102 protein-coding genes and 6 pseudogenes (1 of these 108 only partly in view) are annotated in these 112,151 nt (G+C 70.9%); 56 read left to right on the top strand and 52 right to left on the bottom strand.

Annotated features, from left to right (window positions below):
- The first annotated feature begins 229 nt into the window (after nt 1–229).
- From KVT44_RS24970 to KVT44_RS58265, 3 genes and pseudogenes are all read left to right on the top strand, one after another.
- Nucleotides 230–808 (top strand): toll/interleukin-1 receptor domain-containing protein, encoded by a 579-nt coding sequence (locus KVT44_RS24970; RefSeq protein WP_217568692.1) that lies wholly within the window; start codon nt 230–232, stop codon nt 806–808.
- A gap of 180 nt (nt 809–988) precedes the next feature.
- Nucleotides 989–1,960 (top strand): PQQ-binding-like beta-propeller repeat protein, encoded by a 972-nt coding sequence (locus KVT44_RS24965; protein ID WP_217568690.1) that lies wholly within the window; start codon nt 989–991, stop codon nt 1,958–1,960.
- A 696-nt stretch (nt 1,961–2,656) separates the two neighbouring features.
- Nucleotides 2,657–2,794, top strand: a pseudogene (locus KVT44_RS58265) (ISAs1 family transposase); the annotation flags it as partial.
- Between the two features lie 222 nt (nt 2,795–3,016).
- Here the strand turns inward: KVT44_RS58265 and KVT44_RS24960 are convergent.
- Complete coding sequence (locus KVT44_RS24960) at nt 3,017–3,226, bottom strand: hypothetical protein (RefSeq protein ID WP_254649820.1); 210 nt, start codon at nt 3,224–3,226, stop codon at nt 3,017–3,019.
- 102 nt (nt 3,227–3,328) lie between these two features.
- On the opposite strand from KVT44_RS24960, the gene KVT44_RS24955 reads away from it, so the two are divergent.
- Together KVT44_RS24955 and KVT44_RS24950 are read left to right on the top strand one after the other, a co-directional pair.
- A complete protein-coding gene (locus KVT44_RS24955) occupies nt 3,329–3,745 on the top strand; it encodes a GNAT family N-acetyltransferase (protein WP_217568688.1) in 417 nt (138 codons plus the stop codon).
- A gap of 91 nt (nt 3,746–3,836) precedes the next feature.
- Nucleotides 3,837–4,076, top strand: a pseudogene (locus KVT44_RS24950) (helix-turn-helix domain containing protein); the annotation flags it as partial.
- A gap of 31 nt (nt 4,077–4,107) precedes the next feature.
- Here KVT44_RS24950 and KVT44_RS58260 read toward each other — a convergent pair.
- A pseudogene (locus KVT44_RS58260) lies at nt 4,108–4,239 on the bottom strand (sulfite oxidase-like oxidoreductase); the annotation flags it as partial.
- Between the two features lie 277 nt (nt 4,240–4,516).
- On the opposite strand from KVT44_RS58260, the gene KVT44_RS24945 reads away from it, so the two are divergent.
- Entirely contained in the window at nt 4,517–5,482 is a 966-nt protein-coding gene (locus KVT44_RS24945) for an XdhC family protein (protein ID WP_217568686.1), read from the top strand.
- 22 nt (nt 5,483–5,504) lie between these two features.
- Here KVT44_RS24945 and KVT44_RS24940 read toward each other — a convergent pair.
- Nucleotides 5,505–6,720 (bottom strand): annotated as a pseudogene (locus tag KVT44_RS24940) (molybdopterin cofactor-binding domain-containing protein).
- The gene (locus KVT44_RS24935; protein ID WP_217568684.1) at nt 6,717–7,544 is read right to left on the bottom strand and encodes an FAD binding domain-containing protein; all 828 of its coding nucleotides are present in this window, start codon (nt 7,542–7,544) and stop codon (nt 6,717–6,719) included. The pseudogene KVT44_RS24940 and the gene KVT44_RS24935 overlap by 4 nt, the downstream one beginning before the upstream one ends.
- Nucleotides 7,545–7,706: 162 nt before the next feature.
- Here KVT44_RS24935 and KVT44_RS60590 point away from each other — a divergent pair, with 162 nt between their 5' ends.
- Together KVT44_RS60590 and KVT44_RS24930 are read left to right on the top strand one after the other, a co-directional pair.
- The gene (locus KVT44_RS60590) at nt 7,707–7,829 is read left to right on the top strand and encodes a hypothetical protein (protein ID WP_308314091.1); all 123 of its coding nucleotides are present in this window, start codon (nt 7,707–7,709) and stop codon (nt 7,827–7,829) included.
- Between the two features lie 17 nt (nt 7,830–7,846).
- Nucleotides 7,847–9,316, top strand: coding sequence for a helix-turn-helix domain-containing protein (locus KVT44_RS24930; RefSeq protein WP_308314090.1), 1,470 nt, complete (start codon nt 7,847–7,849; stop codon nt 9,314–9,316).
- Here the strand turns inward: KVT44_RS24930 and KVT44_RS24925 are convergent.
- Together KVT44_RS24925 and KVT44_RS24920 are read right to left on the bottom strand one after the other, a co-directional pair.
- The gene (locus KVT44_RS24925) at nt 9,270–9,671 is read right to left on the bottom strand and encodes a molybdopterin-binding protein (RefSeq protein ID WP_217568682.1); all 402 of its coding nucleotides are present in this window, start codon (nt 9,669–9,671) and stop codon (nt 9,270–9,272) included. The two genes, KVT44_RS24930 and KVT44_RS24925, sit on opposite strands and share 47 nt — an antisense overlap.
- Before the next feature lie 31 nt (nt 9,672–9,702).
- Nucleotides 9,703–10,050: a hypothetical protein gene (locus KVT44_RS24920; protein ID WP_217568680.1), complete on the bottom strand. Its 348-nt coding sequence runs from the start codon at nt 10,048–10,050 to the stop codon at nt 9,703–9,705.
- 304 nt (nt 10,051–10,354) lie between these two features.
- Here KVT44_RS24920 and KVT44_RS24915 point away from each other — a divergent pair, with 304 nt between their 5' ends.
- The 5 genes from KVT44_RS24915 (at nt 10,355) to KVT44_RS24895 (ending at nt 15,354) form a co-directional block, all read left to right on the top strand.
- Nucleotides 10,355–13,027, top strand: a complete 2,673-nt coding sequence (locus KVT44_RS24915; protein WP_217568677.1) for a LuxR C-terminal-related transcriptional regulator — start codon at nt 10,355–10,357, stop codon at nt 13,025–13,027.
- 179 nt (nt 13,028–13,206) lie between these two features.
- A complete protein-coding gene (locus KVT44_RS24910) occupies nt 13,207–13,725 on the top strand; it encodes a hypothetical protein (protein ID WP_217568675.1) in 519 nt (172 codons plus the stop codon).
- A gap of 17 nt (nt 13,726–13,742) precedes the next feature.
- Nucleotides 13,743–13,940, top strand: a complete 198-nt coding sequence (locus KVT44_RS24905; RefSeq protein WP_060897349.1) for a hypothetical protein — start codon at nt 13,743–13,745, stop codon at nt 13,938–13,940.
- Between the two features lie 165 nt (nt 13,941–14,105).
- Nucleotides 14,106–14,768: an HdeD family acid-resistance protein gene (locus KVT44_RS24900; protein WP_217568666.1), complete on the top strand. Its 663-nt coding sequence runs from the start codon at nt 14,106–14,108 to the stop codon at nt 14,766–14,768.
- A gap of 112 nt (nt 14,769–14,880) precedes the next feature.
- Complete coding sequence (locus KVT44_RS24895; protein ID WP_217568664.1) at nt 14,881–15,354, top strand: SHOCT domain-containing protein; 474 nt, start codon at nt 14,881–14,883, stop codon at nt 15,352–15,354.
- Between the two features lie 65 nt (nt 15,355–15,419).
- Here KVT44_RS24895 and KVT44_RS24890 read toward each other — a convergent pair whose 3' ends face one another.
- Nucleotides 15,420–17,738 (bottom strand): PAS domain S-box protein, encoded by a 2,319-nt coding sequence (locus tag KVT44_RS24890; RefSeq protein WP_308314089.1) that lies wholly within the window; start codon nt 17,736–17,738, stop codon nt 15,420–15,422.
- A 291-nt stretch (nt 17,739–18,029) separates the two neighbouring features.
- On the opposite strand from KVT44_RS24890, the gene KVT44_RS24885 reads away from it, so the two are divergent.
- The 3 genes from KVT44_RS24885 to KVT44_RS24875 all read left to right on the top strand — a co-directional run bounded on the left by KVT44_RS24885 (nt 18,030) and on the right by KVT44_RS24875 (nt 21,969).
- Nucleotides 18,030–19,769 (top strand): SulP family inorganic anion transporter, encoded by a 1,740-nt coding sequence (locus KVT44_RS24885; RefSeq protein ID WP_217568662.1) that lies wholly within the window; start codon nt 18,030–18,032, stop codon nt 19,767–19,769.
- Between the two features lie 223 nt (nt 19,770–19,992).
- Nucleotides 19,993–20,874, top strand: coding sequence for a universal stress protein (locus KVT44_RS24880; protein WP_217568660.1), 882 nt, complete (start codon nt 19,993–19,995; stop codon nt 20,872–20,874).
- Nucleotides 20,875–21,087: 213 nt separating this feature from the next.
- Nucleotides 21,088–21,969 carry a universal stress protein gene (locus KVT44_RS24875; protein WP_217568658.1) on the top strand — a complete coding sequence of 294 codons (882 nt, stop codon included), beginning with the start codon at nt 21,088–21,090 and terminating at the stop codon, nt 21,967–21,969.
- Between the two features lie 5 nt (nt 21,970–21,974).
- Here KVT44_RS24875 and ppk2 read toward each other — a convergent pair whose 3' ends face one another.
- Entirely contained in the window at nt 21,975–22,778 is an 804-nt protein-coding gene (gene ppk2 / locus KVT44_RS24870) for a polyphosphate kinase 2 (protein ID WP_217568656.1), read from the bottom strand.
- A gap of 85 nt (nt 22,779–22,863) precedes the next feature.
- Between ppk2 and KVT44_RS24865 the strand changes: the two genes are divergently transcribed.
- The 4 genes from KVT44_RS24865 to KVT44_RS24850 all read left to right on the top strand — a co-directional run bounded on the left by KVT44_RS24865 (nt 22,864) and on the right by KVT44_RS24850 (nt 30,336).
- Entirely contained in the window at nt 22,864–25,263 is a 2,400-nt protein-coding gene (locus KVT44_RS24865; protein ID WP_217568654.1) for a phosphoketolase, read from the top strand.
- Nucleotides 25,264–25,360: 97 nt separating this feature from the next.
- Complete coding sequence (locus tag KVT44_RS24860; protein ID WP_217568652.1) at nt 25,361–26,104, top strand: HAD family phosphatase; 744 nt, start codon at nt 25,361–25,363, stop codon at nt 26,102–26,104.
- Nucleotides 26,105–26,106: 2 nt separating this feature from the next.
- Nucleotides 26,107–28,485 carry a glycoside hydrolase family 65 protein gene (locus KVT44_RS24855; RefSeq protein ID WP_217568651.1) on the top strand — a complete coding sequence of 793 codons (2,379 nt, stop codon included), beginning with the start codon at nt 26,107–26,109 and terminating at the stop codon, nt 28,483–28,485.
- Between the two features lie 90 nt (nt 28,486–28,575).
- Entirely contained in the window at nt 28,576–30,336 is a 1,761-nt protein-coding gene (locus tag KVT44_RS24850; protein ID WP_217568649.1) for a GAF domain-containing protein, read from the top strand.
- A 120-nt stretch (nt 30,337–30,456) separates the two neighbouring features.
- On the opposite strand, the gene KVT44_RS24845 is transcribed toward KVT44_RS24850, so the two are convergent.
- The 3 genes from KVT44_RS24845 to KVT44_RS24835 all read right to left on the bottom strand — a co-directional run bounded on the left by KVT44_RS24845 (nt 30,457) and on the right by KVT44_RS24835 (nt 32,455).
- Entirely contained in the window at nt 30,457–31,158 is a 702-nt protein-coding gene (locus tag KVT44_RS24845) for a response regulator transcription factor (RefSeq protein ID WP_217568646.1), read from the bottom strand.
- A gap of 141 nt (nt 31,159–31,299) precedes the next feature.
- The gene (locus KVT44_RS24840; protein ID WP_217568644.1) at nt 31,300–31,962 is read right to left on the bottom strand and encodes a CBS domain-containing protein; all 663 of its coding nucleotides are present in this window, start codon (nt 31,960–31,962) and stop codon (nt 31,300–31,302) included.
- 28 nt (nt 31,963–31,990) lie between these two features.
- On the bottom strand, nt 31,991–32,455 hold the full coding sequence (locus tag KVT44_RS24835; protein ID WP_217568642.1) for a Crp/Fnr family transcriptional regulator: 465 nt from the start codon (nt 32,453–32,455) through the stop codon (nt 31,991–31,993).
- A 199-nt stretch (nt 32,456–32,654) separates the two neighbouring features.
- Between KVT44_RS24835 and KVT44_RS24830 the strand changes: the two genes are divergently transcribed.
- Nucleotides 32,655–33,563 (top strand): universal stress protein, encoded by a 909-nt coding sequence (locus KVT44_RS24830; protein ID WP_217568640.1) that lies wholly within the window; start codon nt 32,655–32,657, stop codon nt 33,561–33,563.
- A 44-nt stretch (nt 33,564–33,607) separates the two neighbouring features.
- Here KVT44_RS24830 and KVT44_RS24825 read toward each other — a convergent pair whose 3' ends face one another.
- A complete protein-coding gene (locus KVT44_RS24825) occupies nt 33,608–34,192 on the bottom strand; it encodes a DUF3592 domain-containing protein (protein WP_217568638.1) in 585 nt (194 codons plus the stop codon).
- 46 nt (nt 34,193–34,238) lie between these two features.
- Here KVT44_RS24825 and KVT44_RS24820 point away from each other — a divergent pair, with 46 nt between their 5' ends.
- The 4 genes from KVT44_RS24820 to KVT44_RS24805 all read left to right on the top strand — a co-directional run bounded on the left by KVT44_RS24820 (nt 34,239) and on the right by KVT44_RS24805 (nt 36,820).
- Complete coding sequence (locus KVT44_RS24820; protein WP_099918753.1) at nt 34,239–34,430, top strand: hypothetical protein; 192 nt, start codon at nt 34,239–34,241, stop codon at nt 34,428–34,430.
- Between the two features lie 70 nt (nt 34,431–34,500).
- Nucleotides 34,501–35,571 (top strand): zinc-dependent alcohol dehydrogenase family protein, encoded by a 1,071-nt coding sequence (locus KVT44_RS24815; protein WP_217568636.1) that lies wholly within the window; start codon nt 34,501–34,503, stop codon nt 35,569–35,571.
- Nucleotides 35,572–35,589: 18 nt separating this feature from the next.
- Nucleotides 35,590–36,276 (top strand): pyridoxamine 5'-phosphate oxidase family protein, encoded by a 687-nt coding sequence (locus tag KVT44_RS24810; protein WP_217568634.1) that lies wholly within the window; start codon nt 35,590–35,592, stop codon nt 36,274–36,276.
- 121 nt (nt 36,277–36,397) lie between these two features.
- On the top strand, nt 36,398–36,820 hold the full coding sequence (locus tag KVT44_RS24805) for a pyridoxamine 5'-phosphate oxidase family protein (RefSeq protein ID WP_190170505.1): 423 nt from the start codon (nt 36,398–36,400) through the stop codon (nt 36,818–36,820).
- A gap of 62 nt (nt 36,821–36,882) precedes the next feature.
- Here KVT44_RS24805 and KVT44_RS24800 read toward each other — a convergent pair whose 3' ends face one another.
- Nucleotides 36,883–37,440 (bottom strand): DinB family protein, encoded by a 558-nt coding sequence (locus KVT44_RS24800; protein WP_308314088.1) that lies wholly within the window; start codon nt 37,438–37,440, stop codon nt 36,883–36,885.
- A gap of 123 nt (nt 37,441–37,563) precedes the next feature.
- On the opposite strand from KVT44_RS24800, the gene KVT44_RS24795 reads away from it, so the two are divergent.
- Nucleotides 37,564–38,115 (top strand): cysteine hydrolase family protein, encoded by a 552-nt coding sequence (locus tag KVT44_RS24795; RefSeq protein WP_121418098.1) that lies wholly within the window; start codon nt 37,564–37,566, stop codon nt 38,113–38,115.
- On the top strand, nt 38,112–39,038 hold the full coding sequence (locus KVT44_RS24790; RefSeq protein ID WP_099918748.1) for a GlxA family transcriptional regulator: 927 nt from the start codon (nt 38,112–38,114) through the stop codon (nt 39,036–39,038). The genes KVT44_RS24795 and KVT44_RS24790 overlap by 4 nt, the downstream gene beginning before the upstream one ends.
- A gap of 31 nt (nt 39,039–39,069) precedes the next feature.
- Here KVT44_RS24790 and KVT44_RS24785 read toward each other — a convergent pair whose 3' ends face one another.
- The 3 genes from KVT44_RS24785 to KVT44_RS24775 all read right to left on the bottom strand — a co-directional run bounded on the left by KVT44_RS24785 (nt 39,070) and on the right by KVT44_RS24775 (nt 40,678).
- Entirely contained in the window at nt 39,070–39,609 is a 540-nt protein-coding gene (locus tag KVT44_RS24785) for an ABC transporter substrate-binding protein (RefSeq protein WP_217568629.1), read from the bottom strand.
- Nucleotides 39,606–39,899, bottom strand: coding sequence for an Ada metal-binding domain-containing protein (locus KVT44_RS24780; RefSeq protein ID WP_217568628.1), 294 nt, complete (start codon nt 39,897–39,899; stop codon nt 39,606–39,608). Before KVT44_RS24780 ends, KVT44_RS24785 begins: the two co-directional genes overlap by 4 nt.
- Before the next feature lie 170 nt (nt 39,900–40,069).
- On the bottom strand, nt 40,070–40,678 hold the full coding sequence (locus tag KVT44_RS24775) for a TetR family transcriptional regulator (protein WP_217568626.1): 609 nt from the start codon (nt 40,676–40,678) through the stop codon (nt 40,070–40,072).
- Between the two features lie 154 nt (nt 40,679–40,832).
- Between KVT44_RS24775 and KVT44_RS24770 the strand changes: the two genes are divergently transcribed.
- Complete coding sequence (locus KVT44_RS24770) at nt 40,833–41,672, top strand: oxidoreductase (protein ID WP_217568624.1); 840 nt, start codon at nt 40,833–40,835, stop codon at nt 41,670–41,672.
- A gap of 46 nt (nt 41,673–41,718) precedes the next feature.
- On the opposite strand, the gene KVT44_RS24765 is transcribed toward KVT44_RS24770, so the two are convergent.
- The gene (locus KVT44_RS24765; protein WP_217568622.1) at nt 41,719–42,339 is read right to left on the bottom strand and encodes a helix-turn-helix domain-containing protein; all 621 of its coding nucleotides are present in this window, start codon (nt 42,337–42,339) and stop codon (nt 41,719–41,721) included.
- Between the two features lie 97 nt (nt 42,340–42,436).
- Here KVT44_RS24765 and KVT44_RS24760 point away from each other — a divergent pair, with 97 nt between their 5' ends.
- The 5 genes from KVT44_RS24760 to KVT44_RS24740 all read left to right on the top strand — a co-directional run bounded on the left by KVT44_RS24760 (nt 42,437) and on the right by KVT44_RS24740 (nt 47,120).
- Nucleotides 42,437–43,873 (top strand): MFS transporter, encoded by a 1,437-nt coding sequence (locus KVT44_RS24760; protein WP_217568620.1) that lies wholly within the window; start codon nt 42,437–42,439, stop codon nt 43,871–43,873.
- Nucleotides 43,874–44,168: 295 nt separating this feature from the next.
- Nucleotides 44,169–44,372 (top strand): cold-shock protein, encoded by a 204-nt coding sequence (locus KVT44_RS24755; RefSeq protein ID WP_030872951.1) that lies wholly within the window; start codon nt 44,169–44,171, stop codon nt 44,370–44,372.
- A gap of 441 nt (nt 44,373–44,813) precedes the next feature.
- Nucleotides 44,814–46,358, top strand: coding sequence for a DEAD/DEAH box helicase (locus KVT44_RS24750; protein ID WP_099918741.1), 1,545 nt, complete (start codon nt 44,814–44,816; stop codon nt 46,356–46,358).
- 46 nt (nt 46,359–46,404) lie between these two features.
- Nucleotides 46,405–46,725, top strand: a complete 321-nt coding sequence (locus KVT44_RS24745) for a CBS domain-containing protein (RefSeq protein WP_217568618.1) — start codon at nt 46,405–46,407, stop codon at nt 46,723–46,725.
- Nucleotides 46,726–46,790: 65 nt separating this feature from the next.
- Complete coding sequence (locus KVT44_RS24740; protein ID WP_217568809.1) at nt 46,791–47,120, top strand: SCO5918 family protein; 330 nt, start codon at nt 46,791–46,793, stop codon at nt 47,118–47,120.
- A 125-nt stretch (nt 47,121–47,245) separates the two neighbouring features.
- Here the strand turns inward: KVT44_RS24740 and KVT44_RS24735 are convergent, their stop codons facing one another.
- Nucleotides 47,246–47,620, bottom strand: a complete 375-nt coding sequence (locus tag KVT44_RS24735) for a hypothetical protein (protein ID WP_054235795.1) — start codon at nt 47,618–47,620, stop codon at nt 47,246–47,248.
- A gap of 542 nt (nt 47,621–48,162) precedes the next feature.
- Here KVT44_RS24735 and KVT44_RS24730 point away from each other — a divergent pair.
- Nucleotides 48,163–48,507, top strand: a complete 345-nt coding sequence (locus KVT44_RS24730) for a MerR family transcriptional regulator (protein WP_054235794.1) — start codon at nt 48,163–48,165, stop codon at nt 48,505–48,507.
- Nucleotides 48,508–48,665: 158 nt separating this feature from the next.
- Here KVT44_RS24730 and KVT44_RS24725 read toward each other — a convergent pair whose 3' ends face one another.
- A complete protein-coding gene (locus KVT44_RS24725; protein WP_217568617.1) occupies nt 48,666–50,474 on the bottom strand; it encodes an FAD-dependent oxidoreductase in 1,809 nt (602 codons plus the stop codon).
- A 127-nt stretch (nt 50,475–50,601) separates the two neighbouring features.
- Between KVT44_RS24725 and KVT44_RS24720 the strand changes: the two genes are divergently transcribed.
- Nucleotides 50,602–51,105 carry a MarR family winged helix-turn-helix transcriptional regulator gene (locus KVT44_RS24720; protein WP_217568615.1) on the top strand — a complete coding sequence of 168 codons (504 nt, stop codon included), beginning with the start codon at nt 50,602–50,604 and terminating at the stop codon, nt 51,103–51,105.
- 108 nt (nt 51,106–51,213) lie between these two features.
- On the opposite strand, the gene KVT44_RS24715 is transcribed toward KVT44_RS24720, so the two are convergent.
- The 5 genes from KVT44_RS24715 to KVT44_RS24695 are packed head-to-tail and all read right to left on the bottom strand — an operon-like array spanning nt 51,214 to nt 55,164.
- On the bottom strand, nt 51,214–52,356 hold the full coding sequence (locus KVT44_RS24715) for a glycoside hydrolase family 64 protein (protein ID WP_217568613.1): 1,143 nt from the start codon (nt 52,354–52,356) through the stop codon (nt 51,214–51,216).
- A 57-nt stretch (nt 52,357–52,413) separates the two neighbouring features.
- Nucleotides 52,414–52,863, bottom strand: coding sequence for a S26 family signal peptidase (locus KVT44_RS24710; RefSeq protein ID WP_217568611.1), 450 nt, complete (start codon nt 52,861–52,863; stop codon nt 52,414–52,416).
- 25 nt (nt 52,864–52,888) lie between these two features.
- Nucleotides 52,889–54,775, bottom strand: a complete 1,887-nt coding sequence (locus KVT44_RS24705; protein ID WP_217568609.1) for an ABC transporter ATP-binding protein — start codon at nt 54,773–54,775, stop codon at nt 52,889–52,891.
- Nucleotides 54,775–54,945: a hypothetical protein gene (locus KVT44_RS24700; RefSeq protein ID WP_168499662.1), complete on the bottom strand. Its 171-nt coding sequence runs from the start codon at nt 54,943–54,945 to the stop codon at nt 54,775–54,777. Before KVT44_RS24700 ends, KVT44_RS24705 begins: the two co-directional genes overlap by 1 nt.
- 51 nt (nt 54,946–54,996) lie before the next feature.
- On the bottom strand, nt 54,997–55,164 hold the full coding sequence (locus tag KVT44_RS24695; RefSeq protein ID WP_165853921.1) for a hypothetical protein: 168 nt from the start codon (nt 55,162–55,164) through the stop codon (nt 54,997–54,999).
- A gap of 217 nt (nt 55,165–55,381) precedes the next feature.
- Between KVT44_RS24695 and KVT44_RS24690 the strand changes: the two genes are divergently transcribed.
- Both KVT44_RS24690 and KVT44_RS24685 read left to right on the top strand, forming a co-directional pair.
- Nucleotides 55,382–55,942 carry a MauE/DoxX family redox-associated membrane protein gene (locus tag KVT44_RS24690; RefSeq protein WP_217568607.1) on the top strand — a complete coding sequence of 187 codons (561 nt, stop codon included), beginning with the start codon at nt 55,382–55,384 and terminating at the stop codon, nt 55,940–55,942.
- 214 nt (nt 55,943–56,156) lie between these two features.
- Complete coding sequence (locus KVT44_RS24685; protein WP_217568605.1) at nt 56,157–56,696, top strand: thioredoxin family protein; 540 nt, start codon at nt 56,157–56,159, stop codon at nt 56,694–56,696.
- 19 nt (nt 56,697–56,715) lie between these two features.
- On the opposite strand, the gene KVT44_RS24680 is transcribed toward KVT44_RS24685, so the two are convergent.
- From KVT44_RS24680 to KVT44_RS24665, 4 genes are all read right to left on the bottom strand, one after another.
- Nucleotides 56,716–59,013, bottom strand: a complete 2,298-nt coding sequence (locus tag KVT44_RS24680; protein ID WP_217568604.1) for an FUSC family protein — start codon at nt 59,011–59,013, stop codon at nt 56,716–56,718.
- Nucleotides 59,014–59,262: 249 nt separating this feature from the next.
- Nucleotides 59,263–59,835: a hypothetical protein gene (locus KVT44_RS24675; RefSeq protein ID WP_217568601.1), complete on the bottom strand. Its 573-nt coding sequence runs from the start codon at nt 59,833–59,835 to the stop codon at nt 59,263–59,265.
- An 83-nt stretch (nt 59,836–59,918) separates the two neighbouring features.
- On the bottom strand, nt 59,919–60,653 hold the full coding sequence (locus tag KVT44_RS24670) for a carbonic anhydrase (RefSeq protein WP_190170488.1): 735 nt from the start codon (nt 60,651–60,653) through the stop codon (nt 59,919–59,921).
- Nucleotides 60,654–60,828: 175 nt separating this feature from the next.
- The gene (locus KVT44_RS24665; protein ID WP_254649818.1) at nt 60,829–61,302 is read right to left on the bottom strand and encodes a hypothetical protein; all 474 of its coding nucleotides are present in this window, start codon (nt 61,300–61,302) and stop codon (nt 60,829–60,831) included.
- Between the two features lie 378 nt (nt 61,303–61,680).
- Here KVT44_RS24665 and KVT44_RS24660 point away from each other — a divergent pair, with 378 nt between their 5' ends.
- The gene (locus KVT44_RS24660; RefSeq protein ID WP_217568599.1) at nt 61,681–65,055 is read left to right on the top strand and encodes a pyruvate carboxylase; all 3,375 of its coding nucleotides are present in this window, start codon (nt 61,681–61,683) and stop codon (nt 65,053–65,055) included.
- A 99-nt stretch (nt 65,056–65,154) separates the two neighbouring features.
- Here the strand turns inward: KVT44_RS24660 and KVT44_RS24655 are convergent, their stop codons facing one another.
- On the bottom strand, nt 65,155–65,295 hold the full coding sequence (locus KVT44_RS24655) for a hypothetical protein (RefSeq protein WP_217568597.1): 141 nt from the start codon (nt 65,293–65,295) through the stop codon (nt 65,155–65,157).
- A 14-nt stretch (nt 65,296–65,309) separates the two neighbouring features.
- A pseudogene (locus tag KVT44_RS58255) lies at nt 65,310–65,480 on the bottom strand (beta-glucanase); the annotation flags it as partial.
- Between the two features lie 276 nt (nt 65,481–65,756).
- Between KVT44_RS58255 and KVT44_RS24650 the strand changes: the two are divergent.
- Entirely contained in the window at nt 65,757–66,854 is a 1,098-nt protein-coding gene (locus KVT44_RS24650; protein ID WP_254649817.1) for an MFS transporter, read from the top strand.
- Here the strand turns inward: KVT44_RS24650 and KVT44_RS24645 are convergent.
- Nucleotides 66,779–67,981, bottom strand: a complete 1,203-nt coding sequence (locus KVT44_RS24645; protein WP_217568595.1) for an erythromycin esterase family protein — start codon at nt 67,979–67,981, stop codon at nt 66,779–66,781. The two genes, KVT44_RS24650 and KVT44_RS24645, sit on opposite strands and share 76 nt — an antisense overlap.
- A gap of 58 nt (nt 67,982–68,039) precedes the next feature.
- Between KVT44_RS24645 and KVT44_RS24640 the strand changes: the two genes are divergently transcribed.
- The gene (locus tag KVT44_RS24640) at nt 68,040–68,771 is read left to right on the top strand and encodes a TioE family transcriptional regulator (RefSeq protein ID WP_217568593.1); all 732 of its coding nucleotides are present in this window, start codon (nt 68,040–68,042) and stop codon (nt 68,769–68,771) included.
- A 231-nt stretch (nt 68,772–69,002) separates the two neighbouring features.
- Here KVT44_RS24640 and KVT44_RS24635 read toward each other — a convergent pair whose 3' ends face one another.
- A complete protein-coding gene (locus tag KVT44_RS24635) occupies nt 69,003–69,800 on the bottom strand; it encodes an SAM-dependent methyltransferase (protein WP_190170484.1) in 798 nt (265 codons plus the stop codon).
- Between the two features lie 239 nt (nt 69,801–70,039).
- Between KVT44_RS24635 and KVT44_RS24630 the strand changes: the two genes are divergently transcribed.
- The 4 genes from KVT44_RS24630 (at nt 70,040) to KVT44_RS24615 (ending at nt 72,776) form a co-directional block, all read left to right on the top strand.
- On the top strand, nt 70,040–70,687 hold the full coding sequence (locus tag KVT44_RS24630; RefSeq protein ID WP_254649816.1) for a hypothetical protein: 648 nt from the start codon (nt 70,040–70,042) through the stop codon (nt 70,685–70,687).
- An 85-nt stretch (nt 70,688–70,772) separates the two neighbouring features.
- Nucleotides 70,773–71,204, top strand: a complete 432-nt coding sequence (locus KVT44_RS58250) for a hypothetical protein (protein WP_229889019.1) — start codon at nt 70,773–70,775, stop codon at nt 71,202–71,204.
- Nucleotides 71,205–71,443: 239 nt separating this feature from the next.
- The gene (locus KVT44_RS24620; RefSeq protein WP_099925135.1) at nt 71,444–72,031 is read left to right on the top strand and encodes an RNA polymerase sigma factor; all 588 of its coding nucleotides are present in this window, start codon (nt 71,444–71,446) and stop codon (nt 72,029–72,031) included.
- The gene (locus tag KVT44_RS24615) at nt 72,021–72,776 is read left to right on the top strand and encodes a zf-HC2 domain-containing protein (RefSeq protein WP_217568589.1); all 756 of its coding nucleotides are present in this window, start codon (nt 72,021–72,023) and stop codon (nt 72,774–72,776) included. Before KVT44_RS24620 ends, KVT44_RS24615 begins: the two co-directional genes overlap by 11 nt.
- On the opposite strand, the gene KVT44_RS24610 is transcribed toward KVT44_RS24615, so the two are convergent.
- From KVT44_RS24610 to KVT44_RS24595, 4 genes are all read right to left on the bottom strand, one after another.
- Nucleotides 72,754–73,701, bottom strand: a complete 948-nt coding sequence (locus KVT44_RS24610) for a serine/threonine-protein kinase (RefSeq protein ID WP_308314087.1) — start codon at nt 73,699–73,701, stop codon at nt 72,754–72,756. The two genes, KVT44_RS24615 and KVT44_RS24610, sit on opposite strands and share 23 nt — an antisense overlap.
- The gene (locus KVT44_RS24605; protein ID WP_217568587.1) at nt 73,698–75,560 is read right to left on the bottom strand and encodes an ABC transporter ATP-binding protein; all 1,863 of its coding nucleotides are present in this window, start codon (nt 75,558–75,560) and stop codon (nt 73,698–73,700) included. Before KVT44_RS24605 ends, KVT44_RS24610 begins: the two co-directional genes overlap by 4 nt.
- Before the next feature lie 123 nt (nt 75,561–75,683).
- Entirely contained in the window at nt 75,684–75,857 is a 174-nt protein-coding gene (locus KVT44_RS24600) for a hypothetical protein (protein ID WP_217568585.1), read from the bottom strand.
- Nucleotides 75,858–75,949: 92 nt separating this feature from the next.
- Nucleotides 75,950–76,978, bottom strand: coding sequence for a YafY family protein (locus KVT44_RS24595; RefSeq protein WP_217568583.1), 1,029 nt, complete (start codon nt 76,976–76,978; stop codon nt 75,950–75,952).
- Nucleotides 76,979–77,100: 122 nt separating this feature from the next.
- Here KVT44_RS24595 and KVT44_RS24590 point away from each other — a divergent pair, with 122 nt between their 5' ends.
- Together KVT44_RS24590 and KVT44_RS24585 are read left to right on the top strand one after the other, a co-directional pair.
- Nucleotides 77,101–77,694: a DinB family protein gene (locus tag KVT44_RS24590; protein ID WP_217568805.1), complete on the top strand. Its 594-nt coding sequence runs from the start codon at nt 77,101–77,103 to the stop codon at nt 77,692–77,694.
- Nucleotides 77,695–77,854: 160 nt separating this feature from the next.
- Nucleotides 77,855–78,955, top strand: coding sequence for a winged helix DNA-binding domain-containing protein (locus tag KVT44_RS24585; RefSeq protein ID WP_217568581.1), 1,101 nt, complete (start codon nt 77,855–77,857; stop codon nt 78,953–78,955).
- 14 nt (nt 78,956–78,969) lie between these two features.
- On the opposite strand, the gene KVT44_RS24580 is transcribed toward KVT44_RS24585, so the two are convergent.
- Entirely contained in the window at nt 78,970–79,977 is a 1,008-nt protein-coding gene (locus KVT44_RS24580; protein WP_217568579.1) for a phosphotransferase enzyme family protein, read from the bottom strand.
- Nucleotides 79,978–80,147: 170 nt separating this feature from the next.
- On the opposite strand from KVT44_RS24580, the gene KVT44_RS24575 reads away from it, so the two are divergent.
- Nucleotides 80,148–81,320 (top strand): acyltransferase, encoded by a 1,173-nt coding sequence (locus KVT44_RS24575; protein WP_217568576.1) that lies wholly within the window; start codon nt 80,148–80,150, stop codon nt 81,318–81,320.
- A 128-nt stretch (nt 81,321–81,448) separates the two neighbouring features.
- Here the strand turns inward: KVT44_RS24575 and KVT44_RS24570 are convergent, their stop codons facing one another.
- Both KVT44_RS24570 and KVT44_RS24565 read right to left on the bottom strand, forming a co-directional pair.
- Nucleotides 81,449–82,918 carry an aldehyde dehydrogenase family protein gene (locus tag KVT44_RS24570; RefSeq protein WP_217568574.1) on the bottom strand — a complete coding sequence of 490 codons (1,470 nt, stop codon included), beginning with the start codon at nt 82,916–82,918 and terminating at the stop codon, nt 81,449–81,451.
- Between the two features lie 88 nt (nt 82,919–83,006).
- Complete coding sequence (locus KVT44_RS24565) at nt 83,007–83,753, bottom strand: aquaporin (RefSeq protein WP_180292702.1); 747 nt, start codon at nt 83,751–83,753, stop codon at nt 83,007–83,009.
- A 281-nt stretch (nt 83,754–84,034) separates the two neighbouring features.
- Here KVT44_RS24565 and KVT44_RS24560 point away from each other — a divergent pair, with 281 nt between their 5' ends.
- Nucleotides 84,035–85,765, top strand: coding sequence for an IclR family transcriptional regulator C-terminal domain-containing protein (locus tag KVT44_RS24560; protein ID WP_217568572.1), 1,731 nt, complete (start codon nt 84,035–84,037; stop codon nt 85,763–85,765).
- 45 nt (nt 85,766–85,810) lie between these two features.
- Here KVT44_RS24560 and KVT44_RS24555 read toward each other — a convergent pair whose 3' ends face one another.
- Nucleotides 85,811–87,001 (bottom strand): MFS transporter, encoded by a 1,191-nt coding sequence (locus KVT44_RS24555; protein WP_217568570.1) that lies wholly within the window; start codon nt 86,999–87,001, stop codon nt 85,811–85,813.
- Nucleotides 87,002–87,108: 107 nt separating this feature from the next.
- The gene (locus tag KVT44_RS24550; protein ID WP_217568568.1) at nt 87,109–89,034 is read right to left on the bottom strand and encodes a glycoside hydrolase family 5 protein; all 1,926 of its coding nucleotides are present in this window, start codon (nt 89,032–89,034) and stop codon (nt 87,109–87,111) included.
- 318 nt (nt 89,035–89,352) lie between these two features.
- Between KVT44_RS24550 and KVT44_RS24545 the strand changes: the two genes are divergently transcribed.
- Both KVT44_RS24545 and KVT44_RS24540 read left to right on the top strand, forming a co-directional pair.
- Complete coding sequence (locus tag KVT44_RS24545; protein WP_217568566.1) at nt 89,353–90,090, top strand: cyclopropane-fatty-acyl-phospholipid synthase family protein; 738 nt, start codon at nt 89,353–89,355, stop codon at nt 90,088–90,090.
- Nucleotides 90,091–90,305: 215 nt separating this feature from the next.
- The gene (locus KVT44_RS24540; protein WP_217568564.1) at nt 90,306–91,733 is read left to right on the top strand and encodes an alkaline phosphatase family protein; all 1,428 of its coding nucleotides are present in this window, start codon (nt 90,306–90,308) and stop codon (nt 91,731–91,733) included.
- A gap of 42 nt (nt 91,734–91,775) precedes the next feature.
- On the opposite strand, the gene KVT44_RS24535 is transcribed toward KVT44_RS24540, so the two are convergent.
- Entirely contained in the window at nt 91,776–92,705 is a 930-nt protein-coding gene (locus tag KVT44_RS24535) for an S-4TM family putative pore-forming effector (protein WP_099918681.1), read from the bottom strand.
- A 176-nt stretch (nt 92,706–92,881) separates the two neighbouring features.
- Here KVT44_RS24535 and KVT44_RS24530 point away from each other — a divergent pair, with 176 nt between their 5' ends.
- Both KVT44_RS24530 and KVT44_RS24525 read left to right on the top strand, forming a co-directional pair.
- On the top strand, nt 92,882–93,919 hold the full coding sequence (locus KVT44_RS24530) for a hypothetical protein (protein WP_217568562.1): 1,038 nt from the start codon (nt 92,882–92,884) through the stop codon (nt 93,917–93,919).
- Entirely contained in the window at nt 93,909–97,274 is a 3,366-nt protein-coding gene (locus KVT44_RS24525) for a hypothetical protein (RefSeq protein ID WP_254649835.1), read from the top strand. Before KVT44_RS24530 ends, KVT44_RS24525 begins: the two co-directional genes overlap by 11 nt.
- A gap of 27 nt (nt 97,275–97,301) precedes the next feature.
- Here KVT44_RS24525 and KVT44_RS58245 read toward each other — a convergent pair whose 3' ends face one another.
- From KVT44_RS58245 to KVT44_RS24510, 4 genes are all read right to left on the bottom strand, one after another.
- Nucleotides 97,302–98,114 (bottom strand): ricin-type beta-trefoil lectin domain protein, encoded by an 813-nt coding sequence (locus KVT44_RS58245; RefSeq protein ID WP_308314086.1) that lies wholly within the window; start codon nt 98,112–98,114, stop codon nt 97,302–97,304.
- Nucleotides 98,111–99,301, bottom strand: a complete 1,191-nt coding sequence (locus tag KVT44_RS58240; RefSeq protein WP_254649815.1) for a serine/threonine-protein kinase — start codon at nt 99,299–99,301, stop codon at nt 98,111–98,113. The genes KVT44_RS58245 and KVT44_RS58240 overlap by 4 nt, the downstream gene beginning before the upstream one ends.
- 216 nt (nt 99,302–99,517) lie before the next feature.
- Complete coding sequence (locus KVT44_RS24515) at nt 99,518–99,952, bottom strand: tetratricopeptide repeat protein (RefSeq protein WP_308314085.1); 435 nt, start codon at nt 99,950–99,952, stop codon at nt 99,518–99,520.
- 137 nt (nt 99,953–100,089) lie between these two features.
- The gene (locus tag KVT44_RS24510) at nt 100,090–101,193 is read right to left on the bottom strand and encodes an LLM class flavin-dependent oxidoreductase (RefSeq protein WP_217568556.1); all 1,104 of its coding nucleotides are present in this window, start codon (nt 101,191–101,193) and stop codon (nt 100,090–100,092) included.
- A 393-nt stretch (nt 101,194–101,586) separates the two neighbouring features.
- Between KVT44_RS24510 and KVT44_RS24505 the strand changes: the two genes are divergently transcribed.
- Both KVT44_RS24505 and KVT44_RS24500 read left to right on the top strand, forming a co-directional pair.
- Nucleotides 101,587–102,237, top strand: coding sequence for a hydrolase (locus tag KVT44_RS24505; RefSeq protein ID WP_217568554.1), 651 nt, complete (start codon nt 101,587–101,589; stop codon nt 102,235–102,237).
- A gap of 169 nt (nt 102,238–102,406) precedes the next feature.
- Nucleotides 102,407–103,327 (top strand): NADP-dependent oxidoreductase, encoded by a 921-nt coding sequence (locus KVT44_RS24500; RefSeq protein WP_217568553.1) that lies wholly within the window; start codon nt 102,407–102,409, stop codon nt 103,325–103,327.
- Between the two features lie 115 nt (nt 103,328–103,442).
- Here KVT44_RS24500 and KVT44_RS24495 read toward each other — a convergent pair whose 3' ends face one another.
- The 4 genes from KVT44_RS24495 to KVT44_RS24480 form a co-directional block, all read right to left on the bottom strand.
- Complete coding sequence (locus tag KVT44_RS24495; RefSeq protein ID WP_217568551.1) at nt 103,443–104,555, bottom strand: serine hydrolase; 1,113 nt, start codon at nt 104,553–104,555, stop codon at nt 103,443–103,445.
- Nucleotides 104,556–104,745: 190 nt separating this feature from the next.
- Nucleotides 104,746–105,594 (bottom strand): aldo/keto reductase, encoded by an 849-nt coding sequence (locus KVT44_RS24490; RefSeq protein ID WP_217568549.1) that lies wholly within the window; start codon nt 105,592–105,594, stop codon nt 104,746–104,748.
- A 119-nt stretch (nt 105,595–105,713) separates the two neighbouring features.
- Entirely contained in the window at nt 105,714–106,748 is a 1,035-nt protein-coding gene (locus KVT44_RS24485; protein WP_217568547.1) for an alcohol dehydrogenase catalytic domain-containing protein, read from the bottom strand.
- Between the two features lie 92 nt (nt 106,749–106,840).
- On the bottom strand, nt 106,841–108,241 hold the full coding sequence (locus tag KVT44_RS24480) for an MFS transporter (protein WP_308314084.1): 1,401 nt from the start codon (nt 108,239–108,241) through the stop codon (nt 106,841–106,843).
- Nucleotides 108,242–108,408: 167 nt separating this feature from the next.
- Between KVT44_RS24480 and KVT44_RS24475 the strand changes: the two genes are divergently transcribed.
- Nucleotides 108,409–109,320 carry a helix-turn-helix transcriptional regulator gene (locus KVT44_RS24475; protein WP_190170459.1) on the top strand — a complete coding sequence of 304 codons (912 nt, stop codon included), beginning with the start codon at nt 108,409–108,411 and terminating at the stop codon, nt 109,318–109,320.
- Here KVT44_RS24475 and KVT44_RS24470 read toward each other — a convergent pair.
- Nucleotides 109,309–110,241, bottom strand: a pseudogene (locus KVT44_RS24470) (SDR family NAD(P)-dependent oxidoreductase). The gene KVT44_RS24475 and the pseudogene KVT44_RS24470 overlap by 12 nt on opposite strands.
- A gap of 62 nt (nt 110,242–110,303) precedes the next feature.
- A complete protein-coding gene (locus KVT44_RS24465) occupies nt 110,304–111,191 on the bottom strand; it encodes an SDR family oxidoreductase (protein WP_217568543.1) in 888 nt (295 codons plus the stop codon).
- A gap of 139 nt (nt 111,192–111,330) precedes the next feature.
- Between KVT44_RS24465 and KVT44_RS24460 the strand changes: the two genes are divergently transcribed.
- Nucleotides 111,331–112,151 carry the 5' portion of a LysR family transcriptional regulator gene (locus KVT44_RS24460; protein ID WP_217568541.1) on the top strand. The gene runs 112 nt beyond the window's last position, so only the first 821 of its 933 coding nucleotides appear in the window; its start codon is at nt 111,331–111,333; its stop codon lies beyond the right edge, outside the window.

Genomic DNA, 112,151 nt, shown 5'->3' with positions numbered 1-112,151 from the left:
CGGCAGGCAAGTTCCACCAGGCCCTGGCTCTCCAGGGCGTTCGCCGACCGTAGACGTCGATGCCGGTCTGGGCAGCGCCAGGTCGGGGAAGGCCAGCCCATCGGGGGAATCCGTCGGTGCTCAGCGCGCTCTCGGTAAGCCGACGGATTCACGGCCTGGCGGCCAACGAGGGTTGGTCCGGTGTTCGTAAAGCGTGAGTTGTGTACGCCGCGCTGTCGCAGCATGAACCATGCGCACCCGACTCTCGTACCGGCCTCAGGACGAGCACCTCGCCTCCTCCCTCTCAACCCTGCTGAGGCGTGTTGGGGCCGATGTCGTATGCGACACCGGCAACCCCTGCTCCGATTCGTCCGATGACGACACGGTCGTCCTCCTCTGGTCCGCCGCCGCAGGGGTCGCGTGGGGCGAGACCCTGGCGGATATCGGCCCGCCCAGCGGACTCACCGGCACCGGGGCGGCCCGCCTCGTACCCGTGCGCGCCGACGACACACCGCTGCCGCCCTCCCTGAGCGACGTGCGCCACATACGCCTCGCGAACAGCAAGGAACCCATGACGGAGGGGACGGCGGCCATGATCGTGCACATGGGCCCAGCAGCCGGTCCCGCACCGGCCGTTCGCGGCCACTACTCCGAACACACCGTGGTCATCAGCGACTTCGGCCGCCTGGGCCTGTTCGCGTCCTGCCCGAGGTGCGGCGTGAGCAGTGAGCGGCTGCGCCCGTACATCACCGTCGATCACCTCGACGACCGCGCTCTGCGTCTGGTCATCTGTGGCGCGTGCGGCTGGCAGGATGCCTGCGACTTGTGACCAAGGAAAACTGGGAAGACCTCTGACAGGTCGAAACCAAGCCACACGGGGCCCAATATGAACCATCGAAATCGACGCCGACGGAGAAACCGGAACCGGAACCCGCACGAGGGGATACCTTCCTGCCCACCCGATGCCCCGGCCAAAGCCCCGCAAGCCGAGAGGGTTCGAACCGGAACCGTGCGCTGGCGGACGTACGTCGGCCCGATGTACTCGGCGCCCTGCGTCTCCGACGGGGCCGTCTACGTGGCCGGCCGTGGCCTGTGGGCCCTCGACGCGGCCGACGGATCCGTCCGGTGGACCAACGCCGACGTCGGCTGGTTCAGTTCTCCCACCGTGTCCGGTGACACCGTCTACATCGCGGACCGCGGCAGGTTCTACGCTCTTGACGCCGCCAACGGCCGAGTCCGGTGGCGCAAGCGGATGACCTGGGACTCCCACACGCCGCCCGCCGTCGCGGACGGCCTGGTACACCACGTCGACACCGGCCGCTACCTCCGTACCTTCGACGCGGTGACCGGGCGTCGCCGCTGGCGGGTGAGGTACCGGCGCAGAGGCATGAACGATGCGGGGCCCGTGCTGGTCGACGGCACTCTGTACGCCGTCGACGACCGGGGAACGGTCCGGGCCTTCGAGTCGGCCACGGGCTCTGTCCGCTGGCAGCAGTCCACCTTCGCCCGTTGGCCCGTCACACCCCTGGTCCAGGACGGCACCCTGTATCTGGGGGGAGGCGTGAGCAGCGACGTGTACGCACTGGACGCCGCCACCGGCGAGCAGCGCTGGACGGCGTGGCCCGACCTCGCCTACAGCAGCTTCAGGAGCACACCCGCGATCCACGGCAACACCCTGTACATCGCCGGCACTGACTACCGCCTGTATGCCCTGAACGCCACTACCGGCGACACCAGATGGCGCGTCATCACCGACGGCCCCATCCATTCCTCCCCTGTGGTGGCCGACGGCACGGTGTACTTCGGCAGCGAGGAGGGACACGTGTGGGCGGTCAGGGCGGACAACGGCCGAGTCCGGTGGAAGATGAAGACGGGCGGGAAGGTCGAGTCCCCGGTAGTGGCGGACGGTGTCGTCCACGTATGCAGCAGAGACGGCTACCTCTACGCGATAGAGGCAACCCCGACCCCGAAAAGACAGTGAGGCCGAGGGCCGCGCGCCTTCCGGCGCACTCGTCGAGGCCATGCACGACCGGGTCGCCAAGAAGCGGCGCCGGCACGAAGCCGCTGGTGTTGGCACTCGCCTCGACCGGTTCGACGGGGTGTGGTGGCGTGCGTGGTGGTCGGGGAGGGCGGGTGAGACGGCGGACCATGAGGGTGATGAAGGTCCAGGTGATGTGGGCCTCGCTGTGGGAAACGAGTCGCTCGTAGTCGCGGACATGTCTCTTGGCTCCCGTGATCCACGAGATGGACCGCTCTACTCTCCACCGCTTGGCGAGGACCGCGAAGCCGTCCTGGTCTTTGCGGCGGGGCACCGTCTTGAGGGTGATGCCGAGGAAGGTGTGGGACCAGTCGACGAGGGTTCCGCGGATCAGCAGCGGTGGCCGGGCCAGTGAGGGTCCTCCCAGCGATCGTGGCCGGTGAGGCCGAGCAGCCGTATGTGGTGGAGTAGCTCCTCTGATACGCCATGGGCCCGGAGCCGGGCAGGGGCATTGCGGACCAGCCAGGCGGTCAGCTCGGTGCGTGTCGCTTCCTCGTTCTCCCAAGCGTGCCAGGGGAGTTGGTCTCCAAGTAGGTCGCACTCCCATGCGCGGCTGGATGGGCCCGGGGCTGACGCAAAGGCATCACCAGCACCGAGTTCGTCCAGATCGTCAGGGACCAGTACGAGCAACTGCTCGCCAGAGATGTGACGTTCGCCGAGGACGTCTCCCAGCTGCGAACCGGCTCCGCGCCCCGCGCCATGGCGACCTGGCGCAACCTCGCCATCGGCGCCCTCCGCCTCGCCGGCGAAACCAGCATCGCCGTCGGCCTCCGGCACGCCCGGTCAGCCATTCGGTTCGGCGGCGTAGCGTGGCTTGGCGGCTTCGCCGAGGCGTTGCGTAGCGGGCACGAACAGCACGCTGCCGACGCTGCCAGGCGACGAGGGCCGGCGGTGCGTTCGAGATCCAGTTCACAGCGCGGCAACGTACGGCTGCCGCGCGTTGGGGGCCGGACCTTTCCAGGTCATCGGCCGCCTTGGCTCTCACCGCGGCGGTGCCGACTACTGGCGGGTGAGCCCGGCGGGATCGATGCCGACGGGGAACGGGGCGTTGATCCGGGTGGTTGCTCCGGCGAAGGCGGTGGTGGTTTCCACGTACCGGCCTGCGTGCAGTTCGCTGACGATCAGCCGCGGGGCCGGGTCGAACTCCAGGCGCCAGAAGTGCGGGATCGCCGCTTCCGCGTAGAGCGGGGGCTTGAACTTGCGGTCCATGGTCTTGCTACCTGGGGAGGCGAGATCGGTGGTGTGACGGTTGATGGATCTTGGGGTGAAGAAACCGGAGCCCTCAGGGGTGGAACCTGTCAGTATCCCCGGATGGAGATCCGTCGCATCACTCAGGTCGAGGCCGTCAAGGCGGCCGGGCACCTGTTCGATAATTCCCCTCGGCAGGGAGCGACTGAGCGTTTCCTGGCGGACGAGCGCCACCACCTGCTGATCGCCTACGTCGACAACGTCCCGGCAGGCATGGTCACCGGTGTCGAGATGACGCATCCGGACAAGGGGACCGAGATGTTCCTGTACGAGCTGGGTGTGGATGAGTCGTTCCGCGGGCGGGGCGTCGGCCGGACTCTGGTGTCGGCGCTTGCGGACCTGGCGCGCGAACGCGACTGCTACGGCATGTGGGGGATCACGGACGAGGACAACGCGGCGGCACTGGCGACGTACAGACACGCCGGAGGCACACCGGAAGGGGAGCAAGTGGTGCTCGTCTGGACATTCGATCAGACGTAGATCCACAGGTCGGACCCGCTTGCCGCATCAGGCAGTTGGGACGCGCGGCCCGGGTCCCGCACCCAGCGCGCATCCCCGCCAAACCGTCTGGGTGGCGACACGAGTACGCGTCCGTGAGATCGACGATGACGAAGGCAGACGACTGTTGCGGATCATCCGCCACGGCTCCGGCTCGGTGGTGACCTGGCGACGCGCACGGATGGTGTTGCTGTACGCCCAGGGCGTGGCCGTAATGAAGATCGCCGAGGTGACCTTCACCATCGCGGACCGGGTCCGGGACGTGATCCACAACTTCAACACCGACGGCTTCGACTCCCTTTACCCGAAGTACTGAGGCGGCCGCCCGAAGACCTTCACCCTGCCCGCTCGGGGCGGAAACGGGGGACGGGGCCGTAGTGCGAGACGGGCCAGCCGTGCACATGGCGCTGGCCCGGAGGAACGCGGCGGGGTGCGGTGGGGGTGCTGCCCAGTGCACCAGAGTGGTCGCTTCCCATGGGGGCTCGCCTTCCTCGGGCCGGCCAGTCCACTGTGCAGCCTGGGTGCCCGCCGCCCAGGGGCCGAGGCGCACTCCGTGGTCCACGCGCGTCGTGCTCGTGCCGTCCGTGCTCGTGCCGTCCGTGCTTGTTCCGTGCGTGCTCGTTCCGTCCGTTCTCGTCGAGCTGTGGCAGGGCTCACTAGAATGGCGACGACAGTGCCGCGCTGACCAGGTGGTCTCCCGGTGACCCGATGGTTTCCCGGTGCTGGCAGCCAGGAACGAGGAGGGCCGCGATCATGCGTGAGCTGGCGGACACGGCACGGCGGTGGGCGGCTCAGGGGCGCCCGGCCGTACTGGCCCGGCCGATCACCGAGCAGGGCTTCGGGCCCCGGCACCCCGCCGACGCGCTCCTCATCGACGAGGACGGGAACCGCCAGGGCACCTTGTACCGCGGTGCGTTCGACGACCATCTGGCCGCAGAGGCCGCGGCCCTCCCGCCCGGGCACACCGCGCGGGTGTGCGAGGTGGCCGTACACGACGACGAGGTCAAAGAGGCACGGCTGACCTGCGGCGGACAGGCCGAGATCCTGCTCCAGCCGCTGCACACCGTCCCCGCCCGCTGGTGGGACCTGCTGAGCGAGGGCGCCGACGCCGCGCTGATCACCCGGATCGACGAGGAGCGGACCCAGGCTGTCAGCGACGTCGTCACTCCGGGGGTCGTCACTCCGGGATCGCAGGGTGATGATCCGGCGGCCGTCGTTCAGGCCGCCGAGCAGGCCAGGCAGCTGCTTGCCCGCCACCGTGCCGGACGCGAGACCCGCCGCGCCGACACCGGACTCGTCCTCATCGAGGCCTGCCCAGCCGTCCCTCACCTGGTCATCGTCGGCGGCGGCGAACTCGCCGAACTCCTCACCACCCAGGCGCAGGTGCTGGGCTGGCAGGCCACGGTCGCGTACGCCGCCGGGGATGCCCGCACACTGCTGGCCGACCGTCCGGCCGCGGCCTGCCTGATCGTGCTCAGTCACGAGCCCGACCTCGACATCCCCGCCCTGCACACCGCGTTGACGGCCGGCGTCCCCTATGTCGGCGCGCTCGGCTCACGCCGTACCCAGGCCCGCCGCGCCGAAGCCCTCACAGAGGCGGGGCTCACCGAGGAGCAACTGCGCCGCATTCACGGCCCGATCGGACTCGACATCGGCGCCCGCACTCCGGCGGAGACGGCCTTGGCCATCTGCGCCGAGGTTCTCGCCGCACTGAGGTGACGGTAGGTGCCGGTCGGCCGGCTTATGGGCTGGTCACGCCCGCCGCGTCGAGGGCCAGCCACACCCGGTCGCGAGTGAGCGGGAGTTCGGTGAAGCGGAGGCCCGTCGCGTCGCGCAGCGCGTTGGCGAAGGCCGGGGCGACCGGGTTGAAGGGGCTCTCGCTCATCGACTTGGCGCCGAGGGGACCGATGGCGTCGGCGGTCTCCATGAAGTGGACCTCCGTGCGCGGGATGTCGGCGTACTGAGGGAGGCGGTAGCGGCGGAAGGCGGCCTCTCGACCTCGCCGCGGGCGTCGACGGGCACGTTCTCGAAGAGCGTCGCGCCCAGCGCCTGAGCCACACCGCCCTCGACCTGGCCGCGGCACTGCATGGGATTCATCACCTTGCCAGCGTCGGCGGCATGCACACCGCGCAGGATGCGGATCTCGCCGGTGCCGGGATCGACGGCGAGGCGGAACCACTGCGCGTTGAAGGCGACCGAGCGCGGGGTGCCGCCGAAGTGCCCGTCGGCGGCGCAGGTGACACCGGCCGCCCTGGCCGCCTCGTACAGCTCCTTCAAGGCCAGGCGGCAGCCCTCCTCCGCCGCCGCCTCGCTGTCCGCGACGACGGCCGCGACGCGCTGGCCGATGTAGCGGACGGTGTCGTCGAGGACGCGGGTGTCGTCCGGATCCTCCTCCGGGTGCTCGTGAGGGGCGGTGGAGAAGTGCCGTTCCGGCGCGGGGCGGTGCCCGTGACGACCTGCGGTCCGGCGGGGGCCGGAAGGTTGCGGCCCACGGCCTCGCCGGCCGAGGGAGCCTCGGCGTGACACACCCCTCGTACCGCGTCCTCGATGGCCCGGTAGCCGGTGCAGCGGCACAGATTGCCCTTGAACGCCCTGGGAAGATCGGCCAGTTGATCGTCGTCGAGCGCCGCGGTCGTCATCAGGAACCCGGCCGTGCAGAAACCGCACTGGAAGCCCTGCGCGTCCAGGAACTTCCGCTGTACGGGGTGGAGTTCGCCGTCCTCGGAGGCCAGGCCCTCGACCGTGGTGACCTCGCGGCCGTCGACCCGGAAGGCGGGGTAGAGGCAGCTGTGTACGGGCTCGCCGTCCACGTGGACCGTGCGCGCGCCGCAGTCGCCCGCGTCGCAGCCCTTCTTCACGCCGAACCAGCCGCGCTCACGCAGATAGGTCCGTAGGCACTGGCCGGGGCGTGGCTCCTGCGTGAACGGCCGGCCGTTCACCTCGATCCCGAAACTCACTGCGGCTCCTCACCGTGGGACAGCTCGCGGCGGATGTCCTCCGCGTACCGGAACGTCATGTGCCGCCGCCATTCGGGAAGCCCATGGATGTCGTCGAACCACTCGTCGTAGGCGACGGCCGCGTCGATCGCCGTACGCAGTCCGTCCGCCGTCGGCGGCAGCGGGAACCACAGCCGGACCGGGCGGACGGGCGAGGCGGTGATCGTGATTGAGAGGGAGTGGTCGACCGGGTCCAGAGTGCCGATGACCAGGGCGCCGGAGCGGCCGAGCCCGTACAAGGACGCCTGCCGGAACGCCGTACGGCAGGCGAGGGCGCGGGAGGGCAGGGTGATGGACCGCAGAAGCTCGCCCTCGGCCAGGACCTTGCGGCCCGCGCCGGTCACGAAGTCCACGACGCGGACCCGGCGGCGTACACCGTCCTGGGCCTGCAGCAGGCACTCTCCGTCAAGGGCGGCGGTGAGGGAGATCATCGGGCCGGCCGGGAGGGAGTTGCAGAGGTTCCCGCCGACCGTGGCCATGTTCCAGATCTTGAAGGAGGCGAGGAACGCGCGGCAGCACTGCTCGAACAGGGGCGCCGCCTCGGCCCGCAGCTCCCTCGCGAACCGGGACAGCTGGGCGATCGTGCAGGTCGCGACAATCTCCAGCGAGCCGTCCGGGTGCGGCCGCACCGGTGTCCAACCGGTCCGGCTCAGGTCCACCAGCCGCCGCAGGTGCGGCTGCGGCTCGGAGAACAGGTACGTCCCGCCGCCGAGCCAGGCGTCGCCCGGCCGCCAGGGCGCGGGATGCCGTGCGTCCCGTATCTCCACCACGGTGTTCAGGTCCATGAGCGCCAGTGAAGCAACGCGACCGGGCCCCGGACGACTGGTTCACGACACGGAAACGCCGAGTTTTCCGGCGGGTGTCCTGGAGGATCAACCAAGAGGCATACCGTTCGCCTCACCTTGCACTTACGATGCGATCACTCGCATACACCTGGTGAATGTGAGATGCCGGGCACGCGCCCTCGTGCCCGGCTGCCGCACAAGGAGCCAGAGCACATGCACGTCGACCACCTCCTCAAGGACGAGTCCCTGGGCCTGCGCCTGCTGTGGGCCGAGGAACACAGCTGACGCGGGAGATCAGCCGGGTGACCGCCACCGACCTGGAGGACCCCGCCCGTTTTGTGCGACCCGGCGAGGTCGTGCTCAGCGGCCTGGTGTGCTGGACGGCCGAGGGCGGGAGGGACAAGGCGGAGCGGTTCGTGGCCGCGCTGCGGACGGTGGGCGCCGCCGTACTGCTGGCGGGCGAGGAGACCCACGGCTCGGTGCCCGACGACCTCATCGAGGCGTGCGCGCGGCACGGCGTCCCGCTGGCGGCGGTCCCGGCCCACATCATGTTCCGCGCGATCACCGACACCGTGTACTTCCAGCAGTGGGGCGAGCTGAACCGCCTCCACGCGCTGCCCCAGAACGTACGCGTCCGGCTGAGCCGACTCGTCGCCCAGGACGCGGGCCCCGACGTGGTCGTCGCGTCCGCCTTCGCCCACGTCGACCGGGCGACCGCGTACGTCTTCACACCCGCCGGGCGGACCGTCGCGGCCACGGAGGGCGCGCGGCCGGTTTTGGCGCGGGAAGCCGTCGCGCTGCTGGCCAACGGCGCGGGGATCACGGTGTCCGTCCCCTCCGACGCAGTCTCCCCGTACGAGCGCTGGCACCTGTATCTGCCCGAGCCCGGCGGTACCCCGCCGCGCATGCTGCACGAGATCGCCGCGATCCTGGCCCGCTGCCAGGAGTCACGAGCCCGGCGCCGGGCCGCCGAACACCAGGCGGCGGACGAACTCGGCACCCTGCTCTTCGCACCCGGCGCCGAGGCCGCCGCCGTGGAAGGAGCGCTGCGGACCTGCGGGCTCCCGGCCCAGGGCCCCTACCGGGTGATCGTCGCCGAGACGGGATCTCAACGGGCGGGACTGGCGGAGGGGGCGCTGACGGAGGCCGTCGTCCCTGCGGGGCCGGGGCGCGCGTCCGTGGGGCGGCTGCCGGACGGCACGGCGTTCGCGGTCGTACCGGAGACAGGGGACGCTGCAGGGGGATGCGCGGAGTTCTGGCCGCTGGTCGCCGCCTGCGAGCCGTCCGTCCCGCTGCACGGCGGTATCGGCTCGCCCGCCGCCGGGCCGCAGGACCTCAACGGGGCGCTGTCCGAGGCCCGTTACGCCCTGGCCTCGGCACGCACCACCGCCCCCGACTCCTCGTCAGTCGTCGACTCCTCGTCCCTCACCGGACTCGACACCCTGCTGACCGGCATACCGGCCGAGGTCCGCACCGCCTACAGCCGCACCGTCCTGGGCCCCCTGCTGGACACCCGGAACGCCTCCGCCGCCGCACTGCCGAAGACCCTGGAGACCTTCCTTGCCCACGACGGTTCATGGGCCCGCACTGCGGAGGTCCTGCACCTGCACGTCAACACCGTCCACTACCGGATCCAGCGCATCGAGCACTTCACCGGCCGCGACCTGTCCCGCCTCTACGACCGCCTGGATCTCTGGGCCGCTCTGCTGTGCCGTACGCCGTCGGCTACGAGCGATCCACGTGCACGCTCGTCGACTTCACCCGCGCGGTGACCGTGACGCCGACCGCGAGGTCCAGCTCTTCGACCGCCTCCCGGGTCACGAGCGACATTACCCGGTGCGGCCCTGCCTGGATCTCCACCTGCGCCACGACCTCGTCGACCGTCAGTGCCGTGACGATGCCCGTGAACGCGTTGCGCACCGACGTGGGCGGGCCGCCGCCGACGGTGCCGCGTTCGTCCTCGACCGCACGCTCCCGAGCGAACCGGGCCAGCCCGACGCCGTCGATCACCCGGTTCCCCGAACCGTCCCGCCCCATGGGAAGCCTGCCCCCGTCCGCCCAACGGCGCACGGTCTCCGGACTCACCCTCAGCAGGCGCGCGGCCTGGCCAATGCTGTACGACGGCACACCGGCACCCTAGCCGTGTCACTGTGAGTGTCTACATGCGCAGCATCCGCTGTGTGATCTCCCGGTACTGCCTCAGCGCGTGCCGGAGTTCTTCCTGCTGTGTCCCGGGGTCCTGGTCCTGCCAGGTCGCGTGGAGAACGCTCCGCCGTTCCGCGAGGGTGCTCATGAGCTGGGCGGTGACCTCGTCGAATGCGGTCTCGGCCTCTTCCAACGCCTCACGTGGGCTGTCGGCGAAGGTGTTGAGGGCGTGTTGGAGGCGCTGGGCGAGCTTGTCCCGTTCGTCCGACGGGATCAGCGGCTCGGGGCCCGGCGTACGACGCCCGGGCGAACCGGGCTGTTTGTCCGGGGGCTGCTGGGCGCGTGACTGGTCGTACATCATCGAGTGCCACTTTCCTGTACGTCGTACCGGCCGCGTCGGCTTCGTCGCCCTGGGCGGGGCCGCGCTCCGCACCGTGCTGTCAGTCAACGCCGGGCAACCGGCGGTGTCAACGTGATGTCGACAGGGTCGAGTTCCGGCGGCTGGGCAGCGGTTCAGGGGGAGCAGGGAACCGGGGCGGCCCAGCCATGACCGTGCTGTGCGCTCGGGCCACTGCTCGGGTGAGACGGCGGTGAGACGGCTGGGACAAGAGTGACAGGAGTGAGAAGAGCGCCGCCCGTGATCTGACGGGATAATGGCGAGCACCATGGCTGGGATCGAGGAGAGCGGCCAGGGGTCGACCGTCGCATGGGTCGATCCCATGGGAGACCCGTTTCTGCGCACGCGGTTCGTCCCGCCGGCGAGGCCCGTCACCTTCCTGCGGCGAGAGCGCCTGGTCGAACATCTGGACCAGGCGCTGCTGACCCCGTTGACGGTGGTCAACGGAGCGGCCGGGGCGGGGAAGACCCTGCTGGTCGCCGAGTGGGTCACTGGACTGGCGCAGCCGGTCGCCTGGTTCACCGCCGACACTTCGGATCAGCAGCCCGGGATGTTCTGGGCATACGTGCTCCAGGCCCTGCGGTCCTCGGGCGTGCCGGTCCCCGGCGACATTCGCTGTCCCGCCGACGCGAGCAGGGTGGACCGCACACTGCTGGCACGGCTCGCCGCCGAGCTGAGCGGACGCGACCGGCCGGCGATCGTCGTGCTCGACGAATTCGACCGCGTGACCGCGCCGGAGATCGCGGAGCAGCTTGAATTCGTCCTGCACCATGCCGGACCGGGAATGCGCCTCGTCCTCGTCACCCGCACCGAGCCGCTGCTGCCGGTGCACCGTTACCGGGCGGCCGGTGACCTGACGGAGATCCGGAACGCGGAGCTGGCCTTCACACCCGAGGAGGCGGCCTTACTCCTGGAGCTGCACGGCCTGCGCCTGCCCGCGCACGCGGTGGGGGCACTCGTGGACCGCACCGGCGGATGGGCGGCCGGCCTGCGGCTGTGCGCCCTGGCCGCGCGGGAGAGACCGGATCCGGAGAGATACCTGAAGGAATTCGAGGCTGGGCGGAGTACGGTCGCCGACTACCTCCTGGCCGAGGTGCTCAAGCGGCGTACTGCCGAGACCCAGGACCTCCTGCTGCGGGTCAGCATCCTGGAGCGCCTCTGCCCCGATCTGGCCAACGCGCTGACGCGGCGTACTGACGCCGAGCCCATTCTGGCCGAGCTGCACCGCGAGAACGCGTTCGTCGAGGACCTCGGACGCTCGTGGTACCGGCTCCACCCGCTGTTCGGGGAGATCCTCCGGGCGCATCTGCGGGAGCGCTGTCCTGGACTGGAGCCCGAACTCCACCGGCGGGCCGCCCGGTGGCTGCTGCGCTCCGGATTCCTCCCGGAGACGATCGCCCACGGCGCCGCCGCGGGCGACTGGGAGTTCACCGCCGACGCCTTCGTCGACAGCCTGGCGATCGGACAGCTCTTCACCGGTCTGCGCCGTGACGAGCTGGCCGAGCTGTTCTCCCGGATGGGACCCGAGGCCACGAGTCCTGCGACGGACGTCGTCCGAGCGGCCCGGGACCTGTCCCAGGGCGACCTCGACCGCGGTCTGGCCCGTCTGCACCAGGCCGGGGCGAGCCTGGCCGCGGACGCGGCCGACGCGGCCACCGACGTGCCCGGTCCGGCGGCGGCACGGCTGAGCTGTGCGCTGCTGGAGGCGCTGGCGGCCCGTCTGGCCGGGGCCCCGCTCCAGGCGGAGAGGGCCGCGGAGGCGGCCGAGGAACTGAGACAGGCGGTTCCCGCCCACCTCTTGGGGCAGCATCCCGAACTCATGGCTCTGCTGCTGACCCATCTGGGCTCGACGCGCCTGTGGGCCGGGCGTTTCGAGGACGCCCGCACCGCGCTGTCCGCTGCGGCGGGCTGTCCCGGCGGGGCCTCGACGGCGCTTGTGCGAGAGGAGTCCTTGGGTCACCTGGCGCTGATCGACTACCTGAACGGCTGGCACGGCAGGGCGGAGCGCAAGGCTCTGGCGGCGACGACCGACTCGGAGCGCTTCGGTCTGTGCGGGTCGTCCGGCCCGGACATCGGGCGGATGGTCCTGGCCGCCGTGGCCGTCGACCGGAACGAACTGGATCACGCCCAAGCCCTCCTTGACGAGGCGGTCGGCTCGCGCCCGGCGACACGGGACCCGGTGCCCGCCACGGGCCGGTCCCTGGTGAGGGCACGTCTGCTGCTGGCCCGAGGCAAGACCCGAGCCGCCCTGGCGGCGGTGGACCCGACGGTTTCCACGGACGTGGCATCACCCTGGGCGCAGGCTCATGCCGCCCTGGTCGCCTCCGCCGCCCACCTGGCCGAGGGCCGGCCGGACGCGGCTGCCGAGGTACTGCGACAGGTGCCGGACGACCAGCCGGCCTGTGTGGTGGAGGCCGCGCGGGCCCAGCTGGCGGCGGGCCGCCCCGCCGCCGCGCTCGACCTGCTCGACCGCCTGCGCGCCGAGGGTCCGGCCGGTCCGGCGGTGACCGTGCGGGCCATGCTGACCCGGGCGCAGGCCGCACTGGAGGCGGGTGACTCCGCCGCCGCGCGCAAGCTCGTGGGCCAGGCGCTCCTGGAGGCCCGGCGCGAGCGGCTGCGGCGGCCCTTCCTCGAAGCCGGACCGTGGATCCGACGTCTCCTGGGCACGGCGCCGCTGCAGCCACTGGCCGCGGGCTGGTTGACGACCGGCGACGCGCCCCGGCTCGAAACGCCCGCACCGCTCGTCGTGCAGGAGCTGAGCGAACGCGAACGCGACGTTCTGCGGCGGCTGGCCCAGATGATGTCGACGGAAGAGATCGCGGCCGACCTCTGCGTGTCGGTGAACACGGTCAAGACCCACCTCAAGAGCGTCTACCGGAAACTGGCGGTGAACCGGCGCAACGAAGCGGTGCGCCGGGCGCGCGAGCTGCGGCTGCTGTGAACCCGTACCGGTGACCACCCTCGCCCGTCACGGGTGAGGCGCGGGACGAGCCGTTCGGATGCGATGGGAGTGGCGGCACCACGCACCTCCCGACCGGGCGGGGCGCCCGGAGCATCGCGAATCCGGCGATGTGGCCGATGTCCCTCGTTCCGGTGCGCCGAATCGGAGAGAAGGCCTTGATGTCCCGGACCGAACCCGCCGTACCCTCAGCGGCCGATGCCGACCACCGGGAGCAAGCCGACTACACCGGTGGTGTCTACGGGTCCATGCTCGCCGCATCAGTGGTGATCGGCACCGGCACGCTGGGCTCGTTCCCCCATCTGGAGCTGGCGGGGTTGCTGTTGGGCACCGGCGTGGCGTTCTGGATCGCGCATGTGCACGCCCAGCTCTTCGGGGCGCGTCTGGCCCGGCAGGCCCTGGACCGGAGGGCCGTCGTCGAGGTGTGCCGTGCGGAGTGGCCGATCGTCAAGGCCGCCGTCCCGCCGACCGTGGCCGTGGCCGTCAGCCCGCTCCTGGGCCTCGGCCTCCAAGGCACCTTCTGGCTGGCGCTCGCCGTCGCCGTGGCCGGGCAGGTGGGCTGGTCGGCGGCAGCGGCACGCCGCGCGGGCGCCTCCTGGTGCCTCACGGCCGTCACCGCCTCGATCAATCTGCTGCTCGGCCTGCTGATCATCTCGTTCAAGCTCGTCCTGACGCATTGAAAGGTCGTTCTGAGCCCATGCGCTACGAGATCCGTGTCGAGGGACACATGACGGAGACGCTGACCAAGGCGTTTCCGGAGATGGACCACGTGGTGATGTCCGGCCAGACCGTCCTGTTCGGCCCCGTTGTCGACGAGGCGCACCTGTACGGGCTGCTGGCCCGCTGTCAGTCGCTGGGGCTGCACGTCATAGAGATGCGCCGGCTACCGGAGTGACCCGGCGTACGCCGTCCCGGGGGCAGGGACGATCACCCGCCGGGGGTGACCCGGCAGCGGGCGGCGCGCGGGACGCTGACCCGGTGAACCCCGCACACCGTCCCGTCGGCGGTCCGGCGACGACCCGCTCGACCGCGTCAGGACTCGACCGCGTGAGGAGGAGCCATGACCGAATCGCGTGGTCCGGCGCCGCGTACCGAGCCCGGGCCCAGGCCCGAAGCGGCGGCTTCCCCACCACCCACCGACCCCGAGGAACTACTGGCGGGACTCGGCCGCTCATGGACCTGGATCCTGGGCTCGGCGATCACGACGCTGGTGCCGGGCATCCTGGTGCTGGTGTGGCCGGACGAGACCCTGCACATCCTGGCGGTACTCATCGGTCTCTACCTGGTCGTGACCGGGGTGTTCCGCTTCGTGGCGGTCTTCGGCCGCGAGGAGCACGGCGAGCGGATTCCCGGGCTCTTGCTCTCGATATTGTTCGTCCTGGCCGGGGTGCTGTGCCTGAGGAACCCGCTGCAGACCATCGCCGCGCTCTCGCTGATCGTCGGCGTCGTCTGGCTCGCGTCCGGCATGCTGACCGCCTACACGGCCATCGCCATGAAGGCCCTCCCGCACCGTGGCGTCGTCTTCTGCGCCGCGGCGCTCGGCATCGTCGCGGGAGTCGTGGTGCTCGCCCTGCCGACCGAGTCCGCCCGCGCCCTGACCCGGCTGCTCGGTCTGTGGCTCGTCCTGCTCGGCCTGATCGAACTCGTCCTCGCCTTCGCCTGGCGGGCCGCACTGCGCCGCGCACGCGCCGCGGACCCGTACGGCTCGGCCCAGTCGACCTGAGACTCCGCGGCGGACGTTCACCCGTCCCGGGTGAGGCCGGACCAACCTTGCCGTGCGCATGCTGAATCCGGAGGGACGACTGCCGGGTGAACGCCCGGGATGGAGGAGCGACATGAGCACACAGATGTACCTCGCCTACGACTACCCGCTGCTGAGCGTCTTCTGGAGCATGCTCTGGTTCTTCCTGTGGATCATGTGGTTCATCCTGCTCTTCCGGATCATCATCGACATCTTCCGTGACGACGAACTGGGTGGTTGGGCCAAGGCCGGCTGGCTCCTGTTCGTCATCCTCCTGCCCTTCCTGGGCGTCCTCGTCTACGTGATCGCCCGTGGCAAGAACATGGGGCGCCGAGAGGTGAATCAGGCCCGCGCGCAGCAGGAGGCCTTCGACTCCTACATCCGGCAGGCGGCGGGCAGCGGCACCGGAACCAGCAGCGTCGACGAACTCGCCAAGCTGTCCGAGATCCGCGCCCGTGGCGACATCACGGACGAGGAGTTCCGCAGGGCGAAGGAACTCGTCCTGAGCGGTCAGGGCCAGTCCAGCGGCCCGTCCAGCGGTTCGGGCACCGCCACCTCCGGCCAGTGAGGCGCCGGCCGAGGCGACGCCGGGCAGCACGATGTCACCAGGTAGCACGATGACGGCGGGATCGCTCACAGGTGGAGGGTGAACCAGGTGGTCTTGCCGTCGTCGGTGGGTCGTACGCCCCAGTCGTCGGCGAGCGCGCGGACGAGGATCAGTCCGCGCCCGGATTCGTCGTCCTCGGCCGCGAAGCGGGGTTGGGGCAACTGCGGGCTGTGATCGCCGACTTCGACCGTCAGGTCCAAGGCCGTCCGGCACACGTGCAGTCCGATGGGGCCCTGGGCGTGCTGAACGGCGTTGGTGAGGACTTCCGAGAGCAGCAGCCGCGCGTCGTCGGCCTTTGTGGCGCAGCCCCACGAGGTGAGGGCCTTGCTGAGGAAGGCTCGACCCTCGGGGACGGAGTCGGGGACCGCCGGGAGGTCGAGGGAGACGGCGGCGAGCGGTGCTTCGGGCAGCCGAGTCAGCAGCAGGGTGACATCGTCATTGTGGCCCTCGGCGTCGGGCAGCAAGGTGGTCAGGACGTGGTCGGCGGCCACTTCCAGGTCGGGGGCGGTGGTGAACAGGCCGCTCAGCGTGCTGGTGAGCTGGGAGAGTTGGTCCTCGATGTCGCTGCCGGGGGTTTCGATCAGTCCGTCGGTGTAGAGCACGAGGGTGGCGCCGGGCGGGATGACCGCGCTGCACTGCTGGTAGAGGACATCACCCACGCCGAGGGGCGCGTTGACGGGCGCGGGCAGCGCACGGGCGCCCTCGCCCGGGGTGGCCACCAGGGTGGGCAGATGTCCGGCGGAGCAGATCGTCACCGCGCCCGCGTCGGCCGCGATCACCAGGTAGCAGCAGGTGACCAGTTGGTCCGGGACGTCGAGGTCGGCGACGGCCGCGTCGAGGGCCTGCATGAGCTGGCGGGGCTGCATACCGGTCTTGGCCAGGGCGTGTGCGGCGGAACGCAACTGGCCCATGACGGCGGCGGCTTCCAGCCCGCGTCCCATCACGTCGCCGATCAGGACGCCGACGCGGCCGGCGCCCAGCGGGACCAGGTCGAACCAGTCGCCGCCCACCCCGGCCCCCTGGGTGGCGGGCCGGTAGCGGCTGGCGGTCGTGAGACCGGGGATGGCGGGCGGAGTGCCCATCAGACTGCGCTGCAGGGTCAGGGCGATGTGCCGCTGTTGTTCGTACAGGACGGTCAGCTCGGCTTCGGCCCGCTTGCGATCGCTGATGTCGCGGACGATGGCACAGGCACCGATGACCTCGCCGTCGGGGGAACGTGTCGGCCACAGGGTGATGTCGACGTCAAGGAGATCACCGTGCCGGGTGACCCGCAGTGTCTCGAAGTGCTCGACCCTTTCCCCGTTGCGCAACAGGTCCATCAGGAGGTCGATCTCGTGGCCGTGGTCGGGCGGGGCCAGCAGGGACACGTGGCGGCCCATGACCTGGGCGCGTGTGTACCCGTAGAGGCGCTGGGCGGCGGCGTTCCAGTAGGTGATGTGCCCGTCGAGGGTCTTGGCGAGGATCGCGTCCTGGGAGGACTCGACGAGCGCGGCCAGCTCGTTGATGCGTTCCTCGGCTGCCTTGCGGTCGCTGACGTCGCGGACGGCGGCGGAGACGAGGAGCCCGTCGGAGGTCTCGAGGGGGCTGAGGCTGATCTCGACGGGGAACTCGGTGCCGTCCTTGCGCAGGCCGTGGAGTTCGAGTCCGGCGCCCATGGGGCGCACCTGGCGGTTGTTGGTGTAGCCGGTCCGGTGCGCGGTGTGGTGGGTTCGGAAGCGGTCGGGTACGAGCAAGTCCACTGTTCGGCCGAGGAGTTCCTCGCGGCCGTAGCCGAAGAGCGCTTCCGTTTGGGCGTTGACGAGTCTGATCGTTCCGGTGTCGTCCACGATCACCATGGCGTCCGGCGCCGCCTCCAGCAATCCCCGGAACCGGTCCTCGGCCGCCTTGCGGTCGCTGACGTCGCGGACGGCTGCGGAGACGAGGAGGCCGTCGGTGGTCTCGAGGGGGCTGAGGCTGATCTCGACGGGGAACTCGGTGCCGTCCTTGCGTAGGCCGTGCAGTTCGAGTCCGGCGCCCATGGGGCGCACCTGACGATTTTCGGCGTAGCCGGAGCGGTGCAGTGAGTGGTGGGTTCGGAAGCGGTCGGGTACGAGCAAGTCCACCGTTCGGCCGAGGAGTTCCTCGCGGCCGTAGCCGAAGAGCGCTTCGGTCTGGGCGTTGACGAGTGTGATCGTCCCGGTGTCGTCCACGATGATCATGGCGTCGGGTGCCGCTTCCAGGAGCCCCCGAAACCTGTCCTCGGCGCCTCCCGGACGGACACCGCACTCCCCGGCACAGCACGTCGACGCCGCGCCGCCGGACGCCGAGTCCGGTGCGGCCGAAGCCGAACTGATCGTTTCTCCCACGTTCGCCCCCCACAGACCCTCCGCATGGGGTCCTTCGGGCCATCTCAGCGCACTTGGGTCGCGGTCACTCGGGCATGTCTCATTCTGGCCGCACCGCGGTCGATCGTGTCTGCGGTGAGCGCGGGCCACGTCCGTCTGCCGACATGTTTCAGTCGTGAGTCGGCCCTGCGGGCCCACCGGCCCACCGGCTCACCGGTCCGGCCGGGCGACGGCGGATCGGCCGTGAGGCGGGACGACCGTGCGCCGGGACGACCGTCGGGCGATGCTGAAGGGGGTGACGAAGGGAGCCCCATGTCCGAGCGCTCGGATGCGGCCGCCGGGGCGGGCCGATGCGGTCTCCTGCGGCGGGTGGCTCCCGGCCTCGCCGTACTGGCCGGCTACCACCGTTCGTGGCTGCGCGGTGACCTGATGGCCGGAGTGACCGTCGCGGCCTATCTCGTTCCGCAGGTCATGGCCTATGCGGGCCTCGCGGGACTGCCGCCGGTCGCGGGGCTGTGGGCGATCCTTCCCGCCCTGCTGCTGTACACCCTGCTGGGTTCGTCACGGCTGCTGTCCGTCGGGCCCGAGTCGACCACCGCGCTGATGACCGCCACCGTGGTGGGGCCCCTCGCCGCGGGCGCCCCGGACCGGTACGCCGCGCTCGCCGCCGGGCTCGCGGTCGTGGTCGGGGCGATGTTCCTGGTGGCGTGGGTGGCACGGCTGGGCTTCCTCGCCGACCTTCTGTCACGGCCGATCCTGGTCGGCTACCTGACGGGCGTGGCGCTCATCATCATCGTCGACCAGCTCCCCAAACTGACCGGTGTCCGCACCTCGGGATCCGAGTTCTTTCCTCAACTGCTCTCCTTCGTGAGGAACCTGGGAGAAGCCCATCCCGCCACGGTGATCTTCTCCGTGGCGGCGATCGCGTTCCTTTTCGCGGTCGCGCGGTTCTTCCCCGGTGTCCCGGGCCCCCTGCTGGCCCTGGTGCTCGGCACGGTGGCCGTCGCGGTCTTCGGACTCGAGGACCACGGCATCGCCGTCATCGGCGCGGTACCGGCCGGGCTGCCAAGCCCCGGCCTGCCGACGCCGGGAGACCTGCCGCAACTGGTACTGCCGGCACTCGGCGTGCTCCTGGTCGGCTACACCGATGTCATCCTCACCGCGCGCGCCTTCTCGGCTCGCGGCGACGAACTCGACCCCAACCAGGAACTGTTGGCCCTGGGAGCCGCGAACCTGGGCGCGGGCGTGCTGCACGGCTTCCCGGTGAGCAGCAGCGCCAGTCGTACCGCGCTCGCGCACTCGGCCGGGGGCCGCAGCCAGGCGTACTCGCTCGTCGCCGGCGCGGTGGTCCTCGCCGTGTTGCTGTTCCTCAGCCCGCTCCTCGCGCACACGCCGTCGACCGTGCTGGGCGCCCTGGTCGTCTATGCCGGGGTTCGCATGATGGATCTGGCCGGGTTCCGGCGGCTGGCCTCCTTCCGGCGCCGGGAGTTGCTACTGGCCCTGGGCTGTCTGGCCGGAGTGCTGGCCCTGGACATCCTGTACGGCGTGCTCGTGGCGGTCGGGCTCTCCGTCGCGGAGCTGCTCACCCGGGTGGCCCGCCCGCACGACGCGATCGAGGGTCTGGTGCCGGGACTGGCAGGCATGCACGACGTCGACGACTATCCACAGGCCCGCACGGTCCCCGGCCTGCTTGTCTACCGCTACGACTCGCCCCTGTTCTTCGCCAACGCCGAGGACTTCAAGCGGCGGGCGCTGGCGGCGGTCGACCGACACGAAGGTCCTGTCGACTGGTTCGTCCTCAACACCGAGGCCATCGTCGAGGTGGACATCACCGCGCTCGACGCGGTCGACGCCCTGCGCCAGGAACTCGAACAGCGTCACATCGTCTTCGCGCTCGCCCGCGTCAAACAGGACCTGCGCGACGACCTCGACGCCTTCGGGCTGACCGAGGCCATCGGCACCGACCGGATCTTCCCGACCCTGCCCACGGCCCTGGCCGCCTACCGGGAGTGGCTCCGGCGCGGAGGCCGCTACCTGGAGAGGGAGACGTAGTCGGCTTCCTCGAAGAGGCATCGGGGCGAGCCGGTGCCTCTGGACGCAGTCGTGCGGGACAAGCCCAACAGCCCCTGCGGACAGGGCCGCCCTCCCACGCTCGCCCCGCGGGTCCATAGGGCCGATCGGCCCCTTCCGGGGACCTGCGGCCCCTGCACCGCGAACCCCCACGACACGACCCTGGAAGAGGGATCGAGCGATCCCGGTCCAGGAGGTGGAGATCATGCCCCGCACCGTCACCGTAGGCCTCGACGGCTCGCCCGAGAGCCGTGTCGCCGCCGACTGGGCGGCCCGGGAGGCGAAGCTGCGCGGGCTGCCGTTGAAGCTGGTCAACGTCTGGGAGCCCGCTCCGACCCCCATCGCCCAGGCCCCCCTGCTCGGCCCGGAGACCCGTCAGCAGTGGAGCGAACACATACCTCGTGAAGCGGCCGGGGAACTGCGGGCGGCCCACCCGGAGGTCGAGGTGCTCGTCGAGCAGGTCACCGGGAGGCCGGCCGAGGTGCTGACCGACGCCGCGAAGGACGCCGAACCGCTGGTCCTCGGATCCCGTGGACTGAGCGGGATGGGCGGTTTCGTGGTCGGCTCCGTCGGCCTGGCCGTCGTGGCCCACGCCGAGCGTCCGGTCGTCCTCGTACGGGCCGAAGAAGACACCTCGGGCACCGACTCCGGCGTTCCGGCCCCGCGCCCCGTCGTGCTCGGACTCGACACCACGGCCCCCGACGACACCCTGATCGGCTTCGCCTTCGAGGCGGCCGTCCTGCGCGCCGCCTCCCTGCGTGTCGTCCACGGCTGGAACGAGCCGCCCTACATCGCGTACGGCATGCCCCCGGACCTGGCACTGAACGCCCAGATCGGCGCGGAGGAGGCCGCCGCCGTGAGCGAGGTGCTGCGGCCGTGGCGGCAGAAGTTCCCGACGGTGGACGTCGTCGAGGACTCCCTGTCCGGGAAGGCGGCCAACCACCTCGTGGACGCCTCCGCGGAGGCCTCCCTGGTCGTCGTCGGCCGCCGTATCCGCCGTTCGGCGCTCGGCGCCCACATCGGGCCGGTCACCCATGCCGTACTGCACCACGCCACCGCCCCCGTCGCCGTGGTCCCGCACGACTGAGGCCCGACACGACCGATCACCCGACGACACAACCGATCAACCGACACGACTCACCATCAGGCACGCCTCACCATCCGAGGAGAGACGCCCGTGAATGCGGCAGTCGTACGAGCGTGGAGGGAGACTTGTCATGGTGGCGGTGCCCGCGCACGGGACCATCCGGGTCATCCGCGAGTCCCGGCCCCTCGTCTCAGGCGAAGGACGGTGAGGACGGTGGAGCTGCCCCTGGTCGTGGGCGTCGACGGCTCGGAGCCCAGCCTGCGCGCCGTGGACTGGGCGACGGCCGACGCCGCGCTGCGTGGCGCACCGCTGCGCCTGGTGTACGCGTCGCTGTGGGAGCGCTACGAGGGAGCCGCGCTCGCCGAGGGCCTCGGCAGGTCCTCGGAGCAGGTGATGGCCGACGACATCGTCGAGGCCGCCGCGCGACGGGCCCACCGCCGGGCCCCCGAGGTGAAGGTCACCACCGACGTCCTGCCCGACGACGCGGCGAGCGTGCTGCTGAACGAGGCGCACACCGCCGCCGCGCTGGTCCTCGGGTCGCGCGGCCGCAGCGGCCTCGCCGAACTGCTGCTCGGCTCGGTCAGCCTCACGGTCGCCGGCCGCGCCGCCTGCCCGGTGATCGTGCTGCGCGGCGACCAGGACAACCAGGCAGGGACCAAGACGCACCGGCGCGTGGTCCTCGGAGTCGGCGAGGGACCGCACGGCACGGCGGCCACCCGGTTCGCCTTCGAGGAGGCCGAGGTCCGCGAGGCCACCCTGGACGCCGTACGGGCCTGGCGCTGCCCGGTGTACGAGAGCGCCGACGACCCTCTGCTCGAGGGAGAACCGGCCCGTTTGCACGAGCAGCGGGCCGCGGAGATCATGGAGTCGGCGCTGAGCAAGGCCGCGGCCGGGCATCCCGCGGTGGATCTGCACCGCAGGACCGCCGAGGGCAGCGCTCGCCGGATCCTGCTCGACGCCTCGGACGGCGCCGACCTGCTGGTCGTCGGAGTCCGGCGTCACCACGGACTCGCCGGGCTCCAGCTCGGCCGGGTCGCCCACACGCTCCTGCACCACTGCGCCTGCCCGGTCGCCGTCGTACCGCAACGGGGATGAGCGACTCAGAGGGTCGCCGCGTGGTCGGGGACGTAGGTCTGCAGATCGCGCGGCGGGCGCACATAGCCGGTCGACGGCGGCCGGGGCGGCAGTTCGAGAACTGGTGGCTTCACCTCGTGGTACGGAACGGAGCCGAGCAGGTGGGCGATCATGTTCAGGCGGGCCCGGCGCTTGTCGTCGCTCTCCACGATGTACCACGGAGCCTCCGAGACGTCCGTGTGCACCAGCATCTCGTCCTTGGCCCGGGAGTACGCCTCCCAGCGGGTGATCGACTCCAGGTCCATCGGCGACAGTTTCCAGCGCCGCGTCGGATCCTTCAGCCGGCGCCGGAACCGCTTCTGCTGCTCCGCGTCGCTCACCGAGAACCAGTACTTGCGCAGCAGGATCCCCTCCTCGACGAGCATCCGCTCGAAGATCGGGCACTGGCGAAGAAAGAGCTGGTGCTCCTCCTTCGTGCAGAAGCCCATGACCTGCTCGACGCCGGCGCGGTTGTACCAGCTCCGGTCGAACAGCACGATCTCCCCGGCGGCGGGCAGATGCTCGACATACCGCTGGAAGTACCACTGGGTGCGCTGGCGCTCGGTCGGCTTGGGCAGCGCCACGGTCCGTGCGACGCGCGGGTTGAGAAGCTCCGACACCCGTTTGATCGTGCCGCCCTTGCCCGCCGCGTCCCGGCCCTCGAAGACCACCACGAGCCGAGCGCTCTCGGTACGCACCCACTCCTGAAGCTTCACCAGCTCCGTCTGCAGGCGCAGCAGCTCCCGCTCGTACGCCGCAATCGGCACCTTCGCCGTCTTCTGGCCGGCCATGCCGCCTCCTCCGCTCGATCACGCACACCGATGCCACGCCCTGCGACACGCCTCGTGACGCACCTCGATGACTTACGGAGTCACCATGCCCAAGGTCGAACCGCCCAAGGTCGAACACCAGGACAGCACCGTACTGACCGACGAGGAACTGCGCACCCTGGACGCCCACTGGCGAGCCGCCAACTACCTTGCCGTGGGCCAGATCTACCTGCTCGCCAATCCGCTGCTGACCGAACCCCTGACCCCCGCGCACATCAAGCCGCGGCTGCTCGGCCACTGGGGCACCTCACCCGGCCTCAACCTGGTGCACACGCACCTCAACCGAGTGATCAAGGCCCGTGGTCTGGACGCGCTGTGCGTGTGGGGGCCCGGACACGGCGGGCCCGCGGTCCTCGCCAACTCCTGGCTGGAGGGGACCTACAGCGAGACGTATCCGAGCGTCTCGCGGGACGCGGCCGGCATGGAGCGGCTGTTCCGGCAGTTCTCGTTCCCCGGCGGGGTGCCCAGCCATGTCGCGCCCGAGACCCCGGGCTCGATCCACGAGGGCGGTGAGCTCGGCTACTCGCTGGCGCACGCCTACGGGGCCGCCTTCGACAACCCGGACCTGCTGGTCGCCTGCGTCATCGGTGACGGGGAGGCGGAGACGGGGCCGCTGGCCGCGTCCTGGCACTCCAACAAGTTCCTCGACCCGGTCCACGACGGCGCCGTGCTGCCGATCCTGCATCTCAACGGCTACAAGATCGCCAACCCGACCGTCCTGTCCCGGATCCCGGAGGCCGAACTCGACGAGCTGCTGCGCGGCTACGGCCACGACCCGATCCACGTCGCCGGCGACGACCCGCACGAGGTCCACCGCGCGATGGCGGACGCCTTCGACCGGGCCCTGGACAGCATCGCGCTGATGCAGCGCACCGCCCGCGAGGACGGCGTGCCCGAGCGGGTGCGCTGGCCCGTGATCGTGCTGCGCACCCCGAAGGGCTGGACGGGACCGGCGGAGGTCGACGGCCTGCCCGTCGAAGGCACCTGGCGCGCCCACCAGGTGCCGCTGGCCGCGGTCCGCGAGAACCCGGAACACCTGCGGCAGTTGGAGACCTGGCTGCGCTCGTACCGTCCCGAGGAACTCTTCGACGCCGAGGGGCGCCCCGTCGCCGACGTCCTCGCCGGCGTACCCGACGGATCGAAGCGACTCGGCGCCACCCCGTACGCCAACGGCGGCCTGCTCGTCCGTGATCTGCCCATCCCGTCCCTCGACCGCTACGCCGTCCCCGTCGACAAACCGGGCGCCACCCTGCACGAGCCCACCCGGGTTCTCGGCGACCTCCTCGAACAGGTCATGAAGGACACCTCCCACCGCCGGGACTTCCGCCTGGTGGGCCCCGACGAGACCGCCTCCAACCGGCTGGGAGCCGTCTTCGGCGCCACCGGCAAGGCCTGGCAGGCGCAGACCCTCCAGGTGGACGAGCACCTGGACCGGCACGGCCGCGTCATGGAGATCCTCTCCGAACACCTCTGCCAGGGCTGGCTGGAGGGCTACACACTGACCGGCCGGCACGGGCTGTTCTCCTGCTACGAGGCGTTCGTGCACATCGTCGACTCGATGGTCAACCAGCACATCAAGTGGCTCAAGACGTCGAGGGAGCTGGCGTGGCGCGCCCCGATCGCCTCCCTCAACTACCTGCTCACCTCGCACGTCTGGCGCCAGGACCACAACGGCTTCTCGCACCAGGACCCCGGCTTCGTCGACCACGTCCTCAACAAGAGCCCCGAGGTCGTACGGGTCTATCTGCCGCCTGACGCCAACACCCTGCTGTCGGTGGCGGACCACGTGCTGCGCAGCCGCGACTACGTCAACGTCGTCGTCGCGGGCAAGCAGCCCTGCTTCGACTGGCTCTCCATGGACCAGGCCCGCGACCACTGCGCCCGCGGTGCCGGGATCTGGGAGTGGGCGGGCTCGGCGAACGGGGACCGCGAACCGGACGTCGTCCTCGCCTGCGCGGGCGACGTCCCCACCCAGGAGATCCTGGCCGCCTCCGACCTGCTCCGCCGCCATCTGCCCGAGCTGGCCGTCCGCGTCGTCAACGTCGTCGACATGACCCGGCTGCTGCCGCGCGAGGTACACCCGCACGGGATGCACGACTTCGAATACGACGGGCTGTTCACCACCGACAAGCCGGTGATCTTCGCGTACCACGGCTACCCCTGGCTGGTCCACCGGCTCGCCTACGGCCGCACCGGCCACGCCAACCTGCACGTACGCGGCTACAAGGAGATGGGCACCACCACGACCCCGTTCGACATGGTCGTCCGCAACGACATGGACCGCTACCGCCTCGTCATGGACGTGATCGACCGCGTCCCCGGCCTCGGCGTCCGCGCCGCCGCCGTCCGCCAGCAGATGGCCGACGTCCGCACCCGCCACCACGCGTGGATCCGCGAACACGGCACCGACCTGCCCGAAGTCGCCGACTGGACCTGGAGCGGCTGAGCCCCCACCCCACTCCGGCCGAAATCCGGCACCCCACAAGGGAGTTCAACGCCATGACCGTACGCATCGGCATCGACATGAGGGCGGCCGACGACCGATGAGCGCGGAGCGGAACGACAGGGCCCGCGTACCCCGTGCGCTGCGGGGGACGCGGGCCATGGTCCTCGACACCGACGGCGTCATCACGGACTCCGCGCGGCTGCACGCCGCCGCGTGGAAGACGGCCTTCGACGCCTTTCTGCGCCCACGCGGCGAGCGCCCCTTCGACCCGCGCGAGGACTATCTGCGCCACGTCGACGGCAAGTCGCGCCTCGACGGAACCGCGGCCTTCCTCGAAGCCCGGGGGCTGCGGCCCTCCGACGCCGAGATCCGGGCCGTCGCCGCCCACAAGGAACGGCTGTTCACCGAGCGGCTGCGCGCCGGGCGCGTCGACGCCTACCCGGGCACCGTCCGCCTGCTGCGCGCCCTGCGGTCCACCGGGATCCCGCTGGCCGCAGCCTCCGCCTCCCGGCACGCGGGCGAACTCCTCGAACAGGCGGGAGTACGCGGTCTCTTCGACGCTCTGGTGGACGGAGAGGAGGCGGCCCGGCTCGGCCTGCCCGGCAAGCCCGACCCCGCTCTCTTCCTGGAAGCGACCCGCCGCCTCGGGGTCCCCGCCGAACAGGCCGCCGTCGTCGAGGACGCCCTCGCCGGAGTCGAGGCCGGGCGACGCGGCGGATTCGGACTCGTCGTGGGCGTCGACCGCGCCCGCACCCCGGCCACCCGGACCGCCCTGATGGAGCACGGCGCGGACCTGGTGGTCGAGGACCTCGCGGAGCTGCTCACACAGACGGAGGCCTGAGGATGTCCGACTGGACCTGGGCGTACGAAGGCTACGAGCCCGCGCAGGAGCGGCTGCGCGAGGCGCTGTGCACCCTCGGCAACGGCTACTTCGCCACCCGGGGCGCGGCTCCCGAGTGCGCGGCGGACCCCGTCCACTACCCGGGCACGTACGCGGCGGGCTGCTACAACCGCCTCACCTCGGACGTGGCCGGACACCGGGTCGAGAACGAGGACATGGTCAACCTCCCCAACTGGCTGCCACTTCGCGTGCGCACCACCGCCGGGAACTGGCTCACGCCCGACACCCACAAGCTCCTCGACCACCGCCAGACCCTGGACCTGCGCGCGGGCACACTGGAACGCACGCTGCGCTACGAGGACGGGCAGGGCCGGTGCCTCGCCGTACGGCAGGTGCGCCTTGTCCACATGGCCGACCCCCATCTGGCGCTGCTGAGCACGGAGTTGACGGCTCAGGGCTGGTCCGGGGAGATCGAGGTCGAGACGGCGCTCGACGGGAGGGTCGCCAACACCGGAGTGGAGCGCTACCGCTCCCTCGCCTCGCGGCACCTCACGGACGTCCGGACCGGCACCGCGGCGCCGGACACGATCTGGCTGGAGTGCCGGACCAGCACCTCCGACATCAGGATCGGCCTGGCGGCCCGCACGGTCACCGACGTACCCGCCCGGACCGTGGACGCACACGAGGACGCGCGGGCGGCTCGGCTGCTGCGGCTCTCCCTGGCCGACGGCCGGACGGTCACGCTCGACAAGACCGTCGCCCTGCACACCTCCCACGACCCGGCCATCGAGGAGCCGGCGCACGCCGCCCTCGACCGGGTCGGCCGCGCTCCGGACTTCGTGACCCTGCTGGACTCCCATCGCACGGCCTGGCAACAGCTGTGGCGCAACGCCGAGCTGCACGTGCCGAACAGTGCGGGCCCGGTGCTGCGGCTGCACCTCTTCCACCTGCTTCAGACGCTCTCCCCGCACACCGCGGAGCTGGACGTCGGCGTACCGGCGCGCGGTCTGCACGGCGAGGCGTACCGCGGACACGTCTTCTGGGACGAGCTGTTCGTCCTGCCGTACCTCAACCTGCACTTCCCCGAGGTCTCCCGCGCCCTGCTCACCTACCGCCACCGCCGCCTCGAGCAGGCCTGCCGGGCCGCGGTCGACGCCGGGCACACCGGTGCGATGTACCCGTGGCAGAGCGGCAGCGACGGCCGGGAGGAGACCCAGCAACTGCACCTCAACCCGCGTTCGGGGCGCTGGCTGCCCGATCACTCGCGGCTCCAGCACCACGTCGGCTCGGCGATCGCGTACAACGTGTGGCAGTACTGCGAGGCGAGCGGCGACACCGAGTTCCTGCACACCAAGGGCATCGAGATGCTCGTGCAGATCGCCCGCTTCTGGGCCGGCCTCGCGGCGTACGACGGGACGCTCGGCCGGTACAGGATCCGTGGCGTCGTCGGCCCCGACGAGTACCACGACGCCTACCCCGGCGCCGAGCGGCCGGGACTCGACGACAACGCGTACACCAACGTCACCGCGGCCTGGGTGATCGCCCGCACCCTCGATGTCCTCTACGACCTGCCCGAACTGCCGCGCCGGGACCTCTGCGAGCGCACCGGCCTCGACGCCGCCGAACTCGACGGCTGGCAGGAGGTCTCCCGGAAGCTGTACGTGCCCTTCCACGCCGGGGTGATCAGCCAGTTCGAGGGCTTCGGCGCGCTGGAGGAGCTGGACTGGGACGGCTATCGGACCCGCTACGGCGACATCCGGCGGCTCGACCGGATCCTGGAGGCCGAGGGCGACAGCGTCAACCGCTACCAGGCGTCCAAACAAGCGGACGTCCTGATGCTGGGCTACCTCTTCTCGCCCGCCGAGCTGGGCGGGCTCTTCCGCAGGCTGGGGCACGAGGTGGACGACACCGTCTGGCGGCGCACCGTCGACCACTACCTGCGCCGCACGAGTCACGGCTCGACGTTGAGCAGCCTGGTGCACGGGTGGGTGCTGGCCCGGGCACGGCGCGCCGAGGCGTGGACGTTCGTACACGAGGCCCTGGCCGGGGACGTCGCCGATCTGCAGGGCGGCACCACGGGGGAGGGCATCCACCTCGGTGCCATGGCCGGCACCCTCGATCTCGTCCAGCGCTGCCTGACCGGTCTGGAGACCCGGGGCGGCGCGCTGCGGTTCGATCCGGTGCCGCTGCCCGAGTTCTCCGAGTACGGCTTCGCCATGCGCTACCGGGGCCATCGTGGCGTACAACTGCACCTGACCGCAGACCAGTTGATGCTGTCAGTGCCCGCGTCCGACCAGGATCCGATCGACATCGTCCTCGCGGACCGCACCGTGTCCGTAGCACCGGGGGAGTCCTGCGCCCTCACCCTGCCGGACCAGTGATCGGACGGTCCCACGGGGCGCCAGGCAGTACGGTGAGGGCAGGCGGACTGGTGTGCGGCCTCTTGTCCGCCGAATGGGCCGGAGGAAGCGATGGGCGCGGACACACGCGGGGGATCCGAGCAGCATCTGCCCAAGCTTCGGCTCGACGAGCTGCTGGGCGAGCTGCAGGTACGCATCGCCGCCGTACGCGGCACTCGGGACCGCCTGCACAGCCTGCTGGAGGCCGTCCTGTCGGTCGGCCGGGAGCTGGACCTGCCGCAGGTACTGCGCAGCATCGTCGAGGCCGCCGTCGTCCTGGTGGACGCCGAGTACGGGGCGCTGGGCGTGATCGGCGGCGACCGGAAGCTGTCCGCGTTCATCACCGTCGGCATCGACGATGAGCGGCGGTCCGAGATCGGGGCGCTGCCCAGCGGGCACGGACTCCTCGGCGAGCTGATCCGGCACCCGGTGCCCCTGAGGCTGCCGGAGCTCTCCGAGCACCCCGAGTCGTACGGCTTCCCCGCCCACCACCCGCCGATGCACTCCTTCCTCGGCGTACCGATCCGGGTGCGGGACGAGGTGTTCGGGAACCTGTACCTCACCGAGAAGCGCGACGAGCGGGAGTTCGACGCCGAGGACGAGTCCGTCCTGGCGACGCTGGCCGTGGCCGCAGGCGTCGCCATCGAGAACGCGCGGCTGTACGAGGAGACCAGGCTCCGCGAACGCTGGCAGCGGGCCAGCGGGAAGGTCACCAGCGTCCTGCTGACCGGCGCGCCGGGCGCGGAGGTGCTGGAGCTGATCGTCGACGAGGCGCGGAAGATCGTCTCCGCGGACATGGGGCTGATCGCGGAGCGCGTGGCGGGCGAGGAGGAGCTACGGCCGGCGCTGGCCGTCGGGCTCGGCGCGGAGGAGCGCGGCGGTCTGGTGATGCCGGCCAGGGGCGGTTTCGTCGGAGCCGCGCTCAGCTCCGCGGAGCCGGTGGTCAGCGCCGACATCGAACACGATCCCCGCGTGGGCGAGGGCGAAGCCCAGTGGGCCGGGCTCGGACCCGTCGTCGCGGTGCCGCTCGGTACCAGCGGCAAGGCGCGGGGCGTGCTGCTGCTGGGGCGGTTGCGGGGCGGCACACCGTTCGGCGACGCGGACACCGGACCGCTGCTCGGGTTCGCCGACCAGGCCGCGCTGGCGCTGGAGCTGGCCGAGCGACGGCGGGACGCGGAACAGATCGCGTTGCTCCAGGACCGCGACCGCATCGCCCGGGACCTGCACGACCTCGCCATCCAGCGGCTCTTCGCGGCCGGCATGACACTGCAGAGCGCCCAGCGCTTCATGGAGCATGCCGAGGGCATGGAGCGACTGACACGGACCGTCGACGACCTCGACGACACCATCAAGATCATCCGGTCCACGATCTTCGGCCTGCGGACGCACGGCGGGGCCGGCCGGGACGGCGACGGTCTGCGCAGCCGGGTCTCCGAGGCGGTCACGGCCTCGACCACGTCGTTCGGGTTCGCGCCCGCGCTGCGGATCGAGGGGCTCGTCGAGACCGAAGTCCCCGGCGACATCGCCGACCACGCCGTCGCGGTGCTCGGCGAGGCGCTGAGCAACGCGGCCCGGCACTCCGGGGCACACGCAGTGGACGTCCGGCTCCAGTGTGCCGGTGGCGAGTTGACGCTCACCGTGACGGACGACGGCTGTGGGGTGCCGGCCGACGTGCGACCCAGCGGGCTGAAGAACATCGAGGACCGGGCCATCGCCCTCGGGGGCGTACTGACGCTCGGCGAACGGCCCGGGGGCGGCGGTACACGGCTGGTGTGGCGGGTACCGGTGAGCGCACCCGGCGCGGGCCCGGGGGGCGGTCCGGCGCATGGCTGAGACTGTCGGCGACCTGTGCGTCCGGTGTTCTGCGGGTGCGGGTGCGGGTGCGCCTAGGGCTGCGGGTGCTGGGGGCCGGTAGCGCAGTTCCCCGCCGTCCTGAAGGGGTGTTCCCTGGGGTCAGCGGCTCTGGTGGTCGGCGGTGCCGGGGTGCTCCAGCTGGCTGGCCAGGACCGCCGCCTGGACCCTGCGCTGCACGCCGAGTTTGGCCAGCAGCCGGGAGATGTGGTTCTTCACCGTCTTCTCGGACAGGTAGAGCTTCTTGCCGATCTCACGGTTGGTGAGCCCGTCCCCGATCAGCGCGAGGATGTCGCGCTCGCGGGGCGAGAGGCCGGCGAGTTCGGGAGCGAGTGTCGGGGACTCGGTGGGGTCCGCGCGCAACGACCGCATCAGCCGGGCGGTCGTCGTGGGGTCCAGCATCGACTGACCGGACGCCACGGTGCGTACCGCCGAGACCAGATCCGAGCCCTTGATCTGCTTGAGCACATAACCCGAGGCTCCGGCCATGATCGCGTCGAGCAGGGCCTCCTCGTCGTCGAACGACGTCAGCATCAGACAGGCCAGCTCCGGCATCTGGCTGCGCAGTTCCCGGCAGACGCTGATCCCGTCGCCGTCCGGCAGGCGTACGTCCAGGACGGCCACGTCCGGTCGCAGCGCCGGGCCGCGCACCAGCGCGTGCTCGACGCTGCCCGCGTCGCCGACCACCGAGATGTCCGGCTCGGCGTCCAGGAGATCGGTCAGACCGCGGCGCACCACCTCGTGGTCGTCCAGCAGGAAGACCCGGATGGGGTTCTGTTCCGTGAAGGTGCGCGTCTCGGCCATGACGACCCCTTGTTCGGTTTCAGTGGCGGACTGTGGACCACGAGCCGGCTGTGACGACGATCATCACGCTCCGGGGCCCAACTCACTAGGGCCGACCGGCCCAACTTGACTGCGGCCGTCAAATCGGTCCCCGGTCCCCGGTCACCGCTCCGGTCCGCGGGCCGGTCCCGTGAGCTCGAACTCCACGTCCACCACCCCTTCGACGGCCCGCACCAGGCGCGCGGCCACGGGCACCAACGAGGTGTCCCGGACACGTCCGGCGAGGGTGACGACCCCGTCGTGCACCTGTACCCGTACCGGTGACGACGGCGCACGGAACAGATACGACACCACCTCGCGGCGCACTTCCTCGGCGATGTCCTCGTCGTCCCGCAGGAACACCTTCAGAAGGTCGCCGCGGCTGACGACGCCCTCGAGCAGACCCATGTCGTCGACGACGGGCAGCCGCTTGACCTTGGCGTGCGCCATCGTCCGTGCGGCCTGCGCGAGAGTCGCGTTCGCCCGGACGGTGAATGCTGGGGCCGTCATCAGGTCCTCGGCGGTCACGGCGCCGGCCTTGGCGAGATCGGAGAGCCGCCGCAACTGCGTGTACCGGTCCGGATCGCTGTCGCGGAACTCCTCCTTGGGGAGCAGATCGGCCTCGGAGACCACGCCGACCACCCGGCCCTCGCCCTCCAGGACGGGCAGGGCACTGACCTTCCACTGCTCCATCAACCGCACGATCTCCTTGAAGTTCGCCTTGCGGCCGACGGCGGCGACGGTATGGGTCATCACGTCGCTGACGAGGTGCGGGTTGCCGTGCACGGTGACTCCTCGGTGGATGGCGACGCGGTCAGCGAAGACTTCCGCTGCCGTAGGGCGCGTACATGTCCAACAGCCGGGTCCTGGCCGACCGCAGCCGACGGGCGACCGTGTCTCCCACCCACTGGCTCACGGCCATGCCCAGCGCCGGATCGGCCCGGCACATGGCGCGTACGACTTCGGCGTCGAACTCGTACGCGCGCACCGGGCTCGTCGCCTCGGCGCCCAGATGCCAGGTGTGCGGTCCGAACAGCCAGGACCAGCCGACGAGTTCGTTGTGCCCGACGGTCTCGATCACGACCGCGCGGCGGCCCGGCACGCGCATGTCGAGGGCCACCGTGCCGGTACGGACGATCCAGAACCGGTCCGCTCGCCGTCCCTCCTCGAACAGGCGGGTTCCCAGAGGGAACGACACCTCCCGGGCGCTGTGCATCAGTCGTTCGCCGTGCTCGGCGGGCAACGCCCGCAGCATGCTGGAAGTGGGGGAAGCGTTCATGATCGTGTCCTCTTCCTCGAGCTCCTCTTCCAGGAGCGCGACCGGGCCACCTCCAATCTCTTTCTCGGGGCCCCGCTTCCACCATGGGCCGAAGGGCCCCTCGGCAGGGCCTGCCCGGCCCCTGCGCCCGGGCCGGCCCGGTACCAGACTTGAGGGGACAAGGGGAATCCACCGGCATGCGCGCAGGGAGGTGCGGACCATGCTTCGACACGTCGCCGCAGGGATCGACGGTTCTCCCGAGGGCCTGGCCGCCGCGCACTGGGCGGCCAGAGAAGCCCTGCGCCGAGGCAGGGCGCTGCGCCTGGTGCACGCCTGGGAGTGGCAGCCGCGGCCGGCCCCGACCGTGCCCGCGGACATGTCGCAGCGGTCCTGGGCCGAGGACATGCTGGCGCAGGCGTCGGACAGCATGCGCGCCGCGCACAGCGGCCTGCAGGTCATCACCCACTCGGTCGCCGACGCACCGGTCGAAGTCCTGCTCGCGGCGGCCGAAGAGGCCGATCTGCTGGTCCTCGGCTCCCACGGGATCAGCGGCGTCGCGGGCTTCCTGACCGGGTCGGTGTCTCAGCGGGTGGTCGCAAGGTCACCGCGTCCCGTGGTGCTGGTGCGGGCGGGGGAGTGCACCGCCGACGAGCACTTCTCGGCGGTGGACGGAATCTCCCCCGACGAGATACCCGAGACCCCGTACCGCGATGTCGTGCTCGGCCTCGACACGGACCGGCCCTGCGACGAACTGATCGAGTTCGCCTTCGACGCCGCCCGACGCCGTGCCGCCCCGCTCCGCGTGGTCCATGCCTTCAGCGGTCCGTCCGCCTACGCGGCGATCGACAGGCTCGCCCCCGAGAACGACCCCGGGCTGCGCGCCGAGCACGAGCGCGCCGTGGTCGTGACGCTGCGCCCTTGGTGCGAGAAGTTCCCCGCGGTCGCCGTGACCGAGACCGTCACCGAGGGGCGCGCGGCCGGCGAGCTGATCCACGCCTCGGCCGGCGCGGCCCTTCTCGTGGTGGGACGCCGGGTGCGCCAGACCCGGCTCGGCACCCACCTCGGCTCCGTCGCGCACGCCGTACTGCACCACGCTCCCTGCCCCGTCGCCGTCGTCCCGCACGGCTGAACAGCCCTGGAGGACGAGTGAGAGATGACCAGGCGTGCCGTGTCTCACGTGGTCTTGCGTCGCCACTGTGGTCCGGCCTGGTCCCACTCACGCCCCCACTGGTCGTAGCGCCGCTGGTCGAGCCGCCACCGTGCGACGCGCCCGGCGGCGAAGGCCAGGCCGCTGAAGGCGACCCCGGCCGCGGCGCCGAGCGAGGCTGCCTCGACGTCAGCCGCCGAGGCGGTCGGCGGCTGCGTGGTGAGCTGCTCCTTGCTGTTCAGCCAGACGACGACCTTCGATCCGACCCGGTGGCCGTAGTCCACCAGGGCCCGGCCGGTATGGGTCGAGCCGTCCGCCGCCGTCCAGCGGACCGTCGCCCGGACACGGTCGTAGGGCGTATCCGCCCCGATCCCCACCGTCCGGGCCGTGCTCGCGACGAGGACGGCCTGCACCGCGTGCCGCTCGTGCCGAAGCCGCGCGAAGGACGCGTCGGCGGCATGGGCCGTCAGCAGCCCGGTCAGGGTGCCGCCTATCGCGATGACCAGCCACACGGCCAGCACGATCCAGGCCTCGACGATGTCGTCGTGCCGGCGCAGGGGGTTGTCCCGCCAGCGCCACAGCAGCTGCCTCACACGCTCGGTCCTGTGCATCCGACGCACCTCCTCGTCGTCATGGACTGGACGGTCGCGTCGGCGAATGCGCGGCGGCAGAGGCCGACCGGGCGCCGTCGCGGCCCCGTCCGGTCCCGAGATGGGGACCGACCGGCCCAAGCGGACGGCGACGGTCACGCTCAGGCTGGACATACGAGGTCGATCCATGCGCGAACAGGCCGTCGAACGGCGTACCACCATCGTCGGAGTCGACGACTTCGACGGCAAGCGGTGGTGACGCGGCAAGGGGCGCCCGCTCGCCGTAGTGCCCCGCGACCGGCATCCGCAAGAGCCAGGAAGGGATCGTCATGAAAGCACTCGTGTTCCACGGTTCCGGAGAGTCCGCGTGGGAGAAGGTCACGGACCCCGGAATCCAGGATGCCACCGACGCGATCGTCCGCGTCGACGCCGTCACGATCTGCGGGACCGACCTGCACATCCTCAAGGGTGACGTACCGGAGGTGCGGCCCGGCACCGTACTCGGACACGAAGCCGTCGGGGAGATCGTCGACACGGGCGGCGACGTCCGCACGGTCCGCCCCGGTGACCGTGTCCTGGTCTCCTGCATCACCACGTGCGGCCGCTGCCGCTACTGCAGGGAAGGGATGTACGGGCAGTGCCGCGGTGGCGGGGGGTGGATCCTCGGCCACTTGATCGACGGCACGCAGGCCGAGTACGTCCGCGTACCGCATGCGGACCTGTCGACGTATGTGCTGCCGGGCGCGGTGGACAGCAAGGACGCCGTGCTGTTGGCCGACATCTTCCCCACCGCCTACGAGGTGGGCGTGCTGAACGGGCGGGTACGGCCCGCGGACACCCTCGTCGTGGTCGGAGCGGGGCCGATCGGGCTCGCCGCGATCGCCACGGCCCGGCTGTTCACCCCGGGGAAGATCATCGCCGTGGACCTGGCCCCGGCCCGGCTGGACGCCGCCAAGCGCCTCGGCGCCGACGCCGTGGCCGCGGCGGGGGAGGAGGCGGAGCAGTTGGTCGCCGACCTCACCGAGGGCCTGGGGGCCGATGTGGTCATCGAGGCGGTGGGGGTGCCCGCGAGCTTCGAGGCGTGTACGCGCATGGTGCGGCCCGGCGGGCACGTGGCCAACGTCGGCGTGCACGGCAAGCCCGTGACACTCCACCTCGAAGACCTGTGGAGCAAGAACGTGACGATCACCACCGGTCTGGTCGACACGTACTCCACGCCCACCCTGCTGCGCATGACGGCCGCCGGGCAACTGCCCACGTCGTCCCTGGTCACCCACACCTTCCCGTTGGACGCGATGGAGGAGGCGTACGACGTCTTCTCGCGGGCCGCCGACACAGGCGCGCTCAAGGTCGTCCTCGGCGCACCGCAGCACGACGCCCTGACAGTCAGGACGCCCTGACAGGAGGAAGTGACGGCCATGAGTGAACAGACATCGCCGAACGCCGTGTCGGCCACCGCGGACAGCGTGCGGGGCGACATCGGTCGCCGTATCGCCCGACGGCGTGAGGAACTGGGCCTGACCCGGGAGGAGACCGCCTACCGGGCGGGCACGGCTCCCGGCTACGTCCGGTACCTGGAGGAACAGTCCACCGCCACTCCGGGCCCAGGCGTTCTCATCAGGCTCGCCGACGTTCTCGAGACGAGCGTCGCGGCTCTGCGCGGTGGCGAGGCGGACCTGCCACCCGGGACCGGCCGAGCTGCCCACCACGCCGAGCTGGTCGAATTGAGTGCGGAGGAGTGCCGGGCACGGCTGTCGACACACGGAGTGGGAAGACTGGCGACAGAGACCGCCGAAGGGCCGCAGATCGTTCCCCTGAACTACAGCGTCGTCGACGGTGCGATCGCTTTCCGGACGGCACCGGGCACGACGTCCGCCAAGGCCGTCGGAACCGACGTGGCCTTCGAGGTGGACCACATCGACGAAGCGCTCAGCCAGGGCTGGAGCGTTCTTGTGCGGGGCCGCGCGCGGGCCGTGACGGACGCGGACGCGGCGCGCCGGCTGGAGGAACGCGCGTACAGCGATCCGTGGGCGGGCGGCGAGCGGTCCCTCTGGGTGTGCGTCGATCCGGTCGCCGTCACCGGGCGCCGGATCGATGTGCCCTGACCGCTGGCATCGAGGGACGTCGCTCCACCGGCCGCCCCGTGCCGGTGGGCCCTCTTCCCGGCGCCCCCGCCCCACACGCTGAAACGCGTACCGCTGTACCCCGTGAAGGTTGGACCCGGCGATGAACGCCAACGACGGCTTCCGTGAACTCGACCGCGAGGAGTGCCTGCGTCTGCTGGAGCGGGCACCGATCGGTCGCGTCGTCCACACGCGCCACGCCCTGCCCGCGGTCCTGCCGGTCAACTTCTGCCTGGACGTCGACTCCGCGGTACTGATGCGTACTTCCGCCGACTCGGAACTGGCCGCCGCGGTCGACGGCGTGGTGATCGCGTTCGAGGCGGACGAGGTGGATGCGACGGCGCACTCCGGCTGGAGTGTAGTGGTCACCGGCCGCGCGACGGTGGTGACCGATCCCGTGGAGCACGGCCGACTGGCCCTGACCGGCCCGCGCTCATGGGTGTCCGCACCCGAGGAGGTCTTCATCCGCATCGAGCCCGAGTTGGTGACCGGCCGTCAACTCGTCGCAGGGCTCGCCGCGTACTGAGAGACCGGCCGGTGTGTGTTCCGGCACCGCGTGCTCGGTCCGACGGCCGGTCGGCGGCCGGATCAGCGCTGTCCGGCGCGATACAGGTCCCGTATCAGCGCGATCTCGGCTCCGTGGTGCAGCAGCTCCTGGTTGACCCACCACACGACGTCGATGAAGGGTTCGTCGGCGTCGCTGCCGTGCGGGTAGGTGCAGTACCCCACGGTGTCGAGCGCGGCGACCGCTCCCGTGACGTCACCGCTGACGGGACAGACGTCCCGGGTCAGCGCGTGGCTGCCGGCCGTGTGGTCGGCGCGCAGGGTCAGCATTTCGCTCAGGTGGCTCAGGCGCCAGGCGATGGTGGTGAAGGGCGGCGGCCACGGATGCGGGTAGGGCGCGGCGTCGCGCCCCCAGTCACCGGTGCCGGCCAGCAGGGTCGCGCGCGGCCCGGGCCCGTCCGCACGCCACCGGACCGACCAGCAGCCCGGCACCGGCTCCCAGAAGTACTCCTCGTCGGTCATGGGCCCGACCTGGGTGTCCGTCCCGTCACCGCTGTCCATGACCACGATCATTCGAACTCGTGTGGCTGACGAACTGCCGGTCCTTGGGGGCCCGACGCGCCAGCCTGTCGGAGACGGCACAACGCCGCGTCCCATTTTCTGCGATCCCTCGCACCGATCCCTCACACCGCTGACCGGATCGTTCCGGTGCCGGCCTGGATCAGGCCTGCGGATCCGGTATCCGGCCAGGTCAGAATGGGAGGCATGAACCGAGCGCTGATCGTGATCGATGTCCAGGAATCCTTCCGAGCCCGCCCGCTGTGGGAGCAGATCGCCAATCCGAAGATCGCGGAACCGGTCAACCGGCTGGTGCGACTCGCCCGCGCCAACGGTGACCTGGTCGTCTGGGTCCTCCACACCGAGCCCGGCAGCGGCGGCGTCTTCGACCCGGCCCAGGGGCACGTCCGCCTGCTGGACGAACTGGAGCAGCCGCAGTCCGGTGAACCGGTCCTGCACAAGACCTCCCACAACGCCTTCACCACCACCCATCTGCAACAACTGCTCACCGAGGCGGGCGTGCGCGAGCTGACGGTCTGCGGCATCCGTACCGAGCAGTGCGTGGAAACCACCACCCGGGTGGGAAGCGACCTCGGATACCGGATGGTCTTCGTCACCGACGCCACCACCACCAATCCGATCGGCGACCTGAGCGCCGACGCGATCATCGAGCGCACGGAGGCCGTCCTGCGCGACCGGTTCGCCCGGATCTCCACGGTGGCCGAACGGGAGGCGGAGCTGGGAGCATCCGAGGCGTGAGCCATGTCGTCTTCGTCCTCGTACCCGGAGTCCACCTGCTCGACCTCGCCGGACCGGCCCAGGTCTTCAGCATGGCGGGGGACTTCGGACAGCCCTACCGGCTGAGCTACGTCGCCGACCAGGAACAGGTGTGCAGCGCCCAGGGCCTGCCGCTGGCCGCCCACACCCAGTGGCCGGAGCTGAGCGCCGACGACCTGGTGGTGGTGCCGGGGTGGAGGGCGTCCACACTGCGCGGCGGCCCCGAGCTGAGCCGGTACGTGCTGGAGCGGCTGCGCGCCCACCACACCGCCGGGGGCGTTGTCGCCAGTGTGTGTGCCGGGGCCGAGGCCCTCGGCCGGGCCGGGCTGCTGGACGGGCGCAGGTGCACCACGCACCACCACGTCCAGGACGAGCTGGCGGCCCGCCACCCCCGGGCGATCGTGGTGCGGGATGTGCTGTTCACCACCGACGACCGGGTGGTGACGTCGGCCGGTATCGCCAGCGGCATCGACCTGGCGCTGCACCTGCTGGCCGTCCGCCACGGTCCCGCACTCGCCGCCCAGGTGGCGCGGGACATGGTCGTCTACGCCCGCCGCAACGGCCACGAGCCGCAGGCCAGCGCCATGCTCCGGCACCGGTCCCACCTCGACGACGCCGTCCACCGCGCTCAGGACCTCATCGACGCGCGATTCGCCGAACCACTGCCGCTGGCCTACGTGGCCGCCAGCGTCGGCGTCAGCGAACGCACGCTGACCCGGATGTTTCACCGAGCCACAGGCGGCCTGACGCCGCTGCGCTACCAGCAGACCCTGAGAGTGGAACGCGCGGAGCACCTGATCGGCCACGGCACAACGGTGGAAGCCGCGGCCCGCGAGGTGGGCTTCCAGGACGTTCGGATGCTCCGCCGGCTGCGTTCCCGAGCGCCTTCCGAGGCGACGGGGTGAGCCGTTCCGGCTCGGCACGGCCTCTCATGACCTAGGACATGACCCAGCGGTCGCGGACGTGCCAGGTAGCGCCGTCGGTGGTCGCCCCGCGCAGGCCGTGCAGGGTGTCCTGGCCTGTGAGCGCGGGGAGGCGGGAGTCCCGCAGAGAGGCGAAGGCGAAGGTGCGCGCCGGGTCCCAGTCGGTGGAGTGGCGCAGACGGCGGGCGAGTTGGGCGAAGCCGAGCGGGGCCGCGGCCATGACCCAGGCGTCGGGTGCCTCGGCAGTCAGCCTTCTGGCGGGGCGCAGCCAGGATGCGGCGGCCTCCGGCCAGTCCACCGACGCGAGGACCTTTCCGCCACGCGCCTCCCACGCGGCGGCGAAGGCTTCGGCGGCCGCCAGGGAATCCGCATCGCGGCTGTGGCCGATGGTCACGGTCTCGATCCGTGACTTCGCAACGGTCAACAGGCCGATGAGAGCCGCGAGTTCGGCCTCCGTGTGCGGCGTAGTCGCGGACAGGTCGCCGAACTCGACCAGCTCGGCGGCACCGATCAGGGGTGAGCGGGACCGTTCCCGCTCGGCGCGGATGCTCATGACGAGGCGCCGTTGCTTTCCCGGGTCGTTTTCCAGCGGGCGTACTCGCCGGGCAGGCAGACCGCGCAGGGCCGGTATCCGGCGGCGATCGCGGTGGCCTCGTCCGGAAAGAACACGCGGTGCTCGGCGTAGTGGCCGCGGGCGATGGCCCGGAGGGCGGAAGGGCAGTCGAGACGCCCGTAGAGGCGTCCGCGCCGGTGCCCGCCGAGCGTGCCCGGCGTCCCGCTCCGGCAGAGCTGCCCGTCCGGGCCGAGCAGTGTGTACGGGCGGTGCGCGGCGGCGGGCGTCATCGATCTCGATCCCTTCCAAGGTCACAAGTGGTGGTGCGCCCCCAACCTTGCGGCTTGTGGATCGCCATGCCCGGCGGGATTCGGACGTCACGTTGTGGAGACGGCGGTGCCATGGCGCTGACGGCGACCGCTGCCCACGCCGACGGCGGATCCCTCGGCCTCCGCGTTTCCTAGGAAGCCTGGGTTGTCGGGGTTCCCGCGACGAGGCGTCGGACGGCCTCGACGACCGCGGCGCGGTGCTGTCGGGTCTGCTCGGCCGCCTGGTCGTTGGCCATGGGGCTGGTGGGCATCCATGCGTTGGCGAGGGCGAGGGTGAAGACGAGCAGGTCTTCAGGGGTGAAGGTCGTGGTCAGCAGGCCGTCGGTCTGCGCCTGGGTGATCGCGGCGGTCTTCTGCCGCATGGAGGTTCCCAGCCCTTGCGGCTCGTGGTCGGTGCCCGAGCGTTCGAGGCGGTGCCAGGTGGCCAGCCGTAGCTGGTGCGGGTTGGCGAGGAGGAAGTCGAACAGGCGGCCCGCGTAGCCCGGCAGGTCCTCGGGCGTGAAAGGGACCTCGTCGAGGACGCGGGCGACATGCGCATCCATGACGGCGTCGAACAACTGCTCCTTGTTGCCGAAGTACGTGTAGATGAGGGCCTTGTTCACCTCTGCCGCGGCGCCGATGCGATCCACTCGGGCACCGGCGATGCCGCGGGCCGCGAACTCGTCCGTCGCGGCTTTGAGCAAGCGGGCCTTGGAGGCCTCGGAGTCCCGGGGGCGGGGCGGGGGCTGGTGCTGGGGCATGACCCCAGAGTAGTGCAACTAACTGTTTATTTGACACGCCTCACGGCCGGCCGCACTATATAAATGACTGTTTAGTTAGCAGGGGTACAGCCCTGCAGTTCCCGCGCATCACCCACTTCTCCAGCCAGCGCCATCCCGGAAGCGAAGAAACCTCATGACCAAGACCTGGCTCATCACCGGCAGCTCCCGCGGCTTCGGCAGGGCACTCGCCCGCCACGTCCTCGACAACGGCCACCGTGTCGTGGCCACTGCCCGCCGCCCCGAACAGCTCAAGGACCTCGTCGAGCGCTACGGCGACCGGGTCCGCGCCGTCGCCCTCGAGGTCACCGACCCGGCAGCAGCCCGCGCCGCCGTGCAACTGGCCCTGGACGCCTTCGGCAGGCTCGACGTCGTCGTGAACAACGCCGGGTACGCCAACAGCGCCGCCATCGAGGACATGCCGGACGAGGACTTCCGGGCCCAGATCGAGACGAACCTGTTCGGCGTCGTCAACGTCACCAAGGCTGCCCTGCCCGTACTCCGCCGCCAGGGTTCCGGCCACTTCCTCCAGTTCTCCTCCATCGGCGGACGCGTGGGCGGATCACCGGGCCTGAGCGCCTATCAGACCGCGAAGTTCGCGGTCGAAGGCTTCTCCGAAGTCCTCAACGCCGAGGTCGGGCCCCTCGGAATCAAGGTGACCATCATCGAGCCCGGTGGCTTCCGCACCGACTGGGGCGGCTCGTCCATGACCGCCCTGCCCGTAAGCCCCGCCTACGAAGAAACCGTTGGCGCGATGAACCGCTACCGCGAACAGACCGCCGCCACCTGGCCCGGAGACCCGGCCCGGGCAGCCAAGATCATCACCGACCTCGTCGGGCTCGACGAACCGCCGCTGCGCCTGCTGCTCGGCGCCGGAGCCGTCGAGATGGCCGCCAACGCCTCCCGTACCCGTGCCGCCGAAGCCGAGCGGTGGGCCGACATCAGCCGCTCGGCGGACTTTCCCGCGGGCGAATGACGGCGACGACGGGTCGGAGTGCGCCCATCGGACCGGGAGTTGTGACTCATGACGTTGTTGACGGCGGGATCGTGGCGGTCGCCTGGTCGGAATCGGAGGGGGAGGGTTTCGCGCGGACCACGGCTTGATCGCCTCGCGGTCCGAACAGGTGCAGGATCTCGACGGCGCTGGTGTTCGCCGGACCGAACCAGTGGGGTTCTCTCGTGTCGAACTCGGCCACTTCGCCCGGGTGGAGTGTGCAGTCCTGCTTTCCGAGGATGAGGCGCAGTTCGCCCGCGAGGACGTAGAGCCACTCGTAACCGTCATGGGTCACCAACACCGGCTCGCGCGGAGCCAGTACCTGCTTGAACACCTGCACCCGACCCGGGTACTGCGTCAGAGGCACAAGGACGCTGCCGTGACCCTTGCGCAAGGGCTTGAGATGTACCCGAGGATCGCCGGTGGCCGGCGCGGCCACCAGCTGGTCGAGTGCGACGCGGTGCGTACGCGCGAGCGGGATGAGCAAGTCCAGAGTCGGGCGCCGTTTGCCCGACTCGAGACGCGACAGCGTGCTCACCGACATTCCGGTCGTCGCCGCGAGCGCCTCCAGCGTGAGCCCGCGGTCCCGGCGCAGCGTGCGCAGCCGGGGGCCTATGCCGTCGATGATCTGTTCCAGCTCCGCGTCCATGGGGTCCAGTTTGCAGCCTTCGCAAATTTGGTGGGCGGCGGGTGCGGTCCGGCCTGAGCCTTGCCGGGCAGCCCCTTCCGGACGTGAGAGGTACCAGGTGACCGCGACCACCCATCCCATTCAGCCACTTGACCCCAGCCAGCCCGTTCTGAGCGCACGCAGACGCTGGACGGTGCTGGCCGTCTGCTGTCTGAGCATGTTCCTGGTGGGCCTGGACACCACCATCGTCAATGTCGGACTGCCGGCGATCGGGCACGGTCTGGGCATCGGGACCCGCAGCCTCGAATGGACCGTGGACGCGTACACGCTCGTCCTGGCCAGTCTCCTGATCTCCTCCGGCGCGCTGGCGGACCGGTTCGGACGCCGACGGGTGTTCCAGGTCGGCCTGGTCGTGTTCGGTGCGGCCTCGCTGGTCTGTGCGATCGCCCCTTCGGTGGGCGTGCTGATCGCGGCCCGCGCCGTCCAGGGGATCGGCGCCTCGATGCTCAGTCCCGTGGCGCTCGCGATCGTGGTCAACGCGATGCCCGACCCGAGGGAGCGGGCACAGGCGATCGGTGTCTGGGCGTCGGTCTTCGGGCTCAGCATGGCCGCCGGCCCTGTGACGGGCGGGGCCCTCATCGCGGGCTTCGGCTGGCGGTCGGTGTTCTGGATCAACGCGCCGGTCATCGTGGCCGCCCTCGGGCTCAGCGCGCTGTTCGTGCCGGAGTCCCGGGCGCCGCGGGCACAGCGGCTCGACCTCCCGGGGCAGGCCCTGCTGACGGTGGTCATCGGCGTCTCGGTCGGCGTCCTCATCGAAGGACCGCGCATCGGTTGGGCGTCGCTTCCGGCGCTGGTCGCGTACGCGATCGCTGTCGTGGCGGCAGTCGGATTCGTGTCGGTCGAATCCCGCCGGAGCGAACCGCTGATGGATCTACGGCTCTACCGGCATCCGGTCTTCAGCAGTGCCGTGCTGGGCGCGGTGGCGGTCTTCGTCGCCCTGAATGTGACGCTCCTGCTCAACACCCTCTACCTGCAACACGCCCGAGGATGGACACCACTGGCCGCCGGGGTGGCGACCTTGCCCATGGCTGTCGGAGCGACCGTCTGCGCACCGCTGTCCGGCCGCCTGGTCGGTCGTACCGGACCGCGGTTGCCGCTTGTCCTGGCCGGCGGTTTCATCACGGTGGGCGGGCTCTGCCTGGTCGGGCTCGACCAGCACACGAGCGTGTTCCTGCTCTTGTCGGCCTACTTGCTCATCGGCGTCGGGTTCGGCTTCGCCAACGCGCCGATCACCAACACCGCGGTGAGCGGACTGCCTTCCACCCGTGCCGGCGTGGCCGGAGCGATCACATCCACCGCACGCCAGCTCGGCTCCGCGCTCGGCATAGCCATCGCCGGCGGCCTGGTCGCGGGCACCGCCCCGACGGGACTCGCACACGCGTCCCGCCCGGGCTGGATCCTGGTCGCCACCTGCGGACTGTTCCTGCTCCTCGTGGCCCACGCGGCACGGCCGAAGAAGGACACGAGTCGCCCCACCTCCCCGCAATCGCGGTGAGCCGATTGAGCCAATATCTGTGCCCGTGAAGTGAGAAAATGACGGAAGGTGCAGCGAGGTTTCCTGTATCGGCAGGCGGAGCGGGGTTATTCAGCGCACACGATCGATCGCAACGTGCTACTGTAGATCTCAGTTGCAGTTGTGGTTCCCGAAATCTTGCAAGTGCCCTCACCGGCTTCTTCTGCTGGTGACGCTCTTTTTCGGCTCCGGCGAATTTTCCGGCGGGATAATCATCACGGCGACGCGGAGTGCGCACAGTGCGAGACTCCGAACACCGTCCCGAAGGAGATTTGACATGGCTGCCGGTACCGTGAAGTGGTTCAACGCGGAAAAGGGCTTCGGCTTCATCGAGCAGGACGGCGGCGGCGCGGACGTCTTCGCCCACTACTCGAACATCGCCGCCCAGGGCTTCCGTGAGCTGTCGGAGGGCCAGAAGGTGACCTTCGACATCGCGCAGGGCCAGAAGGGCCCGACGGCTGAGAACATCGTTCCCGCCTGACGCTGACACGTACTTCGCAGCTGGGGCCCGCACCTTGGGGTGCGGGCCCCAGCTCGCCGCTTTCCGGGACGCAGCCGCTCCGTCAGGGCCGTGGTGATGTCACCCACGGCATGATGCAGGGGCGCCGCGGCCCCGCCCCTTGGGGGACTCCACCGGATCCCCCGGGGATGCTCCACCCCAACGCTCCGGATGTAAATCCGCCAAGGCCTCACTCACGGAATGCCCGATCTCACTGTCGAGATCGCGCCGCTCTCTACGCCGGCGTATTCCGAAAGCATTCCCTGCCGATCCGACTGATCCGACCGATCTGACTGATCTGACTGATCCGATCCGGCCGACCGATTCGGCTCCGCATCATTTTCGGCTCGTTCTTGCGATTCTCTGCGCTGTTCATTCGCTGCGGGAATTCCTTGATACGTGCCACATCAAGGAAGGTTCCACATGAACCGCACGCGTACAAATGATCGTTTCGCCCGCACCCGAACCCGCGCCGGAAATTCTGGTTCCCAAAGGGGCGGCAGCCGCTTCGGAGCCGCATCCTCTGGCCGCTCCGGTGCTCCCAGCCGCGCGAAGGGTTACGGACGCCAACAGACCATGCCGCAAGGTGAGTTCGCGCTGCCGACGACGATCACCCCCGCGCTGCCCCCCGTCGAGGCGTTCGCCGATCTCGCCCTGCCGACGCCGCTGCTGGCCGAGCTCGGCCACGCAGGCGTGACCGTACCGTTCCCGATCCAGGCGGCGACCCTGCCGAACTCCGTCGCGGGCCGTGACGTACTCGGCCGTGGCCGCACCGGCTCCGGCAAGACCCTCGCCTTCGGTCTCGCCCTGCTGGCCCGTACGGCCGGTCGGCGCGCCGAGCCGCGGCTGCCGCTGGCCCTGGTCCTCGTACCCACCCGAGAGCTGGCCCAACAGGTCACCGACGCTCTCATTCCGTACGCCCGTTCCGTGCGACTGCGGCTGGCCACGGTGGTCGGTGGAATGCCGATCGGCAGGCAGGCCAGTGCACTGCGCGGCGGGGCCGAGGTCGTCGTGGCGACGCCGGGCCGGCTCAAGGACCTCATCGACCGCGGCGAATGCAGTCTGGACCAGGTCGCCATCACCGTCCTCGACGAGGCCGACCAGATGGCCGACATGGGCTTCATGCCCCAGGTCACCGCGCTGCTCGACCAAGTGCGCCCCGAGGGGCAGCGGATGCTGTTCTCGGCCACCTTGGACCGCAACGTCGACCTCCTGGTCCGCCGCTACCTGACCGACCCGGTGGTCCACTCCGTCGACCCGTCCGCGGGCGCGGTCACCACCATGGAGCACCACGTACTCCACGTGCACGGCGCGGACAAGCAGCGGACGACCACCGAGATCGCGGCACGCGAGGGCCGGGTGATCATGTTCCTGGACACCAAGCACGCCGTGGACCGGCTGACCGAACACCTGCTGAACAGCGGCGTCCGTGCCGCGGCTCTGCACGGAGGCAAGTCCCAGCCGCAGCGCACACGGACCCTGGCCCAGTTCAAGACCGGGCATGTGACGGTGCTGGTGGCGACCAATGTCGCGGCGCGCGGGATCCACGTCGACAACCTCGACCTGGTCGTGAACGTGGACCCGCCCAGCGACCCCAAGGACTATCTGCACCGGGGCGGCCGCACGGCCCGCGCCGGCGAGTCCGGCAGCGTCGTCACCCTGGTGACACCTCAGCAGCGACGCGACATGAGCCGACTGATGACTGCCGCCGGCATCACTCCCCAGACCACCCAAGTGCGCTCGGGCGAAGCCGAGTTGAGTCGCATCACCGGCGCCCAGGCCCCCTCGGGGATCGCGGTCACCATCACCGCGCCGGTCGTGGAACGTCCTCGGCGCGGCTCCTCTTCCCCGTCCCGGGGCCGGCGCGGCCGTACCGGCCAGGGTCGATCCACCGGCGAGGGCCGGTCCACCGGCGAGGCGGCACGCCGTACGCCGCGGCGGTCGTCCGCGGTCACAGCGGCGGCCTAGAACCTTCGTGATCGGAAACCCCACCCGCCCATCCAGGAGGACCCCTTTGACGCTGGTTCAGACGCAGCAACGCCTGGTCGGTTCCGTTCCCACGACCGTGTTCGACGCCTCGGACACATCCGGACCGCGAGTCGGTGACGACATCACCGTCGAGGTGGCCCTGTTTCTCATGGCCAGTGCCCGTGTCGAGTACCTGCTCCTTTGCGACCAGGACGAACACTGCACCGGCTCGGTCACGCGGGCCCAACTCGCCGTGATCCGTGACAGCCCCGCCTATACGGACCGGATCCGTGTACGGGACGTCCTCGGCGCCGGCGGACCGCACGGCCGCGGTCCGGGTGCCCTCGCCCTCACCGTCTCCCTCTGATCCGGCTCACCATGCGGCATCAGCCCCGGTTCTCCCTCTCCCTTCTTCCTTCCCTGCGAGGCATCATGCGCTGCGTCATCGCCCGGTTCCCCTTCGACCTCACCAAGAGCGGGGTACTTGCCTCCATGAAGGGCGTCAAGCCGGAGCCCATCACGGGGGAGTCCGTGCTCATCGGCCGCCGCCACTACCCCGCCAAGCAAGTGGGCGTGGTCATCACCCGGCAGGACCCCCGCGACTTCACCAGCGGGGAAGTCACCCGGGCCATGACGCGACTCGGCTTCACCTGTCAAGGCACCCATGAGCCCACCCGTGAGTCCGTGACCGCCGTTCGGGCCCTTACGCCGTTGCAGACCGCGTCGGCGCTGCTCGGCAGCGCCGCGCCGCTGGGACTGTGAGAACCGACGGAAGCTGACACCAGGACAGCGAGGGGGCCCTGCCGACGCGCGTCGGCAGGGCCCCCTCGCGTGTCACCGTCCGGCCGACGGCTCCCGGCCGACCGGAGCGGTCCGGGTACGGTGCCTCACTGGTCGGAGTAACTGAAGTCGCCCACGGTCCAGGCGCTGACGTCCTTGATCGCGACGCGATACATTCCGCCCGTCTCGGGAATCCCGACGCTGCCCTGCAGGATCCGGGCGAGGTGGAAGTGCAGATGTGTGGGGGCCCCGCCGGGTTCGGGCCGGCCCACTGTCCGGTCGGCGGAGAAGACGTCGGAGAAGGGGCCCAGGCGGTCCGAGTCCTTCAGGACCTCCGACACGCGCTCCCTCCATACGCCTTCGGGAGCCAGCCGCCCGGTGATGACGGCACCGCCGACCACCACGGTCAATGACATCTGATTGCTCTGCTCGGACTCCACCAGGGCGCAGAGATCCACGAGCAGCTCGTCAGGGTTCGACATGAAAGCCGATTCTATTCGGTGCGCGATCCGAGCGCTGGAGTCGGTCGACCGCCGCGCCCCCACTGCCACCTGCCCGTATGGCCCGCTCTACAGAGAATATCGATGCCCTGAGCAACCTAAAATCTATGTTTGACAGAGTAGACATTGGGCTGTTGCGTGATTAGTGTTTCTCTCGTAGTGCAGAAGTTCGCAGGTCGGGGTGGCTGAGAGGTCTCGAAGCCGAGCTGTCCGTAGGACGGTGACGAGACCGCCGGCCTCGCCGCCTGGCAAGTGAGTTGATTCAGCGGAGGTACGGAAGGAGCCGACGCCATCGGGATCGCCCGGCCGACATGCACGAGGTCGGGTGCCGCAAGACCCCGGAATGGAAGGTGGTCCCCGGTCACGCATCCGCGAACCCCGCATTCCCGCCCCCTCACAGGGGCCAGGTAGCGGAAACAACAGGTCGGCAGAGCGGTAGTGCCGACAGATGGTGTTCAATTTCCTTCGGGGCCCTGGTGCCGTACGGCATCGGGGCCCCTCGACGCGTTGCACAACGAGGTGAAATGACAGCAGATACTCCACTGAGTGGTCGCCTGGACGACGACGACTACCCCGCGTACACGATGGGCCGGGCCGCCGAGATGCTCGGCACGACTCCCGGCTTCCTCCGGGCCATCGGGGAAGCCCGCCTGATCACTCCGCTGCGCTCGGAGGGTGGGCACCGGAGGTACTCCCGCTACCAACTCAGGATCGCCGCCCGCGCCCGCGAGCTCGTCGACAGGGGAACCCCGGTCGAGGCCGCTTGCCGCATCGTCATCCTCGAGGACCAACTCGAGGAAGCGCAGCGCATCAACGCCGAGTACCGTCGCGCCGCGAACGAGGTGTCCGACACTTCCAGTTCGGGCTGAGCGCGTACGGCCCCACCACGCATGCCCCACCGTGAGCCGCTCAACGGGATCACGGTCGTGCTCCGTGGTGGGCCGCGCGGCGCAACGGAGTTGACGCGCCATGTGGAGGATCACCCGTATGGGGCATTCGCCTCGTCGTCGCCAGGGCGGCCGAGGAGCTACTGGTCGCTCCGGCCGCTTCGCTCGCTGGGATCGGTGCGGAGGTTGGCCGCCAACCGGGTGATGCTCTGGACCGCGAGCTCGGCGAAGTTCGAGCGGGCGACGATCGCGGTGGTCTCCCCTTGCCGGCGGACGCTGCGCAGATCGCGCTGGACCTGGCGCGAGAGCTGCTGGAGCTCGCGTTGGGCGGTGGCGAGTCGCTGCTCGGCGGCGCTGCGGATCCGACGGTGCTCACGTCGGGTGCGGGGGGCGGCCGAAGGGCTCGGTGCGGGCATGTCGGCGCTCGTTTCCGTGTGGTGCGGCTGCGCCACCGTCACGGGGCGGATGCCGACGGCTTCGAAGTAGGTGGCGAGTGAGCCGAGGTCGGCCGTGCCGACCACAGCCGCGACGTATCCGTCCGGACGGACGAGCACCCACTGCTCGGACGACAGTCCGTATGCGCTGTGGACATGGCCGCCGGTGTCGAGGATGTCGCCCCCGCCGCCGATGAGGTGGATGTGCAGGCCAGTGCGCGGCGCCGGTGCCGGGGCGTCGTCGACGTCGTAGCCGAGCAGGGTCCAGTGGGGCCCCTGAAACAAGGTGAACAAGCGCGTGGGGAGGCCACCCGCGCCGGTCACCGGCGCGTCGGGCGCGCGGTCGCCGGCCAGGACGCCGTGGTCGCGGTCCGGACCGGTCATCGACAAGGGCGAGTCCAGGTAGCCGAGATCGAGCTGACTCACCTCGCGGCCCCGGTGGGTGTCTCGGTTCTTGGCCGCTTCGAGCAGCCGCTTGGAGAGGCCGAGGACTGCCTGCGCGATCGGCCGACGCTCCTTCTCGTAGGTCGACAGCAACGATTCCGGAGCGCCGTCGAGCACGGCGGCGAGTTTCCAGCCGAGGTTGTAGGCGTCCTGGACGCTCGTGTTGAGGCCCTGTCCGCCGGTCGGCGGATGGCAGTGTGCCGCGTCCCCGGTCAGGAACACCCGCTCGCGCTGGTAGGTGTCGGCCAGCCGGGCGTTCATCTCGAACGCGGACGCCCAGGACACCGAACGGATCACGACGTCGTTCCGGCCGGTGCGTTCGCGGAAGAACGAGGTCAGCCCCTCGGCCGAAAGGTCGATGTCGACATCGAACGGGATCGGGGCCTGGAGTTGGAACATGTCGGTGCCGTAGAGCGGGCACATCGACACCTGCGCCGCCGTGTCCTCGCCCCAACGGTGCCAGGCGTCCGACGAGACGCCGTCGACCAGTACGTCCGCGACGATCGCCCGGACGCCGAGGGTCTTGCCGGGGAAGCCGATGCCGAGGGCCTTGCGGACGAAGCTCGATCCGCCGTCGGCGCCTATCAGGTACGAGGCCCGCACGGTCCGCTCGCCGTCAGGGGTCGCGATCCGAGCGGTCACGCCGTCGGCGTCCTGGTCGAAGCCGACGAGTTCGTGGCTGTAGTGCGGGGCGTGGCCGAGCTCGGTCAGCCGTTCCCGCAGCCGGCGCTCGGTGAGGAACTGCGGGACGAGCAACGGGATCTGGTACGGCTCGTCCGGCGTCGGATCCGACATCTCGACGACGGCCTTGTCGACCGGCCCCTCGTCGGTGTGGAAGCGCTGGACGGGGTACTCACCCCCGGACGCGACGATCCGGTCGATCACGCCGAGGTCTTCGAACACCTCTTGGCTTCGGGGCTGAATGCCCTTGCCGCGGGAGCCGATGAACGGATGCGCCGCCTTGTCGATCAGCAGGAATCCGACATTCCGGCGGGCGAGGTCGATGGCGAGGGTTAATCCGGCCGCTCCCGTTCCGCAGATGATCACGTCAGTGTCCGGGGTGTGAGTCATGGCTCAGCTCTCCGTCGGCAGTAGGTGTCCGAGCGGTTCAGCACGCTCGACGGCGGCGCACCAAGGTTGGTACGTGGCGCGAACTAAAGTAGTTCGCGCCACGTACCTTTGCAAGTAGAATCGGAGCATGACTTCTCCCAACGACACGCCGCCCTCGGTCGCACCGTCACGCACAGGTGGGGAACCCGGGCCGGTGGACGTGGATGCCCTCGCCCAGCTGTCGTTTCTGGTGCACAACGCCCTGGACGAGATCGCCGGGCAGCACGACTTGTCGATCATCCAGGCGCGACTGCTCGGGGTGCTGCGGGACCGGGAGCCGACGATGAACCAGCTCGGTCGGCTGCTCGGCCTGGACAAGTCCTCGATCAGCGGCCTGGTCGACCGCGCACAGCGTCGCGGCCTGGTCACGCGCACCGTCAGCGTGAACGACCGCCGCGCGTTCCAGGTGTCCATCACCGACGCCGGCCGACAGCTCATCGAACAGCTCGCGGCACAGTTCGCCGAGCGGATCGAGCTGTCCGTCGCGCCGCTCCCGGACGCCGACCGGCAGCGGCTGTCCCAGTTGGCGGCCCAGGTCGTGGCCTCCGACGCCCACCGCCGCGGTATCGACCTGCGCACCACACCCCGCTGACCGGGCCTCGGAGAACCCGCTCCTGTTGGGGGAGGGGGCGGTTCGAACGCCGACGCCTGGCTCTCCGGCGCCGGACCTCCGGGCCGTCCCCTCTTCACTGCGTGTGGATCACCAGCCGATGCCGAGCGTCAGCCCGGTCGGCGGGTTCGCGTTGCCCAGGATCTGCACGGACGACTGGTCGTTGATGTCGTCGTAGGGGAAGGCGTAGGCGCGCCGGTCGAGGCCGACGGTGTGGAGGAAGGCGGCGTAGTCGTTCCTGATGCCTCCGGTGTAGTAGGCGGACGGGGTGTACCAGGCCGAGGTGTCGAGGGCCACGCCCCGGTTGAACGCGGCGCAGAACTCCGCGCCGAGCTGTTTCTCCGGGTCGCTGCCCGAGGCCAGCGCGCCCGCGCAGGCCACGACGTCCGGGGAGGACGGCTTCTGGAGGGCATAGGGACCGGCGCCGTTCTTGGTGAAGGTGAGCGTGGTCCCGGAGACACCGCCGGTGAAGGTCTCACCGAGCCGGGTCAGCCTGAACGGGTGCGTGGAGTAGTAGGACCAGGTCTGGTCGATGGTCGACTGGAGGTAGTTCGCCTGGAAGCCTCCTGCGAGGAAGAGGTCGGAGGAGCGCGGCGCGATGATCCGGTAGGTGTTCTGCAGCGGCTTGAAGGCCGCGCCCACCGAGGCGGCGTACTGGGACGTCACCTGGGCGCGGGTCAGTGTGATGCCCCGTGTGGTGTCGTAGCCGCTCGACGTCTGCGTCAGACGTGAGGTCATCGGGAAGCCGAACTGGTCGACCTGGGTGGTGTTGCCGCCGAAGGCCACCTGCCCGAAGACGTACGTGTACTCGTACCAGTCGTAGTAGACGTCGGTGTTGGGGTCGTTCGGATTGCGCAGGTCGGGGCCGCCCCAGCCCTGGTCGTCCGGGGAGACCGGGATGTACAGCGGGGAGCCGAGGGAGACGTAGATCCGCCCGCCGCGGATCGACGTCGGCGAAGGCACCGAACCGCCCGACTGGGCGAGCGTGAACGACATGTTGGGGTAGTTCACGCCGTTCTTGGTCAGGTGTCCGGGCGCGTTCGCGTCCAGGTGGTTGATGTGGGTCATGGTTCCGTCGGCCTTCATGTACGACCACTGACCGGGCGTCACCTGGCCGAGCACGGTGACGTGGATCTGTGCGTCGGTGTACGTGCCACGGGTGTTGTTCTGGAAGATGATCGGGAAGCTGCCGCCCCCGCCCCCTCCGCCGCCGACGGAGTAGGTGAGGGGCATGCGAGAAGCGCGGCAGTTCGCGGATGTGCCGAGCGGACGCCGCCGTGAGTAGTGGGTTCAGGAGCGGCCGAGGGGAGTCGGGCGGGTGAGTACCACGCCCAGCAGGGACGCCTGGGGGACGTAACCGAAGTGGCGGGAGTCCTGGGTGCGGGCGGCGTCGCCCCGGACGATCAGGGAACCGGGCGGCACCAGTCCGCCGTCCGGGGCCCCGACGATCTCGCGTACGTCGGGCGGCACGGCATCGCCGGGCAGGGCGGAGACCCGCTTGACCAGCCAGGCCGGCGCGCCGTCGCCGAACGGGACGGGGTTGCGGAAGACCACCGCGTCGCCGCGCCGCACGCGCGTGGTGCGGCGGACCAGCAGCCGGTCGCCGTCCGCGAAGGCAGGGGTCATGCTCGACCCGGTGACCCTGATGAGGGCGAGGCGTGAACGCAGTACGCGTACGGACAGGAGCAGCATGCCCGCGCCCGCTGCCATCGCCACCGTCGTCCGCCCCGCCCCCGTCATGTGTCCGCCTTCCGTTCCGGGCGGCTCATGTGGCCGCCTCCGTGGTTCTGCCCCGGTCGCCGCGCTCGGCGTAGCCCGCCGCCTGCAGGCCGAACAGCCGGGCGTAGTGCCCGCCGCCCAGGGCCATGAGCTCGTCGTGGAAGCCGAGTTCGGCGATCCGGCCGTCCACCAGCACGGCGATCGCGTCGGCCTCGCGCAGGGCGCCGGGCCGGTGTGAGACCAACAGCGCGGTTCGTCCAAGGCGGTGGCGACTGAGCGTGCGGTGCACCTCGTGCTCGGCCTCCGGGTCCAGGCCCGAGCTGGGCTCGTCCAGGATCAGCAGATCGGCGTCGCCGCGCATCAACGAGCGGGCCAGCGCCACCCGTTGCCACTGGCCGCCGGAAAGGGTGACCCCGGGGGTGCCGTCCTCCTCGTCGAGGTGGACCCGGCTGAGCTGGGTCTCGTACCCGTCGGGGAGGCCGCGCAGGGTCGCGTCGATGCCGGCGAGCCGCGCGCTGTCGCGGATGCGCTCCAGGTCCTCGCGGTACGGCAGATCGCCGATGCCGATGTTCTCGGCCGCCGAGAGGTCGTACGTCATGTAGTCCTGGAACGTGACGCCGATCCGGCGGCGCAGCTCGGCCACGTCCATGGTCCGGATGTCGGTGCCGTCCCAGAGGATCGCGCCGCGTTCGGGGTCGTAGAACCGGCAGAGCAGCTTGATGAGGGTGCTCTTGCCGGCGCCGTTGCGGCCCACCAGGCCCATCGCGGTGCCCGCCGGGACGGTCAGGTTCACCCCGCGCAGCACCCAGGGGCCGGAGGCGTCGTAGCGGAACCAGACGTCGCGCAGTTCGATTCGTCCGGTGAGGGTCGGTGCGGGGGCCTCACCCCGGGGCAGGTCGTCGGGGGTGTCGAGCAGGTCGAGATAGTGGCCGAAGAGCCGCACGCCCTCCGCGGCCGATCCGGCCTGGAGCACGATCCCGGTGAACGCCCCCTGCACTCCCGCGGCGGCGGCGATGAACAGCGTCACATCACCGATCGTGAATCTGCCGTGGGCCGCGCCCGCGACCACCACGACCGTACCGAGCCCGGCGACCAGGGCGTTGAGCGCGGCGAAAGCCGACTGCACGAGGGCGCCACGCCGGGCCACCGCGAGTTCGGCCTCGGTGGCGTCGTTCAGCGCGCGGATCAGCCGGCCGTGCAGGAAGCCGCCGAGGCCGAACAGCCGGATCTCCTTGGCGGCGCGGGGGTCGGTCAGCAGCGAGCGGTAGAAGAGGTGGCGGCGCAGCCGGGCGGAGGTCAACTCCCAGACCACCACCTGGCGGCGGGCCAGCGACAGCCGGGCCAGCAGTGCGGCGGCGCCGACCAGGAACAAAAGGCCCACCATCGGGGGCCAGACGGCGAGCAGGGCGCCCGTGAAGCCGCTGAGCGCGGCCACCGAACGCACCGCCTCCTGGGTGAACATGGTGACGTTGTGCGGCGCGTCCTCCGAGGCCTGCTGGGCGAGCCGCAGCCGGTCGTGGAACGCGGGATCCTCGAACCGCCGCAGTCCCCGGAACTCGTCGACCTTGGCGAACAGGGTCCGTTCGACTTCGACGACGAGCCGTCTGCGCACCAACTCGTCCAGATATGCGGCCAGTTGAAGAAGGACGGCGGAGAGGGCGCCCAGCGCGGCCGTGGCGATGCCGAGGCTGACGGCGTGCCGCGCGTCGGCGTGTGCACCGCGGCCGAGTTCGTCGAAGAGCAGCTTGGCGAGCCAGGCGGCGGCGGCCGGCGTCACGCCGACTCCCACGGTCACCCCGAACAGCAGGGAGGCGCCGACGGGTGTGGCGCGGAACTGGAGGGCGACCGCCGCCCACGCGGCGCGGGCCCGCAGCCGGTTCCCCGGAGGTGAAGCGGCCTCCGGGGAACCGGCAGGTGGGTCGGAGTGCGTCATCAGCAGGTGTTGCTGCGCTTGGTGCACACGCCGTTACAGGCGAATCGGTACTGGTGTCCGCCCTTGCAGTAACAGAGCTGACCCACCTCGGGGACGCATGCCCCCGCGCGCTGCTCGTCGAGTACGAGCCGCAGCAGTCGGTCGCCCATCGTGCCGATCATTCGCCTCATGACTACCTCCTGGTCGTGCGACGTGATGTGACGGGATGGGATGGGGCTGGGTCAGCAGGTGCCGGACTTCACACAGGGGCCGTTGCAGCTGAAGACGTACCGGACGTGGTTCGTGCACTTGCAGAAAGTGCCGTGCTCCGGGACACAGGCGCCGGCCCGGTCCTCCTTCAGCAGCATGCCCAGCAACTTGTCGCCCATCGTGCCGATCACACGGGTCATCACGGACCTCCCTCGTAGGGTGAAGACCGGACCAGGGGTAAGGTCCGGCCGGAGCAGAAGTTATGTTGCGATGCCAATTGAGCGCAAGAGTGCGGAAGTTGACGGATTGCTTCCAGTTTCGCCTGGGAAGATGTGGGCGAAAGTGGCCACTGTTGCTCATGTCGACTTGGGGCTACATTGCCTCTGGTCCAGTCGTCCCGGGAGGTGAGAGCTGCTCGTGGCCTATGCCCTGCTTGCCGTCAGACTCCTCGTCGGCATCGTGTTCGCGGCGTCCGCGACCGGAAAACTACGAGGCGCCGCGGCCTTCCGCGGCTTCGAGGAATCCGCCCGTTCCATGGGCGTTCCGGCCCGCCTGAGCCGCCTCGTGGCGGTGGCCGTGGTCGTGGGGGAGTGCGCCGCGGTGGTGCTGCTCGCCCTGGGGCCCGGCGGCGCGCCCGGCTTCGTCCTGACCCTGCTGCTGCTCGCAGCGTTCACCACCGGAATCGTCCGTACGGTCCGCAGCGGAACCAAGGCGTCCTGCGCCTGCTTCGGCGCTTCCACCGCGCCGATCGGCCGCCGCCACGTGGTGCGGAACACCGTGCTGCTCACCCTGGCCGCGTTCGGCCTGGCCGCCGCCCTCGCGGGGACACCGGCGCCGACCCAGGCGGCGGGCGTGCTGATCGCGGCGTTCGGCGCGCTGGTGGGCGCCCTGCTCGTGATCTTCACGGACGAGCTGGGCACGCTGTTCGACGACGGCGCCCCACGCACCTCGGGACGCGTCCGCGGATCAGCCCCGTAGGCGACCCGAGCAGGCGAACCGGTAGGCGACAACCCTCCTGACTTCCCGGGTGGTTGATGTTCACGCACCACCGTGGCGGCCACCGCGACGCACCCGTCGCAGCCGCCGCAGCACCACGGCGCGCGGCACACCCGTGCGGCGTCGCGCCGTCGCATCCCGCGATCCGATGGGCGGACACCCCGCCCCACGATGACACGAGACTCCGGAGTCACCCATGCCCTTTCTGGTCACCGCCGTCGTCCTCATCGCCGTGCTCTGTCTGCTGAACCTGCTGCTCACCTTCGGCGTCATACGCAAACTCCGCGCCCAGGCCGACGAGAAGGCCGACCGGGTGGCGGACGGCCTGATCATCCCGGCCGGCTCCGCCGTTCCCCGCTTCTCCGCCGTCACCACCGCCGGTGAGCGGATCACCCGCGAGGGCCTCGGCGAGACCATGCTGGGCTTCTTCTCGCCCGACTGCCGGGCCTGCAAGGAGCGGCTGCCGCTCTTCGTGGAGCAGGCGCGCACCACGGCCCGCGCGACCGGTCGCAGCGTCCTCGCCGTCGTGCACGGCACCGACGAGGAGGCCCGCGAGCAGGTGGCGGCGCTGTCCGAGGTCGCCCACGTCGTGGTCGAGCCGGGCGACGGGCCGCTCGGCGAGGCCTTCGACATCACCGGGTACCCGGTCTTCGGCCTGATCACCGTCGACGGCACCCTCAGCGCCACCGCCTTCGACCCCGGCCGCCTGCCGGCCCCCTCGAAGGCCACGGTCTGACCCCGGGCACCGCCCCGGGTCAGGACGGACCGTCGGGCCTCGCCGCGGCGACCAGGCTCGGCTGGAGCCGGCGGGCGGCGTCGAGGTGGTCGGCGGTCCAGATGATGCGGACGGCCGTGTCCGTGGCCTGCCCGTGCTCGTCGCTGAGGTCGCGGCGGAGGGATTCGACCAGCTGTGCCTCGGCCGCGGGGTTGCGCGGCAGCGGATCCCGGACGGAGGCGTTGTGCCCGAGACCGGCCGCCAGATCCTGGTACCAGCCGGAGATCTGACCGGCGGCGCTCAGCAGGACGAGGCCGGCTTCCGCCCGGTTCGGCTCGCTGTCCGGTTCGCAGGCGCGCCGCCACAGCCCCAGGACCGCGTCCGCCGCGAGGCGCAGCCCCACGATGCCGGTCACCAGGGTGGTCATGTCGGCCAGGGGAACCGGTTTGGCGCCGCGTTCGGCCAGATAGCTGCGGAACGCGTCGTCGAGCCTGCGCGCGGCCGCGGCCGCTTCGACGCCCTCCCGCAGCGCGGCCTCGACAGACGTGGGCGTGGGGGCGGTGCCGCAGTGGCCGACGGCGTACTGTACCGCGCCCGCCAGATACCGGGCGCTGTCCGTGTACGCCTCGGCGAGCGCCCGGTCGACGGCTGCCGTGGCGCCGCGCGGCCAGAAGAACAGGCCCACCAGCACGCTCACCGCGCAGCCGATGGCGATGTCCTGGATCCGCAGCAGCACGATGTGCCAGTCGGGGTCCTGGCCGATGTTGAACAGGATGACGAGGGTGATGGTGAAGGACGCCTGGCCGGCGGCGAAGGAGATGGCGGCGGGGGCGATACCGGCAAGGAGCACGGCGAGGGGCAGCAGGAACCAGAGCGCCGTGCCGTGGTGGCCGATCAGCTGCAGCAGCCCGGTGCCGATGATCGAACCCGCGAGGGTGCCGCCCAGGGCGCGGACCGCGTTCTGCCCGGTGTTGAGGGCGTTCGAGCGCAGCACGGACAGGGTTCCCAGGAGCACCCAGAACGAGTGCTGGACGCTGGTCACGTTGGCGAGGCCGACCGCGATGCCGAGGCCGAGTGCGCCGCGCAGGCTGTTGTGCAGCCAGACGGACCCCGGCTGAAGGTGGGCGGCGGCTCGCTCGCGCGCCGCCGCCAGCGGTCGGGTCACGGCGTCGGGCTCGCGGCCCAGCAGGCGTTCGAACCAGCTGCGGCGTTCGGCGGCCGCGGCCAGGGCCACGTTGTCCGCGATCTGCAGCGTCGCGAAACCCAGCTCCTGCGCGCGGAACGAAAGGTCCAGCGCTCCGATGACGGGGTGCACCTGTGAGGGTGTGCCGGCGCCGCCCCGGCGCACGGGCAGCCGGGTGGTGGCGTTGCGCTCCATGTCGGCCATGGCCTTGCGCAGACTCTCCGAGGCTGCGTGCAGTTCGTCCGGTGAGCCGCGCGGGGCGTCGAGCAGCGCGGCCACCTCGTCGAGTACGGCCGCGGCGGCCCGGCGTACGGACCGGGCGGCGATGTCGCAGGCCGGTCGACCGTCGAGCGGGGGCGCGCTGTCGGCGAGGATGCTGCTGAGCCAGGTCAGTTCGTCGACCAGGCGGACGAGGGCGCGCGAGCTGGTGGACAGGCCGGTGGGGCGGTACGGGGTGGCGTCGAAGACGGTGCGCAGCTCGGCCGCCGCGGCGGCGGCCTCGTCGGCTCTGGTACGGCACTGACCGGTGCTCGGCGCGGCAGGCCCGCCCGCCAGGAGGGACGCGTCGGTGCGCAGTTGCTCGGCGGCCGCACAGCACACTCGTGCGGCCGGTGCGCTGAGGGGGTCCCCGCTGGGACGGGGCCACAGCAGGGTGACCGCGAGCATGGAGGCGGCTGCCGCGAGGCCCGCTCCCGCGAGCCGGGCGGGCAGCTCCGCGAACGGGACGGGCGAGGTCACCGGGAGGATGAAGGCCAGCAACAGTGCGGTCGAGGCGCCCGCGAGGACGGAGCTGACCACCCCGGAGAACAGCACCAGGAAACCGATGACGACCATGGCGGTGACCGCGAGCCAGGTCTTGTCGGCCACGAGCGTACCCAGACAGATCAGGACGGCCCAGGCCACCGCGAGGCCGAGGTGGGCGCGTAGCCGCTGCACCATCGGACCGGTGAAATCCACGAGCAGCAGCATCGAGAACGCACCGAACGCGGCGAAGGTCGCCATCGTCGGTGACCCGATGACCTGGCTGCACAGGGCGAACAGCGCGGGCATGACGAGCGCCGTCCGCCCGGCACGCCGGGTCGCCGCCAGCTCGGGATCGCGGTCGCGCAGCCACGACGCGACCGACGCGGGACGGATTCGACTGGATGTCCGCACGTGCCCGGCCACCTCCTGTCGACAGGTCTACGCCCCACCGAGTGTGACGTCTCTTCCGGAGCGACGTCACCCGAACACGATCTCTGCTCATGATCCACCCAGGCGGCGCGCCCGCACCCGGCCGGGGCGTGCCCGCACAGGGCCCCGTCACGCCCCGAGCAGTGCTCCCCGGCGCAGCTCGGCCTGCCGTTCGGCGCACAGAGCGCCCACGCGACGGGTGCGGAGGTCACCGTCCTGCCGAGGTGGCGGTCAGCCGGCGAACGCCTCGTTCAGGCGGACGTTGTAGCCGTCCTCTTCCATGAGGACGACGGTGACGCCGAACGGGGAGGGATGGTCCAGTTCGAGCGGGATGAAGGAGTAGTCGACCGCGGCCTGGACGGGAAGGACCAACTCGCCGTCCGGCTGTGGCTCGACGGCGGGCTGCCATGCGGGCTCGGCCGACCCCCGACCTTCGGGGGAGTGGGCCGGGGGTTGTTCGGTGTAGGGGAACTGGTGCAGCACATGGCCGTCCTTCGTGGCGCGCACCATGTTCAGACACGGCACCGGGCCGGTGACCGGCAACTGGCAGGCGGTGGCGACGTCGTGGGTCTCCCAGGCGAGAACGACCTCGTCGGCGCCGGCCGCCGCGGCGATGTTCGCGAGCTCGGCGATGCCGGTGAGCGCGTCCTTGCCGGGCTCGGTCGGCCGCACCCAGATCAGGCCGACCAACTCGCCGCGCACCAGCGGCATGATGACCGGCCGTGGCACGGCGCCCTCGGCGAGCCCCGCGGAGTACGCGCTCTTCATCGACTCCACCAGCGCGTCCCACGTCTGTGCATCCATGAACTCACCCTCGTCGCCCGCCTGTGTCCGATCAGGCTGACCCTGTCATGCGGGCCGTGCCCTCCGCCAGCGGCTCGGACCGGTCAGGCGGGCGCTCCGGCCAGGACTTCCACCTTGCCGGTGTCGAGCGAGTAGTAGGCGCCGACCACGGCGAGGGCACCCTTCTTCACGAGGGGGGCCAGGTCCTGATTGGAGCGCAGGTCGGCGGCGGTCAGCGTGACCTGCGCGCGGGCCATGGAATCCACCGGATCGGCACCGCCCACACGGACCGCCTGCTTGTACGCCGGACGCAGGGCCTTGGCGATCGCCTCCAGATTGCCGGGCAGCGGTTTGCCGTCACGGATGGACTTGTACGCCGCCTCGATGGCGCCGCAGCGTTGATGCCCGAGCACCACGATGAGCGGAGTGCCGCTCGTCATGGGCCCGTACTCCACGGAACCGGTGACCACCGGACCGATGGCCTCCCCGCCCGTGCGCATCACGTACAGGTCACCCAGCCCGGTGTCGAAGAGGAGTTCGGGCGGTACCCGGGAGTCGATGCAGGAGAGGATCGCCCCGAAGGGTTCCTGCTTCTCGGCCACGAACTGACGCCGGTCCGGATCCCGGTCGGGATGTCGAAGATCGCCGCTCACCCAGCGCTTGTTGCCTTCCATCAGTCTGGTGAACGCCGCGGCGGGCGTGGTCGGCGGCGGTTCCGGCGGAGCGCTGGTCGCCGACGAGGCGGCGCTCGTCGGCGAACACCCCGCAAGCGTGACCGTGGCGGCCACGAGACCGCCGACGAGAAGAACTCTGCGATCGGGATGTCCCGCTCTGTCCATCAGCCCTGACCTCTCAGTCCACCGAGACGTCTCCGTACGTCTTGACCAGGGGCGAGTGTGCAGTGCGGTGAGGGAACAGGATGGGAGGCACACGCGGGCGCGGGCCACTCTGCCACCGATGGCCCACGACCCGGAGCCCTGGAACGGTCTGTGGCGGAGCGTCACAGCCGGCAGGTCAGATGCCCATCGACGCCATCTCGATCGCCGACCGGTAGTTCGCTGCCGCGGTCACCACGCAGGCCCGATAGGTCCGGTTGTCCTTCACGACGAGGAAGTAGTCCTTGAGGTTCTTCCAGTAGCTGAGCAGGTAGCCGATGCCCGGGAGGAAGCCGGGCGGCCGGGGTACCAGCGCGAAGGCCTCGGAACACCGGAGGATTTCGCCGGTCGCCTGGGAGAGGACGTCGGCGACGTCGGGGTTCATGTTCCAGCCGGCGGCCAGATCGGCGTTCCAGATGGAGGCGGCCACCTCCCGCAGGTGGGCCTCCTCCTCCGGGGAGATGTCGCTCTGGCCGAGGGCGTGCACGGCTGCCGGGGGTGTCGCGGCCTGGGAAGGTCCGGCGGCGGCCGAGGCCGCCGTGCCCGAGACTCCGAGAAGAAGTGCGGCTGTTGTGGCCGCCGCCACCGTGTACGTGGCCCGTCTGCCGCCCATGCCGATCGGTCCCCTCTGCGGATGCGCCCGGGGCCTGCCGCCCGGGCAGGGCCGACGCTGTCATGTGCCGTACATACGGGTCAACGGCGACAATCTGCCAACCGCGGCCGACGGTTGCTTCTTGACGACGGCGCACCAGGACGCCGCCCGAGACCCCGTCGTACGGCGGCAGGTAGGCATCCGTCGGGGCACGCGGGGCACCATGATGGTGGCGGGAACCACCCGTGCGGGCGACGACGTACGTCCGCCCTGGACGATCCACCCCGAATTCACGGTGTTCCGAGAGGGGCATGGACGGGAGTGGCCCGGTTCACATGGCATAACGGGGGCGTCACCGACAGCATGGTCCTCGTCACCGGCAGGCCGAAGGGATCCAGGATGTTCCGCAAGGTGCTGGTCGCCAACCGCGGCGAGATTGCGATTCGCGCGTTCCGCGCTGGCTATGAACTGGGCGCGCGAACCGTGGCTGTCTTCCCTCACGAGGACCGCAACTCGCTGCACCGGCTGAAGGCCGACGAGGCCTACGAGATCGGCGAGCCGGGGCACCCGGTGCGGGCCTATCTCTCCGTGGAGGAGGTCGTCCGTGCCGCACGCAAGGCGGGTGCGGACGCCGTCTACCCGGGCTACGGGTTTCTGTCCGAGAACCCGGAACTGGCGCGCGCCTGCGAGGAGGCGGGCATCACGTTCGTCGGCCCGGACGCCGCCACGCTCGAGCTGACGGGAAACAAGGCCCGCGCCGTGGCGGCCGCCCGGGCGGCCGGCGTGCCGGTCCTCAGCTCCTCGGCGCCCTCCACCGACGTCGACGAACTGGTCCGCGCCGCCGAGGACGTCGGCTTTCCCGTGTTCGTCAAGGCGGTCGCGGGCGGCGGAGGGCGCGGTATGCGGCGGGTCGAGGACCCGGCCACACTGCGTGAGTCCATCGAGGCGGCCTCCCGCGAGGCGACGTCGGCGTTCGGCGACCCCACCGTCTTCCTGGAGAAGGCCGTCGTCGATCCGCGCCACATCGAGGTGCAGATCCTCGCCGACGGACAGGGCAACGTCATCCACCTGTTCGAGCGTGACTGCTCGGTGCAGCGCCGCCACCAGAAGGTGATCGAGCTGGCGCCCGCGCCGAACCTCGATCCGGTACTGCGGGACCGGATCTGCGCCGACGCGGTGCGGTTCGCCCGCGAGATCGGCTACCGCAACGCCGGCACCGTGGAGTTCCTCCTCGACCGCGACGGCAACCACGTCTTCATCGAGATGAACCCGCGCATCCAGGTGGAACACACGGTCACGGAGGAGGTCACCGACGTCGACCTCGTACAGGCCCAGCTGCGCATCGCCTCGGGCGAGTCGCTGGCGGATCTCGGGCTCTCCCAGGAGACGGTCACCCTGCGCGGTGCCGCCCTCCAGTGCCGTATCACCACCGAGGATCCGGCGAACGGCTTCCGCCCGGACACCGGCCGGATCAGCGCCTACCGTTCGCCGGGCGGCTCGGGTATCCGTCTGGACGGCGGTACCACCCACGCGGGTACGGAGATCAGCGCGCACTTCGACTCGATGCTGGTCAAGCTCACCTGCCGGGGCCGGGACTTCAAGTCCGCGATCGGCCGCGCCCGGCGTGCCGTGGCCGAGTTCCGCATCCGGGGCGTCGCCACGAACATCCCGTTCCTCCAAGCCGTACTGGACGACCCCGACTTCCAGGCCGGGCGGGTCACGACATCGTTCATCGAACAGCGGCCGCACCTGCTCACCGCCCGCCACTCCGCCGACCGCGGCACCAAGCTGCTCACCTACCTCGCCGACGTCACGGTGAACAAGCCGCACGGCGAACGGCCCGAGCTGATCGACCCCGTCACCAAGCTGCCGCCGCTGCCCGCCGGTGAGCCGCCCGCGGGTTCCCGGCAGCGTCTCGTCGAACTCGGCCCGGAAGGCTTCGCCCGGCAGCTGCGCGAGTCGCCGACCATCGGCGTCACCGACACCACCTTCCGCGACGCCCACCAGTCCCTGCTCGCCACCCGGGTACGCACCAAGGACCTCCTCGCCGTCGCCCCGGCCGTGGCCCGGACCCTGCCCGAGCTGCTGTCCCTGGAATGCTGGGGCGGCGCCACCTACGACGTCGCCCTGCGCTTCCTCGCCGAGGACCCCTGGGAACGCCTGGCGGCCCTGCGCGAGGCCGTGCCCAACATCTGCCTCCAGATGCTGCTGCGCGGCCGCAACACCGTCGGCTACACGCCCTACCCGACCGAGGTGACCGACGCTTTCGTCCAGGAGGCCGCGGCCACCGGCATCGACATCTTCCGCATCTTCGACGCGCTGAACGACGTCGGCCAGATGCGCCCGGCCATCGATGCCGTACGGGAGACCGGGACGGCGATCGCCGAGGTCGCCCTGTGCTACACCTCCGACCTGTCCGACCCGTCGGAGCGGCTGTACACCCTGGACTACTACCTCCGCCTCGCGGAGCAGATCGTGGCCGCGGGCGCACACGTCCTGGCCGTCAAGGACATGGCCGGTCTGCTGCGGGCACCCGCCGCGGCCACGCTCGTGTCGGCGTTGCGCCGCGAGTTCGACCTGCCGGTGCACCTGCACACCCACGACACCGCGGGCGGTCAGCTCGCCACCTACCTCGCCGCGATCCAGGCCGGCGCCGACGCGGTGGACGGCGCGGTCGCCTCCATGGCGGGCACCACCTCGCAGCCGTCGCTGTCGGCGATCGTCGCCGCCACGGACCACTCCGACCGGCCCACCGGCCTGGACCTGGGGGCCGTCGGTGACCTGGAGCCGTACTGGGAGAGCGTCCGCAGGATCTACGCGCCCTTCGAGGCGGGCCTGGCCTCGCCGACCGGACGCGTCTACCACCACGAGATCCCCGGCGGCCAGCTGTCCAACCTGCGCACCCAGGCGGTCGCCCTCGGCCTCGGCGATCGCTTCGAGGACATCGAGGCGATGTACGAGGCGGCGGACCGTATCCTGGGCCACCTGGTCAAGGTCACCCCTTCCTCCAAGGTCGTCGGTGACCTCGCCCTGCACCTGGTGGGTGCCGGGGTGGCGCCGGAGGACTTCGAGGCGACACCGGACAGGTTCGACATCCCCGACTCCGTCATCGGCTTCCTGCGCGGCGAACTGGGCACTCCGCCCGGCGGCTGGCCGGAGCCGTTCCGCACCAAGGCGCTTCAAGGCCGCGCAGAGGCCAAGCCCGTACCGGAGCTGAGCGCCGAGGACCGTACGGGCCTGGAGAAGTCCCGGCGTTCGACCCTCAACCGGCTGCTGTTCCCCGGGCCGACGCGCGACTTCGACACCCGCCGCCAGGCCTACGGTGACACCAGCGTGCTGGACAGCAAGGACTTCTTCTACGGGCTGCGCCCCGCCAAGGAGTACTCCGTCGACCTCGAGCCCGGTGTGCGGCTCCTCATCGAGCTCCAGGCCATCGGTGAGGCGGACGAGCGCGGCATGCGCACCGTGATGTCCTCCCTGAACGGCCAACTGCGGCCGATCCAGGTCCGTGACAACGCGGCGGCTTCCGACGTACCGGTGACCGAGAAGGCCGACAGGGCCAACCCCGGACACGTGGCGGCGCCGTTCGCCGGTGTGGTGACGCTCGCGGTCGCCGAGGGCGACGAGGTGGAGGCCGGTGCGACCGTGGCCACCATCGAGGCGATGAAGATGGAAGCCTCCATCACCGCCCCGAAGGCCGGCCGGGTGACCAGGCTGGCCATCAACCGGATCCAGCAGGTGGAAGGCGGCGACCTGCTCATCGAGGTCGGCTGAGGCTTGTCACTGAGCACGCGTGCACCGAGCACGCGTGTGCCGTCAGGACCGACCTGCGGCCGCCCGCCTGATCTTCGACAGGCGGGCGGCGAGCGGGTGCTACGGCGCCGCGGCGCCGAGTGCGACGGTGCCGCGTGCGCGGGGCGCCACGGTGTCGCGGCCGGTCGTGTGCCGACGCCAGAGGCCGTCGCCGACCATGCTCGGTCCGTGGACGAGTGGCTGTGCCACCTCGAACGCCATCGCGGAGACCTCGTCGGCCGGCGGTGGGTGGCACGGAAGGTGCCGGTGCGGCAGTGGTCGGGGACCAGGTAGGCGAGCTTGTCGTCGTCCGGGTTGACGGGGCCGCCGTCGGAACAGGCCCAGGAATGCCCCGCGACCCACTGCCGCGTCGAGGCGAAGTCCGCGGTGAAGACGACGTCGGACACCCGCGGCCTTCTTGATGTCGGCTTGAGCGCGATGCATGCTCGTTCAACCTCGACCAGCAGGGAAACAACTCTTCGGAGTGAACGAGGTCCCGGCTGCACTCGGCACCGAGCCGTCGCCCGACATGAGGCCAACTGCCAAACCGCTACGGCAGGTTGGAGCAGCTCACGGAATGATGCCTCGGGTGGACCCGATGAATGACACACAGGACCGGCCCCGAACGGGCTGGGGAGTACTCACCCAACGGGACTTTCGCCTGCTCTGGGTAACGCCCACTGATGATCGCGTGCGATCTGGTGGCCGGCGCGGCGCTGTTGAGCGTTCCGGCGGCGGCGTGGCTCGACGCGCTCACCCTTCAGCACCTGGTCGTCGTCGCGCTGATCTGCGGCACCGCGGCGGTGTGCTTCAACACCGCCTACCACTCGTACATCCCGATCGTGCTCGACGGCCGTAACCTCTTGGAGGGTAACGCCAAACTGCAGGGCAGCGAAGCCGCCGTCCAGGTGGCCGGGCTCCTGGCCGACGCCGTGACGTTCCTGATCTCCGTGGGCTGCCTGAAGCGGATGAGGGTGGTCGAGCCGGAGCATGCTCCCGGCGAGGAACGCCCCCCTCTCCGACGGCAGATCGTCGAAGGGCTCCGTTTCGTGGGCCGGGACCCGTACCTGCGGCCGATGGTCACCTGGGGTGCCGCGATCAGCATGGCGCTGATGGGCTACCAAGCGGTGCAGGTCGTGTTCCTGGTTCGCACCGTCGGACTGAATCCGGCCATGGTCGGGCTGTTGTTGACCAGCGGCAGTGCCGGCGGCATCGTGGGCGCGCTGCTGGCCAACGGGTTCAGTCGGCGGTTCGGCACCGCGCGCGGGCTGCTTCTCCTGCAGGGCGCCACCGCCCCGTTCGCGCTGCTGATGCCGATGACGACGGCGGGGCCGGAGCTACTGCTGTTCGCGACAGGCGGCTTCTTCGTCGGAATCGGCATCTCCGTGGCCAACATCGTGGTCGGCAGCTTCCGGCAGACCTACTGCCCGTGGGCGCGGGCGAGGCGCATGTGTGTACACCCATGCCGCCCGGCTGACCGGAGACCGCGGCGTCGCGGCCCGGACGCCGAGTCGTACGAACCGTTCGCACGTACGAGCCGTTGGAGCCGTTCGCACCGTACGGGCTGTTGGAGCCGTTCGAGCCGTCGGAGGGGGACGGCCTGCGGTCCTGGTTCTACGGCATCGTCACCAACGTCCTGCGCAACACGCGCCGCGCCGCCCGCTGACCGTCACCTGCGGCGGGTGGCCTGCCGAAGTCAGTGGCGTCAGGTCTGTGGGACGTCCTTGACGAACACGATCCCGTCGCTGTCCGCCAAGTGGGCCGGGTCCAGCGGGGAGTAGCCGAACCACGGGGACACGCGGGGCGCGGGCGGCGTGTCGCCGAGGGCGGTGGCCAGCCGCGGGGCGTCGATGACGCAGCGGTCCTCCGGGAGTGCGTACAGGAGTCCTTCGACGGTGTCCGGCGGCGGGGTGTCCACTCCCTGGTGCCGGATCGTACCGAGGGCCGTGGCCACGAAGGCGTACTCCTCGCCGAGCTGGGCACTCACCAGCGCACCGGCGCTCCACCACTCCAGCGGCATCCCACCCATCCGCATCGTGCTCTTGACCCGCTGGAGATGGCCGTTGTGGGCGTGGATGAGTGCCGGGCCCCGTTCGGCGAGAGCGAGGAGGTTGTGGGCCATCATCTGGTCCCGCAGGCCCACCAGCCGGGTCATACGGCTCGGTGAGGTGTGAGCCATCCAGTAGTGGTATCGCAGCAGGCCGGTGGCGGTGCGCCCGTACAGGCGCGCCCGGTCCCAGTCGTCCCGCGGGGTCGCCCTGATCAGGTGTGGCGCCTGCGTGTCGAGCAGCGCCACCAGATCGTCGGCGAGCAGCCGCAGCCGGCCGGCCTCGGCCGACTGCCCCACGGACTGGGCCGGGTCCATCATCGCGGCGGGGTCGGTCCATCGGTCGTCGGCGCCGAGCAGGCGGTCGAGCGTTTCCCCGGTGCAGGGGAGCAGGTCCGCGTCCACCCGGGTCGAGAGGTAGCCGTGGAGTGCGGTGAGGGCCTGCCGGGGGCTCGCGGCGCCGGTGATCTCCAGCGGGCCGTCGAAACCGGCGAAGCGGAGCCGTTCCGGCGCGGGTCGGCCGTCGTTGTAGGCCCGTATCCAGCGCACGAGTTCGCGGTTGGCCGCGGAGGTGCCCCAGCCGTGGCTGAATCCGTGCTCCATGACCTCGTCGAGAGTGCCCGTGCCCGAAGTGACGTAGTCGTCCACGACCAGGCCCATCATGCAGTCGCTCTCGATCGCGATCGTCCGGTAGCCCTCCTGCTCGACGAGCTGCCGGAAGAGCTCGTTGCGCAGGTCGAGCAGAGTGTCCTCGCCGTGGGTGGGCTCGCCCAGGGCGAGCAGCCGAGGCCGGGCCGGGAGCAGCCTCATGACGGCGGCAGCCTCGACGGCATGGGCGGTGTACTTGATGTCAGTCGCCATGCCTTCAACGGTATCGTTGAACCTTCGGTTGAAACTTTCCCGCGATATCGTCGGTCTCATGGGGCGAAACCTTCAAAGCGGTGAGCGGCTCAGGCCGGTTGATCTGGCGCGCGGGCACCGTCTGTCCACGCAGGCGGTCAGGAACTACGAGGCGGCCGGCATCCTTCCGGCCGCCGGCCGCACTCCCCACGGGCACCGCACCTACACCTCGCTGCACGCCGGGGCCCTGCGCGCGTTCCTCGCCCTGGTGCCCGGCCACGGCCACCAGACGGCGACGTCGATCATGCGTGCGATGAACCAGGGCGCGGTCGACGAGGCGTTGCGCCTCGTCGACGAGAGCCACGCCCAGCTCCTCGACGACAGGCGGACCCTCCAGGCCGTGGAGCGCGCCCTCCGCGGCCTGGAGCCCACTGCGGCGTCCGAGCCCAACGCGGTGTCCGGGCCTGCCGGCAGGTTCATCGGGCCGCTGGCAGGGGAGCTCGGCATCCGGCCCGCGACGCTGCGCAAGTGGGAGCGCGCCGGGCTGGTACGCCCGCGCCGCGACCCGCGGACCGGGTACCGCGTCTACGACGAGGCCGACATGCGGGACGCCCGGCTGGCGCATCAACTCAGGCGGGGCGGCTACCTGTTGGAGCAGATCGCCCCGCTGATCGCCCAGGTGCGGGCGGCCGGCGGGCCGGAGCCGCTGGAGGCCACCCTGCGCGACTGGCACGGTCGGCTGTCCGTCCGCGGGCGCGCGATGCTGGCCGGGGCCGCCGAGCTGGAGGCGTACCTCCGCGAGCGCGGATGAGATTCGATCCACCCCGGTCGGCGCGTAGTCCATCCCGAACCGGCGGTGGATCACCTCCGCGATCCGCGCCGGCGCCCAGCACCGATCCTCACTTCAGCCATGCGCGCCCGGGCCGGCATCCAACTCGCTCTCCAGCCGGACCAACTGGTCGCCGGCCGGCCTGCAGCGGGCGCCCCGGCGTGATCCTGCTCGGACCGGCGCCTGGCCGCCTCCTCGGCCGGAGAGTTCGGTTCAGCCGATCTTGCGAGCCACGCCCCCGTAGAAGCCGATCTCGCCGGATCGTGCCGGCGGCGGGGCGTCCGGGCGCCAGAACGGGACCTGGGCCAGGCCGGGCTCGACCAGTTCGAAGCCGTCGAAGAACCGCTCCACCTCGGCGCGGGTCCGCAGGTTCAGCGTGGCGGTGGCGTTGTTGTAGACAGCCTGCGCCGCGCTGCGGTCGGCGAAGTCGCCCGTGGCGTGCGAGAGCACGAGGAAGCTGCCGGCCGGCAGCGCGTCGCGAAGGGCGGCGACGGCCTGATCGGGCTTCTCCGCGTCGGTGATGAAGTGGAGGATGGCGACGAGGAGCAGGGCAACCGGCTCGTCGAAGTCGATGACCCGGCGGACGTCGGGGTGGTCGATGACGGCCCGCGGATCACGCAGGTCGGCGAGCACGATGCTGGTCGCGCCGGAGCGGCTGAGCAGCGCGTCGGCGTGTGCCTTCACGATCGGATCGTTGTCGACGTACGCGACGCGCACGTCCGGGGCCACCTCGTGGGCGGTCTCGTGCACGTTCGGGGCGGTGGGCAGCCCGGTGCCGACGTCGAGGATCTGACGGACGCCGCTGCTGACGACGTAACGGACCGCGCGTTGCAGGAAGGCGCGGTTGGCCTGCACACCGATCCGCACCTCGGGTGCCGCGGAGGCGAGTTGGTCGCCGGCCTGTTGGTCGACCTCGTAGTTGTCCTTGCCGCCCAGCAGGTAGTCGTAGATCCGCGCAGGGTGTGGCCTGCTGGTGTCTATCTCCCCGGTGCGGAAGCCGTCCTGACTCACGCTGCGCTCCTCTCGACGACTGCCCCGGCCACCTTGCCCGCGAGCGGCTGACGACAGCTTCGCATATCAACTGCCGTGCCCATGACCGCAGTTACTGGCGCGAGCGGTATCGTCACGGTCGGTGCGTACAGGAGGGCACCTCGACCGAGGTCGTCGGGCCTGGTGCCGCACGGCTCGCGGTCGACGTGGGCCACTCGTCCCGTAGGAGTTTGTGTCAGCGTGAAGGGAGCGACATCCCCATGCTGGTCCGTGCGTCCTCGTTCACGGTCGACCTCGGCGAGAACGGTTACCTGATCGGCTTCACCGACGACTACGAGTACCCGCGGGAGATGCCCTTCGGCTGGCGCTGCGGTCCGGCCACCGACGCCGGGGCCGTCGTCCTCACCACCACCGACACCGGCCCCCTCCAGCTGACGGTCCAGGTCCACAACGCCCCGCCGGCACCCGAAACCGGCGCCGAGTGGGAGCCCGCCGAGGAGATCAGCCTGTGGGCCGACCTCCCCGCTCTCTGCCTCGCGACCCTCGAACAGGGCGACGTCCTCGACGCATGGCCGGAGGGGGAACCTCCCCTCCACCTCCCGCCCTCGCCGGATGTCACCGACTGGGTGCGGATGCGCCTGTACTGTCACACCGACGACCCCGAACCCGGCATCGGGGACCACGGGGAGCGCCACCTGGTCCAACTGTGGCGCGCACCCCGGACGCCCCCTGTGCACCCCGAAATCACCGAGGCGGACCGTCGGGCCCGCGTCGACTACGCCGCGGACATCGCCGTCCCCGGCATGGCAGAGTCATGCCATGCCTCTTTGGATATCCGGCCGGCCCGGCAGCCCGACGATGACGGGTCTGGCCCTCGTCGCAGTCCTGTGTCTCGGCGGCTGCGGTGAGCAGCGCGCCACGGACTCGACGGCCGGAGCTCCTACGGGCACATCTCGGAGCGCCGCTTCCGGCGCACCGGGAGCCTCTCCGTACGTGGAGCCGGGAGCCGGCGACGGCGCTCCCCACTACAACGAGAACAACGGCTACCGCCGCCCGGGAGACATGTCGCCCGCCAGTGCGACGGACGCGGCGAGGGAAGCCGATCGCATCAGGCCGGTCCTGAAGCGGCTGTGGGAGCAGAAGAAGTGGGACCCCACGACGGTGCGTGCGGCACTGCTCCACCTCGGTTACGAGGAACAGCGGACCGGGTCGAACGGGAAGCCGAACGGCGGGACGCTGACTGTCCGGGCCATGAACTCGCGCTTCACGGACGGTCGCGAGGTCACGCCCGAGGGAGCATTGGTCGGCCTTCGCGTCCACGGCGACGCCTGCGTCACGGCGTTCGTCCAGAAGTCCAACTACGAGGTGACGACCAACGGCCCGTACCCGGAGACCGGGTGCTTCGAGCCGCCGTCCGGCCACTGAGCAGTCCACGCGGTCCCACGCCGTCACCCTGAGTGGAGCGCGACCTCTGCCTCGCCCCGGTGCCCATCGGTGACCGTCTCGGTCACCCGGAACGCCACACGCTCGGAACGCCACACGCCCGGAAAGCGGCACGTCGGGCCGCTGCCCGTGCCGCGCAGGCGGAAGCGCGGGAGAATCGGAGGGTGGGGCTCCGTGACAGCCGGGCAATCTCCTGGCGAGGGCGGACCGTATATATGGGTATGTCGAGATTCCGGTTCCCCGTGGGCCGTCTCCCGGACGAGGCTCTGCTGTCCGGGCTGGCCACCGGCGACCCGGAGCTGGCCGTCACCTTCGTACGGAGGTTCCAGCACACGGTCTTCGGTGTCGCCGTCGCCGTCACCGGGGACACACAACTCGCCGAGGACATCGCCCAGCAGACCTTCGAACGTGCCTGGCGACATGCCCAGATCTACGACTCGCGGCGCGGCTCGGTGAAGTCCTGGCTGACGACCATCGCACACAACCTCGCCATCGACGCCGTCCGCGCGCGGCGGCCGGAGCCGCTGGCGCCCGAGGACCTCGACGTGATCCTGGGAGTCGTCAGTGACACCCCCGAACAGCACGTCCTGGCCGACGAGGCGTCCTCCCGGCTGCGGGCGGCGGTGGCGGAACTGCCCCGCGAACAGGGCCGCGCGCTGGTGATGGCGAGCATCTACGGCATGACGGCCCAGCAGGTTGCCGACTGGGAGAACATCCCCCTGGGCACCGCGAAGACGCGCATCAGGACCGCTATGGCGAAGCTGCGCACCACGCTCGCGTCCCCGAAGCGAGGCGACCATGTCCAATGACATGACCTGCGAGAAGCTGCGGGAGATCGGCGCCGAACTCGCTCTCGGCATACTGCCGGGACGCGAGCGCGCCGCAGCGGTGGCCCACCTCGACCGATGCGCGGACTGCCGCGAGTACGTCGAGCAGCTGACCCTCGTCGGCGACGGGCTGATCGGACTGTTGCCGGGCTGCGAGCCGCCGGTCGGCTTCGAGACCCGGGTGGCGCAGGCGCTGACCCAGGGGACGCCGGCCCAGGACGGCCGGGCGCGCGCCCGCGTTCCGGGCGCCTGGCGCAGGGGCTTCGGTGGCCGGCTTCGGCTCCGGCTCGCCTCCGCGGTGGCCGCACTCGTCCTCGCCGTCGGCTTCGGTGGCTGGGTGGCCGGAACGGCGATCGAGAACGTGGTGGCCGGCGCGTCCCGGTCCGCCGGCGGCGAGGCCGACCTGCTGCATGGCGATCTGACCTCGGCCGGGGCCCCCAGGCAGTCGGCCGGCGAGGTGTACGCCCACACCGGCTCCCCGGGCTGGATCTACATGACCGTCGACCTCACCGGCACGCACACCTCGTACAGCGGAATGGTCTCCTGCCTGCTGGAGCGGAGCGACGGCGGCACGGTCCGGACGGGCGCCTTCACCCTGCACCAGGGCCGCGGGTTCTGGGGCGGCCCGACCCCCGTCGACCCCGCGTCCGTGTCCGGCGCCCGCTTGACGTCGCCCGACGGCACCGTGCTCGCCACCACCCACTTCACGTCGGGCGGGGAAACGTAGCGACGTCCCCGGCTGCCGGGTTACCGGAGGAGGGCATACGGGGGCCGTACGCCGGGAGGATCGCGCCGAGCGACGCGGCCAGTTCGGTGACCGTCGGCCGGGCCGACGGGTCCATGCCCAGGCAGCCGTCGATGGCCGCCGCGAGCGCGCGGGGCAGCCGGCGCCGCGAGCCGACCGGCGGTGCGCTCACCTCCAGCCGCGGACGCCGGTGGTGATCGCCGTCGGCCGTACCCTCCGCGGTCCCGCGGGGGTCGAAAGGCGCGTCGCCGCTCGCCACCTCGTACAACGTGATGCCGATGCCCCAGACGTCGGCGGCGGCCGTCAGCGGGCCGCCGCGCGCCTGCTCCGGCGCGCGGTAGCGGAACGTACCCAACCCGGCCGGGGCGCGCCCCGGCGGCCGAGCCACACTGAGGTCGAGCACCTTCGCATGGCCGCAGTCCACCACCACGTTGGACGGCTTGAGGTCCAGGTGCAGCAGGCCCCGGCCATGCAGGTAGTGGACCGCGGAGCACAACTGCACGCCGAGGAGGGCCACGTCGCCGGCCGCTGCTCGCCGCCGCAGGCGGTGGACGAGATGGGACAGCGTCTCCCCGGTCAGCGTCTCCAGGACGACGAGCGGCTCCGGCCACTCCAGGGTCTCGTACGCGCGGACCAGGTGCGGATGGCTGAAGGCGCACAGCCACCGGCCCTCCCGCAGCAGCCGGGCCCGCGGCACAGCCTCGTCGCGGTGGTCCGGACGTACGACCTTGACGACACACCGACAGGCCCGCTCCTCGCTCCACGTGTCGTACAGGTCCAGCCATCCCGTGCGTGTGAGGTGTCGCAGGATCTCGTAGCCCGGCGCGGGGCGGGTGCCCGGGGCCAGGGGTGGGGGAGCCGGGTCAGCTGCCGCGGGCGCCCGTACCCGGGTGCGCGTCCCGGTCACGACGGCACCGTCCCCGGCAACGGGCCGCCCGCCCGGACGGGCCCGGGCACGGCGTGCAACCGGTGGAGACCGGCGTACGCACCGCCGCGCGCGAGCAGGTCGTCGTGGGTCCCGGTCTCCAGGACCCGCCCGTGGTCGAGTACGACGATCCGCGTGGCGTCGCGGACGGTGAGGAGGTTGTGCGAGATGACGACGGTGGTCCGTCCGGCCATCAGGCGGCGCAGCGGGTCCATGACGCGCAGGCCCGATCGGGCGTCGAGGCCGGTGGTCGGTTCGTCCAGCAGCAGCACGGGCGCGTCCCTGATCATCGCGCGGGCGATCGCGAGGCGCTGGCGCTGTCCACCGGACAGCGTCCGGCCGCGCTGGCCGACCATCGTGTCGTAGCCGTCGGGCAGCAGCCGGATGAAGTCGTGGGCGTCGGCCGCGCGGGCCGCCGCGACGATCTCCGCATCCGTCGCGCCGGGCCGGCCGTAGGCGATGTTCTCCCGCACCGTGCCGTGGAAGACCAGCGTCTCCTGCAGGACCACCGCGAGGCTCTCCCGCACGTCGGACAGGGCCAGTTCCGGCAGGCCGGTCCCGTCGAGCCGGACCGCGCCCCGGTCGGGGTCGTAGAACCGCAACAGCAGCTTGGCGGCGGTGGACTTGCCGGCGCCGCTCGCGCCCACCAGCGCCAGGGTCTCGCCGGGGGAGACGTGGAACGACACCTCGGACAGCGCCAGGGTCGGCGTACCGGGGTAGCGGAAGGACACGCTCTCGAACTCGACCTCGCCGCGGGCCCGGCCGATCCGGCGGGCGTCGGCGGACTCGACGACCTGGGGACGCTGGTCCAGCAACTCGATGATCCGTTCCGCGGAGGCCGACGCGGCGTAGAAGGTGTTGCCGAGGCGGGACAGGTCGCGGATCGGGCTGTAGAGCTTGCCGATCAGGGCCAGGAAGACCAACAGTCCGCCCAGCGTGAGCTGGCCCTGCGCCAGCTTCCAGGTGCCCAGGCCCATGACGGCGAGACCGCCGGACACCTCGATGAGCTCGACCACCGGCCGGTAGACGGCACGGATGCGTGCCGTGGTCATGGAGGCCTGGAACTTGCCGACGTTCTCGCGCTCGAAGCGGCGCTCCTCCCAGGCCTGCCGGTTGTACGCCTGGACCAGGGCCACGTTCCCCAGTGACTCCTCGGCGACGGCGCTCAGCGAGCCACTGCGGCGCCTGCGTTCCCGGGACGCCTCCCTGACCAGCCGGGAGAAGTGCCGGGCGGCGCGCCAGAACAGCGGCACGATGACGAGTGAGAGGAGCGTCAGGTCCCAGCGCAGGTAGAACAGCAGCCCGAGGAAGACGCCCAGCCGGATCACGTGGTAGAGGCCGTCCGCCACGCCGGAGAGCAGGAACGTCTCGACGGCGTCGACGTCACCCGTGACGCGCGACAGTACGTCCCCGAGCCGCCGCCGCTCGAAGAACCCGAGCGAGAGCTGCTGGACATGCCGGAACACGTCGGCGCGCAGGGCCAGCAGGAAGCGTTCGCCGACCCACGTGGCCGTCATGTCGTCGGCGAACCCCAGGACGCCGGAGGCGACGACCAGCCCCAGGTAGGTCGGTGCGATCCAGAGGAACGGTCGTAGGTCCCGCGGGACGAGCACGTCGTCGACCACGACCTTGAACAGCCACAGTTCGGCCGCGTCGACCAGGGGACCGGCGAGACTGAACAGCACGAGCGGCACGAGCCAGTGCCGTCGGCCGCGGGTGTAGGGCCAGAAACGGCGGAACACCTCGCGTGGTGGCACCGGCGGTGCGGCCGTCACCAGGGGCGCGGACTCCTCGCCCACCAACAGCAGCCGCTCCAGAACATGGCTCGGGACACGCTTCATCGCATGCGTCCGTCATCCGTCCGTCATCCGTCTGTCGTCCGTCATCCGTTCGTCGACCGTCGCTCGGACGAACGAAGCGGACCGGCTCCGGTCGGTCCTCCGGACGCCGGTCCGCTCCGGCTTTCACTCGTCGTGACCGGACCGGTGGTCCTCGAAGTCGGAGTGACGGCCGTGGTGCCTGTTCATCGAGTGCTCGTCGTGACCCGAGTGGTCGTTCCTCCCGTGGTCATGGTCGTGGCCGTGGTCGTGGCCGTGGTCACCGTGTCTGGCAGGAAAGAGATCACTGAAGATAGCCATGGCATTCCTCCCGCTGGGGTGTGCCTTGTATCAGATACGGTCCCGGGTGTCGTTTAGATGGTGTTTTGAAGTAAATAGTTGGTTTTGTCCTATTAGGTTTCCTGTGTCAGTACGTCGCTCGCGGCGTTGGCGTAGCGGCGGGCCAAGTGCGCGAAGGCGTCCTTGAGTTCGGTCGGCCCGACGACCTCGATGTCGGCGTCGAACCTGCCGAGGGTGGCCGCCAGGCCGGGCCACGACCACGAGCCGAGGACGAGGCGGCAGCGGTCCGGGCCGAGTTCCTCGACGATTCCCTCGCGGGTGTGACGCAGGACGACGGCGGCGGGGAGGTCGAGGATCACCTCGCCTCGGCAGGGCCAGCCCTCGGAGCCGTCCGAGTCGCCGGAGCCGTCCGAGCCCTGGAACCTGCTGGTCACGAAGGCGGCCACGTTCCCGCCGGGCAGTTCACGCGGAGCGAAACGGGGGCCCGTGGGGGTGCGCGGGCTGATCCGGTCGGCACGGAAGGTGCGCCAGTCGTCGCGGTCGAGGTCCCAGGCGACGAGGTACCAGCGCCCGCCCCAGGTCACGAGGTGGTGGGGCTGTACCCGGCGCGGCGGAGCCCCGGCGGGATCGCGGTCGCCGGTTCCCGCTGGGGACGCGGGGGTGTAGTCGAAGCGCAGCACTTCGCGGGCGTGGACGGCGTCGCCGAGCGTCATGAGCACGCTGCTGTCGACCTGTGGGTGCGGCCGGGCCACGGGCCGCTCGACGGCGGTGACCTGGAGGGTTTCGACGCGGCGGCGCAGCCGCGCGGGCATGACCTGTCGGACGGTGTTCAGCGCGCGGGCCGCGGCCTCCTCGATACCGGCACCGGTGGTGGTGGCGATCTGGAGCGCGACGGCGAGGGCCACGGCCTGGTCGTCGTCGAACAGCAACGGGGGCAGTTGTGTGCCTGCGTCGAGTCGGTACCCGCCGTCCGGGCCCTTGGTGGCCACGATGGGGTAGCCGAGCTCGCGCAGGCGGTCGACGTCGCGTCGCACGGTGCGCGGGCTGACGTCCAACCGGTCGGCCAGCAGCGCCCCCGGCCAGTCCCGGCGCGCCTGGAGCAGCGAGAGCAGCGACAGCAGCCGCGCTGAGGTCTTCTGCATGACTTCCATGGTGCCTCGAGAAGCGGACACTACCTGACCGCTTCTCCTGCGACTGTTCTTCCGTGCCGGACAACAGCAACGAACAGCCAGCCAACAGCAACGAAGAGAAGGACCCGATCACCGTGACCGCCACCTCCACGCCCTCCACGCCCTCCACGTCTCCCGCGCTCGACGACGAGCGGGCCGACCTGCTCGCCCAGCTCGCGACCGCGCGAGCCGCCCTGACCAACACGACGCGCGGGCTCAGCGACGAACAGGCCGGCGAGCACCCGACGGTCAGCGCGCTGTGCCTGGGCGGGCTGATCAAGCACGTCGCGTCCATCGAGGAGGGATGGATGCGCTTCGCGGTCGACGGCCCGTCGGCGATGCGCTACGACCTGCCCGACGGTGTCACCTGGGCCGACCTCACGGCCGGTACCGCACGCGAGTTCCCGCAGTGGGCGATCGACCACCAGAACGACTTCCGGATGCTGCCCGGCGAGACGCTGGCCGGGATCGTCGAGCGCTACGAGCAGGTCGCCGCCCGGAGCGAGAAGGTCATCGCCTCCCTGCCCGACCTGTCCACGACGCACCCGCTGCCGGAGGCGCCCTGGCACGAGCCTGGAGCGGTGCGCAGCGTGCGCCGGGTGCTGATGCACGTCATCGCCGAGACCGCCCAGCACGCCGGGCACGCGGACATCCTGCGCGAGACGCTCGACGGGCAGACGTCGACCTGACCGGTGACGGACCTCGACCGGGTGGCGGCTGCCCGCCGGCCGCCGCCCGGTCCCGACCGCGTGACCCGCACGGAATCGATCAAGACCTGCACGGAACCGAAGGGAACGGCGTCACCGTGAAGATGTGCGAACCGGGGCGGACCGGCATCGGCGTGACCCGATGACCGTTCTCGACACCCGGGCCCTCAACCGCGCGACACTCGCCCGACAACTGCTGCTCGATCACGCCGACCTACCGGTCCTCGACGCCGTCGCGCACCTCTGCGGTCTCCAGGCACAGGAACCGCAGGAACCGTACGTCGGACTCTGGTCCCGGCTGCGGGCGTTCGACCCGGCGGGTCTCTCGGACCAGCTGACCGGGCGGAGCGTGGTGCGGACCCATCTCATGCGCCGCACGGTCCACCTCCTCACCGCCGACGACGCCCTGGCCTGGCGGTCCCGCCACGACGCCATGCTGCGCCAACGGGTGCTCGGCACCTATCGCCGCGAGCTGGACGGGATCGACCTGGACGAACTCGCGGCGGCGGGCCGGGCGGTGATGGCCGACGACGAGCCCCGCTCTATGACCGAGCTCGCGCGGGCGCTCGCCGAGCGCTGGCCGGCACCGGGACCACGAGCCCTGGGGGAGATGCTGATCGCCGCCCTCGTCCCGATGGCACAGCTGCCGCCGCGCGGGCTGTGGCGCACGAAGGCGGGAGTGCGCAACGTGCCGCTCTCGTCCTGGCTGGGACGGGAGATCGACCCGCCGACCCAGGACCACTCCGATCCCGTGGGCCAGGCGCTGGTACGGCGCTATCTGGCCGCGTTCGGCCCCGCCGCCTCGGCCGACCTGCGCGCCTGGTGCGGCCTCGCCGGACTGCCGGCCGCGGTGTCCGCGATACGCGAGGAGCTGGTCACCTTCCGCGACGAGCGAGGCCGGGAACTGCTGGACCTCCCCGGCATGCCGCGGCCCGACCCCGACACACCCGCCCCGGTCCGGTTCCTGCCGGCGTTCGACAACGCCCTCCTCGGCTACCACGACCGCGGCCGGATCGTCGACGACGCCCACCGCGGGCTGTCGGTCGCGGGCGCCCGCGTCGTCCTCGTCGACGGCAGGGTCGCCGCGACCTGGAACGTCGAGGCAGGCACCGTGAACGTCACGCCACTGCGCCGCTTCTCTGCGGCCGAGCGCACCGCCGTCGCCGAACAGGGGCGGGAACTGGCGTCATTCCTCTCCGACAGCGAGAGCCGTCGCGTACGGGTTGCGTCGGCTCCTGGCTGAGGGGGCACGCCCGGTTACCGCACGGCATCGAGCGCGGCGGCCAGCCGGGACACGACCTCCAGGTCGGGCATGCCGCGCAAGGAGTCGACGACCTGCCTGCTTGCGAACTCGCGCTGCGCGGCGGTCACGGTCTGGTCGATGGCGCACTCGGCCTGTACGTAGACGAAGTTCAGGGCCGTCGCGAAAAGCATCGAGAACGACTGAGGACCCGTGATGGCGGCGCGGCCTCCGGCACTCCGATAGGCCCGCGCCAGCCGCCGGGCGGAATCGATGTCCACGTGGTTGCCGCCCGACCATACGTACACGGCGCGTGCGAACTCGCGTTCCGCCGAGGTGACCCCGGCGTTGTCCCAGTCGAGGAGGACCGGCCCGTCCCGGCCGACCAGCACGTTCTGGGGCTGCAGGTCGAGATGCGATGTCACCAGATCGCCGGGGTCGGCCGGTGTCACCCAGTGCGCCAACTCTGCCGCGGAAGTGTCGATGAACCGCCCCAGCGGCTCCGCCCACGGCAGGCCGGCCTGACGAACCTGCTTGTGCAGGGCCTTCCACTCGACGTCCTGAGGGGACCGCTCGTACCAGGAATCCGGCGTCTCGCTCGCGTCCTGTCCCGCCGTGTGGAGAAGTGCCATGGTCCGGCCGAACCAGTCCAGGATGCCCGGATCGGACGCGTCCGCCGTGGCGCCGTCGATCCAGTCGTACAGCTTCACGTAGGACCCGCCCGAAGAACCCGAAGAACCCGAAGAACCCGAAGAAGCGGTGACGTGTGAGACGTACGCACCGTGGCGATTGGGAATGAGGCGCGGTGACGCGATGCCCAGGTCCTCCGCGGCCTGCCGTAACGCGGCCTCCCGGCGGACCTGTTCCTCGTCGCAGCCGAACAGGAGCTCCTTCACCGCCCATGAGGAACCGTTCCCGGAGAACCTCCAGATCTGGCCCAACGCGCCACGGGTGACGGGCGCCAACGTCCATGGCCCGGCGCCGAGTTGGTAGGTCTCCGCTATGTGGTCGGCTGTGAATCGCATTCAGGAACCTCTCCGGACGCTGACGACCAGGCTTCGTGGTCGGGCCGGTTGAGTCGACCTCACCTCAGCCCGAACGAGCTCAATCCAACAACAACTCTTGAGTGGGCCACGAGCACGCGACTGTACAAAGAGCGGGCCGCTGCAGGACGACACTCGAGAAAGGAAATCCCGTGGCCACTGAGCAAGTACTGACCGGCTCCGTGCCGGCCGACGAGAGCGGCGAAGCCGCCGAGCCCAAGCGCCCCCGCGTCTCCCGGCTGCCCTCCCTCACCGGCCTGCGGTTCCCCGCCGCGCTGGCCGTCTTCGCCCACCACGCCTTCCTCCCGATACCCCCGCTGCGGCTGCTGTCCGACGACCGTACGGAGTACCGCCTGGCCGACTGGACCTCGCAGGCCGGCGGCCTCGGCGTGTCGTTCTTCTTCGTGCTCAGCGGTTTCGTACTGACCTGGTCGGCGCGGCGCGGCGACACCACGACGGGGTTCTGGCGGCGCAGGTTCGTCAAGATCTACCCGAACTACGTGGTCGCCTGGGCGCTCGCCATGCTGCTGTTCGCCAGTTCCTACACCTCCACCCATGTCTCCCTCGCCAACCTGTTCATGGTCCAGGTGTGGGTGCCCAGCTACTTCACCAACTTCAGTGTGGACTCGCCGAGTTGGTCGCTGGCCGTGGAAGCCGTCTTCTACCTGAGTTTCCCCCTGCTGCTGAGTGTCTTCAGGCGTATCGACGCCCGTCATCTCAAGTACTGGATCACCGGAGCGATCGCCGTGGTGTGGGCCACCCCCGCGCTGGCGTACGCCCTGTTCCCGAAGACCCCACGGGTGCCCAGCGGCCAGGACCTCTCGGTCTCGCAGTACTGGTTCAGCTATGTGCTGCCCCCGGTCCGTATGGTCGACTTCGCCCTCGGCATCCTGGTGGCGCTCGCGGTGAAGCACGGGCGCTGGCGGAACATCGGCATGTTCTGGTCGAGCCTGCTGCTGGTCGGCGGGTACGTGCTGACCTTCCACGTGCCCTATCTCTACGGTCAGCGCGCCGCGATGATCCTGCCGATCGCGCTGCTGATCGCGGCCGCGGCCACCGCGGACATCGAGGGCCGCTTCACCTTGTTCCGGAACCGCACGATGGTCTGGCTGGGCGAGATCTCCTTCGCCTTCTACCTCCTGCACTACACAGCGCTGTCCACGCTCCGAAAGGCCCTCGGCACCCACCAGATGTACTCCACCGCGACAGGCGTGGCGATGCTGGTCGGCACGGCCGCCGTCACGGTCCTGCTGTCCTGGGCGCTCTACGCCCTGGTCGAGGCCCCACTCGTACGCCGGTTCAGCCGATCACGCCGCCGCGCCTGAGTTCTCGTCGCCCGGACGGCTGTAAATACTTCGGGCAATACTTCTGGCCCCTTCGACATGTGGGTGTCGAAGGGGCCGGAGTCGGTAGCGGGACCCGTGAGCCCGGACATCGGTTCGTCCGGCGGATGTCAGATCGGGTAGTGGGCGTGGCCGGAGGTCTGGGCGGTGATCCAGCGGGTGTCGGTGAAGGCCTCGGCGCCCGCCTGCCCGCCGAAGCGGCCGTAGCCGGAGCTCTTCACGCCGCCGAACGGGGCCTGTGGCTCGTCCGCGATCGACTGGTCGTTGATGTGAACGATGCCGGTACGCAGACGACGGGCGACCTCCAGACCGGTCGCCAGGTTCTCGGTGATCACGCCGGCGGTCAGGCCGTACGGTGTGTCGTTGGCCAGCGTCACGGCCTCGTCGACGCTGTCGACCACGTGGATCACGGTCGCCGGGCCGAAGATCTCGTCGTAGTAGATCCTCATCTCCTTGGTGACGCCGGTGAGTACGACCGGACGGATGAGCGTGCCGGGCTCTTCGACCTGTCCGGTGCCCGCGGCCAGCCGTGCTCCCTGGGCCACGGCGTCCGCGACGAGCGCGGCGACCCGTTGGGCCGCACCGGCGTTGACCACGGGGCCCACCGCCGTGCCCGGGTCGGCCGGATCCCCGTACGGCAGGGCCCGGACTCGGGCGGCGAACCCGGCCGTGAACTCCTCGGCGACCGCGCGGTGCACGATGACGCGGTCCACGCACATGCAGATCTGCCCGGCGTTCATGAAGGAGCCGAAGACGGCGGCGTCCACCGCGTAGTCGACGTCCGCGTCCTCCAGGACGAGCAGGGCGTTCTTGCCGCCGAGTTCGAGGACGGCGGGCTTGAGGTGCTGCGCGGCCTGGACGCCGATGACCCGTCCGACCTCCGTGGAACCGGTGAAGTTGACCATCCGTACCCGGTCGTCGGCGATCAGCGCGGACACCACCTCGGCGGCATCGGTGCGGTCGTTGGTGACGACGTTGAGCACGCCCGCGGGCAGCCCGGCCTCGTGCAGGACGTCCGAGATCAGCAGACCGCAGGCGATCGGTGCGTCCTCGCTGGGCTTCATCACCACGGTGTTGCCCATCGCGATCGGCATCGCGACCGCGCGCACGCCGAGGATGACGGGCGCGTTCCACGGCGAGATCGCGGCGATCACGCCCTTGGGGACCCGTACCTGCGCCGAGTGGACGCCCTCGGAGTTGGTGGCGAGCGTCTGCCCGGTGGGCCCGCTCACGGCGGCCGCCGCCTCCAGGAGGATGTCGGCGGCCAGCTTGGCGTTGAAGCCGGCCCAGGACGCGACACCCCCGACCTCCGCCGCCATCAGCCGGACGACCTCCTCGACGCGCTCCTCCATCAGTTGCGCGGCGCGCAGGAAGATCCGACGCCGCTCGGCGGGCCTGGTCGCGGCCCACGCCTCGAACGCGGCGTCGGCGGCGTCCACGGCTCGGCGTATGTCCTCGGGGGTTCCGGCGGCGACCTCGGCGCAGACGGCGCCGGTCCAGGGGTTGATGTCGGATGCCGTGCGGCCGGAGGAGGCGGGGACCTCCTGGCCGTTGATGATCAGGCCTCGGGCGGTGGACATGGGGTTCTCCTGGGTGAGTGGGCAGAGGGGAGTGAGTGGGAAGAGGGGAGCGGGGGAGAGGAGGCCGGGGCGGCCGGTGGCCGTCGGATCACGCCTCTGCCGGCGCGGTCGGGGCGGACCGGTCCCGGCGGGTGCGCAGGGCGCGGTGCGTGAGTCCCACGAGGGCCGGGGCGACCAGCGGCGCGATCATGTAGTTCCAGAAGTGGTCGTACTGGCCGGACAGCAGCGCCGGGCCGAAGGCGCGCGCCGGATTGATGCTCGCGCCGGTCACGGTGCCCAGAGTGGCGATGACCACGCCCACGCCGAGCCCGATGACCGCGGGGATCAGTCCGCGCAGGGCGGGCCGGGACATCACCAGCGCGACCGCGACGAACACCGCGGCGAGCGCGGCGCCCTCGACGACGAACAGCTCGACGGCGCCGGTACCGGGAGCGGGATGCACGGCGCCGTACCCGACCTGGCCGACCACCTTGCCCCACACCACCCAGGCCAGCGCGGTCCCGGCCAGGGACCCGGTGAGCTGTGCGGCGACGTACGGCAGGACGGCGCGGCCCGGGAAGAGCCCGCACGTCCACAGGAAGACGGTGACGCCGGGGTGGAGATGGCCGCCGGACGCTCGGCCGGGCGGTGAGTACATCAGCGCCGCGATCAGCGCGGCCACGACGGTTCCCGCGACGACGAACAGCGTGTCCGGGTCACCGATCGCCAGGGACGAGCCGGGGAAGGCCAGCCAGCGGACCAGGCTGACCACGGCGAAGAGAAGCACCGTGGTCAGCGCGAACTCGTACGCGCTGTGCCGGATCAGGTCCGCGCGGCTCTGGGCGGAAGTGCTCATGGGAGTCCTCGGGGCAAGGGAGGGGGCATAGGGCGCGGCTCGGCTCCGGCCGTGCCGCGGGGAGGCCGGGGCCGGGTGCGGAACGTCCCGCGGTGCGCCCGGCAGGCGACCTGTGCTCTTGGCGCTGATGCTTTTTCGCTGAGTGAACTTCTGTTCATTTACTGAGTGCGGTGAGTCTGCGGGATCAGGTGACGGCTGTCAATGGCCCGCGACCCGGTAGCGTTCTCCGCACGGGTCCGGCCGCATGCGCCGACGAGCGGGGAAGCGCGGGAGGAGAGGCCATGGCACGGGGCGTCGCGGGGGCGCAAGCCGGGGCGTCGAAGCAGCCCACGGGCACCGCGCCGCAGACCGCCGGACCTGAAACCGGCCGCGGGGAAGCCGTCGGCCCGCTGGAACGCGGTCTGGACGTCCTGCGCGTCATGGCCGATTCCGCGGGGGCGGTACGGCCGGGCGACCTGGTCCGCGCCACCGGCCTGGCCCGCTCCGCCGTCGACCGGATCGCCGCCACCTTGGTTCACCTCGGGTACCTGCGTGCCGAGGGCCGCGATCTCGTGCTCGCCCCGCGCCTCATGGAGTTCGGCAACGCCTACCTCGACGCGAGCGGCCTGTCCCGCGCGCTGCGCCCGAGCCTGGAGCGGCTGACGCGGACCCTGGATGAGTCGGTCTCGGCGATCGTCCTCGACGGCTGCGACGCGCGCATCGTCGGCACGGCCGTCCCGCCCGGCCGGGTGATCCCCCTCGGCTTCCGCGTCGGCGACCTGTTGCCCTCCGAGCGCTGCGCCGCCGGAGCCGTACTCGCCGCTGGCTGGGATCCGCCGACGCACGAGGCCTGGCGGGCCCGGCGCGCGGCCGACCCCCTGGACGCCGGTTTCCCGGCCGTCCCCACGCGCCCCACGGCTCCCCGCCCCGAGCGGACGGAAGCCGACTTCGCGTCCTGGACCACGGCGGCGGCCGCGAACGGCTGGGCGTTGGACGACCAACTGGTCGCCCCGGGGCTGGTCGCGCTGGCGGTCCCCGTGCGCGACCCTGACGGCCGGCCCGTGTGCGCGATCAGCGTGCTCGCGCACACCAGCCGCCACAGCGCCGACGACCTCCGTGCCCACGCCCTGACCGAGATGAACCGGGCCGCCCAGGACATCGCCGACGCGCTGTACGGCACCTCGCACCCCCTGCCCGCCGCGCCGCCGCCCGCCGTCGCCCCCGCATACGCCGACGCCAAGCCCGAACTGGGGCCGTCCTTCCTCCAGGCGCTGGCCAGGGGCCTGGCCGTCCTGACCGCGCTGGGCGGACAGCGCGGCGGACTCACCCTCGCCGAGGCCGCGGAGGCAGCCGGACTCTCGTATCAGAGCGCCCGGCGCAATCTGCTGACGCTGAGTGAACTCTCCTACGTGGAACAGCACGGGCGCCGTTTCCTCCCGGGCCCGCGCGTCCTGGAACTCGGATACGCACGACTGTCCACGCTGACCCTCGCCGACATCGCCCGGCCTCATCTGGCCGATCTGGTGGCGCGGGTGCGGGAGTCCGCCTCGCTCGCGGTGCTCGACGGCGCCGAGGTGCGATACGTCGCACGAGTGGCCACCGGGCAGATCACCAGTGCCCGCATCACCCCCGGCACCCGACTGCCCGCCTACGCCACCTCCATGGGGCGCGTCCTGCTCGCGGACCTGCCGCGGGCACAGTGGCCGGAGCGCATCCGATCCCTCCGCCCGCAGGCCCTGACCCCGCACACGCTCACCTCGCCCGAGGCGCTCACCGCGGCCTTCGCCCACGCTGCCGACAACGGATTCGCCCTGGTCGAACAGGAGTTGGAGGCGGGGCTGCGCTCACTCGCCGTACCCGTCAGGGACCGGAGCGGGCGCGCCGTCGCGGCGCTGAACGTCGCGATGCACGCCGGTCCGGAGTCACCCGAGCAGACCCGGGACACCATGCTGTCCGCGCTGCGCGCTTGCGCCGCCCGTGTCGAAGCGGACCTGGCGCTCGCGAGCGCCCACGCTCCCGTGGAGACGGGTTGACACTCCGGAGACAGGAACAGGTCACGTATCCGCGTCCGTACGCGCTCAGGTCCTCGCCGGTACCGGCCGCCGCAGCAGGTACACGGCCGCGGTCGAGACCAGGACGGCCATGCACGCGATGAACACCAGCCCCGCGCCCTCCAGGCCGATGGGAGCCGCCAGCAGCCCCACACCGATCACCGGCACCGAGATACCCGCGTAGGCCACCACGAACAGCGTCGAGATCACCGCCGCGCGCCGGTCCGCGGGAGACGCCTCGGCCACCGCGGACAGCGCCCCGCGAAACGCCAGCCCCTGCCCGCCCCCGCCGACGAGCGCGCTCAGCACCACCAGCGCCAGCAGGTCCCACCGCAGCGCGCCCGCGAGCAGCGCCAGCCCGGCGAGGAGTGCCGCGCAGCCCAGGGGCAGCGATCGCCCCATCCCGACCCGGCCGACGGCGAGCTGCCCGGCGGTCGAGGCGAAGAACGCCAGCGCGACGACCAGCCCGCTGACTGCGTGGTTGTGCACGTTCAGCGACTGTGCGAGGAACGCCGGGCTGACCGACGTGAACACCCCGAACAGCGCGAACCCCACGAACGAGGCGATCGCCGCGGGCCCGAACACCGCCCGCACCTGTGCGGGAAGGCCGGGCCGTTGCGGCCGTACGGCGCTCAGCGGCCGCCGCTCCCGCACGGTCTCCGGAAGCCGGAGCAGGACGACGGCCGAGCAGACCACCAGGGCGAGGTGCACGGCGAACGGGAGGTACAGCGGCCAGGCGGCGTACTGCGCGAGCACTCCGGAGAGCAGCGGGCCGCAGCCGAGACCGCCCATGTTGGCGGCCGTCGCCACGAACGTGGCCCGGGAGGCGCCGCCGTACGGTGCCAACTCCATCACGTACGCCGTGGCAGCCCCGGTGAACAGACCGGCGGACAGCCCCGACAGCAGCCGCCCCGCGTACAGCCAGCCCAGCCCCGTGGCGCACAGGAAACAGACGGCGCTCGCCGCGGAGAATCCCAGGCCCCACAGCAGTACCGGACGTCTGCCCACGGCGTCCGAGGCGTTCCCCGTCAGCAGCAGCACGCCGATGACCCCGAAGGCGTACACGGCGTACACGACGGTGACCGTCAGTTCGGAGAACCCGAACTTCTCCTGATAGAGGCCGTAGAGGGGAGTCGGCAGCGTGGTGCCGGCCATGCACACGACGAACACCGCCCCGCTGAGCAAACACTGGCGCCACGCTCGGCGATCACCGTCCATGCCGCCGACGGTAACCCCGCACGCGGCCCCGGCCCGGTCGGGCCGCGGCCGCGTCGCGTCTGTAACACCCACCTGCGGCGATTCGGAGGTGAGCGGCGGTGAGGGGCTCAGGGCTTCAGCGGAGTGCACAGCAGGGCGGCGGGGCCCGCGGAGCTGCCCACGCGGGTGGTGAAGGCGATACCGGCGGCGTACTCGTCGACGGAACACTGGCCCTTGTACGCGCCGGAGGCGAAGTCGCCGCCCGCCATGTCGGCGGGCCGGGTGTCGGAACGGTCGAACCAGACAGTCCGCCCGACGGCCCCCAGCGGGCTGCGACCGGGCGCGCACAGAGCCGCCGACACGCGGTCACCGCGGCGGCTGTAGCCGATGAGGAACTGCCCGGCGGGGCACTGGAGTTTGGTGTAGCCACTGGCCCAGTCGCCGCCCGCGGGGACGTAACGTTCGTCGGTGACGACCGTCTGGGCGTTGCCTGCGGCCCGCAGGTCGCCGGTGGTCGTGTCGGTGCACAGGCCACGACCGGAGGTGTGGCTGAGGCCGATCAGCCGCAGGCCGTCGGGGCAGGCGGCCTTGTAGGCCCCCGAATCCCAGTCGCCGCCCGTCCGTACCCGCACAGACTGCACTTGGTCGCCGTGGTCGGTGGTGAGCATGCGCCAGACAGGGACCGGCGTGATGGTTCCGGTACGTGTGGGAGAGGTCATGAGGTGACTCCAGGCGGTGGCGCGCCAGTCGCCCTGGTCGAGGATGCCGTACCGTCGTCCCGCGGTGTCGTAGCGCAGCAGGGCCCAGTCGTCGTGGCCCTCCCAGCCGACCAGGGGCCAGTAGGCGAAGTCGGCGTCGTGGTCGGCGAAGTAGTCGGTGATGTTGCCGAACCAGGTGCGGGCCGCGGTGCCCGTCTCATTGGCGCCGATGCCGAATTCGCTGATCCACACCGGCGCGGTGTAGTGCTGTCCCTCCGTGGTGACGTAGAAGGCCTGGTCGGCGAGGACCTGGTACAGCTGGTCGCGGGGCAGGTCCTGGTAGCGGGCGTCGTGGGTCTCGCCGATTCCGGTGGCGCCGCTGTGCCGGGGGCCGGTGTAGCCGTAGAAGTGGGCGGAGTAGACCAGCTTGTGGGCGTCCACGAGGGTGTGCGAGAGCGTGCGCACGGGGGTGAGGGTGGGACGGTCGTGCGGCAGACCGTCGACGGGGACGCCGGTCCAGTTGATGCCCTCGATGACGATGAGGAGGTTGGGGTTGGCCTCGGTGAGGATGCGGTCCGCGGCTTGGTGGGCGGCGGCGTACCAGTCGTGGCTGTCGCCCGTGCCCCAGTTGGGGTCGTCCAGTACGTCGCGGCGTACCTCGTTGTAGAGGTCGGCGCCCACGACACGGGAGTCGGTGGCGTATCGGCGGGCCATGAAGACCCAGTCGTCCGTCCACTGCTGGGTGGACTGGCTGCTGTTCCACCGTTCGTTGCCGTCGATGCCACAGCACCAACGGGAGGTGTTCGTATGGTTGTTGAGGATGACCGCGAACCCGTCCTGGGTGAGGGCGGCCACGACGGCGTCGTAGATCTGCAGGGGCGTCCTGCCGCGCAGTTGTGGATTGGCGGCGACGGCCACGTCCGGCACGGGTGCTGTCGCGTGGATCATCTCGTTGGAGAACGGCAGCCGGATGCTGTTGATGCCGAGTTCGTGGAAGTCGGCGAGCAGTTCGGGCAGCGGGGCACGGTCGAGGCCGAGGGGGATGCCGTAGGAGTCCTGGCCGGCGTGGTGGTTGGCGGGGTCGGTGATGCTGCCGCTTCCGGTCCATGAGCCCTGTGCGCCGTCCCAGTTGGCCGACTTCAGCCGGAACCGGTTTCCCCGGGCGTCGACGATGTACCGGCCCTGGGTCGACAGCGGCGGCTGCCAGGTGTCGGCCGCCGCGGCGGTGGCCTGGGGGAGGGCCTTGGCGGCGACGGGCTCCGGGACGGTGGCCATCGCCGTCGGCGCCGTGGTCAGCAGCGCGAGAACCGCCGTCGCTGATGTCAGGTACTTGACAAGTCTACGTATGGTCGGCATCCGGTCCTCTGTGGGAGCGCTGGGGTGAAGCCGGCGAGTCGGTGTCGCGAGGGACGAGCGCCGGTGGGTGACGCCCTTCCAGGGTGACATCAAGGCCGGACCTGGTCGCCGGCCTTGGTGGCGGCCGCCAGCCTACAAGTGTCAGCGGCCGGCGGCCTACGGGCGGACGGCAGCTGGGTCGACCTCGTCTGTTGCGGCCGTCATTTCCTGAGTCGACGCCGCCGCCATCTGTTCGATCCGTCCGATCCGTCCGATCCGTTCGGTGCGGCCCGGGAAAAAGCAGGTGCGTGCGGCCTGTGTCCGTGCCAGGCTCCGCCGGTGAACCGTGAACAGATCTCCACGCTTGCCCATGCGGATCATCCGATTGCGGCCCCGCTCGACGACGACTCGGTGCGCCGACTGCTGGAACGCGGCATCCCGCGAGGTGGCGCGCGGGTACTCGACCTCGGCTGCGGTGGCGGGGAGTGGCTCCTGCGTGCCCTGGCCACGCATCCCCAACTGCGGGCCGAGGGCGTCGACATCTCCGAGAGCGCGCTGGCACATGCGCGGAGCGCCGCGCGCACCCTCGGCCTGCAAGAGCGCCTCGTCCTCCACCAGGAGGACGCCGCGGACTTCGCCGCCCCACACTTGTTCGACCTGGTGATCAGCGTCGGCGCCACGCACGCCTTCGGCGGCCTGCTCGCCACCCTCGAGGCGGCACGCAAGCACCTGGCTCCCGGCGGCCGTGTCCTGGTCGGTGACGGATTCTGGTCACAGGAGCCTTCCCCCGACGCCGTGGAGATGCTCGGCGACCTCGCCGACCTGCCGACCACCGTGGACCGCGTCATCTCCGACGGATGGACACCCGTCGACGGGTACATCAGCACACGCCGGGAGCTCGACGACTACGAATGGGCATGGACGGGGTCACTGGCCTCATGGGCCTTGGACCACTCCGGCGATCCGGACAGTTCGCAGGCGCTGGCGGCAGCCACCACCCACCGCACCGAATGGCTGAGTGTCTACCGGGACGCCTTCGGCTTCGTCTGCCTGATCCTGCGCCCGACGTCCGACTGAAGCCGCCCGCGCCGGTCCGGCGAACCCCTGTCTCCCTACGACAGCGTCCATGCCGGTCATCGCTCGGCCAACCCTTCGCCGCACAATGTCGTCATGATCACCGTGCGCCTCCACCCCAGCGCCGGTGCCTCCGAGCAGAGTGATCCAGCAGGTCGGTCCGCGTGCGGACCGACCTGCGCGCCGGAGAGCTGACGCAACCTCAAGAAGGGGTGTTCATGACAGGGTTGACCCGCCGCAGACTCCTGGGTTCGGCCGCCGGTGTACTGGGCGGCGCCGCGGCGCTCTCCCTCCTCCCGCTGAGCGTCCAGAAGGCCGTCGCGGCCGGGCCGCGGGAACACGGCTCGCTCCGCGACATCGAGCACGTCGTCATGCTGATGCAGGAGAACCGGTCCTTCGACCACTACTTCGGCACCCTGTCCGGCGTCCGCGGCTTCGCCGACCCCGACGCGCCGGCTCTCGACAACGGCCGGTCGGTCTTCTACCAGCCCGACGCCGTGAACCCGAAGGGGTATGTGCTCCCTTTCCACCTCGACACCCACGCCTCCAGCGCCCAGGCGATCCCCTCCACCAGCCATGCCTGGTCGGTGCAGCACGACGCGTGGAACGGCGGGAAGATGGACCGCTGGCTGCCGGCCCACCGCAAGGCGGACGGCGTCAACGGCCCGTACGTGATGGGCTACTACACCCGTGAGGACATCCCCTTCCAGTTCGCCCTCGCCGAGACGTTCACCATCTGCGACCACTACTTCTGCTCGGTGCTCGGACCGACCTGGCCCAACCGGCTGTACTGGATGACCGGCACGATCGACCCCGGCGGCACACAGGGCGGGCCGATCATCGCGAACACGGTCCCGACGCCGTACCGGTGGACGACGTACGCGGAACGACTGCAGGCGGCCGGGATCAGCTGGAAGGTGTACCAGCAGGACGACGACTACGACTGCAACATGCTGAAGCAGTTCGCGAACTTCCGCGCGGCCGTGCCGGGGTCCGACCTGTACGAGCGCGGCATGCTCCCGCAGCCGGAGGGCACGTTCGAGGACGACGCGCGGAACGACCGCCTGCCCGCCGTCTCCTGGATCATGCCGACGAGCTTTCAGTCCGAGCACCCGAACTACCTGCCCGCCGCGGGAGCCGATTTCGTCGCGTCGAAGATCGAGGCGATCGCCTCCAACCCCAAGGTCTGGAGCAAGACCGCCTTCATCCTGAACTACGACGAGAACGACGGCCTGTTCGACCATGTGCCGCCACCTACGCCTCCGGCCGGAACCGCCGACGAGTTCGTCCAGGGACTGCCTATCGGAGGCGGCTTCCGCGTCCCCGCGATCATCGTCTCGCCCTGGACGGTGGGCGGCTGGGTGGCCTCGGAGGCGTTCGACCACACCTCGGCCCTGCGGTTCCTGGAACAGTTCACCGGCGTCCAGGAGCCGAACATCAGCGCCTGGCGCCGCGCGGCCTTCGGCGACTTCACCTCGGCCTTCCGCTTCACACAGCCGCAGCCGCTGCCGCCGCTCCTGCCCGACGACACGGCGCGGCAACTGGAGAAGGCGAAGGCGCAAGTGGCGACACTCCCCGCACCCAACCTTCCGGGCGCCGACCAGTCGTTCCCGCACCAGGAGACGGGAGACCGGCCGCACGTCTGACGGCCGCGCGGTGTGCGGGCTCCGGGGGCAGCGGCTCCGGGGTCAGCCCTGTCCGGAGGCGGTGGTCGGCGTGGTGACCAGGCGGCCGAGTTCGTCCATGGCGGCTGCGAAGTCCGCGCGGTCGGTGTCCAGGAAGCGGTTGAAGAACCAGTTCGGGACCCGCGCCTGTGTCAGCCGGGTCTGCAGCAGTACGTCCTGCACCTGCCGCGCCAGCGACAGCATCCCGGCGGCCTGCGCCTCGAGAGCTCCGGCCCGCGCGTATTGCTCGGTCTGCGTCAGCAGTGCCTTCCGCGCGTGCTCCCGCGCGGCCACGGTGTCCTGCTGCGCCTGGTAGGTGTCGACGCCCAGGAGCAGGAGCCCCAGGGAGGGGACGTACCAGTCCATGAGCACGTCGGTCAGCGGCATCCGGTTCAGCACGCCGACCAGCACTCCCGCCGCGCACCACAGGACGAGACCCGTCCGTACGAAGCCGGCGTAGCGGCGGCGGATGCGTGAGCCCCAGCCGAGGTTCTGCAACTGGCAGGCGACGACGTCGAAGGGGCGGGGCAGGTCCTGGATCTCGTAGTAGTCGCGCAGCCTCGCGGGCGATCCACGGTAGTGACGCGCCAACCGGCTGATCTCGTCGGCGGACGGCCCACGGCCGACGAGCACGTGGTTCCAGGGAAGCCCGAACAGCCTGGTGTCGAAGGTCTCTTGGAGCAGGGCCGCCCTGCGGAACTCGTTCTTCGTCCAGGCGCTCGCCCCCACGGCGTAGACGACCGCCCACACCAGACCGACGAGGCTGAGCGGCGTCAGCGCCACGGGCACGAAGACGCCGACCACCGCGCCGACCGCCAGCGCCGTGGACACCACGACATGGCCGGAGGCGAGCCGCTGGGCGCGTGCGTGCGAGGCGGATGCGGCGCGCAGGAGCCGCAGCATCTCCGGATCGTTCTGGTGCTCGACGATCGGCAGCAGCGTCCGTGGACTCATGCTGTCCCCCTGACAGTCAGAAGATCCGTAATGTCCGATGCGGCCGGACTCCGGGGACATGCCCAGGAGCCGTCCGGCGTATGCCTTCGGGCAACCGGTGGCAGGGGTCGCACCGGCGCCGCGGAGAGATCCCGACGACCCCGCAGGCGAGCACGGCTTGCAATACAGTCGGCCGGATGGGGGATGAAGCGACGCGCCGCCTCACGGTGGTGCTCGGAACCGAGGCGTCCGAGGTGCTGCGCGCCGCGGCGAACTCCCGGAACCGTGAGGTCGACCTGGCCGAACGCCGCTGGACGGCAGCGGGTTGCACCGGGGCGCGGCTCGCCGCGGTGGTGGAGCGTTCGCGGCCGCCGGCACCGCAGCGGCCGCGCACATACGTCGTCAAGGTCTGCCCCGCGGACGGCCGACGCCGCGAAGGCGCACGCCACCACGCCGCATTGGAGATGTCTCCGGCCGACTTCGCCGCCCGCCATCCGGTCTCCATGGAAGGCGACCCGATCGGACTGCCGGGCGGGGGCGAGCTGTTGCTGCAGAACATCGCCGGCGCGAGCCTGGCCCGCTGCCGTTCGATGTCGGAGTTCGCCCCGGCCGACCGGGCCCTGACGGCCGGGGCGGTCGCCCGGGCGCTGACGCAGGACTGGACCGAGGAGACCACCTGGCACCTGGACGAGCTGACGGTGTCCGGCTTCCTGTGGGACGGACTCGCCGCGACCTCCGCCACGGCGGGAACCGACCTGGCGGACGCGGCGCGCAGCACCCCGGCGCCGGGGTCGAGCAACATGCCCGACGCACGCGTCATCGGAGCCACCGTCGTGGCGGCGTCGCCTCCGGTCGTGGTCACCGGCCACAGCGCCGACGACGCCTGCGGGCCGAAGGTCTGGAACCGGGGGACCGGCGGCCAGTCGGGCGCCGTGGTCCACCGGTCGCGTGCACACGACGCCTTTGTCGGTCCGCCCAGGGTCGGCCGGACGGCCGACGGCCGGCCGTTCGTCGTCCACGCCGTCGAGGACGGCGTGGAGCTGCTCAGGCTGGACCGAACGAGCCACGACACGGCACCGGTACGGCTGCTGCTGCCCTTCACCGTCAACGACGTCACCGTCCAGGGCGACATGGTGTACCTCGCGGGCGGGGGAGGCTGGCTGATGCTCACCGTCTCGTGTCCGCCGGCCGAGGCGGACCTGCCGGTGTCTTCGCGGGGTGACGATGATTCCTGAACCGGCCCCGGGGCGGGCACGCACTTCGGCGGAGGACGCGCCGAGCGGTGTGGAGGAGCTCAGCGAGTGCCTGGGCGACGAGCGCTCGGCGCGGGCACTGGTCGAATGGGCCGAGACCATGGCGGTGACCGTGCGGCCCACGCACCCCAAGTGGGCCCCGTCCGGCAAGGGGTACACCGGAGCGGTGCTGGCAGCCGTGACGATCACACCGGGCCCGGGAACGGACGGTGTGCTGTGGGCGCAGCTCGGCCAGGACCCGCCACGCCAGCGGATCATCGCCTGGGCGCGCGACCTCGTCACGCTCCTCACGGGCACCGAACCCCCGGTCTACGCCACGGTGGAGGCGGCCGGTGAACATCTGGGCGCGACGCTGGAGGGCCGCCGCGTCCTGCTCGTGGTCGATGACGTGTGGCGGCGGGAGGACGTGGAACCCTTCCTTCGGGGCGGCAGCGGCTGCGTCCGGTTGGTGACGACCCGCAGACCCGGGGTGCTGGACGCGTCGGCGCCGCTGATTCGCATCGACCGCATGTCCTCCGCGCAGTCCCTGAACCTGCTGGCAGCGGGAGTCGAGGGAGCGGACAACACCACGCTGCTCCCGCTGTTCGAGCGCTCCGGCAACTGGCCGCTGGCGTTGAGACTGCTGAACGGCGTACTGCGCAGCATGGTTCACCGCAGCGGGATGGCCCTGCCGGACGTCGTGGCCGAGATGGCCGAGGAGCTGGACCGGTACGGTCTGGCCGGCCCCCTCGACGCCTATCCGGCCCCCGGCACCCGCACGGTGGAAGCCACGGTCGACCTCAGCCTCCACGAACTGGCCCGGATCCCGCGCACCGGCCGCGGTTCACTGGGACGGCTGGCGGCCATGGCCTGCTTCCCGGAGGACCAGCACATCCCCTACCGCTGGCTCGCCAGGCTCTGGGGAGTGACCGAACTGACCGCGCGCCGCGAGTGCGTGCGCCTGGAGGAGCACTCCCTGCTGGCCCAGAACGACCAAGAGGGCGTACGGCTGCACGACGTCATCCGTGACGTCCTGCGCCGCCGCGACCCGGAAGCGGCCCGGCAGGCACATCAGACCTTGCTGGAGGGGCATGCCGCGCTGTGCGGCGGGGCGGGCTGGCACGCCCTGGCCGCACCCGGCGCCGATCCCGCGTTCCTGGACAACGTCACCTACCACCTCGCGGGAGCCCTCGCCTCCACCGACCTCCACCGCACCACCACCGACTTCCGGTTTCTCGTCGAACGGGTCTGGCGCAGCGGTCCGGCCGCCCTGGAGGCGGAAGCGGCGCGCTACCACTCGATGTTCCCGGTCCTGAGAATGGACCGCTTCGCCATGGAACTCGGCGCGCTGGTCCACGGAGAGGCTCATCTCCTGGCTGGTCACGAGCGGCGCCTCGATCTCGCCGTCACCCTGCACAGCCGTTGTCTGGCATGGAAGGAGGTCCGGCGACGACTGCACCACACGCGCGAGGTCCTGCGCGGCGGGCTCGTCGCGACGGAACCCTTCCCCGACGATCCGGACGGCCGGCTGTGGCGGGTACTGACCGGTCACACGGGGCCCGTGCACGCGCTGTGCTGGCGGGCGGACGGCCGGGTGCTGGTCAGCGGCAGCGGGGACGGCACGCTGAGGATCCGCCGCGTCGACGACGAACGACCGGACGCGGTGGTGGACGTGGCCGGCGAAGGCGACGGCTCAGTGGTCAGCCTGTCCTGGAGCCCCGACGTCTCGACCCTGGCCGTGGGCACGGACCGCGGCGAGGTGGTCCTGGTGGATCCCTCCGAGCACCGGATCACACGGCGGCTCGTCCTCTCCGAAGAGGACCAGCAGCGCGTGATGGTCGCCTTCACTCCCGACTCCCGGGCCGTCACCGTGGCCCTCGGCAAAGAGGTACGGCTGTGGCACGAGCCCTACGACGAGGCCGGCCTGGGACCGCCGCTCCCCGGCTCGCGCGACACCTCTTGTACGGCTGTGCGGTGGCACGAGCGCGGAGGGCTCGCCGTCGGTCTCGCCGACGGCCGGGTCCACCTTTGGGAGCGGGCGGCGACAGAGGCCGAGCCCACCGCGGTCGACACGGGCGGGCCCTCGGTACAGGCACTGGACTGGCATCCCGACGGCGACCTGGTGGCCGTGATCGGCCACTCGGCGACCGTGACCGTCATCGACCGCCGAAGCGCCACGGTCGTGGCCCGGATCTCCGGACAGGTGCGTCCCGGGGCGGCGTGGTTCCAGTCGCTGTGCTGGACGTCGTCGGGGGACGCGCTGCTCGCGGGTGACAACGACGGGACTGTCTTCGTCTGGAAGTTCACCCGGCAGCCGGACGGACCGTGCCTGGAACTCGAGGACACCTTCTCCGCCCGAGGCGTCCAGGTGCGGGCGATCGCGCCTCAACCGAACGAAGACCGGATCGCCGTGGGCAGCCGTCAACCGGCGGTACGGCTCTGGATCCTCGACCGGCACTCCGCCCCGGACGCCGGGCTGGCCGAGCGGGTGAACACCGTGCTCTGGTCACCCACCGGCGTGCTGGCCGCGGGGAACGCCGGAGGCCAACTGATGGTGACCGACGGGGAGATCGGGGAACTTCCCGCCTGGTCGCGGTACGCCGTGCGGGCCCATGACGGCGACCTCAGGGCCGTGGCCTGGGAGCCGGACGGGGGGCGGCTGCTCAGCGTCGGTGACGATGGCAGGGTCCTGCTGTGGGACGCCGGACGGCGCGAGGTGATCCGTACCCTCGCGAGGAGGCTGACCTACGCGGCGGCGGTCGCCTGGAGCCCTGACGGACGATGGGCCGCGGCCGCCGACACCGACGTGGTGCTGTGGGAGACCGAGACCTGGGAACGAGTCCACACCACCCCGCTGGGGGCCAGTGTCAACGCGCTGTCGTTCGTCCCCGACGGCTCTCGACTGATCGCGGCCACCTCGTCGATGGAGGTGCGTGTCATCCACCTGGACCCCGCAGGACGTCCCACGGGGAGGATCGACCTCTGGCCGGGGCGCAGGAGTTCGGTCAGCGCGGTGTGCTGGTCGCACGACGGACGGCACCTGGCCACCGCCGGTTACGACGGCCAGGTGCTCCTGTGGGATCCCACCACGGGACGGCCACGCCATGTCCTGGAGGGCGACGGATCCGCGATGTGGTCCGTGGCCGTGTCACGGGACGGAACGAGTCTCGTGGCCGTCACCATGGACGGAACGGCGCATCTGTGGGACACCGGGACGGCGGTCGAGGTGTGCCGACTGAGGGTGGACGGCCATCTGTCCTCCTGTTCCTTCCACCCGTACGAGCATCGCGTCGTCCTCGGAGGTTCGGCGGGCCTGTACGCGTGCGAGGTCTCCTCCGATGCGGTGGACGAGCAGTGAGCACAGGCCATCCTTCCTGACGGTGTATCAGGACCAGCTCCACACCTGGTTGGTGCTGCCCGCGCATCCGAAGCCCTGGACCGGCTGACCGTCCTTCCCGGAAGAGGTGGCCTCCGCGTCCAGGCAGAAGCCGTCCGGGACGCTGACCAGTGTCCGGCCGCCGGACGGACCGGAGGTGCCGAGGCGCCACCGCTGGGCGCTCAGTCCGTTGCAGTTCCCGGCGCGGACCTTCTGGCCGTTCCGGCCGACGGTGCCGAGGTCGGCGTCCAGGCAGCGGTGGTTGCCCTGATTGACGACGATGTACTGGGAGCTCTGACCGGGCACGCGATACAGAGCCCACTTCTGGACAGCTGTGTCGTTGCACGTCCACACCTGGACATCCGGACCGCCCCCGCCCGTGGCCCCGGTGTGGGCGTCGAGACACCTGGCGACCGAGGCGCCGTCGACGCTCTCGGTCACGGTCAGCGAACCGACCCGCACCGGCCCGCGCGCCATGCCGTACAGCAGCTTCTTGGTCTCCGCGCCGGCCTTCCCGTTCACGGCGATCCCAGCCTCGGTCTGGAAGGCCTTGAGCGCGGTGACCGTCGCCTCCCCGAACTGCCCGTCGACCGTGACGTGCAGGCCGTAGCCCGTGAGCAGCAGTTGCAGGGCCTTGACGCAGTCGCCGTGGGCTTCCGAGGTGATCTCTGCGGCGCACGCGGCGGACCGAAGGTCCAGGGTCGTGGGATTCCGTGTGTCGGCCGGACTCGACGGCTTGCCCGCCGTCCGGTCCGTCGTCGGCGGGGTGGAGGGGGGCGCGCTCTTGGAGATGCTGGGCGTCGGGGTCGGGTTTCCGGTCACGGCCGGGGAGGTCTCCGGCCGGGGGCCGCCGGCGTCCGGCTGTCGCCTTGTCGCAGCAGCGTCACGGTGACGCCCGCGGCGACCAGGACGGCCGCCGTCGCGGCCCCCACTATGAACCGTCCGCGCTTCCTGGACGCGGCAGGGGCGGCAGTCGCGCCAGGTGCGGGGGATTCGGCGGGCGGGGCGCAGGGCGCGGCGGCGGGAAGTGCCTCGGACCGCTCGCCCTGGAAGGGCGCACGCTGGGAGGAACGTTTGCCTGCGGCATGTGAGGGGCCGCCGGTCGGCGCCGACAACTGATGCCCGATGGCGGTCCTGAACACCGTCTCCGGTAACGGCCGTTGCTCGGGATCCTTGTCCAGGCAGGTGCGGATGAACGCGGCCAGTTCCGCATCGACGTCCGCCACCTTGTCGAGGACTTCTTCCCGTGGCGATTCGAAGGCCACCCGGTGCAGGACGTCGACACCCGTGCCCTCGCCGAACGGCGCCTGCCCCGCGACGGCATAGGTGAGGGTGGAGGCCAGGGAGAAGACGTCGGAGGCGGCGGTCACCTCCAGGCCTCTGGTCTGTTCCGGGGACATGTAGGCGGGGGTCCCCACGTTCTGGCCCGTGGCGGTGAGGGAGGTGCCGTCGCCGGCCTGGACGACGCCGAAGTCGATGACGCGGGCACCGTCGGCCCCGAGGATCACATTGGACGGTTTGAGGTCGCGGTGAACGAGCCCCGCACGCCATATGGCCTCGATCGCGCGCCCCACGTCCGCCAGCAGCCGCCAGGCCGCCGCCGCGTCGATCGGGCCGCGCTCGGTGACGACGTCCGAGAGAGTGGGCCCCGGTATGTACTCGGTGGCGACCCAGACCAGGTCCTCATCGCAGCCGCTGCCCATCAGCCGCACGATGTGCGCCCCCTTGACGCGGTCCAGCGCGCCGACCTCCCGCTCGAAACGCTTCCGGAACAGCGGGTCTTCCGCGTATTCGGGCCGGATCACCTTGACCGCGGCCAGACCTGCCCCGCCGGTGGTGTCCCGGCCGAGATAGACCCGGCCCATGCCACCGCTGCCGAGCACCGCCTCCAACCGGTACGGGCCCGCCTGCCTCGGATCGCTCTTCCGCAGCGGGCGCACGGGCGGCGGTTCCATACCGACCGCCGCGTAGGCCAATATTTCGGACCGGCTGCGGTGCTGCACTGGCATGGGGTTCCTGGTCTCTCGCGTGTCGCGTGTGAGCGCGAGATTAGCGCAGCACACTTGTGCGACAGGCGAGTTGGCCGGATTCCGCCCGGCGCCGAGGCCATGTGTGGATGGGCCGGCGGCGACCGCCCAGCGTTGGTTGGTTTCACCCAACGCAAGGCGGGCCGGCGGCTTCGAACCACACGCGTCGTTGCGGGCAGGAGGTGGGACGTACTTCGGTCAGATGGTGTCGGCCGGGAGTTCGCCCGTGAAGGCGGCGGCCATGCGGAGCCAGGGGGCGGCCTCGTCGTGGCGTGCCTGGCGTTCCAGAGTGCGTCCGAGCATCAGGTGGGCGTAGTGCTCGACCGGGTCGCGGTCGATGATCTCGCGCAACTGCTCCTCGGCTCGCCGCAGTTGGGCGGAGTGGTAGTACGCGCGGGCCAGCAGCAGTCGGGGGCCGGTCTGCTCGGGGGCTTCCTCGACGACGGCGGCGAGCAGCTTGGCGGCCCCGGCGTAGTCCTTGGCCTCGAAGCGCGCTTGAGCCCGCTCCCAACGCTCGACGGTGGTCTCCTCGTGGGGGACACCGACACCATTGTCGAAGAGGTGCCGGGCGGTTGCCCAGCGGTCGGCCGCGACGCCGCCGTTCGGCTGGTAGTCGTTGAGGTTGTCGATCACGACGTTTCCCTTCCTGGAGTCGTGTGCGGCGGCCGTCCGGCGCTCTCGCAGCCGGACGGCCGCTGTTGAAGTCCTCGACGGCCCGCGGGACTTCGGCCTGGTGTTCATCACGAGCGGGCCCTCGCCCGGTCGAGGACTCAGCCGGTCGACCCCGCGGACAGGCGCTCGGCGTCGCGGGCGGCGACCAGTGAGGTGTGTGTCGGAGCGTCGGGTACGTCGGCCGGTCGGTTCTTGGCGAATTCCTTGCGGAGGACGGGGATGACTTCTTCGCCGAGGAGGTCGAGTTGTTCCAGCACGGTTTTGAGGGGTATGCCGATGCCGTCCACGTTGAACAGTTGGCGTTGGTAGTGGCCGAAGTGCTCGCGGAAGGTCAGTGTCTTTTCGATGACCTGCTGCGGCGAGCCGACGGTCAGTGGGGTCTGGTCCATGTACTGCTCCAGGGAGGGGCCGCCGCCCATTTGGGGGGAGTGGTCGAAGTAGGGGCGGAACTCGCGTAGGGCGTTCTGGGAGTTGTGGTGCATGTAGATGTGGCCGCCGACGCCGACGATGGCTTGTTCGGGGGTGCCGTGGCCGTAGTGGGCGTAGCGCTCGCGGTAGAGGTTGATGAGTTTTTGGAAGTGTTCCTTGGGCCAGAAGATGTTGTTGGCGAAGAAGCCGTCGCCGTAGTAGGCGGCTTGTTCGGCGATTTCGGGGGAGCGGATGGAGCCGTGCCAGACGAAGGGGGGTGTGTCGTCCAGTGGGCGGGGGGTGGAGGTGAAGGACTGCAGGGGTGTGCGGAATCTGCCTTCCCAGTCGACGGTTTCCTGGCGCCAGAGCTGGTGGAGGAGGGCGTAGTTCTCGATGGCGAGCGGGATGCCCTGGCGGATGTCCTTGCCGAACCAGGGGTAGACGGGGCCGGTGTTGCCGCGGCCCATCATCAGGTCGACGCGTCCGTCGGCGAGGTGCTGGAGCATCGCGTAGTCCTCGGCGATCTTCACCGGGTCGTTGGTGGTGATCAGTGTGGTGGCCGTGGAGAGGATGATGCGGTGGGTGCGTGCGGCGATCCAGCCGAGCATGGTGGTGGGGGAGGAAGGCACGAACGGCCGGTTGTGGTGCTCGCCGGTCGCGAAGACGTCCAGGCCCACCTCCTCGGCTTTCTGCGCGATGGTCACCATCGCCTTGATCCGTTCGTGCTCGGTCGGTGTCCGGCCGGTGGTCGGATCGGTGGTCACGTCACCGACGGTGAAGATCCCGAACTGCATCGCACCCATCTCCATGCGGTTGATGTATCAACTGCACGGTGAACGTGGCGCCGATCCTCGGTATTCCGTCTCGGTCCGGCGATCTGGGCGAGCGTGCTGAGCTCTTCCGGGGGCGAGGCGCCGATAGGGGAGTCGGCGGACGTGTTCGACATGGCGGGGCGACGGCTTCGATCGCCGCGTAGCCGGCCGGGGCGGCGACGATGAACGCCTTCTTCGGTGGCGGAAGGGCCCCGGTGTCTGGTTGACACATCAAATGTCGGGGTTAGTGTAGATGATGCATCACCTAGCCGGCCTCGGTGGACCGTAGCCGGGCGTGGCCGACCGATCACCACGCGCATTCCGGACAGGCCACTGCCGCTGACCGTATTCCCGGCGCACTCTGAGAGGGAGCCAATGAGCACGGTAGCCAGGACCGGACTTCGGGCTTTGTCGGCCTTTGAGGAGAGCGTTCTTGTACTGATCGATCATCAGCCGTTCCATTTCGCCAACGTGAACAGCCATGAGCCGACGTTGATCGTCAACAATGTCATCGGTCTTGCCGAGACCGCCAAGTCATTCGGTGTCCCGACCATTCTGACGACCGTGGTGGAGGAGCGCGGCGGCTATCTCGTCCAGGGGGTGCAGGACGTGTTCCCGGAGCAGAAGCCGATCGACAGGACGTTCATCAACGCCTGGCGGGATGATCGTGTTGTGGAGGCCGTCCAGGCGACCGGGCGCAGGAAGCTGATCATCGCCGGCCTCTGGACCGAGATCTGTGTGGCGATGTCGGCGATTCAGGCCGCGGGTGAGGGTTTCGAGGTGTACGTCGTCACCGACGCTTCGGGCGGTGTGTCGAAGGAGGCCCACGACAGGGCCGTCCGGCGCATGGCTCAGGCGGGCGTTGTTCCGATCACCTGGTCGGCCCTGATGGGTGAGCTCCAGTGCGACTGGGCCTGGGAGGAGGAATCCCTGTCGGCGGTGGCCCAGGCCGAGGCGGAGTACGACGGTGCCGCCTTCAGCCGGGAGGCGCAGCTTCTCGCCTGCCACGCGGGAACCGGCGACTGACATTACGGACACCGCAGAAGGCCCGCGCGCCGAGACCAGGGCGACCCTGTGCGCCGGCGGGCGAAGCGGCTACCGGCCGTACTGCGATCACTCGGGGCTGTGCGGTGAGTGATGCCGTCGTGCCCGCCCCGCACAAGTAGTCGCCCCTGACACCTTGGAGCCGAAGCAGATGTCTCTCACAGTGCAGTTCTCCGAATACGGCAGCACCGACGTGCTGAGTGTTGTGGATGTGCCGCCGCCCACCCCGGGCCCCGGCCAGGTACGGCTCGCGGTGCGGGCCGCGGGTGTCAATCCGATCGACTGGAAGATCCTGCGTGGCTATATGAGCCAGGTGATGCCCCTCGATCTTCCAGCGGGTCTCGGGTCCGACGTGGCCGGCGTGGTCGACCAGGTCGGAGAAGGAGTGACCGCCTTCAAGGTGGGTGACGAGGTGCTGGGGGCGTCCATCACCCCGTCCTATGCTCAGTCCGCGCTCGCCGACCCTGCCGTGCTGGTCGCCAAGCCGGCCTCCGTCCCCTGGGAGGTGGCGGGGAGCCTGGCAGGCCCGGGCATCACCGCCTGGGAGGTGCTCGACAAGCTCGAGATCGCCAAGGGGGAGACCCTTCTGGTGCATGCTGCCGCCGGCGGCGTGGGCACGTTCGCCGTGCAGCTGGCAGTGGCCCGTGGCGCGCGAGTGATCGGCACCGCGAGCGAGTCCAACCACGAACAGTTGCGCTCGCTCGGCGCGGAACCTGTCACGTATGGCGAGGGGCTGGTCGACCGCGTACGGGCCATCGCTCCCCAGGGCGTCGACGCGGTCCTCGACGCCTCCGGCCGCGGTGAGATCCCGGACTCGATCGAACTCGCGGGCGGCCCGGCGCGCGTCCTCACCCTCGTGGCGTTCGACGCCGCGGACACCGGCATCCAGGTCCACATGAGCGCGCCGGGAGAGAGCGGCGCCCAAGCCCTTCGGGACATTCTGAACCTCATGGAGACGGGACGGCTGCGGGTTCCGATCTGGCGTACCTTCCCCTTGGCGGAGGCGGCGGACGCGCTGCAGGTCAGCCAGGCGGGGCATCTGGGCGGCAAGATCGTGCTGCTTCCCGCATAGGGGAACGCTCCTCGGCACAGGCACCCAGAACCCAACGGTCGCCCCGTCCACGCACCCGAGCCCCTCCTGCGAACAGTTCGGCCCCGCCGGATGCTGATGCGCGCCCGACGGCAAGTCAGGCGCGCAGGCCCTTGAGCCCGTCGTAGGCCGCCATCACGACCTCGAGGCCTCGGTAGTCGTCCCCGGGCTCGCGCATCTGGTTGGGCACGTACGACACCGCCATGCGGGCGTCGGGTTCGATCATGACCGTCGCGCCGCCCCAGCCGCTCCAGCCGTACGTATTGCCGAACAGGCCGTACCCCATGCCGTAGCGCATCGGCATGCCCAGGAGACGGTCCTCGCCACGGAACTGTTCCTCCCACGCACGAGCACAGCCCGCCTGCGACAGCATCCGCACCCCACGCACCGTTCCGCCGCACGCCATCACCGACTGCACGAGCGCGACCGAGCGGGCGTTGCCGAATCCGCTCGCCGCGGGGATCTCCGCGCGCCGCCAGGCGACGCTGTTCCCGTCACGGACCCGTATCCCACCTCCGGCGGTAGGGGGTGCGGTCTTGCCGGGCGCGCTCGAGACGTAGTCCTCGTCGCGCGACAGCGGCGGGATCGAGAGCGCGACCCGGTGGTCGTGCTCGGCGGACAACCCGATGTGGAAGTCCGCGCCCAGCGGCCCGGCCACCTCGTCGGCGAAGAACTCGCCCAGGGTGCGGCCGGTGATCCGGCGCACGACCTCGCCGACGAGGAACCCCTGGGTCAGCGAGTGGTATCCGGCCGCCGTGCCCGGCTCCCACCGCGGAGCCTGCGCGGCGAGCCGCGCCGTGGCGGACGGCCAGTCGTAGAGATCCTCGGCCGTCGTCGGCCCGTCCCAGTCGGGCAGGCCCGCGGTGTGCGCGAGCAGGTGCCGCACCAGCACCCCGTCCTTGCCCGCCGCGGCGAACTCCGGCCAGTACCGGGCCACCGGCGCGGTCAGGTCGAGCTCGCCGCGGTCGGCCAGGACGAGGGCACACAGCGCCGTCATCGTCTTGGTGACCGACCAGACGCCCGCGATCGTGTCGCGCTGCCACGGGACCGTGCGGTCCGTGTCGGTGAATCCGCCCCAGACGTCCACCACCGGCTCACCGTCCACGAAGACCGCCACCGAGGCGCCCACGTCTCCGGCGTCGAGCAACTCGGCGAGTGCACCGGGTACCGCGGAGAAGAGATCGTCGTACGAACCCTGAATCTCGGCCATGCGCGGAACTTAGCCCGCACCGCACCACCGCGGTCAACCGAATATCCGCTACGAGGCCGCGCCTGGCTGTGTGCTGCTCCTGGATGACGTTGCTCAGTTCCCCCGGAGAACGCCGATTCGCCGCAACCACGACCGGACTTGCGCGTCGGATTCCCGGACTTCCTCGCCGCGCACCGCTCATGTCTCCGGGTCAGTCGTGGATGCGGAGGCCGGTGAGCCGGCTGACCATGGCCGGGTCACGGTGGTCGAAGAACAGAGACCTGCCGGTGTCCAGGCCGGCGATCGACGCCATCTGGTCGTCCGTGAGCTCGAAGTCGAAGACGTCGATGTTCTCCGCCATACGGTCGGCGCGTACCGACTTGGGGATCGCGACGATGCCGCGCTGGGACAGCCAGCGGAGCACGACCTGTGCCACGGACTTGCCGTGCTTCTCGGCGATCTCGCTCAGGACCGGGTGAGTGAACAGGTTGTTGCGGCCTTCGGCGAACCCGCCCCACGACTGGATCTGGACCCCGTGCTCGCGCATGACCTCTTGGTCGGTGGCGCGCTGGAAGAACGGGTGGGTCTCGATCTGGTTGACCGCGGGCGTGACGTCGTTGTTGACGATGAGGTCGACGAGCCGGTCGGGGTGGAAGTTGGCGACGCCGATCGCCCTGATGCGGCCTTCGCGGTGCAGGTTCTCCATGGCGCGCCAGGAGCCGTGGACGTCGCCGAAGGGCTGGTGGATCAGGTACAGGTCGAGGTGGTCGAGGCCGAGCTTGCCCAGCGATGTCTCGAAGGCGCGCTCGGTGTTCTCCTCACCGGCGTCCTGGATCCACACCTTGGTGGTGACGAACAGTTCCTCGCGCGGGATGCCGCTGTTCTTGATGGCTCGGCCCACGGCTTCCTCGTTGAGGTAGGCGGCGGCGGTGTCGAGCAGTCGGTAGCCGGCGGCGAGGGCGTCGGTGACCGCCTGCTCGGTCTGCTCCGGCGGGATCTGGAAGACGCCGAAACCGAGGATCGGCATTTCGACGCCGTTGTTGAGGATCACGGTCTGCATGGGATTTCCTTTCGGGAACAGCTGAGGCCGTCGTCGGGATCAGCTGAGGCCGTCGATGGACCGGCCGCTTCGGCGCTGTGGCCGTCTCCAGCCCTGCGCCGAAGCGGGCACGGTCCGGTTCAGGGGCGGATGAGGACCTTGAGGGCCTCTCGATCGGCCATGGCGCGGTAGCCGTCGGGGACTTCGTCGAGGCCGACGGCGCGGTCGAAGAGGCGCCCGGCGGCGAGCGTGCCGTCGAGGACGTCCGGCAGGAGTTCCTCGATGTAGGCGCGGGCCGGGGAGACACCACCGGTCAGGGTGATGTTCCGCATGATCATGGCCGGGCCGATGGGGCCCAGTTCGTACTGGGGTACGCCGAGGCGGCTGATGGCGCCGCCGTCGGTGACGGAGCCGAAGGCCGCCTGCAGGGCCTGCTCGGTGCCGACGGCTTCGATGACGCGATCGGCTCCGTGGCTGCCGGTCAGGTCACGAACGCGCGCGATGCCTTCCTCACCGCGTTCGGCCACGACGTCCGTGGCACCGAAGTCCCTTCCCAGGTCGGTGCGGGCGGTGTGCCGGCCCATCAGGACGATCTGCTCGGCGCCCAGCCGCTTCGCGGCCAGCACCGCCGACAGTCCGACGGCTCCGTCGCCGATCACCAGAACGGAGTCACCGCGGGTGACACCTGCGGTGACCGCGCCGTGATGGCCGGTGCCCAGCACATCGGAAAGGGACAGCAGGGAGGGCAGCAACTCGGAGTCCTCGCCGACGGGCAGCTTGACCAGCGTGCCGGTGGCCTGGGGTACGCGGACGGCCTCGCCCTGCCCGCCGTCGACGCCGCCCCAGCCGTAGCGGCCGCCGTTGCGGCACGAGGAGTGCAGGCCCTTGCGGCAGTAGTCGCAGGTGTTGTCGCAGTACGTGAACGGGGCGACCACCATGTCACCGCGCTTGACCCCGGTCACGTCAGAGCCGGTCTCCTCGACGACGCCGAGGAACTCATGGCCCATGGGCCGCCCCTGTTCGCCGGCGGGCATGGACTTGTACGGCCACAGGTCACTGCCACAGACGCAGGACAGGACGACTCGTACGACGGCGTCGGTGGGCTGCTGGATGACCGGGTCGGGCGCGTTCTCCACGCGCACATCGCCCGCGCCGTACATGAAGGTTGCTCGCATGAGGGATCTGTCCTTACTGGGTGTGTCGTGGACGGGGTGTGTAGTAGGCGGGGTGTGTTGTCGATCGGGGGCCCGCGCCGCACGGAGGCCGGTCACGTACGAGGAGCGGGTCGCAGGCTCAGAGTGGCCAGGACAGTCACCCCCACCGTCGCCGCGGCGATCAGGAGACTGGTGTGCAGCCCGTCGACGAACCCGGCCCGGTCGGCGACCAGCGCTCCGAAGGCGGCGACTGCCAGGGCGCCGCCGAGCTGCCGGGCGGCGTTCAGCACACCGCCGGCGACGCCGGCCCGCTCGGCGGGCACGCTGTCCAGCAGCAGCGCCACCAGCGCGGTCACGGCCATCGCGCCGCCGGCGCCGACCGGCATCATCAGCACCACCGACAGCCACACCGGCGCTCCGGCCGGCACGGCCACCATGGCCAGCAGGCCCGCGACCATCAGCAACTGACCGCTGATCACCGGCATCCGCGCACCGAACCGCATCGACAGGCGGGCGGCCACCGGGCTGATGAAAGAGGTGAGCACGGTCATCGGCAGGAAGGCCACGCCGGTGGCGAGCGCGCTCAGCCCGTGCACCTGCTGGAGGTACAGCCCCAGCAGGAAGATCATCCCGTAGAAGCCGATGTTCAGGGCGAACCCGATGGCGACCGAGAGTGACATCGTGCGCGAGCGCAGCAACGGCAGCGGCGTCATCGGATGCCGGCCGCGGGCCTGCGCGATGACGTAGCCGACGCCTGCCACGACCGCCACGGCGAAGGCGACCAGGACCCGCGCGGTGCCGAACCCGTCGGCACCGGCCTCGATGGCCGCGTACGTCAGCCCGCCCAGGGCGGCGACGGCGGCGACCTGGCCGGTCCGGTCGAAGGGCACCGACCGGCGCGGGGAGGGCTGGGCGCGCTTGAGGAGCGCGAGGGCCACCGCGCCGACGGGCAGATTGACGAAGAAGATCATCCGCCAGTCGATCACGGTGAGCAGACCGCCGGCCACGGGCCCGGCCGCCGAGCCGACGGAGCCGCTCACACCCCACAGGGCGATGGCCCGCGCCCGCGCCGCCGGGTCGGGGAAGGCCTCCCGCAGCAGGGCGAGGGAGGACGGTACGACCATCGCCGCCCCGACCCCCTGCACCAGCCGCGCCGCCACCAGAACGCCCAGGTTCGGCGCCATCCCGCACACCGCGGACGCCACGACGAACAGGCCCAGGCCCCCGGCGAACGCCTGGCGGGCCCCGACACGGTCACTGATCGCGCCCGCGGACAGCAGGAACGCGGCGAAGGCGAGGGTGTAGCCGTCGACCACCCACTGCAGCCCGGTCATCCCGCTGTCGAAGCCGCGCCCGATCGAGGGCAGCGCGACGTTCACGATCATCGCGTCGACCATGATCGTGAAGAAGCCGAGCAGTACGGCGGCCAGCGCCGGGCGCCCACCGGACCTGCTGTGCGGTGGCAGGCCGACAGCGGTGGCGTGGAGAGGGGTGGGCGAGGCGGGCGTGGACACCGGACGATCTCCTGCACTGGGACGGGCGAGGTGCTGACGGAGATCGAGCCTCGCGCCTTCGCGGCGGCGGTGGCAGGCCGGGCTGTGCCGGGGATCGGCGTTCGGGGGTAATGACAGGGCCCCCCACACGCCTGCCACACAGGTCAGCGCGGTGTGACACTGACCGTATGGCATCCGCGCAGAGCAGCGGCGGCGGTACGGAGCTGGGCCAGTTCCTGCGCGCGCGCCGCACCCAGACCCGCCCCGACCAGGTCGGCCTCACCGTGGGTCCCGGCCTGCGCCGCACCCCCGGCCTGCGCCGCGAGGAACTGGCCACGCTCGCCGGCATGAGCATCGACTACTACGTCCGCATGGAGCGCGGCAAGGAGACCCGCCCCAGCCCCGCAGTGCTCGACGCCCTCGCCCGCGCCCTGCACCTCGACGACGCCGAGCACCAGCACCTGCGCGAGCTCGCCGCCCGGGCCGCCCGCTACGCCCCCGAACCCCCTCCGCCGCCCAGCAGGACCGTGCGCCCGCACCTGAAGCTGGTCCTGGAGGCGCTCCGGCCGAGCCCGGCCTACATCATCAGCCGCAGCATGGATCTGCTCGCCTGGAACCCCGGAGGCCTCGCCCTGTACGCGGGCCTCGCCGACTGGCCCGTCACACAGCGCAACCTGGCCCGCTACTTCTTCCTCCACCCCACCGCGCGCACCCTCTTCCCCGACTGGGACGAGCTGGTCCGCGGCTGCGTCGCCCGGCTGCGCAGCCTGGCCGGCACCGCCCCCGACGCGCCCGACCTCACCCACCTGGTGGGTGAACTCCTCCTCAAGAGCCCCGACTTCGCCAAACTGTGGGAGCGTTACGACGTCGTCGGACGCAAGAGGATCCAGAAGACCTTCCACCACCCCCAGGTCGGCGTCCTCACCCTCAGCGGTCAGAGCATGAACCTCGAAGGCACCCCGGGCCAACGCCTCGGCGTCTACACCGCCGAACCCGGCACCCCCGACCACGACGCCATGCTCCTGCTGGACGCGATCGCCCCCGAGCCCGCCAGGCACCGGGACATGAAGCCGGAACAGCTACCGCACTCACAGCCCTGACCTTGACTTCAACTGTTCCGACAGGGCCCACAGCCGTCGTGCGTTGTCCGGATCGACGGCGTAGCGGGCGACTCCACGCAGTGTGCCGGAGCGACGGTCGATGACCTCGGTCTCGTTGCAGTCGACGAAGTAGCGGCCGCCGACGCCTTCGAGGAGGGGGGAGGTGGCGAGGAGCACCGAGGTGGCGGCGCCCTGCTCGACGGTCTTGATGAGGTGGGCGGGAACCCTTCAGCTCCCGCGGCCGCCGGTGTGGCGCTGGAGGTTGGTGTAGATCGCGCCCGGCATCAGCGCGTTGGTGATGATGTTGTCGCCGGCCCAGCGACGGGTCGCCTCCACCGCGAAGAGGACGCCCGCGGTCTTGGACTGACCGTAGGCGAGCCATGGATCGTAGGGGCGGAAAGCGAAGTTGACGTCGTCGAACACCACCGGGGACTGCTGATGACCGGTGGAACTGACCACGACGACACGGGCGGCCCCGTCGGCGGCCAACGCGCCGTGCAGGCCAGTGGTGAGAGCGAAGTGGCCGAGATGGTTGGTGGCGAACTGCCACTCCCAGCCCTGTTCGGTGTACTTCTCGGGGCAGGCCATGACGCCCGCGTTGTTCACCAGCACATGCAGTGGGCCCTCCCAGGCGGCGGTGAAGGCGGTGACGGACGCGGGGTCGGTCAGGTCCAGGTGGGCGACACGCACCTCCTGGTTGCCGGTCGACCCGGTGATGTCCTTGGCGACACGTTCGCCCGCCGTCATGTCCCGGACGGCGAGGGTCACTTCCGCACCGGTGCCGGCGAGGGCGTGGGCCGTTGCCGCCCCGAGGCCGGAGGAGGCGCCGGTGACCACGGCGCGCCGGCCGGTGAGGTCGATTCCCTGCGCGACCTCGGTGGCCGTGCTGGAGAAACCGAACGGGGTCGTGATGGCACTCACGGATGAACTCCTTGCGGTGAGCTGAGGTTGCTGTGCGCTGATCCGCGTGCGATCTTCCGCGCTCAGGGCCTGAGCAGTCGGTCCTGCTCCACCGGCGGAGTCCCGTCGTGCCAGGGCAGGGCCTTGCCGAAGCGGATCAACTCGCCGTAGAGGGCGGGATCGACGTGCTCGGTGAAGACCAGGTCGAGCACCGCACGGGCGGCCTCGGAAGGCGACTGGGCCTGGCTGAAGTCGCTGAACCAGGGCCGGGAGGTGGCGGTGTCGACCATGCCGGGGCACACGGAGGCGATCAGGGTGCCGTCGGCGAGGTCGTGCTCGCGGCGCTCGGCCGCGACCGCGCGGACGGCGGCGACCTGGGCCACCTTCGAGGGCACGTTCAGCCAGCGCGGCCAGCCCGCCTCCTCGGCGGTCCTGTTGTGGATGGCGCTGCGCCAGGACTCGACGGCGTACTCGACCTGGTCGAGGCTCGCCCCGTCGAACAGGTGGTGCAGCCGCGGATCGAGGTGGCCGAGGGTGCCCAGGCTGCTGGCCACGACGATCAGTCGGCCGCCCGGACGCAGGACGGGGCCGAACGAGCGCAGGATCGCGTGGGTGGCGGTGTTGGAGACGTCGATGAACTCGTCGGCGCGCTCGGCCTGGGACTCCTCGGGCAGCAGTCGGGCGACGGCGTTGGAGAGCACGACATCGACGCCGCCGTGCCGCGCCCGGAGTTCGTCGGCGAGTCGGGCGATGTCGTCGGTGTCGGTGACGTCCAGGACCTGGCCCTGGACATGGCCGCGTGTGCCCGGCAGTTGGGCCACTTCGCGGGCGGCGTCCGCGACGCGCTGGTGGCTGCGGCCGGTGAGCAGTACGAGGTCGTCGGGGTCCATACGGGCCGCCAGCCCTTCGGCGAGCGCACGTCCGAGTCCCTGGTTGGCGCCCGTGACGAGGGCGATTCGCGAAGCGTTCATGCATGCCACGCTAGAAACGCGGCGTCCATGAGTCCAACGAGATTCACGCACAGCTAGTATGCGTAATCGGCATGGGCATGGGCATGGGCATGGGCATGGGCATGGGCAAGTGATCAATGATCACGGATTTGGAAGCGTCATGGACTTCACGGATGTGTCGCTGACCGCGCTGCGCGTCTTCCGTGCCGTGGCCGAACAGGGGACCTTCACCGCCGCCGCGGCGTCGCTGGGCTACACCCAGTCGGCGGTGTCCCGGCAGATCGCCGCGATCGAACGCGTGGCAGGAGCGGAGCTGCTGGAGCGGCGGCGCGACGGAGTACGGCTGACCGCGGCCGGTCTCGTCGTCATGCGCCGTGCGACGACCGTGCTCGACGAGATCGACGCGACCGCGCGCGAACTGTCCGGCCTGCCGGGGCAGACCGGGACGGTCCGGCTGGGATGGTTCCCCAGTGCCGGGGCCGTCCTGCTGCCCCGAGCCCTGGTCGCGCTGCGCCGCACGGACCCCGGCCTGCACATCGTCAGCCGCGAAGGCACAACTCCGGCGCTCGTGCGCGCGCTGCGGGCCGGCAGCCTGGACCTCGCCCTCCTGGCGTCGGCGCCCCCGTTCCGCCCGCCGGACGCCGAGTCGCCTCCACTGGCTCTGCACACGCTCACCGAACGCGCGCTGTGTCTGGCGCTGCCCGCCACCCACCCGCTCGCCCGCGGCGAGTTCGTCGACGTGGCCGATCTGCGCGGGCAGCGCTGGATCTCCGGCTCCTCCTCCGGTGAGGACCGGCTGATGGGGGTGTGGCCCGGTCTGGACGAACGCCCCGAGATCGCCCACACCGCCCGCGACTGGCTGGCCAAGCTTCACCTCGTCGCCGCCGGGTGCGGACTGACCACCGTGCCACCCGCACTCATCCAGGCGGCACCACCAGGGGTACGCATCCTTCCCGTGCGCGGTGGGCCCCAGGAGCAGCG

This window comes from Streptomyces sp. GbtcB7 (assembly GCF_019091445.1).
In the GTDB taxonomy this organism is placed as follows: Bacteria; Actinomycetota; Actinomycetes; order Streptomycetales; family Streptomycetaceae; genus Streptomyces; species Streptomyces mirabilis.
The sequence above is the reverse complement of the archived record's forward strand: the minus strand, read 5'-3'. Positions and strand labels throughout refer to the sequence as shown.

Coding starts and splice junctions, on each gene's coding strand:
- KVT44_RS24970 (WP_217568692.1), top strand. CDS start 230: ATGCGCACCCGACTCTCGTACCGGCCTCAGGACGAGCACCTCGCCTCC.
- KVT44_RS24960 (WP_254649820.1), bottom strand. CDS start 3,226: ATGGACCGCAAGTTCAAGCCCCCGCTCTACGCGGAAGCGGCGATCCCG.
- KVT44_RS24955 (WP_217568688.1), top strand. CDS start 3,329: ATGGAGATCCGTCGCATCACTCAGGTCGAGGCCGTCAAGGCGGCCGGG.
- KVT44_RS24945 (WP_217568686.1), top strand. CDS start 4,517: ATGCGTGAGCTGGCGGACACGGCACGGCGGTGGGCGGCTCAGGGGCGC.
- KVT44_RS24935 (WP_217568684.1), bottom strand. CDS start 7,544: ATGGACCTGAACACCGTGGTGGAGATACGGGACGCACGGCATCCCGCG.
- KVT44_RS60590 (WP_308314091.1), top strand. CDS start 7,707: ATGCCGGGCACGCGCCCTCGTGCCCGGCTGCCGCACAAGGAGCCAGAG.
- KVT44_RS24920 (WP_217568680.1), bottom strand. CDS start 10,050: ATGATGTACGACCAGTCACGCGCCCAGCAGCCCCCGGACAAACAGCCC.
- KVT44_RS24915 (WP_217568677.1), top strand. CDS start 10,355: ATGGCTGGGATCGAGGAGAGCGGCCAGGGGTCGACCGTCGCATGGGTC.
- KVT44_RS24910 (WP_217568675.1), top strand. CDS start 13,207: ATGTCCCGGACCGAACCCGCCGTACCCTCAGCGGCCGATGCCGACCAC.
- KVT44_RS24905 (WP_060897349.1), top strand. CDS start 13,743: ATGCGCTACGAGATCCGTGTCGAGGGACACATGACGGAGACGCTGACC.
- KVT44_RS24900 (WP_217568666.1), top strand. CDS start 14,106: ATGACCGAATCGCGTGGTCCGGCGCCGCGTACCGAGCCCGGGCCCAGG.
- KVT44_RS24895 (WP_217568664.1), top strand. CDS start 14,881: ATGAGCACACAGATGTACCTCGCCTACGACTACCCGCTGCTGAGCGTC.
- KVT44_RS24885 (WP_217568662.1), top strand. CDS start 18,030: ATGTCCGAGCGCTCGGATGCGGCCGCCGGGGCGGGCCGATGCGGTCTC.
- KVT44_RS24880 (WP_217568660.1), top strand. CDS start 19,993: ATGCCCCGCACCGTCACCGTAGGCCTCGACGGCTCGCCCGAGAGCCGT.
- ppk2 (WP_217568656.1), bottom strand. CDS start 22,778: ATGGCCGGCCAGAAGACGGCGAAGGTGCCGATTGCGGCGTACGAGCGG.
- KVT44_RS24865 (WP_217568654.1), top strand. CDS start 22,864: ATGCCCAAGGTCGAACCGCCCAAGGTCGAACACCAGGACAGCACCGTA.
- KVT44_RS24860 (WP_217568652.1), top strand. CDS start 25,361: ATGAGCGCGGAGCGGAACGACAGGGCCCGCGTACCCCGTGCGCTGCGG.
- KVT44_RS24855 (WP_217568651.1), top strand. CDS start 26,107: ATGTCCGACTGGACCTGGGCGTACGAAGGCTACGAGCCCGCGCAGGAG.
- KVT44_RS24850 (WP_217568649.1), top strand. CDS start 28,576: ATGGGCGCGGACACACGCGGGGGATCCGAGCAGCATCTGCCCAAGCTT.
- KVT44_RS24845 (WP_217568646.1), bottom strand. CDS start 31,158: ATGGCCGAGACGCGCACCTTCACGGAACAGAACCCCATCCGGGTCTTC.
- KVT44_RS24835 (WP_217568642.1), bottom strand. CDS start 32,455: ATGAACGCTTCCCCCACTTCCAGCATGCTGCGGGCGTTGCCCGCCGAG.
- KVT44_RS24830 (WP_217568640.1), top strand. CDS start 32,655: ATGCTTCGACACGTCGCCGCAGGGATCGACGGTTCTCCCGAGGGCCTG.
- KVT44_RS24825 (WP_217568638.1), bottom strand. CDS start 34,192: ATGCACAGGACCGAGCGTGTGAGGCAGCTGCTGTGGCGCTGGCGGGAC.
- KVT44_RS24820 (WP_099918753.1), top strand. CDS start 34,239: ATGCGCGGCGGCAGAGGCCGACCGGGCGCCGTCGCGGCCCCGTCCGGT.
- KVT44_RS24815 (WP_217568636.1), top strand. CDS start 34,501: ATGAAAGCACTCGTGTTCCACGGTTCCGGAGAGTCCGCGTGGGAGAAG.
- KVT44_RS24810 (WP_217568634.1), top strand. CDS start 35,590: ATGAGTGAACAGACATCGCCGAACGCCGTGTCGGCCACCGCGGACAGC.
- KVT44_RS24805 (WP_190170505.1), top strand. CDS start 36,398: ATGAACGCCAACGACGGCTTCCGTGAACTCGACCGCGAGGAGTGCCTG.
- KVT44_RS24795 (WP_121418098.1), top strand. CDS start 37,564: ATGAACCGAGCGCTGATCGTGATCGATGTCCAGGAATCCTTCCGAGCC.
- KVT44_RS24785 (WP_217568629.1), bottom strand. CDS start 39,609: ATGAGCATCCGCGCCGAGCGGGAACGGTCCCGCTCACCCCTGATCGGT.
- KVT44_RS24780 (WP_217568628.1), bottom strand. CDS start 39,899: ATGACGCCCGCCGCCGCGCACCGCCCGTACACACTGCTCGGCCCGGAC.
- KVT44_RS24775 (WP_217568626.1), bottom strand. CDS start 40,678: ATGCCCCAGCACCAGCCCCCGCCCCGCCCCCGGGACTCCGAGGCCTCC.
- KVT44_RS24770 (WP_217568624.1), top strand. CDS start 40,833: ATGACCAAGACCTGGCTCATCACCGGCAGCTCCCGCGGCTTCGGCAGG.
- KVT44_RS24765 (WP_217568622.1), bottom strand. CDS start 42,339: ATGGACGCGGAGCTGGAACAGATCATCGACGGCATAGGCCCCCGGCTG.
- KVT44_RS24755 (WP_030872951.1), top strand. CDS start 44,169: ATGGCTGCCGGTACCGTGAAGTGGTTCAACGCGGAAAAGGGCTTCGGC.
- KVT44_RS24750 (WP_099918741.1), top strand. CDS start 44,814: ATGAACCGCACGCGTACAAATGATCGTTTCGCCCGCACCCGAACCCGC.
- KVT44_RS24740 (WP_217568809.1), top strand. CDS start 46,791: ATGCGCTGCGTCATCGCCCGGTTCCCCTTCGACCTCACCAAGAGCGGG.
- KVT44_RS24735 (WP_054235795.1), bottom strand. CDS start 47,620: ATGTCGAACCCTGACGAGCTGCTCGTGGATCTCTGCGCCCTGGTGGAG.
- KVT44_RS24730 (WP_054235794.1), top strand. CDS start 48,163: ATGACAGCAGATACTCCACTGAGTGGTCGCCTGGACGACGACGACTAC.
- KVT44_RS24725 (WP_217568617.1), bottom strand. CDS start 50,474: ATGACTCACACCCCGGACACTGACGTGATCATCTGCGGAACGGGAGCG.
- KVT44_RS24720 (WP_217568615.1), top strand. CDS start 50,602: ATGACTTCTCCCAACGACACGCCGCCCTCGGTCGCACCGTCACGCACA.
- KVT44_RS24715 (WP_217568613.1), bottom strand. CDS start 52,356: ATGCCCCTCACCTACTCCGTCGGCGGCGGAGGGGGCGGGGGCGGCAGC.
- KVT44_RS24710 (WP_217568611.1), bottom strand. CDS start 52,863: ATGACGGGGGCGGGGCGGACGACGGTGGCGATGGCAGCGGGCGCGGGC.
- KVT44_RS24705 (WP_217568609.1), bottom strand. CDS start 54,775: ATGACGCACTCCGACCCACCTGCCGGTTCCCCGGAGGCCGCTTCACCT.
- KVT44_RS24700 (WP_168499662.1), bottom strand. CDS start 54,945: ATGAGGCGAATGATCGGCACGATGGGCGACCGACTGCTGCGGCTCGTA.
- KVT44_RS24695 (WP_165853921.1), bottom strand. CDS start 55,164: ATGACCCGTGTGATCGGCACGATGGGCGACAAGTTGCTGGGCATGCTG.
- KVT44_RS24685 (WP_217568605.1), top strand. CDS start 56,157: ATGCCCTTTCTGGTCACCGCCGTCGTCCTCATCGCCGTGCTCTGTCTG.
- KVT44_RS24675 (WP_217568601.1), bottom strand. CDS start 59,835: ATGGATGCACAGACGTGGGACGCGCTGGTGGAGTCGATGAAGAGCGCG.
- KVT44_RS24670 (WP_190170488.1), bottom strand. CDS start 60,653: ATGGACAGAGCGGGACATCCCGATCGCAGAGTTCTTCTCGTCGGCGGT.
- KVT44_RS24665 (WP_254649818.1), bottom strand. CDS start 61,302: ATGGGCGGCAGACGGGCCACGTACACGGTGGCGGCGGCCACAACAGCC.
- KVT44_RS24660 (WP_217568599.1), top strand. CDS start 61,681: ATGTTCCGCAAGGTGCTGGTCGCCAACCGCGGCGAGATTGCGATTCGC.
- KVT44_RS24655 (WP_217568597.1), bottom strand. CDS start 65,295: ATGGCGTTCGAGGTGGCACAGCCACTCGTCCACGGACCGAGCATGGTC.
- KVT44_RS24650 (WP_254649817.1), top strand. CDS start 65,757: ATGATCGCGTGCGATCTGGTGGCCGGCGCGGCGCTGTTGAGCGTTCCG.
- KVT44_RS24645 (WP_217568595.1), bottom strand. CDS start 67,981: ATGGCGACTGACATCAAGTACACCGCCCATGCCGTCGAGGCTGCCGCC.
- KVT44_RS24640 (WP_217568593.1), top strand. CDS start 68,040: ATGGGGCGAAACCTTCAAAGCGGTGAGCGGCTCAGGCCGGTTGATCTG.
- KVT44_RS24630 (WP_254649816.1), top strand. CDS start 70,040: ATGCTGGTCCGTGCGTCCTCGTTCACGGTCGACCTCGGCGAGAACGGT.
- KVT44_RS24620 (WP_099925135.1), top strand. CDS start 71,444: ATGTCGAGATTCCGGTTCCCCGTGGGCCGTCTCCCGGACGAGGCTCTG.
- KVT44_RS24615 (WP_217568589.1), top strand. CDS start 72,021: ATGTCCAATGACATGACCTGCGAGAAGCTGCGGGAGATCGGCGCCGAA.
- KVT44_RS24605 (WP_217568587.1), bottom strand. CDS start 75,560: ATGAAGCGTGTCCCGAGCCATGTTCTGGAGCGGCTGCTGTTGGTGGGC.
- KVT44_RS24600 (WP_217568585.1), bottom strand. CDS start 75,857: ATGGCTATCTTCAGTGATCTCTTTCCTGCCAGACACGGTGACCACGGC.
- KVT44_RS24595 (WP_217568583.1), bottom strand. CDS start 76,978: ATGCAGAAGACCTCAGCGCGGCTGCTGTCGCTGCTCTCGCTGCTCCAG.
- KVT44_RS24585 (WP_217568581.1), top strand. CDS start 77,855: ATGACCGTTCTCGACACCCGGGCCCTCAACCGCGCGACACTCGCCCGA.
- KVT44_RS24580 (WP_217568579.1), bottom strand. CDS start 79,977: ATGCGATTCACAGCCGACCACATAGCGGAGACCTACCAACTCGGCGCC.
- KVT44_RS24570 (WP_217568574.1), bottom strand. CDS start 82,918: ATGTCCACCGCCCGAGGCCTGATCATCAACGGCCAGGAGGTCCCCGCC.
- KVT44_RS24565 (WP_180292702.1), bottom strand. CDS start 83,753: ATGAGCACTTCCGCCCAGAGCCGCGCGGACCTGATCCGGCACAGCGCG.
- KVT44_RS24560 (WP_217568572.1), top strand. CDS start 84,035: ATGGCACGGGGCGTCGCGGGGGCGCAAGCCGGGGCGTCGAAGCAGCCC.
- KVT44_RS24555 (WP_217568570.1), bottom strand. CDS start 87,001: ATGGACGGTGATCGCCGAGCGTGGCGCCAGTGTTTGCTCAGCGGGGCG.
- KVT44_RS24550 (WP_217568568.1), bottom strand. CDS start 89,034: ATGCCGACCATACGTAGACTTGTCAAGTACCTGACATCAGCGACGGCG.
- KVT44_RS24540 (WP_217568564.1), top strand. CDS start 90,306: ATGACAGGGTTGACCCGCCGCAGACTCCTGGGTTCGGCCGCCGGTGTA.
- KVT44_RS24535 (WP_099918681.1), bottom strand. CDS start 92,705: ATGAGTCCACGGACGCTGCTGCCGATCGTCGAGCACCAGAACGATCCG.
- KVT44_RS24530 (WP_217568562.1), top strand. CDS start 92,882: ATGGGGGATGAAGCGACGCGCCGCCTCACGGTGGTGCTCGGAACCGAG.
- KVT44_RS24525 (WP_254649835.1), top strand. CDS start 93,909: ATGATTCCTGAACCGGCCCCGGGGCGGGCACGCACTTCGGCGGAGGAC.
- KVT44_RS58240 (WP_254649815.1), bottom strand. CDS start 99,301: ATGCCAGTGCAGCACCGCAGCCGGTCCGAAATATTGGCCTACGCGGCG.
- KVT44_RS24510 (WP_217568556.1), bottom strand. CDS start 101,193: ATGCAGTTCGGGATCTTCACCGTCGGTGACGTGACCACCGATCCGACC.
- KVT44_RS24505 (WP_217568554.1), top strand. CDS start 101,587: ATGAGCACGGTAGCCAGGACCGGACTTCGGGCTTTGTCGGCCTTTGAG.
- KVT44_RS24500 (WP_217568553.1), top strand. CDS start 102,407: ATGTCTCTCACAGTGCAGTTCTCCGAATACGGCAGCACCGACGTGCTG.
- KVT44_RS24495 (WP_217568551.1), bottom strand. CDS start 104,555: ATGGCCGAGATTCAGGGTTCGTACGACGATCTCTTCTCCGCGGTACCC.
- KVT44_RS24490 (WP_217568549.1), bottom strand. CDS start 105,594: ATGCAGACCGTGATCCTCAACAACGGCGTCGAAATGCCGATCCTCGGT.
- KVT44_RS24485 (WP_217568547.1), bottom strand. CDS start 106,748: ATGCGAGCAACCTTCATGTACGGCGCGGGCGATGTGCGCGTGGAGAAC.
- KVT44_RS24475 (WP_190170459.1), top strand. CDS start 108,409: ATGGCATCCGCGCAGAGCAGCGGCGGCGGTACGGAGCTGGGCCAGTTC.
- KVT44_RS24465 (WP_217568543.1), bottom strand. CDS start 111,191: ATGAACGCTTCGCGAATCGCCCTCGTCACGGGCGCCAACCAGGGACTC.